The organism is Olivibacter sitiensis DSM 17696 (genome assembly GCF_000427965.1).
Taxonomy (GTDB): domain Bacteria; phylum Bacteroidota; class Bacteroidia; order Sphingobacteriales; family Sphingobacteriaceae; genus Olivibacter; species Olivibacter sitiensis.
Genome location: NZ_ATZA01000012.1, coordinates 1 through 115,343 on the forward strand (window position 1 = coordinate 1; position 115,343 = coordinate 115,343).

Genomic DNA, 115,343 nt, shown 5'->3' on the forward strand with positions numbered 1-115,343 from the left:
GATCTCGCCCATAGAATCACATCGGCTGAATATTCCGAACAGCATCGTCATGAGTTGTGTCCATGAATCAAAGGTCTTGTAATAGCGGTCAGACCGGTGCTTGCTCACAAGCATCTCAAATTTGTTCCTTGGAATAAAACCTAATAATTGTTTGAAGATTGGCTGACCGACTAATTTCTTTTCTGTATTTTTATCACTCATATTTTTAGTTTGTCGTAAAACCAAAATATGAAAAAAGGAGCTTGCCAGATATGGCAGCTCCTTAAATTATTTTTTGTCGGTCAGTAGTGATATTTTTTTGTTCATGGTAGAAAACCTGATTTTTTGAATTATGCCGGCCAATAAGAAATACCTTACATCGTCCGCTTTGCAGCGCTTTTTGAAGATTTCCGCTGGTTTTGTAGGTGGTTATGGCGTGATGTTGACTTTTTTCTTAATGTTCGCCCATTTTTTTGAACCAAAATATGTCATGGGAACAGCCATGATTCTGGGGTATATCCTTTGGGCCGTACTGCTCTTGTTGGCCTTTCTCGCCAAGTCTGGATGGAAGATATGGGGGGTATACCTGCTGCTTATGTTGCTTTTTTCCTTGCCCTATCTTATTAAATTATAATTGCGTTCTATGAATATCAGGAACTACAATATTTATTTCCATACGCATACCATTAGTGGGATCATCATTTGTGCCTTATTGTATGTTATATTTTTTGCAGGTTCGTTTTCTTTCTTCAAGGATGAGATCAGTGCTTGGCAAGGTAACCAGTCTTACGAACAACATAAAGAGGAAGCTTTTCCATATGGGACGTTTCTCGATTCATTGGATTGGGAATATGGTCTGTCCGGAAGAGATATTACGCTGTATTTTTACCCCAATACAACACGTGCCTATGTAAATTTAAGTGCTTCAAAAGATACGTCGCATCATCAGAATGCCCTAGAAGGCGCCTATTTCAATTATGATTTCGTAAAACAGGAAGCTAAGAGTTACAGCGAGGCCTACGATTTGGGTGAGTTTCTTTATCGCCTACATTTCTTCGCGCAATTGAATGAAGCTTTTCCGTTCAATATCGGGTATCCATTTGGCTATATCGTGGCCGGTCTTGTGTCTTTCCTGTTCCTGTTTGCGCTTATCACGGGCATAATGCTACATTGGGACAAGATCGTTTCCAATTTCTATCTGTTCCGTCCCTGGGCCAAGGCAAAGACCATCTGGACGGATATTCACACCGCATTGGGAGTAATAGGTTTTCCCTTTCAATTCGTCTTTGCAGTCACGGGTATTATACTCATTATAAATACCGTCCTACTAATGCCCTTTAGCAAGGTGTTCTATCAGGGCGATATGGAAAAAGTGTTTGAAGAATTGGAATATAACGTTGATATCGACCGCGATTTTGTTGGAAAACCATTGGAAAGTGTCCCGGATATTGCCCATCTGATCAAAGATATGCAAGCAATGTGGCCTGACGCTTTTGTAAAACGCGTGACGATGAAACACTATGGTGACGAGAGCATGTCGCTGATTATCGAGGCCGATGCCGACCGTCGGCAAAGTTTTTCGGGGGCGGGCTTTGTTATCTATGATGTGAAGAATGGAGAAGTGCTCAGGGATAAATCGCCCAACGGTCCTTCCTCTTATCTGGATAAAGTAAAGAGCCTGATCTATCGCTTACATTTTGGCGACTATGGAGGTTACTTTTTGAAAATCGTTTATTTTGTCTTGGGCATCATGGGTTGCATCGTCATCACTTCGGGTATCATGATATGGCTAGTAGCGCGCGACAAAGGCAACATACCCAAGCGCAAACGTCGGTTCAATTTCTGGTTGTCCAATATCTACTTGGCCATCTGCCTCACGATGTTCCCTGTCACGGCATTTACCTTTATCGTGGTAAAGGCCAATGGCCATGCCGACCAGTCGCTGATCTACCAAGTATATTTTTATTCGTGGCTTCTTTTGTCGCTTTATTATAGTATCAGGCGCAATTTAAGCCGCACCAATCGCGAGACATTGCTCTTGGGGGCAATATTGTCCTTACTGGTCGTTGTGTCCAATGGGCTGTTTTCTGGAAATTGGCCTTGGTATACGCTGGAGCATGGGGCCATGGATATTTTCTTTCTGGATATGTTTTGGCTCTGCCTAGCTGTTATTGCCTTCATTAGCTACATGAAAATACGCAAGGGCATTGCTCAAAAAGCTTAATGTCATTTGCTGGGCAGTCTGCTCCAAACCTCATAAATAGGGCTGCCACTGGAGCTCAACCCACTGTGGTGCCATTTGTCGTCTTTGAGCTCTCCATTGAACTCTAAGGAGGAACCCACCCTAGAGCCATCTCTAGAGAAAAATTCTATGTTTTCTATGTACTTTCCTTCTCCAAAATGGAAAGTGCCACCCCCCGTGCCCGAAAATTCTCCTGTTTTGATATTAATGGCGACCCACTGAAATCGACTGCCACTTAGAATCTTTAGCGTACGTCTGTCTCGCAATTGCCGCTGTACCATTTGTTCGCCTTCCTTGCGTTCGGAAATCCACCATACGCCAGCTATCGGATTGTTTTTGTCATCAATCTTTTGCCATGATATTGCTTTGCCATCTATGTTGGTCTGCAGTTCATCTTTAAGCTCAGTACCAAAGGAGATTTGCTTGCCTACCAGGCTGCCATCCTGAGAATTAAACTCATAGTGCAAAGCGATGCTGTTGTCAGAGAAAGTATACGGTCCGCCAAAGGTGAGGCCAAAGTGCTTGTTATCCTGGTCAAATTCGGTGTAGGACAAATATCCATCTACCAGTAGCAGCACCTGTTGCTTAGAACCTTCGTGAGCCTGCCAAGCCCCTTCTATGTTTTGTGATAGGCATACGGTAAGGCTCCATAAACCCGAAATTAATAGCGTAATAAGAACTTTCATGGATTTTCTAAATTGGTTTTTATGATAATACAACAACAAAATCGACGATAGGTTTTTTTGCCATGCCTGTCATGGGGAACCCTTCTACACTAATAGAGCGGTTTGCCATTTCAAGCATGTCTACAATTAGTAGCCAATAATTTGTAATTTTGCGGAATGATTCAAACAGAGAAAGCGCTTTTTAAGTTTCCCAAGTTCAAAGATCTTATTTTATTTGAAGACGAACGATTGATCGTGATCAATAAGCCACCTTTCATTTCCACTTTAGACGAGCGGGAGGGAGGTGAGGTCAACGTGCTCCGCTTGGCAAAAAAATACTGGTCCGATGCGCAGATTTGCCATAGAATAGATAAGGAGACGTCGGGCATATTACTGATAGCTAAAGATCCCGAGACCTATCGCGCAGTTTCCATAGAGTTTGAACGCCGGAGAGTGAAGAAAGTTTATCACGCCATCATCAATGGAACACATGTTTTTGAGGATTTATTGGTCGATTTTCCCATTGCCAATCTAGGAAATAAAAATGTGACTATAGACCGGGCCAATGGCAAACGAGCGGAGACCTATTTTAGGTCACTTCAATTTTTCAAGAACTACACCTTGGTGGAATGTAGGCCTGTCACAGGTAGGATGCACCAAATACGGATTCATTTGGCCACCCAGCGTGCCAGTATTGCGGGTGACGATCTATATAAAGGTCAACCTATCTTTTTGTCTAAGATAAAAAGAGGGTATACGTTAAGCAAGGATCAGGAAGAATACCCCATTATGAAGCGTTTTGCGCTCCATGCCAAAAGCTTGAGCCTCCGAGTTTTCGATACCGACTACGAGTTTGAAGCCCCATATCCCAAGGACTTTGCCACGGCATTGAAGCAATTGGAAAAATACGATAGCTAATGATTTAAGGGACTACTCCATTGATTGGTAAAATTCTTGTCGGAAATTCTTGGCAATCGTTGGGTTCTTGGGATCCGTACTGTAATCGTAGAAGCCAACACCCGCTTTCATTCCCAATTGGCCAGCTGCAACCATATTGACCAATAATGGACATGGGGCATACTTGGCTTGTTTAAAGCCCTGATGGAGTACTTCCAAAATCGAAAGGCATACATCAAGGCCAATGAAATCGGCCAATCGCAAGGGACCCATGGGGTGGGCCATGCCCAGCTTCATGATGGTGTCTATTTCTTGCACGCCAGCAATCCCTTCAAATAGGGTATACACCGACTCGTTTATCATGGGGATCAAGATGCGGTTGGCTACAAATCCAGGATAGTCATTTACGGCAATAGGCGTTTTTTGCAAGCTTTTTGCCAGATCTATTACCTGTTTCACACAGCTTTCGGAAGTCTGATAGCCTCTGACCACTTCAACGAGGTTCATCATAGGTACGGGATTCATAAAGTGCATGCCTATTATCCTATCTGGCCTTTGAGTCTGTGCAGCGATCTTGGTAATGGAGATAGAGGAAGTATTGGATGCCAAAATAGCATGTTGGGGCGCTAGCACATCCATGTCCTTAAAAACCGCCCGTTTAATATCGTAATTTTCGGTAACAGCCTCGATGGCCATATCTGCTTCTCTTAATCCATTGGCCAAATCAGTGGTATAGGAAATCCTATTCAGACTGGCTTCCTTTTGGTTCAGACTGATGACGCCCTTATTGACTTGTCGCTCCATATTTTTACCTATAAGGAGCAATGCGTTTTTTATAACGGCATCGTTTAGACCCACTAAAGTCACTTCATAGCCGAATTGGGCAAAGCTGTGCACGATGCCATTTCCCATGGTGCCAGCTCCTATTACCGTAATTTTTCTTATCATATTTTTTGCTAATAACTGATTGGATTAAGGGGGCATCCTATACTGGATAGGTACTCTCCGATAGCTGCGGATAAATATAATAAAAAAGGGGATAACCCTAAGGCTATCCCCCGCACTGTTTGTTTATTGAACTGGAGTTTTTCTTATGAATCGATCTCGTTTTCAGTTGGTTTCAGATCCTTTGTTTTTCCAGGCATCCGGTCCTTTTTATTGTGTTTGCCCTGAAATTTTCTTTGGGCAAATCTCGCTCTATCCTTAAAGGCTTCCTGAAGCTTTTCCTTTTGCGTATTATCTAGTATAGCTTCCAACTCGGTCTTTTCCTTATTACGCTTTTCTTTCATTTTCTGCATTTCGGCAAGCTGTTCTTTTGATTGCTTCAACTGAAGGCTATAAACCTGCTCTTTCTGCTTATCTGTCAGATCAAGGAGCTTTGCGAGCCTTTCAGTTTTGTTTTCGGCAATTTTTTCCGGTGTTATTTCCGTTTTCTTGTTTTTTGGCCTCTGTTTTTGTTCTTGAGCCTGAGCATTGATGACCAATCCTAGTGCCAATGCAGATAATAATGCTAATTTTTTCATGTCTATTTCTTTAAATTAATGTTCAACCTTAAAGTCGATAAGGATGCTGCTATTTCCATTATCTCCTAAATTTATAAACGGATCGCGATCTCCATTTGTGGTGTTTTTTTAAAGAATAATCATTCCTATTTCACCAAAAGCTTTGTACATAAGAGCCAATCTTTGCATGAAGGTTTAACTGATGCGCCTGTTAAGAAATGTTAAATACTGTTTCTACGGCATTAATGGAAAAATTATTCAACATAGTTGCTTTTGTTTCTATATTTGTTCTTAATTGATAAACTTCTAATCCAATTTGATTATATGCGTAGATATTTTGCTTTTCTCAGTCTTTTGTGTTGCTTATTGCTTAGTGCAGGTGCTTTTGCCCAATCGGAAGCCCTATGGCTCCGCTATCCAGCCATCTCACCCGATGGGAAAACGCTGGTTTTTGGCTATCAAGGCAACATTTACAAGGTGGACGTAAATGGTGGCACGGCCATTCCCTTGACGGTGGGCAGCTCTCATAGCATGATGCCCGTTTGGAGCCATGACGGAAAATCAATTGCCTTTGCAAACAATCGCTATGGCAATTTTGATGTTTTTGTAATGCCAGCAAGCGGAGGTACGGCTACTAGGCTTACCTATCATAGTGCGAATGATTATCCCTACGACTTCAGCATAGATAACGAAAAGGTGATTTTTGGCAGCTCTAGACAGTCTACTGCATCAAGTGTGCGGTTTCCTAGTACCCGGCTGTTTCAGAATTTGTACGGTGTGGATGTAAAGGGGGGAAGGCCTGTGTTGATAAGTGCTGCAGGCGTGGAAAATGCGCATTTCAATAAAGCTGGTGATGCTATTGTATTTCAGGACCGGAAAGGATATGAAGATCCGTGGAGAAAACACCATACCTCATCTGTCACACGCGATATTTGGCTGTACGATTTGAAAGGGAAAAACTATCAGGCGCTTACAACCACGGAGGTGGAAAACCGCGAACCGGTTTTCAGTGCAGATGGTCAGTACGTTTACTATTTAAGTGAACAAAACGGCAATCAAAACTTATTTAAGAAAGGCTTGAAAGCGAGAATAGCCGATATACAGTTAACCCACTTTGAACAAAATCCCGTAAGGCATTTGAGCATCGCGGACGATGGGCTACTTGCATTTACGCAAAACGGCGAAATCTATACGCTCAAGGAGGGGGAAGAACCCAAAAAAGTGAAAGTGCTCATCGGTATGGACAATGGTAGTCCAGAAGAAACCTCGTTGCAGCTCAATGGCAATATCAGTCAGTTTGAGCTTAGCCCGAACGGAAAGGAAATCGCTTATGTGACTCGCGGGGAAATATTCGTGACAAGTGTGGAGGGTAATTTTACCAAACGTATTACGCAAACACCTGGGCAAGAAAGGATGGTAAAATGGTCGCCAGATGGAAAGAGTCTGATCTACGCTGCAGAAAGGGATTTGAATGGCTGGGGTATCTACAAGACAACACTGGTAGATAAAAGCGAACCCTATTTCTTCAATGCCAGCTTGCTGAAAGAGGAAGCCATCGTTACCGGTCAACAGGATAATTTTTCGCCCAAGTATTCTCCCGATGGTAAGGCCATAGCCTATATCGAGGAGCGTAATATCTTGAAGGTGGTGGACATTGCCTCTGGCAAGACTACTACCTTGTTACCTGAAGGACATAACCACAGCTACGCGGACGGCGACTGGAGTTTCAACTGGAGCCCAGATAGCAAGTGGTTATTGGTCGACGATCAGCGTGGCTACATGATGAGCTATAATACCGCTTTGGTCAAAGCCGACGGCACTGGCGAAATACGTTACCCCACTATGAGTGGTTTTGGAGAAAAAGATGCCAGATGGTACCAAGACGGAAAAATGATTACTGTGCTTAGCAGCAAGTATGGAAGAAAGTCCTTGGCTTACCAAGGGAGTAGGGAATTGGATATCTTCGCTTATTTTCTGGATAAAGAAGCGTACGATCGATATCTCCTTAGCAAAGATGAATACAACTTGTTGAAAGAAGCAGAAGATAAAGATAAGAAGGAGACTAAGACAGACGACAAAAAGCCAAAAGAGAAGGAAGAGGCGGTTTCATCTTTGCAATTTGACCTGGACAGCTTGAAGCAGAGAAAGGTGCAGCTGACGATCAACAGTGCCTCCATATCCGATTATGCCTTGAACAAGGATGCCAGTAAGTTGTACTACTTGGCCTCTTTTGAAAAGGGATATGATTTGTGGGTGACGGAGCCCCGTACCAAGGAGACCAAAATATTGGCCAAGTTGGGCGGGTCGCCAAGCGGTATTGAGATAAGTGAAGATGGAAAGAGCCTATTTGTGGTCAATCGGGGTAATTTGGTGAAGATCGACACGGAAAATGGCAAGATAACGCCGATAAGCAGTAAGACCGAGCTGGCTTTGGATGCGGCCAAAGAAAGGGAATATATTTTTAACCACGCCTGGCTACAGGTGAAGAAGAAGTTTTATGACCCTACGATCCGAAATATGGATTGGGCAGGTTATAGGGAAACCTATGCCCGTTTCTTGCCACATATCAACAATAACTACGATTTTCAAGAACTGCTGAGCGAACTGCTGGGTGAGCTGAATGGCTCACATACTGGCGGGCGTTTCTCGCCAAGAGCGGAAAATGGCGATAATACGGCAGTCCTTGGCTTGCTGTACGATGAGACCTATACGGGCAGGGGGTTGAAGGTAGCCGAAGTGATAGCTGGAGGTCCTTTGGACAGAGCAAAAGCTGTTTTGGGCGTGGGAAGTGTCATCGAGCGCATTGACGGACAAGATATCGAGGATACGGTAGATTGGTCAAAATACCTGAACAGAAAAACGGGTGAACAAGTGTTGTTATCTGGAAAAAATGCTTTTGGGGTGACCTTTAATGAAAAGGTAAAACCCATTAGCATAGGTGAAGAAAACGCATTGATGTACAAAAGATGGGTAAGGGGCAGGCAAGAATATGTCGAAAAATTGAGTAATGGCCGCATCGGTTATGTTCACGTGGAAGGGATGAACGATGGCAGTTTCCGTGAAGTGTATGACGTAGTGATGGGAGAGAACAGGGACAAGGAAGCCTTAATCGTCGATACCCGTTTCAATGGAGGAGGTTGGCTCCACGATGATCTCAATACCCTCTTAAGCGGTAAAGAATACCTTAAGTTCGCCCCTCAGGGTGATATTTTGAAGGGGGGTGAGCCCGCTTCAAGATGGACTAAGCCTAGTATCGTAGTCATGAGCGAGGGCAATTACAGCGATGCCTTTATTTTTCCTTATGTGTACAAGCAAAATGGCTTGGGCAAGTTGGTGGGTATGCCCGTTCCCGGAACCGGCACCGCTGTTTGGTGGGAAACGCAGATCGATCCAACCTTGGTTTTCGGCATACCTATGGTTGCTACGATAGGTAAGGAAGAAAGACCAACGGAAAATCTGCAATTGGAGCCAGATATTAAGGTACCATTGCCCTACAGTGATTTCCTGCAAGGCAAAGATCCTCAGCTGGAAACAGCAATTAACGAGTTGCTGAAATCGCTGTAGTTAATAACGTACATTTTTAGGAACACCTATTGGTAAGGATTTATCTATATCAATAGGTGTTTTTTGTTTATTTTGTAACAAAAACGGTCGATTTGTTATTAAATAAATAATTTGTTTGTTGTTAATAATCAAGGAGATGTGCTTTTTATTTTCAGTTTCTGATAAAAAATACACAATTATGGGTATTGTGCACGCTACATTTCGGTACTATTTTTGAAGCAGTAGTTTGTTCTCAACATAAATAGTATCTGTTATGAAACACAATTATCAAACAAGAAGAGTTGGGTTATTTACTAAGTCGTCGGAAAACCTTAGCTCAACAGGTAATTATGGCAGTAGTGGTTTGGATAGAAGCGACTTTCCCTTGCCGCCTCAGAAAAGTCAGAAGTTGACAGTTGGTGAAATTTTCCTCTTTGTCTTACAGGTGGCTGCCTTAGTGGTATTGTTTATGTATATTTATAGAACACCCTCGAATTCCGCAACGTCAGAAAGAGAATTGAAGGGTTCTACGACCTTTCAGGAAACTTCTACTATTAGCAATTCATAGCTTGGATTGGTGATCTATTAGCTTTCTGTTTTTGTTATTAAAAAGTATCATTGATATTTTCCATCATTTTGAAGTTGGAGCGTTTATAATATCCGGGGATAGCATGATCACCCTCTTTGAAGTCAAAATGAACAACTTCTATCTCTGGTAGTTCCGTGAAGGCATAAGTAGCTTCTGCAAGGAAGGTACGAGCTCCGCTGGTTCCCATGTTTTGCGTCAAATAGGCAGCATTCGGGATTTTGACAAATAGCGTATCTCCGGCACTTTCTCCCAATTCGATCATGATTTCTGGATATTTGATGTTGATTGCTTCAGCCAGTTCTTCTTTGTTAAGAGGTACACTGCTGTTTTGAGGGTTGGGTTTTACCTCAAAAGAGGCATCATCCTCATTAAAAACTACCTCGTAGGGAAGTACCAGCGTTTTAGTTTCCGAGCTATCTGCTGGGGTATCCGTTGCTGTTATGCCATCGGTTTCCTGCCGCTGCTGTGATTCGTTTTGGCAAGCTATCAACAAGGTCAAAGAGAGGATGTAAATCGCCCCCCATCTACCAAATTTTATCAAATTTACTATCCCTTTCATTTTTACATTTGCTTAAGGAGTGGTTACCGCAACTGGAATAACCTTTCCATTAAAAAATTTATGCCCCGTTAGTGCAAAATCCGCCACATATTTGCCCATCTCAAAGGCTGCTATTGGCGATTCATAATTAGGAAACGCATTTTCTAGCATTTCTGTTTGGGCAGAACCGAGTGCCAGGCAATTTATTTTCACCCCGGTATCCATGAGCTCTTGAGCTAGGCATTCGGTAAGCGTGTGCAAGGCCGATTTGCTGGCTGAATATGCGGATAGACCAGGAAACTTTACACTGCCTTGAAAGCCACCCATGCTGCCTATGTTGACGATATGTCCGCCTTTGGATAAAATAGGCAATGTAGCTTGGATCATCTTAACTGGGCCCAACAGGTTGCTTTGTAGCAATTCGGCAAAATCTAAAGCGGACGTCTCCATAAACGGTTTGTTTATGAGTACACCCGCATTGTTGATCACGATATCTACATACTCCATTTTGCCCTTTACAAAAGGAATAAGACCGTTGATATAATCGTCGTGTACAATGTCAAAGCGAGCAGGGAAGATAGCGCAATCGGGATTCAACCCCTTGGCAATCTCATATAATTTGCGCAGTTTGTCTTCGGACCTCGCAAGCGCGATCACTTTGTTGTCGTTATTCTGGATTAGTTCCAAGACAGCTTCAAAACCTATCCCGCTACTTGCCCCTGTAATGATGATGTTCATGTTTTTCTTTCTTTTTGGCAGCCGTCAGCTTTCTGCCATTTAGTGTCTCATATGCCTCTTATCCCATATCTCGATCTACATCAAAGCATTATTGCCATAGATGCTCGGATAGAGCTTCACGTATAGCAATACGATGTAAATAATGAGGAGCAGTGTATTGAGTGAGAGCATCCAGTTTAAATCATCTTGCTCGTTTTTTGCCCTCCCCGCCAATATCAATAGGGTGAGAAAACTGAGGAACAGAATAAGTGGGAAGATAAATACCCACTTGTTTTCTATATACACATAAGTTACTTCCAGGTTGCTCTTAACTTGCTCATCAACGAAAATTGGTAATACGCCTAATACCAATAGGATGACAAATAGGCGAACCAATAATTTCGAAACAAATTTGCTTGTGATGGTACGATTTTTGGTATTTTTGATGCGCATTATGCTGCCTTTTTTGTTGTGATGAACAAATTTAAGCATTATAATGTTTATGCCCTTCAAACATCTTTAATAATTTCGATAGAAGGGCTTCATTAAAAAAAGAGAAGAAAATTCAGATGAAGGTTTTAAAATTACGCACGTTATTAGTTCTATTGGCCCTGGTTACCTGTGCATGGGCTGGATGCAAGACAAGCCAGCAAGGGCAGTCCGATTCGCCTTCGGCGCGACAATGGCGCAATGCCGTGAAAGGCCAATGGGTATTGGATGAGGTTGGCCAACAGGCATTCCCCAAGGGGGCTTCAGTGAGCCGTATCTTTGACGAAGCTCCCATAGAATGTTTTATAGGCAGTACTTGGAATTTGATTTCTAATGGCCGCGGTGGAATTACCTTTACGGCAAATGGCGACGTTTGTGCCCCGGGGGCCACAAGGGATATCTTTTGGTCAGTATTCGATGGTGATGGGCAGGACGTGCAATTTCAATTCAAGAAACTCTATCCTGGAGAGAAAGCTAGTCAGGTGAAGGAAGGCTATCGGCTTGTTTTGGATTATGCTGATGCACAAAGTCTTACAATGCTGATGCCTGTGAATATCGCTGGTGCAAAAGATGCATATCTTGTGTTCAAGTTTTCGCGCTAGAAACAGCATATACGACTTAACAGCAAAAGCCGTCTTACGGGTTTTTGCTGTTTTCTATTATAAGCAAAAATCAACTTGTTAAACCTATGCCCCTTGCCTGGAGCTATATCTGCTTATTTAGCGTCTGTTTGATGCTTGGTTTACCGAGTGATCGAGCCTTTGCTCAGCAGGCTTTCAAAAATCAGCTAAGTTTGCAGAACGAGAACGATGTCTACCTTTTTACTGGGCAGGATAGGTATTATACCAATGGCATTCATTTTCAGTACAGTCGTGCGGTAGACCATCCGCACGATGCGGATAGCAGTGGGCATCGCAGAATCTGGTCCTTAGGTTTAGGGCAAAAGTTGTTCAATGCAGTAGGTGGCAATGTCCATTTCATACAGGAAGTAGACAGGCCTATCACAGGCTATTTGTATTTGCAGGGGAAAATGCAATGGATATATCGAAAAAGGTCGGAAGGCGTATTTTCTCTAGGGGCCGAGCTTGCTACCATAGGCAGCACGGCACTTGGGGGACCAATACAAAAGGCTTTTCATTCCTTGTTCAATCTATATACCATTAGCGGGTGGGAATTTCAGCTCCATAGTGCTTGGGGAGTAGATATGCGGTTGGCCCATATGCAGTTGTTGCATAGAAGCCCCAACAAGCGCTTTGATGTCAGTGCCCACAGTGCTGCTAGCATAGGAAGCAACAATATTTATGTCAAGATAGGCCCACAGTTCCGACTAGGTAAGTTCAATCCCCTTCATAGTTCCGTTTCTACTTGGAGCAATATAGGAAACGGGGGAGAAATAGCGCAAAAGGAGTTTTTCGTTTTCTATAAACCGTCCCTCACTTGGGTCGGCTATGATGCTACCATACAGGGTGGCATGTTCCTGCAAGACAAAGGGCCGGTAGTGTACCCCATCAAGCCCTGGCTATTGTCTCATCAGTTGGGTTTGCACCACCGTAAGGGGCGCATCGGTCTCAAGGTGTATTATGTGTTCAATAGTAAGCAATCTGAAAACATGCTCACCAGGCATCAATATGGTGCTGTGCAACTTAGTTATTTTTATTGAATGCTAATGGTGCCGAAGCTTTCTATAGCACCATTTCTGCGAACAATTCTTCTAGCGTAGACTCTGGGTCATGGCAAAAGCCTGGGTGTACCTTGGAGCTTTGGATGATGGTACTTCTGGTTGCCGTGAGCCAGCGAAAACGTTCGGCTATGGGTAACTGTGCTATGGGGCTGATGCCTTTGCCTTCGCAAATCTGGTGGAAAGAAAAAAGGTGCTCCTCCACTTGCGCAATGTCGAGCTCGGGCCAGATGGCAGATAGGCGCATGGCTTCTAGATGATATTTTACTCGGAGAAATTTTTTCTCCCGGCAATAGAGTACTACGCCCACATTCAGAAACTCTTCGCGATATACCGATGGCACCAGACGGACCACTGCATATTCGTATAGACTACGTTCTTGCATGATTTGCTTCCTCTATAAAATGGTACGAATGGGCTATCCTATTGTTCAGGAACTGAACATAAGCATCTCTATGGGCTGTTGTATTCTCAAAAGGAGCATCGCCTTGTAACCATACCTCAGGTATGGTGGCCACGATATCCGTAATGAGCTGCGGATCCAGTTTCTCCTTTAGTTCGCTGTCTACTTGTTCTAGCTGTGTGGCATAGCGAAGCAGCACATGATCCTTTATCTGAACGAAAGGTTTGGTATACTGTTCTTGCCACTGGTGCCATGAGTGGTGGAAATACAGAGAAGCTCCGTAATCTATGAGCCAGAGTTCTTTGTGCCATATCAACATATTGGTGTTCCGTGCGGTGCGGTCCACGTTCATCAATAAGGCATCCAACCACACGATGATAGAAGCTGTGTGTTCGTCTACCTTGTCCACAGCAGGATCGTATGTGATGGCGCCCGAGAGGTAATGCAGGGCAAGGTTGAGGCCTTCGCTTGCCCGAAGCAGGTCCTGTATCTCTTCGTCGGGTTCCGTTCTGCCAAAGGCCTCATCGAGCTGCGCGAAAACCAGCTCTGGTACTTTCAGTCCTAAGGCTTTGGCAATGAGACCTCCAATCAGCTCGGCTATCAGCGCACGCGGGCCTTGCCCTGCACCACGAAACTTTAATGCATATTTGAAACCATCATCGGCCTCAACGATAGCCGGCATGCTGCCGCCTTCCCGCAAGGGAGTGATATAGCGTACGACTTGTACTGTCCGTAAATTCATCTTTTGTTCGAGCAAAAACAAACATAGCCAAAAACGATGGAATTACCATGGCAATATTAATTGCCGAACGCATTGGGCTTGTATCCCTTATAGCCTATGTCTTTTATTACAAAGGTATAGCCCGCCTGCGGTTGTTGTAGCATGTCGCTTTTGGACAGCCCCTTAGCCGCCGTAGTAATATAAAGGTCACTTAGGTGCTTTCCTCCAAAAGTACAACTCGTCACCTGTGTTACTGGCAAGTCTATTTTCAGTGATATTTCACCAGTATCTGGGTTGCGCCGACTTATACAACCTCCGCCAAAGTGCGCTATCCACAGCATGCCCTCTGTGTCGATCGTCATACCATCGGGCACACCTTCCTTGTCTCCAAACAAGATTATACGCTCTGGTTTTGTGATGATGCCTTGCTCCGCATCGTATGCAAATCTGTTGACAGCCTTTTCTTGGCTGTCTATATGGTAGTACCATCGCTGTTCACGATCCCATTCCATGCCATTGGAAATGGTGGTATTGTCCAGCACTTTTTTATAGGAGAGATTGCTGTCCAATAGATATAATGCTCCCTTTTCATCCTTTTCCTCCAGGTGCATACTGCCTATCCAAAAGCGTCCAAGAGCATCGCATTTTCCGTCGTTGTATCTATTGCTGGGCAGGTGATCTTCTGGATGGAGCAGGAAAGTCCATGCCTCGCTGTCAGGATCTACATAATAAAAGCCGTTAGCCACGGCTGCCAGTAGTCTGCCATCCCTGCACAAGGCCAGTGCACCTACCATACCTGGGGCTTCGTGCGTCTGCACTCGATTGGTATGGGGATAATAACTGAAAAATCGGGCAGAGAGTATGTCTACAAAATGTAGACACCGTCGCTTGGCGTCCCATAGTGGGCCTTCGCCCAATTGGCAATTGATACCCACGGCTATTTCGATTTTCATTGGCATTGAATAATGATAAAATTATTGATTAATAGATGTCTTTTCCCTTTCCAGTAACCCTGCCGATTTGCTTGTTGAGCTCCAGAGCGGTACTGATAAGCCCCAAATGGGTAAAGGCTTGAGGGAAATTACCCAGGTGCTCGCCGTTTTTACTTATTTGTTCGGCAAATAGGCCCAAGTGATTGCCATAGCCTATCATTTTCTCAAAATTCTCTACGGCTTCATCCAACCTTCCCATTTTGGCTAGGCATTCGATATACCAAAAGGAACACATGGTAAAGGTGCCTTCTTCCCCGTCCAGTCCGTCTATCTTACCATTGTTCTTGTAACGGTAGACTAGTACGTCGAGCCTTAGCTCCCTGTCTACGGCTGCCATGGTGGATATCCATCTCGGTTCCTCTGGTGTGATGAAGTGTACCAAGGGCATTAGCAATACGCTTGCATCCATAGAGTCGGACACCTTATCGCCGTCCTTGTATTGTGCCCAAGCCTCGATCTCTTCGTTCCAGAAATTGTAATAGATATCTTTATAGATGTCGTTGCGCAATTTTTGCCACTTATCGGCATCGTAAGGAAACGATCGGTCTTCTGCAATTTTTATGGCCCTATCGATAGCTACCCAGCACATCAACCTGCTGTGGAGGAACTCGTGCTTTTCGTTCCTTATCTCCCATATACCGTGATCGGGTTCTCGCCACTTTTTTTCTACATGTGCTATTTCTTTTTCGATAATTTCCCATAGCTCATAGGTGATGGGCTTATGCATTTTGTTGTAGATATATATCGTGTCAAGCAGTTCGCCGTAAATATCAAGCTGCAACTGATGGTTGGCCTCATTACCGATGCGTACGGGGCTACTTCCCTTGTATCCTTCCATATGTTCCAGTATTTCCTCCGTCATTTCGGAAGTGCCGTCTATGCGATAGAGCAAATGTAGGTCGCGGTTTTTGTCCTGTCGGATAATCCAACCTAAGAAATCACTCGCTTCATGGGTGAAACCTAATTTCAGGAAAGCAAACATGGTAAAGGCAGCATCACGTATCCAGGTATAACGGTAGTCCCAATTGCGATCCCCGCCCAGTTCTTCGGGAAGACCAAAGGTGGCCGCGGCGACTACGGAGCCATATTCCATCGAAGTGAGCAACTTAAGAGTGATGGCAGATCGATGAATGATTTCTTGCCACCTACCTGTATAGACTGATTGATTTAACCAGTTGCGCCAATATTTGATGGTTTCAAAATAATTTTCGCTTCCGTAACTTTCAATATCTTGGAAGTTCTGTTCTTCCCCTTCTTTCGCTGCTTCCAGTACAAACAGAACCTTCTCGGATTCCTTCAGTTTAAAGCTGGAGTAACCGTCGTGATTCCTGGTGCTCAGTTTGCAGTTAGACGAAAGGCGCATGGTGGTGTTGCCGTCATTCTTGGCCTTGAAAATGACAGAGCCGTTACGTTTGCTCGCTTCATGCTGTGCCTGAGCATAGTGAAAACGCGGCCTGCAATATACCTTAAAGTTGATCTCTCCACGTACTACTTTCACCTTGCGCACGACCGCGTTGAAGCTGTAGCATGATTTTTCATTTACGGGCATGTAATCCGTTATCTCCACAATGCCATCATTAGAAAAGAAACGGGTTATCAATATAGCTGTACCCGGAATATAAAGCTGTTTGGTCTTCATATTCCTCATTTCAGGAACAATGCTGAAATGGCCCCCATTTTCGCAATCCAAAATGGATGCAAATATGCTGGGGGAATCAAATTTTGGGAAACATAGAAAATCTATTGTACCGTCCATGGCCACAAGCGCGGCCGTATGCATATTGCCAATGATGCCGTGATTTTCTATAGGTAAGTAGGAGTTACGTTGCTGCATATTTATTGCTGTCCATTAATTTGTAAACGTCGAATACTATATCATGAACAAGTAGGTGCTGTTCTTGTTTATCAAATAGGAAAAACAGTAAACAATTATGAAAAAATTGAAAGATAAAGTAGCGATTATTACCGGTTCCGATTCGGGTATAGGCCGTGCTATTGCGGAAGCACTGGGAGAGGAGGGGGCCACCGTCATTGTCACCTATCACTCGGATGAGGAAAGTGCAAATGAGACGGCCAAGTATATGAAAGAGCATGGCATAGAAAGTAGCACTTATCATTTGAACGTGGGCGATGAAAAAAGCGTGAAGGAGGTATTCCGTAAGGTGCACGAAAAATATGGGCGGATAGATATATTGGTAAACAATGCTGGAGTCAATGGAAGTGATGTGCCCGTGGTGGATATGGAAACGGAAACGTTCGATCTGTGTATCAAGACCAATCTATATGGGCCTTTTTTTTGTAGTAGGGAATACCTACAGCTCAAGAACAAGAATCAAAAAGGTGGTAAGATTATCAATGTGAGCTCCGTACACGAGGAGGTGGTTACTGCTGGCAATGCCGATTACAATGCATCTAAAGGAGGGCTCAAAAATTTCAGTAGGAGTCTGGCATTGGAGTTGGCCGAGCAAGGGATAAACGTCAATAACATTGCCCCAGGTATGATCCTTACGGATATGAACAAGGAAGCCATGGAAAGCGAGGAGGCAAAAGAAGAAAAGGAAAAGAACATTCCCATGAAAAGGGCAGGGGAGACCCAAGACATCAAAGCTGCTGCAGTCTTCCTCGCTTCTTCGGATAGCGATTATGTCACGGGCTCTACCATTACCATTGATGGCGGATTGAGTATTAATCTGGGGCAAGGTGCTTAAAAGATCAAAAGCGGGCTGTCTCCTACATTTGCTTACAACAAACATAGGAGACAGCCCTTTTTCAACCAAATTCGATTCCTGAATTAATTTATGGCTTCAGGCCTTTCAATGTCAAAAATGCTTTATTTTAAAATTTCATCTAAGAATAGGAGGGTATGATTCCAAGCTCTATTGGCCATCACCTCGTTGTATTCAGGTGATTCAGGACTGGTAAACGTATGCCCGCAATTGGCATATGTGATAATTTGCCAGTCGGTTTTGCCCGCGTTCATTTCTTTAACTAGATTATCATAATCTTCTTTGCTCACGCTTTTGTCCTCTGCTGGATGTTCGACCAAAATCTTGGCTTTGATCCCCGTGTTTGGTCTGTTAGGATCTTTTGCCAATCCACCATGGATGGATATCACTCCAACTACCGGAAATGAGGCGCGGGCAGCTTCCAAGGCACCAGTTCCCCCAAAACAATATCCTATTACCGCAATTTTATTGGGTAAAGCACCTCCTTTTTTCAACTGGTCAAGAGCCAATGAGATGCGGTGTTGATAAGCTTTGTAATCCTGCCTGTACTTAGTTGCGATCTTTGCCGCAGCGCCATTGTCTGCGGGGATATTTCCTTCGCCGTAAATATCGGCAATGAAAGCGATGTAGCCCTGTTTTTCAAGTTCCAACGCTGCAGCTTTTGCTTCGTTGTCGATACCCTTCCACGCCGGAAGGATCAATACCCCTGGAAGTTCTTGACCGGCATTGGATGTAATAAGGCCGTTTAATTTCTGTGTCCCATCTTGGTAGGGAATGTCTTTTAGGGTTTGTGCAGAAACCGTCTGTAATATGCTCGTTAGAGCCAAAAATATAAGTGTTCTTTTCATCTGTTGTTTTTTATCTTCAATGGTCAGATACCCGACCTGTGGGGTTGGTAAAGGTAAAAATAAGATTAATAAATAGATAAATTCCTCTTTGTATCATCCCTGTTTTTTGAAATTAGATGACATAGACTTGCCTAGTTGAGCCAACTACTAGAGCATTGCATAAATCAGGAAAGAGCATCTTAGAAGATGCTCTTTCCTGGTTTATTGGCTTGTTATCGAAAAAGACAATAAATACTAGAACTTAAAGCCCACCGTCAAGAACACATTGTTTCTGTTGGTCTTGATATCGGCGAGGGGAGAGCCTGCATAGGCTTCCATATTATAAGGGTCAGCGCTTACGTTTTGGTAGGTAGCATCTACATAGAAGTTATCGTAGCGGTAGCCTAGCCCACCAGAAATCGTCTTAGAAGCAGAAGAGAAATTAGCAGAATCCTCATAGGCATTGCCGCGATAATTGAAACCCGCACGCAGCAAAAATTGAGGAACAACCACTAGTTCACCTCCTATACGGTAATTGAGCGCTCCTTTATACGTATTTTGGATAGCATCGTTAATATCCCTTTCCAAACCAGTGTCATTAGCAGAAAAGTGTGTGCTTTTATAATCTACATATTCTATGTCTGCACTGATCAACCCTCTGGAAAACACGGTAGCCAAACCCGCATTCAAGCGGTATGGAGTGCGAATATTATAATCGTATACATTGGGATACCAATCTACTTCATAACCATCTATATCTTGGCCACTACCTGGATCTACAAAATAGTTGCTGAAGGAGTTTTCATAAGTCTCAGACATGCTGTACCAGGTAGGTGTTGTAGCCGTGAAGCCAATACGCACGGCATCTACCGGACGATAGATAAAACCCAATTTGGCATTGAAGCCATTGCCTGTTTGCCTTAGGTTTTCACCATAAGCCAATTCATAGTCGGAGTCTATTAATTGGTAAAGATCAGGGTAGTTGGCTTGATCTAAGAAGTCAATATTTGGATAACCGTCTGCTTGAATTGCCTCCAATTCTTGTCGATTGAGCATACGGCCATATTCTTCATAACGGTATCTCTTCTCAGACCTGATAGCCGAAAAGTTCAATGATCCGCCAATATAGAAGGTGTTGCTGTGATTTGCACCGAAAGAGAGACTGGTTTCTGATTGATGCCCCCTGGTGATTACATCCGTATAGCCTTCATTACCCAAGGCATTTCCGGGAAAGGAAAGTCGTTGAGAAGCGCCCGAAGGAAGATAAGTTGCGAACAATTTGCCGTCATATCCCCAGTCGTATAATTCTCCAAGATCTTCATTCATCAAATCTACAAAGCTGTCTTCCGTATTATTTCCATATATTCCCATTTTTCCGGCAAAGCTATTGGTCTTTGCATAGCCTACCCCTACATTGAAATTGAGCCAGCCTTGATCAAGATTGCTTCCTCTAGCTTTGTAGGTAGGCATGTTGAAAACAATGCCGGCCTGATTGAGGCCCACGCGTGTGTCGTTCGTATTCGTTCTGGTGCCAAAATAATCGGCTCTATTCTTGGTGCCAAAGTAATCCAAAGATACGCTGAAATCTGAACTATTGAAGAAACCCAAACCTGCAGGGTTGCCAGATATATTGCTGATGTCGCCACCTAGAGCAGTCTGTGCACCTCCCAGTCCTTTAAAGCGGGCCGTGGCCCCCAGTTCGGATTGTGAGTAGTTAAAGAGCTCGTCGGCAGTTTGCGCATGTGCATTTAATGTAGCTAAACCGAGGACGCCTGCGGTAATAGCTATAGAAGTGAATGATCTCATATAAGTATAATGTCTTTTGCTTAAAATATTGATGCTTGTTAGCAAGATGCAATAATTACCTGCCGCGGCCACCGCCACGTGAGCTACCGCCTCCAGAACTGCCGCGGCTAGCACCACCGCCGCTGCTCACACTACCGCCACCTGAAGATCCTCTGGAAGGGGCAGATACGCTCGATCCGGAAGAAGACGATGGTCTGCTGACGCTTGGTGCCGAAGGCCTGCTAGCACTGCTACTAGGACGACTCACACTTGGCCTTGCGGAGGAAGCACTCGGCCTCGATACAGAGCTACTAGGTCTACTGGCACCACTTGGGCGGCTCGAAGAGCCAGTTGGTCTGGATACAGAACCGCCACTAGGTCTGCTGGTACCCGAAGGCCTACTTACACCAGTAGGGCGTGAGCTTGTTCCCGTTGGTCGGGAAACGCTTCCCGGTCTTCCCGAGGTACTGGGCCTGCCCACAGCAGTGGGCCTTCCGCTAGATGGCCTACTGACAGCCGAAGGCCTAGTAGCACTTCCAGGTCTAGTGACCGACGTGCCACGACCGGTGCTCACTGCACCTCTCGATGGACGTATGGCATTGCCCGATCCGCGGCTTCCTACGGCAACTCCACGTCCGCCGGCATAAGCACCACTGTTAATTCGTCCGGCATAGGAGTTGCGAGGGCCGTAGCTGGCATTGCGAACGCCGCCGCCCCAGCCCCAACCGGGATAACCCCAGCCGCCGCCCCAACCGAAGCCACCGCCCCAGCCCCAGCCGCCGCCGTACCAGGATACAGGACCCCACCATGGGGATCCCCAGCCACCCCAGCCGCCAGCCCAGTATGGGTTGCCCCACATGCCGCCCCAGCCAAAGCCACCGCCCCAACCGAAACCACCTCCCCAGCCAAAGCCTAAGCTCCATCTGGAACCCCAACCCCAACCGGCGCCATAGCCTAAGCCATAACCAAACCAGGGGTCAAAAAACGGGTCGTAGTAGGTCATGCCGGGAGTAGCATAGTGAAATCTATTTATGCGATTAGCATATTCGTAATCGCTATATTCATCTGCAAAATAGTCGCCTTCATCATCATAGTACTCATCGTCATAATACTCAGTGCTATCGTCTTGGTATTCATCAGCATAGGCTACATCTTCACTGTCGGAATAATAACCAGGGCTACGATAAGCGACCTCTTGCGCTTTGCTCTTGCTGTCGTAGACATCGTCCACATAAGTAGCTTGCCCGTAACGGGTACTGCTACATGAACTTAATATGAACGCCGCTAGTACGAGCAAAGCTCCTGTTATTTTGTTCTTACTAATCATCTCTCTAATTCCTTTTTCTGTATGCTTGAGTTTCTTTTGTTCCTTAGTTGATTAGACCCTATTACAAATAAAAGGTTTAATTCGCATTGTGATATAAAGAAGCAGATGCCTAAGTTAAAAATTTGCTTCATTTAATATAAACGATAACTTTGCCTTTCTTGTTATTAGGCCGCCTGTTCTCAGGGCTTTTTCAACAATAGATAAAAAGACTGACAAAAATTATTCCAATAAAAAATGAGCAAGGGTATTACCAGTAGAAGCGAAGATTACTCCCAATGGTACAATGAGTTAGTGACGAAAGCCGATTTGGCAGAACACTCTGCCGTAAGAGGTTGCATGGTTATCAAGCCTTATGGTTATGCCATATGGGAAAAGATGCAGGCTACACTCGATCAGATGTTCAAGGATACAGGGCATAGCAATGCGTACTTTCCCCTTTTCATTCCTAAGTCCTTTTTTTCCAAGGAGGCCTCCCACGTCGAGGGTTTTGCCACCGAATGCGCCGTGGTGACACACTATCGCCTCAAGAATGACGGTACGGGCAAAATCGTGGTGGATGAAAATGCCAAATTGGAGGAAGAACTGATCGTAAGGCCCACTTCCGAGACCATCATCTGGAATACCTACCGTGGCTGGATAGAATCCTATCGCGATCTGCCTATTCTAGTAAACCAATGGGCCAATGTTGTACGCTGGGAAATGCGCACCCGACTCTTCTTGCGCACGGCAGAGTTTCTCTGGCAAGAAGGACACACGGCGCACGCCACGGAGCAAGAAGCCGTAGAAGAAGCCGAGCGCATGCTGCATGTCTATGCAGACTTTGTGGAAAACTGGCTGGCCCTGCCCGTAGTGCGTGGTACCAAGACCGAGAACGAACGTTTTGCCGGTGCCATCAACACCTATTGCATAGAAGCCCTCATGCAGGACGGCAAGGCCCTGCAGGCTGGAACATCCCATTTTCTGGGGCAAAATTTTGCCAAGGCCTTCGACGTAAAGTTTACATCCAAGGAAGGGAAGCTCGACTATGTGTGGGCCACCTCATGGGGTGTTTCCACGCGTCTTATGGGTGCGCTTATTATGGCCCATTCGGATGATGCTGGCTTGGTATTGCCTCCCAAGCTGGCTCCCATACAAGTGGTCATCGTGCCTATCTACAAAACGGATGAAGAGCGGAATGAAATAGGAGAACTGGCCGATGAGCTCATCGCGGCCTTTAAGCAAAAGGGTATCACGGTGAAGTATGACGACAGGGATACGCAACGCCCTGGCTTTAAGTTTGCCGAATGGGAGCTGAAAGGCGTGCCCGTGCGCATCACCATTGGTGCCCGGGACTTAAAGCAAGGCAATGTGGAAATAGCTAGGAGAGATTTGCAGAGCAAGGAAACCGTGAGCAAAGAAGGCCTAGCCGACACGGTAGAGCAGCTCCTAGAGGCTATGCAACAGTCCATATACGACAAGGCGTTGGCTTATCGCAACGCGCATGTCACCGAAGTAAACTCCTATGAAGAGTTCAGGGAGGTGCTCGAAAGCAAAGGTGGTTTTGTCTCCGCTCACTGGGACGGTACAGTAGAAACCGAAAAAAGGGTGAAAGAAGAAACGAAAGCCACCATCCGATGCATTCCTCTGGATAATAAATTGGAGGAAGGCACGTGTATATTTACAGGCAAAGTATCCAAGCAGAGAGTGCTGTTTGCTAAGGCTTATTAATTGTGTTGCGCGTTATGTGCTGCGAGTTGTGCGAACAGTACACTCACAACGCATAGCTCACAACTCACAACTGAACAAAAATGAAATTCGCAACAAAAGCCATACATGCTGGGCAACATCCCGACCCTACTACAGGAGCCGTAATGACTCCTATATATCAAACTTCTACGTACTGGCAGAAATCGCCGGGAGAGCATAAGGGTTATGAGTATTCGCGAGGAACAAACCCCACGCGCAAGGCCTTAGAAGATTGCATAGCAGCCCTGGAAAATGGGAAATATGGCTTGGCTTTCTCCAGCGGCATGGCCGCTACCGATACCGTATTGCGACTGCTGAAACCGGGAGACGAAGTAATTACGGGCAATGACTTATACGGTGGTTCTTATCGAATCTTCACGAAGGTGTTCGAAAAATTTGGCATCAGGTTCCATTTCTTGGATTTGAGCAAGCCTTCTATTATCAAAGAGCATAGCAATGCCAATACCAAATTGGTGTGGGTGGAGACTCCTACCAATCCTACCATGCAGATCATCGACATTGAAGCCGTGGCGAAGGAGGCCAAGGCGGCCGGTGCCCTGCTGGTGGTAGACAATACCTTTGCTTCGCCGTACTTACAAAATCCGCTGGACCTAGGTGCCGATATTGTTATGCACTCGGTCACCAAATACATTGGTGGGCACAGCGATGTGGTAATGGGGGCTCTGATAACTAATGAGGAAACTCTGTACAAAGAACTATTCTTCTACTACAATGCCGTTGGTGGTACGCCAGGGCCTCAGGATAGCTTCTTGGTGCTGCGTGGTATCAAAACCTTGCACCTGCGCATGAAAGCGCATTGCGAGAATGGCAGGCAGGTGGCAGCGTACCTGAAGAAACACCCCCGGATAGAAAAGATCTATTGGCCTGGCTTTGAGGACCATCCCAATCATGAAGTGGCCAAAAAGCAGATGCGCGATTTTGGCGGGATGATTTCCATCGTGCTGAAAGATGCTTCCCTGCAAGATACCTTTGAAGTGGCTTCCCGCTTCAAGGTGTTCAGCCTAGCGGAATCTTTGGGCGGTGTAGAATCATTATTGAACCATCCGGCAACCATGACACATGGATCTATACCAAAGGAAGTGCGCGAAAAAGTGGGCGTGGTGGATAATCTCTTGCGCTTGAGCGTGGGGGTAGAGGATATTGAGGATCTATTAGAGGATTTGGAGCAAGCTTTGGGCTAGTTTATTGGTCAGCTAGTTGTTCGTCATTCCGAGCGTAGTAGAAACCTAGTCGAGGAATCTCATCCGACTTTGGAGGCTTGGCAAACTGACAGCTGATTAGCTTATTGGTCATGAAGATCCATCTAGGCTGCTTTAGTCTCTACTTTCTCTGCTTTAGTCTTTCAAAAAAATGTCAAATACACTCACAAATATCAGGGACTTGCTGGAGCTAAAGGTGGCGCAATACAATCGCGCTGAATTTATCCCATCAGATCCCATCTGTATACCCCACCGTTTCAGCTTGCCCCAAGATGTGGAGATCATGGGCTTCTTTGCTGCCATTTTGGCTTGGGGCCAGCGGAAGACCATCATCAACAAATGCGGCGAACTGGTTGCGCGCATGGACGGCGTTCCATATGATTTTATACGCTATCACGAGGAATCTGATCGCAAACAGTTATTGGGCTTCAAGCACCGTACCTTCAATGATACGGATTTGCTGTATTTTGTGTCCGTACTACAAAGCCATTACCAACAATCAATGACGCTGGAAGACGCCTTTTTGCCAAAGTTTCCAAATGCAGGAATCCCTTTGGTAGAGCAAGCACTCAATACATTTAGGGCTTATTTTTTCAGCTTTCCGGATTACCCGAGCAGGACAAAAAAGCATATCAGTAGTCCCCTGCAAAAATCGACCTGTAAGAGATTGAATATGTTCCTGCGCTGGATGGTACGGAAGGACGGGCAGGGTGTCGATTTCGGTCTTTGGAAAAAGATAAGGCCAAGCGACCTGATATGTCCCTGTGACGTACATGTAGACCGGGTGGCAAGACATTTGGGCCTGATTAAAAGAAAGCAAACCGATTGGCAAACAGCGCTGGAATTGACCGCATCGCTTAGGCAATTGGATGCCGACGATCCTGTGAAATATGATTTTGCGCTTTTTGGATTGGGAGTAGAAGGGGAACTGTAGGATATGGGTATTGCTTCACATATGGAAATTATGTAATTTTGCAATAAACAGGGCATGTGGCTATTTATGTATATTAGCCCGACTAACCTAAGCTCAACCTAAAGCACATCTAAAAGTCCGTTCAAGTCCGCTGAAGTCCGCTCAACTCCGTTTAAGTCTCTTAACTATTCGGTATTCATTTAGCTTTCCTTTTACCTTCATTCTACCCTCATTCCATAGTGATACTGTAGAGGTACGTTTTATATGCGCCGGATGGGAATAATGGAGGCATTGGATACCGAACGCGAAACGAAGGAATGGCGAGTAGATTACGATGCAAGGGCCTAACAGCCTTGAGGAAATGTAAATCAGGAATTAAGTAAAATAATCGATAGCCAATTGTCATTTTGGGTCCCTTGGGAATTTAAGAGGAGTAAGGAGCCGACAATGCCGTGAAGTATACTGCCAAGATGTGAAAGGGGTGTGTTTCTTTTGTACTTTAATACTTCCTTAGTCTTGATCTCTGTTTGGCCTAGCCAAAACTTATAGGCAGTTATATAGGTGAATTCCCCAGTGAGTTTATACAAGGCTTTGTAAAGGCAGGCTATCCCCGATGTTCCATTGTAGAGGTAGGGATTGTCTATGCCGCGTGCTTGGCTGCTGAGGTTGCAAAAAGATTGAATCCCCAGTGCTTTCGCCTCTTGGACATAATTGGCATTGACAAAATTGAAATGTACCCTGTACAGAAAAAGTGACGATATGAGCTGTTGTTGGCAAGAACAGATGTTCTTCGAATCCGACAGGATCGATTCGGCTATGGCCAATATTTCTTGCTTTAGCCACTTAAATTGGAAATGCTTTTCATAGAGGTTCAGCAATAGCAAACCAAGCAAGACCTTGTCATTTTCTAACCAGGTATCATTCTTCTCTTTGGTGGTAGATGTACTGTATGTCTCAATGGAATGCATCAATACCGAAGCGTTCTGTTCGATTATTTCGGACGAGAAATCCCTAAAAGAAAGGTAGTGTAGATAACCCAAGGCCCCATCTAAAAAGCTATTTTCGCATGCGCTATTATTTCTGGCATATTGCAGGCATAATTGTAAATCCAATTCAGACAATTCTTTCTCCAGGTCGAGCTGAATATGACCATTCTTTTTCAGAAATGTGAGGAGCATGGCAAATCCAGTCATTCCCGATCTAAGGGAACAGTCTTCCAACAAGTCGTTTGGATGATGGGAGAGGAACCTTTCGAAGAAGTGCTGATTGCGATTATAATAAGTATTATAGCCATATCGGCCGCTTTCATACAAATAGAGCACGATACTTAAATAGTCATTCACGAGCAAGTCGTCGCTATCCACGGCAGTTGTTTCAATAAAATCCTCTATGAGAGATTCCAACCCATTTTTGAGTTTTCAGGCGTTTAGGCTTCTTCCCATGTTAATCAATGACGGCTTTTTCGATAAATGTTCTGGTAACCAGGTGATCTATGTTCGTCCTGATAGGCATGGCACAAAGTGGGGGTTGGAACGAGTTTTCCTTTGTAATTTTCAACCAATCCTCAAATGCGCTATGGAACCTACAATCCCCTGTCATCCTGAAGAATTCCGAATACAAGTACGCTATGCCAAGCGAACCTTCGTAAAAAGAAGTGTTGCTCACATCATTTTCCAATAAAACTGGACACAGCAAGGTGTTGAGTGCGATGGCGTGCCCGCTCCGGAAGAAAGAAGCTTTGCCTGTGAAGGTGGCGTAGTCCATCAGCGCTTTTGCGGGCAAGAGGTCTCCGTGCAACAGCGGGAGTATTTTCCTCATGGAGGATTCGGGAGTTGGACCGAAAAAAGTAAACCTTTGGTCTTCTAGGCTTACTTCCTGCCAGTAGTCAAGAAGTGCCTCCATACACTTTTCCAACAAAGACCTACGATAGATATAGAATTCAATATCCGGCTTAGGCAGGTACAGGAGAATATCAATAAGGTTTGCCAACTCGAAAGTGGGCGAATCAAGCGTTTTATAAACCTTTTCATCTATAAAAATTTCCAAACCCCTCATGAACTCTTCCATCAGCTCTCCAAGTTCGTCCGATAATCTACTGTTTCGGAGGAATAGCATATATGCGCCGGCGCCTTCCAAAAAACTATAATTGTTACTGTGTATATGTGTTAGACAGGCGTCCGCCGCTAGATTATATATGTATCTAGGAACCGACAATTGAAGTTCAGAATCGGAACTATTGAAACGTGACAATATATTGGCCGTATAGACCAGATCCTTTACTAAATCTTTCTGGCCTATTTCTATTGAAAGCAATAGCTTGTCCAGCAAGCCGTTGACAGGTTTAGGGGGGGACGAAGTGAGATGACTTATTGTTGTAAACAAAGTCGCTTCTGTTTCGTTCCTCCCGAATAAAATTGGATTACGAGATGAAAATGCGAGCCTATCCATTGGGCTAAAATCATTGTGCCAATACTTAGACAGCCAAAAAGTCTGCAGTGACAGACGTAAGTGTAGGATAGGTTTCCACCCCCTTCGAAAATATCTTGCCTTTTGCGTTTTGTGTCACTCCTTGGTTGAGTTTTGCAATAGTTCTTTTGTTAAAACCCTTTTGCCTTTGTTTTGCTAATGTTTCCATGATGTATATCTTATTTGTTTGATCAAATATTGTTTTAATCCTTTTTTTAGTTAAACTTATTACACCAACACGGTTAAAATAAGTTCAAACCGAGTGATTCCGAGTACGAAATTTATATAGGAAAGTTCTTTTCGGTGGGTCTGTCCTTTTGGGGGGCTTTTGACGTATGCGTCTTATACATTTGTTTATTTTAATTTGACAAAAAAGTTAAATTGGCAGCATGGTTCGACAAATAAAAATAATGGCTGCACATGGATTCGGGTAAGTTACGTGGTAACGTATCGATGGGGAAATCGAAAAATATATCGACCAACATAATGATCCATGTTGTATTATGGCTGTTTTATTGGCTGTATGAGCTGGCTCATGCCTTTGTACTTGTCCCAGAAACGATATACTGGACAGAGACCATTCTGATGATATCCCTCAATATCGTCCAGTTTTACATTGTAAAGAACTGGGCACTTCCCGAATGGGGCAAAGCATTGAATGCATGGCGTATTGGGTTTAGGTTGGCCTTGATTACTGGCGCTTACGCAGGCATTAAATTTATTTTATACAAGCAGTTGCAGCACTTGGATTTGTTAGATGACAGGCTTGGGAATATGCCGTCTTTCTTATTGAGCACAATCCACCGCTCCCTTTATTTCTCCTTGTTGGCAGCCGCCTTTTGGTTCTATGGCGTATCTATGCGTTCGGCAGATGCCGTTAGGAAAAAGGAGCTGGAGAAGGAAAAGCTAAAGGGAGACCTGACGGCCATGAGACTTGCTGTTCTAAGGGCGCAAATCAATCCCCATTTCCTTTTTAATACGTTGAGTTTTATCTACTCCAAGGCATTTGTCCTGTCGGAACAGTTGGCCAAGGGAATACTTACCCTTTCGGAGATTATGCGCTACTCCATTCAAGAATCCGACCTCAGTAGCTCGGCAAAGTTGATGAATGAGGTGAGGCATATAGAGAATCTCATTCTGCTAAATAGGTATCGGTTCAACGACAATTATCATATCTCTTTTAAGTATGTCGGCGTTAAAGCCACACATCGAATTGTGCCTTTCATTTTGATAACGATGGTGGAAAATGCCATGAAATATGGCGATGGAAAGGATGCCGACTTCCCCATTACCATTTGGCTATCTGTAGAAAAGGGGAATAACTTGCGTTTCTGTGTTAAGAACAGGAAGTTGAAGAGGGAAAAGCTGGACGAAAAGGATGGGATAGGGATGCGGTTTGTCAAGTCCAGACTTAAGGAATTTTACGAACATTTTCATCATATCCAAATCCATGATTCGGAGGATTTCTACGAACTGCAACTGGATATGGAATTAATCGAGGTGGCAGATTTGAAAAAATTGAACAACAACTGATTTTTTTCGTAAATTTATCCCAATGATAAAGTGTATAATCATAGACGACGAGCAGCATGCCATCGATATTTTGGAGGTCTATTGCCGGAAGACGCCCTATCTCGAATTGGTGGGCTCGTTTACGGATTCCCGCGAGGCATTCAATGTGATTATGGATAGGTATGTAGAGCTTGTATTTCTCGATATCAACATGCCGGGCATGACGGGATTGGAGTTCGTCAAGATGTTGAAAAATCCTATATCAGTTGTCTTTACCACGGCCTATCCCGAATATGCCGTTAGTGCTTTCGATAACGATGCCACGGACTATCTGTTGAAGCCCTTTTCTTTCGAACGCTTTATCGTTGCTACTCAAAAGGTCCTGAATAGATTTGCTAAACCCAGGCCGTTCAAGGAAAACGCTTACGATTGGGGGCATTTCTTCGTCAAGACAGACCTTGGGAAATTGACCAAGATTGCCTTTAAGGAAATACTCTATGTAGAAGGGTTGAAGAACTACGTCGTTTTCCAGCTTATAGGAGGCCGTAAATTGGTCACATTGCTCAATATGAAGGATGTGGAGGAGGAGCTTGAGGAGTTTTCTTTTTTCAGGATACACAAATCCTATATTGTTTCCATTGACAAGATCGCATCGGTAGATGGGAACAGGGTTTCCCTAACGGAAGGCGAACATGAACTGCCCATCGGCAGCACCTATAAGGATGCTTTTCTACACGGTATCAATCTGAAACTGAGAGGCGGTGCTAGTCAATATGCTCCCAGATAGCATCGAATGCGCTATATGTCCCTGTCCAATCTCGACTTTTTCGACTTATAATAAATATGTAGAAGTTCATATATGACCATTTCGTGTGCACGTTGATCAAAGGGAAACACCCGGTTCAGGTGCATATGGATGATGCTGGATATAAATCCATATCGAGAGGTGCCGGGTTCCTCGCTTTGGATTAAATGCTCGAAGTCTAGCGCTAAGTTGGATGATGTGGATATACTTCGCTGTTTCAATAACCTGGACAATGGCATGTAGTCCTTATCTTCAAATCCGTCATCTTCCATGTACTTGTCAATCTGTATTCTATACTTTCGGTATTTGCCGTTTATGTGGGTATAGGTCTCGCGATCTGCCTGAAACTCTGCTGCAAAAGCACGATTGAGCTGTGCTAGCATATGGAGCTTATCTTCCAGCGTAAAATGGAAATCGGTCAGTATGTCATCGGTCGACCTCATGGCCAGGAGCCATCGCGTTTCTTCTGGAAGAGTACCTTCATTGATCAACTTAAGGGCTTTTACCGTAAAATCGCTGTCGAGCATAAAGAACTTTTCCGCTAGGAAAATGCCCTTACTCCCGTACCTTTCCAATTCTCTTTCGTAAGTATCCAAGCATACTTTCCAAATAAGGCCTTCTTCCAGGTGTGTTTTAAAATAATTGTTAAAACGATCTACGAGCTCCTGAAACTCGTTTCTCTGGGAAAGTCTAAAACGTAAGCGGAGATGGTGCCCCGTGTCTATAAACCTTATAAAGAACCACCCATCTATAAGTCCATCACTTTTTAATTCTTCTGCCAATTGGTAAATCTCTTCGGTTAGTAGGCGCTCCATGACTTGCGTGCCGGCATAAATTTTGAAATAAAGCCATTCAGATCCCATCAGGAAGTGTCTTTGGACCGCATGGGGAGATGCGGAGGCTTTTTGAAGCATATCGTTTTTTTCTTTCTTTCGTTTGACAAGCGGTAGGATGAGCTGGTTGATATACGGATTTCCGTGTTCGTCGGCAATGGGGTAATTACGGCCAAGATCAAAAGGGAATTCCTTCAGGACTATACGGTTCCTGCCTTTGACCGTTTGGCAAAATGTTGCAAGAGATGAAGTGCTTTCTAGATCTATGAGTAGCGTGTTGTCTCCTTCTACCAATGAAATCAGTCGTGGCAGCCTCCATTTTTCGGAAAAATCTTTCAGACTGCCGGTGGAGGTATATTCATTTATCGCAAATTGGATGTCTCTTAGGCCAAAATTCCATGTGGCGAGTGAAACCAATACCTTGCCTACCGATACACGCGGAAAATAGGAGAGATGTCTTAAAGCTTGCGGCCACCTGAATGCCAATCCTTGCTCCAGTCCCTGATTTTGCATGTCGCAAAGGAATTGGTAGACGGGCAGGGCATTATTGCCATAATTATGTGCATTGCTGAGTCGAGGTATGACTTGTTTTTGTTTCCTTTCGGACCATAGGACAATTCTTGCATTTTCTATGGATATGGATAGGTCGTCGAGGGGAATTACCTTGTCATCCGCCAATGAAGGCCTTGCCAGGTAAGGGATCTCATAATCGAGGTAGGCTGGATGCTGCAGGATGTTTCCCACCCTACTCTCAGGTAGATGGACGATTTCCGCCAATAGATGAGCCCTGTTCAGTTCCTTTTCTTTTCTTACAATTTCATCTATCAACGACCTGATATTCTCATCCGCATATCCGAATCTTCCCATCAGGTTTATCGCGCTACTTCCGCTGGCGGATTCTAGGAAAAATTGCTCTTCATTGAGCAAATAAGCTATGCAAGACATGGAGTCCGGTAAGTCGTGTTCATCTGGCTGCCCAAATTCGGATACTAGCTCATCTAAGTCGAGTTGGATATTTTTCGTGCCTTCTCCTAGTGAGTTATATAAAAGCGATGTAAGAAATTCATCCATGCTGTCGTGTTCCACCGTTTTCGGTTTCTGTCTTTGTCCTCCCATGGGGATGCCAATCAACAGGGGTGATTCCGGATTGGTGGCGACCTCCAAATAACCCAATCCTGTTTCGGTATCTAATACTTCCAATAAGGGCATCTTTCTGTCGCCATATCTTTCTATGAAACGCTTTTTAAATGCTTCCAATCTTTCATTACTTCTTCGGGGTATGAGTATGTTGAGCGCAGATAAGGCTTGTTGGAGTGCAAGGGTATGAGCCTTATTTAGAGAAAACCCTTTATTATTTTTCCGAAAGGCATCAACTTGAAAGAATGTCTTCTCTTCAATGAAAGTTCCTAGGTTTTCTGCCAATGCGATGATTTCCCGATAGGCGCTTATGGCGTTTGGCTGTTTTTGATCAAGTTCCTGTAGCTTTTCTTGTATAGCTTGCAAATAGTTTACTTCGTGCTGCACATCGGCACCTTCGTCCATTATTTTCGACAGTGTTTTCAACAGCTGCTGCAGCATGTCTCCGCCAGTTATCTGTGGTTCAAGTTCACTGTAAAGAAGTCTCGATTCTATACAGTTTTCTACAAAGTCTGCTGCCTCGGCCTCGGTATAATCGAATTCCATCATTGTTTTTACCATTTCCTGGTAGCGAATGCCTTGTTGGGCATTTTCCAATAACTTGGCTAGTTCCTCGGAATGGTAAATAGCGCTAATGGTATGAAACCGCTTGCTTGCGATTTGTTTGTATTCGACAAAGCGAAGTTCATCGGCCAGATGGTACATGGACGTATTTGGATAAAATCGGATACTTTCCCTAATACTTTTCTTTTTGTTTAAATTATCTGCCAATTCGCAGAGGTATAACATATCCAGGCGTGTAACCCTTTTTATAATGGAGGCGATAGTGGGGTTTGTATGGTCCGACCATTTTCCGGTAGAGCAAGTAGCGAAAAGCCCAAAAGGGGTACACCTACTACTCATTCTAAGCGCGTATTTTCTCAAAGAGATCAAAAGCCGATCAGATACTGGCCCATTTAAGGTCTTTTCCGCTGATTTAGCTAACTGGTCATATAAGCCTGTAGATGCTAGATAAACGGCTTCCTTAAGTAGCGGGTTGTGCAGGAAATAGCCGTAAGTCTCATCATCCTCATAATGTGGCTTAAATGGCAGGGTAGGAGTTCTTACAATAAAAGCGGTGCTAAAATCGAATTCGCTGCTGTGTTTTTTTAAGGGCTCCTTATATGACATATTTTCTTGAATTAAGTAGGGGCAAAATCTGCTTAATTATAGAGGAAAATAAGTAAATTTAAAAGTGTTATTTGCGAATTTATTGATGAGGGGTGCACGACAAAAATCCCTTTCCACAAAAAACGCGTCATCGCGAGGAGCGAAGTGACGTGGCAATCTACGTTTTTTGTTTGTCAGATTGCCACGTCGTGCCTCCTCGCCTGCCTACCGCAGGCAGGCAATGACGACAACGACAAGTGAGAAATCTGTCGTGCGCCCATTGATGAGTAGGAATACAGGGTTTAATTTAACTTGCTTAGGTAAATTGTTCCTCAATATCGTTGCAATACAGGAGAAAAAGTAAGGGCGTCCAAAAGATATTTTTTTGGACGCCCTTATCGCTAAATCTCTGTGCAATAATCTCTGTACTATTGCAATCTCTTCAAGCGATAGATCAATTGTTGGATTCCCTCTTGATAGTCATCGATGATGGACTGAGTGAAAGCCTCAGTAAACAATTCGCGGTGATCTTCCACAAAGCTATAAAAGCCCTCTGCATGTTTTACAATGTCATTAGGCGTTTTGGTGGCTGGAATAGTGATAGCTACATCACCTTCCATGGCATAAGTAGTTTCTACCAAACGATCAGTCACGCCTAATAAGGTGGCAATAGCTTCATCCAATGCCATATGTTTTGCATAACTTCCTGTTCCTGTCACATGCCAGTGAAAGAGCTTTAAACTGTCGTTAAAAGAAAATATATTACCAATAAATTCGGCAGTCTTTGTGTTTACTGTTTTGGTATCCGTGTTTTTTAATGTTGCAGTACTCATTTTTGATTGATTTTTAATTAAACATTGCTATCTATTGAACAGGTAAATACCTACAAATGTTTTGCCATATTTGGTCTCTCAGTTTGACCATTTGCAAAATGACATTCGCATGGATTTTGTTACCCACATGCCGCAACCCACAACTGGCAACTCATAATTAAACTTGTCTTTTGATTAAATTGGTTATTTTTGCCCCACGATGAACTTTATTATAGACGAAACGGCAAAAGCGCTAAAAGAACTCTATGGTGTAGAGTTGGATGCAAATACCATCAATATACAGGAAACACGCAAAGAATTTGACGGTCAAGTAACGGTAGTGACCTTTCCTTTTACCCGATTTTCAAAGAAATCGCCTGAGCAAACGGGAGAGGACTTGGGGAACTTTCTATTGGCGCATGTAGATGCTATTTCGTCTTTCAATGTCATCAAGGGATTTCTCAACCTTAGTCTATCGGACGATTATTGGTTTTCGATATTGGACAATATGGTCAAGGGAAAAGACTATTTTACGTCACCTAAGAACGGGCAGAAAGTAATGGTAGAATATTCTTCGCCCAATACGAATAAACCTTTGCACCTAGGCCATGTGCGCAATAATCTGTTGGGTTTTTCTGTTTCGCAGTTGCTGGAGGCTGCTGGCTACGATGTCATTAAGGCCAATCTGGTCAATGATAGGGGTATACATATATGTAAGTCCATGTTGGCATGGCAAAAGTACGGCAATGGCGAAACGCCCGACTCCAGTGGACTGAAAGGAGATAAGCTGGTAGGCAATTACTACGTACTATTTGACAAAGAGTATAAAAAGGAAATCGAACAGTTAAAAGCAGAGGGCTATACCGAAGAGGAGGCAAAAAAAAATGCGCCCTTGATGCTGGAGGCGCAAGAAATGTTGCGGCAATGGGAAGCAGGTGACGAGAAGGTAATAGCGCTTTGGAAAACCATGAATGCATGGGTGTATGCTGGGTTTGATCTTACTTATAAGCAATTGGGTGTTAGCTTTGATAAGACCTATTACGAATCCGATACCTATCTTTTGGGAAAAGATATCATAGAAGAGGGGATTGAAAAGGGAGTCTTCTTCAAAAAAGAAGACAATTCCGTTTGGATAGACTTGACGGATGAAGGCTTGGACCAAAAGCTTGTGCTTCGTGGTGATGGCACGTCGGTTTATATCACCCAAGACTTGGGCACGGCGCAACTGAAATACGATGATTTTAAGATGGACAAATCCATCTACGTAGTGGGCAATGAGCAAGACTATCATTTTAAGGTGCTGTTCTTAATATTGAAGAAACTAGGTAGGCCCTGGGCTGACGGATTGTATCACCTTTCCTATGGTATGGTCGATCTGCCATCTGGCAAGATGAAATCGCGTGAAGGAACCGTGGTGGATGCCGACGACCTGATAGCGGACATGATTCAAACGGCCAAGGAACGTACCGAAGAACTCGGTAAGGTGGAAGGTTTCTCGGACGAGGAAAAGGAAAATCTATATAGGATGATCGGGTTGGGAGCATTGAAGTACTTCTTGCTAAAGGTAGAACCTAAGAAGCGTTTATTGTTTGATCCAAACGAGTCGATCGACTTTCAGGGACATACAGGGCCTTTCGTGCAATATACCCATGCACGTATCAAGTCGGTGCTCAGCAAAGGGCAGTTCAATGCTTCTGGAACGGTAGAAAAGCCTAAGGAATTGCAGGGAGTGGAGCGAGATATTATTCAGGAATTGATAAAATATCCAGAGTTGATCAGAACGGCGGCAAAGGATTACAGTCCAGCCTTGATAGCCAATTACGTATACGATCTTGCCAAGCTCTACAACCGATTTTATCACGAGGTTTCTATACTTAAGGTAGAAGAAGAGTCCCTGAAACAGTTTCGCCTGCATTTGTCCTACCTCACCGCTACCGTGATAGCCAAGGGGATGGGATTGCTGGGCATAGAGGTACCCGAGAGGATGTAGATTGCCGCTTACAATGGTCTGCAGAGCAATTCAAATAAAATAGTATGATTTGAAGTAGCGACCTGTGCTTCCTCAATGCGCGCTTCAATAAATTCGTTGAGGTCAAATACTTCCTTGTTTAAGGTCAAGTTTCCAGCTGTGATTTTGAAATGTTGTGCTTCACCGGTCAGAGCGATTTTTCCATAGATTTCAAACCAATAGTCCTCATGCTCGGGAGCGATATCGCGCATGCGCCTACCAACGGCATTCTTTATGCCGGTCTGTTGTTCAAAGGAGGCGTTTACCTCTAGGAAGCGGTAATCTATAGGGCTGCCCGATGCATCGAAAAGAACTTCTATGATGCAAAAACCTTCGTCTATAGAATCGAAGAGCGTCTGGTATTTCTCCTCTGCTTGCCTTAGTTTTTGCTCTAGCTCTTTGGTATACGAATGCTCACCCTGTGATAACGACGTCTGGGGATCTTCCAACCGTTCTTTATTGGCGTGTTTTTTTCTGGGCATATTGTGTTAATCTGCGTAAATCTACTTATTTCGTGTGGTATTTATGTGCTTGTCGGCTATTTCGTTACCCCTATACCTGCTCTACCATTATATCTACTTTATGTCAACAAATAACCGCTTCTGCTGTTTATAGATTTAGCAAGTCAATCTGTTTTTTATTTAGACATGGTTCCGGACGAAAGTATCCGTTGATTATTGATATAAGCGTTATATGGCCTTAGCCCTACTTATACTGTTTTTGTTGTCGTTTGTTTCGCTAGCTTTTTCGGAGAAGAAGGCATACCGATGGGCTTTTGTTATGGCCGGTATTTGCATCTGCGTTTTCGTTTATTTCTGCCGTTTCATTCCTGTGGTGTCAACCGGTGAAACCTGGGTGCAACACATAAGTTGGGTTCCACAGATTCACTTCAACCTCAATTTTTATTTAGATGCGCTCAGCCTTTTCTTCGTGCTCCTCATTAGCTTTTTCGGCATCTGCATCTTTGCTTATGCAGGCGTATATATGCGAGCACAACAGCATCAGAACAGGTTTTTCTTCTACCTAGGACTCTTTATGTCTTCCATGATTGGTTTGGTGATGGCCGATAATGTTTTCCTGTTATACGTTTTTTGGGAGCTAACCAGTATCAGTTCCTATTTTCTCATTAGTTACGACAGTGAAAAGAAGGCGGCTCGCAGGGCGGGCATGCAGGCCCTGCTCTTGACCAATTTGGGAGGGTTGGCCCTGCTGGCGGCATTGGTATTACTTGGCCAGCAAATCGGATCTTATGAGCTATCTGTAATGCTAGATCATAAATTTCAATCGGGAAACTATTATTTACCTATTCTTCTGCTGCTTTGTTTGGCTTGTTTTACCAAGTCTGCGCAGTTTCCCTTCCATTTTTGGCTGCCTAACGCAATGGCTGCCCCCACACCCGTCAGTGCTTTCCTGCATTCGGCTACCATGGTAAAAGCAGGTGTGTTTTTGCTTTTGCGTTTCCATCCAGTATTGGGAGGTACCGTATACTGGGAGGGGTTGTTGATAAGCATGGGAGGCATCACTGCTCTTTTGGGCGCTATGCAATCCCTGACGCAGAACGATATGAAAAAGCTATTAGCCTATATTACGGTTAGTACTCTTGGTATTTTGGTTATGGCGATAGGCGTAGGAAGCGTTACGGCCATACAAGCTGCCTTGCTGTATTTGTTGGCCCATGCTCTATATAAGGGGGCACTGTTCATGCTGGCTGGCAATGTAGACAAGCAAATCAAGAGCAAGAATGTGGACGAATTGACCGGGCTTTTCCAGGTGATGCCCTATTCCGGTGTTGCGCTTATTCTGGCCTGTGCGGCAATGGCGGGATTCCCGCCACTGCTGGCCTTTCTGGCTAAGGAAAAATTGTATGAAATGGGGGTGTCGCATGGGCTTGGTTCCTTTGCGCTTTGGGCGGTTTTCCTTAGCAGTGCAGTATACGTGACCATATCCCTTAAGTTGGTATATGGAATGTTCCTAAGCCAGAGGAAACAACGCTTGGGCGAAAAGGGAAAGGAAGTCTCCTTTCTAATGTGGGCTGCACCTTTGGTATTGAGTGTGCTGGGCATTGGGTTTGGCATATTTGCTTATTTGATAGCACCCTTTATGGAGCAGGTATGCAACGTAGTAATAGGCAGGCCATATCCGTTGGATACGGCAATGTGGCATGGCTTTAACTTACCGTTTGTTCTCAGTCTGGCCACTTGGGGCTTAGGCGCCCTACTTTATGTGGGGCTCAGGCAAATTAGAAAAATTTTTGGTAGTAGCTTGGTAACTTGGTGGGATTTTGATGGGTGGTATGATAAAAGCCTCTTGACCCTTCAATATGCGGCAAGGAAACTTACTGTTTTCGTCCAAGGAGGTAAACTCACGGTTTATTTGAAGACCACGTTCTTTTTAGTTACTGCCTTGCTCGTGTTTATTTACATTGACTACGATCTCTACCCTTCGCAATGGCTTTTCAGAACCGAACTCAAGGTGGACCGGATTTATGAGTTTTTACCACTGATGATGATTGTGGTAGGGGTGGTGACGGTGATGTTTGAAAAGTCAAGGCTTACCATGCTGGCAGCGCTGAGCTTGGTAGGCTATGGCATAGCGTTGTTCTACGCCATGTTCAGTGCACCGGATGTATCCATGACGCAATTCTTAGTGGAGACCATCACGTTGTTGATCTTTGTCATCGTACTGCATCGGTTGCCAAAGCACATATCTTTCCCTCGAGAGCACAAGCGCATCGTTTCCGTTCTAATAGCCTTGGCATTTGGCACTATTACTACGCTCATTTTGGCCAGTATGCAGGGATACGAGATGCATGGAGACATGAAGGAGTTCTATATTACGAAAGCCGGCCCCGAAGGAAAAGGGGAGAACGTGGTAAACGTGATGTTGGTCGATTTCAGGGCCTTCGATACTTTCGGCGAGATGGTAGTGCTCTGCATGACGGCTTTGGGGGTGATGACGCTCATTAAGTTGAAGTCGAATAAGGTTTAGATATGAGACTTGAGATATGAGACTGATAGGTTGAAACTGGTAAGTTATAAATGATAAATATCAGGTAGCTTTAAAACTTACCATTTATTACTATAGAACAAAATCTTATGTGTTGATACTAAAAATATGAGAACAATTGTATTACAAACAGCCATAAGGGTGCTGTTGCCCATTTTCTTTGTTTACTCACTGTATCTCTTGTTTAGGGGGCACGATAGTCCTGGTGGGGGCTTCATAGGTGCCTTGGTGGTTTCCATTGCGTTGATATTTCACGTGATTGCCTTTGGCGTGACCTATACCATAGAAAAATACCGTATAAATACCATGTGGCTCACTGCTTCCGGTCTTTTGCTGGTTTTTTTTGGCGGGGTAGGCCCCATGTTGTTGGACGATGGTTTTTTTCATGCTATGTGGTCCAATGTGAAGATTCCCTTCATAGGCACCTTGAGTTCCGTACTGCTATTTGATATAGGAGTTTATCTGGGAGTGGTGGGAAGTATTATGAAAATAAGTTTGACTATATTGGAGGAAGATTAAGTTATGGGTTTGACCTTGTCTATTGTAACGGGTTTTTTGATGGCTGGAGGAGTCTATCTGCTGCTCCACAAGAGTTTTATGAAAATGATTACAGGGATCATCGTATTTGGCAATGCCATTAACATGTTTTTGCTGATAGCTGGGGGCCTGATACGTGATAATCCGCCATTTGTGAGCAAAACGCAAAGCGATGTGGATGCCCTGCCTTTGGCAGACCCTGTACCACAGGCTTTCATCCTCACGGCCATCGTGATTGGACTGGGCGTGCAGGCTTTTGCTATTGTGCTTTTTAAGCGGGTATACCAAACGTCCAATATCAATGACGTGGATGAATTGAACCATACGGATAAAATTGAAAATGGCGAATAATAGTCTTATCATATTGCCGCTCCTGTCGTTTATGCTAGCTGCTATTTTGTGCTTTTTTTTCCATGGGAAGGTAAGGCCACAACAATACATCGCTATAGCAGGCAGCTTCATTGCGCTAATATGTGCCATCGGCCTGTTAAGGGAAGTGCTTCATTTTGAAATTCTCAGCATGCAGGTAGGGGGCTGGCAGGCACCCTATGGTATTACCATCGTTGTGGATGTTTATTCTGCACTCATGATTGGTATAGCCTGCTTGCTTGCATTTGCGGTCTCGATATTTTCGTTGTCTAGAACATCCATCAGCTATAGCAGGCAAAGGGGCGGCTATTATCCCTCACTCCTGTTTATGTTGATGGGAGTCATTGGCTCCTTTATTACCGGCGATCTATTTAACCTATATGTGTGGTTTGAGGTAATGCTCATCTCCTCCTTTGTGCTCATGACATTGGGCAGTAAGCGCAAGCAGCTCGAGGGAGGTTTGAAGTATATGGTGCTTAATTTTGTGGCATCTACGTTTCTGCTTTTGGCCATCGGTATATTATATGGCGTCACAGGGCACACCAATATGGCCATGCTGTCCCAGCTATTGAAACATACCGATATCTCGGGCATGGTTCAGTTAGCTTCCGTTTTGCTTTTGGTGAGCTTTACGGCCAAGGCGGCTATGTTTCCGCTTTTCTTTTGGCTGCCAGCTTCGTACCATACACCACCCATTGCCGTTACTGCCGTGATGGCAGGGCTGCTTACTAAAGTGGGCGTATATACCCTACTGAGAACATATACGCTTTTATTTCCTTTGGATAGGCCGTTCACTGTTAATATACTAATGATTATGGCTTGTTGTACGATGCTGGTTGGTGTGTTGGGAGCTCTGGTGCAGCAAGATATCAGAAAGGTGCTGGCCTATAACCTCATTAGCAAGATAGGATTTATCATCATGGGTTTGGCCATCAATAGCCCCCTTGCTATTGCGGCTTCTATTTTCTACACGATACATCATATATTGGTGAAGAGTAATTTATTCTTTGTGACTGGCATGATTGGGGTAGAAAGGGGCAGTTTTCAGATTAAGGAACTTGGGGGTATCTATAGTGCATGGCCACTGATATCGTTTGTGTTCATGCTATTATCGCTTACCTTGGTGGGTATTCCCCCTTTATCTGGATTTTACGGTAAGCTCATGTTTACGCAAGCGGCTATAGCCAGCGCATCTTATGTGCCCATTGTCATCTTATTGCTCACTAGCTTGCTGACGCTCTATTCCATGATCAGGGTATGGCGAATAGCTTTCCTTCGCCCGTGGGACGGACAGGGGAACGCAATAGTAAGTGAACGGCAGTTACTATCGGGACATAAACCCATGTGCATGGCTATAGGCATCCTTCTGGTCTTTACCTTGGGAATTAGTATATACGCAGCTCCTTTGGTAGAGGTATCTACGAAAGCAGCCTATCAATTGCTTCATCCGGAAATATATATCAGGCAGGTGTTGGGCGACTAAATTTAAAGGATATGAGAAGAAAACCATTTTTTAAGAGGTCGTTGGTCAGGTTCTTGATCCATATGTTATTGGGCTTTGGACTTTGCTCTCTTGCTATGAATTATATTCCTTTTGTGCCTGAGACGGCGGGAGGGGCCCTCCTTAGCTTTTTGACCGCTTTTGTAGCAGTGTGGCTGTTGAGCTATTTGGTAGCGAAGGATTATTTTTATTGGTTTATTCAACTTTTTTTTCTCTGCAAATACTTCGTGAAAGAGTTCTTTAGGTCCAATTACATTCTCTCAAGGGAGATCATGACGCCGGGGCTTTCGCTTACGCCCGCGGTGGTGAAAATCCCCTTAGAGATCCATACCGACTATGGCTTGATGGCTTTGGTGAGCATCTCGAACCTTACGCCAGGCACCTTGGTACTGGGTATTTCCGAAGATCGGAAATACCTGTTTTTACATACGCTCTATTTGGAGGGAGGAAGTGTGGAGGCTTTTAAAATGGGATATAAAGCTGGCTTTGAAAAAAGATTAATAAAATTGTTGGCATGACATTTTTCACCATCATATTGACTATTTGTATCGTACTTATTGGCCTTTCGACCGTATTGGCTTTGATTCGTTTTTTTATTGGCCCTACCTTGGCCGACAGACTTTCCGCATTGGATTTGATTGCGGCCTATTTGATAGCGATGATGGTGGTTTATATCCTGTTTACGGACAAGCTCATTTTCTTTGATGTGGCCTTGGTGTTTTCATTGGTCGCTTTTTGGGGTGCCTTGTCTTTTGCGTATTATTTGATTAATAGAATTTCAAAATGAATTTAGCGACAGAAATATTGAGCGGATTGTTTGTTTTAATGGGCGCGATTCTAATGTTGATTTCGGCTGTGGGGATTTTGCGCTTGCCCGACTTTTACTCCCGCTTGTCTGCGGTCACAAAAAACTCGACCATAGGTGTGGTGTTTATCGTTGCCGGGGCCGTTTTGTATTTCAACAATGTGGAAGTGTTGATCAAGGGGATAGGCATTGTGTTATTTATAGCACTTACATCTCCTACATCGGCTTATATCATAGGTAAGGCAGCCATCCATGTGAGCGTACCTTTTTGGCCTAAAACGGACAAGAGCGATTTTGATGATCTGGAAGAAGGACCGAGCGATAGGGAAAAGGAACTGGAAGCCAAAGGCGAACATCTCAGACAATTGCTGGCACAAAAAAGAGAACGGGGCAAAGGTTGATTGTTCTCATATCTCACATCGCATATCTCACATCTAAAATATTTCCTTACTTTTGAACCTAAATATTAATTTATGGAAGAGCTGCAAAGAGAAAGCGTCAAGAAAGACAATGGACTCAGGAAGTTTATCTTCATAGTTGTTTTGGTATTGTTGGCTGGTGGTGGCCTTTATTTTTGGTGGAACTACTACTATGTGTTTGGGGAAGGAGTGAAGTCCGGGCAACTCAATTATTTGGTGTTGAAAGGTAACGTGTTCAAGACCTATGAGGGCAAACTCATCCAAGAAGGGCTGCGGTCGCAAGCGGGGTCTATACAGTCCAATGAATTTGAGTTTTCCGTAGTGGACGATAGTATTGCTAAAGTGCTGATGTACAATAGTGGTAATAGTTTTGACTTGCACTATAAGGAATATAAGCATAGCATTCCTTGGCGTGGCTATAGCGCATTTATTGTGGACAGCATCATTGCCATGCGGCCACCGCAGCGATAATACTTGCCGCTATGCTATTTAACAAGGTTCCTTTCTTCTGGTATCTATAATGTACTGGATGCGCCACTTGTTGGCTTGCCAGACCAAAATAAAGCAGTTAACCCCGCAATGGCTTAGATTGCCTTGATAGACAAATCGATATGGCGTCCATACCATTGCCAAAGAACCATCTATTTTGATGGTCTCAAATTCGATTTGTTCGTCTGCCGCACCTTTGTCCAATGTCAGTAGGCTTTGGATGAACTGCGCTATGGGTGTTGTACGTACCGTGTCCTTTCCTTGTTGGCTTTTGGCTACAGTCTGTAGGTTGGCGTTCTCAGTAAAAAGTTCTTGAAGGTTTATGTTGCTTTCCCTACCATCTTTCATGGCGGCAAATAGGCGTGTGATTGTTGTTTTTATGCTGTCTTCTTTAGTCTGCCCCACGATATTGAAATGGCTCAGGCATAGCAAGAAGGATAAGGCTCCCATGAAGCGACATATTCTCATATTTCAGTTAGTTTAAATGTTTGGTCCAAGCGCAATCCCTTTTCCGTTTGTTTAAGCGTGCAGCACTCGTTCACGGAGTCGTGTTCCAAAAACAGGATATAGTTGTTTTCGTAAGCTTCCTGCAATATTCGTTTCTTTTCTTCCAGGGTCTTCATCGGGAAAGAATCGTAGCCCATGACATAAGGAATGGGGATATGCCCAACGGAAGGGAGCAGGTCTGCCATGTATAGCAACGTTCGCCCCCTGTAATCTATCTGGGGCAGCATCATGGCATCGGTATGGCCGTAGGCAAAGCGCACCGTCACGTGCTCGCTGAACCGTATACCATCCTCTTCTTTTATGAATTTCAGCTTGCCGCTCTCTGCTATCGGAAGGATGTTTTCCTTGAGAAAAGAAGCACGCTCTCTTTCGTTAGGTTCTACCGTAGCCCAGCGCCAATGACGCTCATTGCTCCAATAGCTGGCATGCTTGAAGGCAGGCACATATTGATCACCTACCTGATCTATTGCGCCTCCTGCATGGTCGAAATGGAGGTGCGTAAGGAAGACGTCCGTGATGTCGTCCCGATGGAATCCGTGCCTGGCCAGCGATGAGTCTAAGGTGTCCTCACCATGTCGATAATAGTAACTGAAGAATTTTTCGCTTTGTTTGTTGCCAATAGAAGTATCGACCAATATTAGGCGGTCGGCCTCTTCGATGAGCAAGAGACGGGTAGCCCAGGTACATAGGTTGAGTTCATCTGCCGGATTGGTCTTGTGCCATATGATCTTGGGCACTACCCCAAACATGGCGCCTCCGTCCAATTTGAAAAATCCAGTGTCTATCGTATACAGTTGCATGGTGAAAAGTAAAAAATAAAAAGTAAAAATTCAAAAATGAATTATATTTACGATTTTTTGTTTAGTCGCTGCTGTTTGAAAGAAAAACAAAACTTTAGAGGCTTTATTTTATTTATTGCTATAATAGCAAAAGGACAAAGCAAGCTGTGAAAAACTACCCATTGCCAGAAGACGAGAGTCCCATCAAGGTACCGCGCTTTGAGGAAAGCGCAGGGTATTATACTACTGCGAAACGGAGCCAACTAATGGCCAAAATAAAAAGCAAGAATACCAAGCCAGAGCTTGCCTTGCGAAAGGCTCTTTGGGCTAAGGGCTTGCGTTTCCGTATTCATGTGAAGGAACTTCCCGGTCGGCCAGATATCGTTATCAAGAAATACAAATTGGCCATTTTCATAGATGGCGAATTTTGGCATGGCTACCGTTGGCAGGAAACAAAACCCAATTTGAAAAAGAACAGCGGCTTTTGGATCCCTAAAATCGAACGCAATATGCAGTTGGACCGTATCCGTACCAGGCAACTGAAGGCCCTGGGCTATACGGTATTTCGTTTTTGGAGCGGTGATGTACAGAAGAATTTGCGTGCATGCGTCAATCAGGTGCTGCTCTATTTAGAGACTGCGAAAGAGGGCAAGATACCTTATCGCGTGGAATATTGAGTTGTGAGTTTTACGTGTTAAGTTTTAAATTTCTTAGGTATACTACCCGTCGGAATTAAAACGTATTACTTACAGCTTATTTACAGACTTTCCTTCACCTCTATAAGAAATTGCTTTAGCTTTTCCAGGGAATCAATGATACGCTGGTTTTCCGTAGCCGAATCCTTGTTTTTTTTCAGGTATTCACGTGCGCCCTGTAGGGTGTAGCCCTTTTCTTTTACCAGGTTGAAAATAATCTTGAGGTTGCTGACATCCTCGGGCGTGAATAGGCGGTTGCCTTTCTTGTTTTTCTTTGGCTGAATGATGGGGAACTCACGCTCGTAAAAACGAATTTGGGAGGGGTTCACCTGAAACATCTTGGTCACCTCCCCCATGGTGTAATACAGTTTGTTGATCTCTCTATCCTTATAAGGCATATCCGTAATCGCTATTTCTTTCCTGATGGATATAACAAAACTAGAATAAAAAAGAGTTTAATTCAAAATATTGCACAAATAACTTAGCAGGTATCCCTTTCCTGTTGCCAACATTATGACGGCTGCGCTGTTTGTAATCAAAATAAGAAGACAAGATCATGGCAAGACCCATCTGGAAAGGCACCATTTCTTTTGGCTTGGTAAGTATCCCCGTAAAACTTTATGGAGCGATAGCAGAGGCAAAGCTCGACTTGGACATGCTCGACAAAAAGGACGAAGGCCGTATACGCTATAAGCGCATCAACGAGCATACGGGGCAGGAAGTGGCATGGAGCAATATCGTGAAAGGCTATAAGGTGAACAAAAAATACGTGATACTTGAGGATAAGGATTTTGAGAAGGCGGCGGCAAAACGGACGGACAGCATCGATATCAGTGCCTTTGTCAAGGAAAAGGAAATAGACCCCATCTACTACGACACTACCTACTACCTGGAACCAAACGGGAAAGATGTGAAGCCCTACTGCTTGTTGCGGACGGCCTTAAAGAAGTCGGGTATGGTTGCCCTTGGTACCTACGTGTTACGCAATCGCGAACATCTTGGCGTCATCAAGGTGTATCAGAATGCGCTGGTATTGACAAAATTGCATTTTGAGGAAGAAATACGTGATCCCCAGGCATTCGATATACCCGCTGCCAACGTAAGACTGAAACCGGAAGAGCGAAAAATGGCCTTGTCACTAGTGGAGCAACTTTCTGCGCCATTTGACATTAGCAAATATAAGGATGAATACACGGCGCAGCTGCTCAAATTCATTAAGGCCAAGGCCAAAGGGAAAATGCCAAAGATCGTAAAGAAAAAAGGAGAATTGCCGCAAGAGGTAACTACTTTAATGGATCAGTTGAAGGCTAGCTTAATGTCCAGTTCACCCACCAAAAGGAGAAAAACTAAGAAGAAAGAACTAAATTAACACATGGAAGATACATTAAGCTATGAGGGATTGACCATTGGAGAGGCCACGGCGATACAGCGTAACTTGCGCGAACAAATTGTGTTATCGCCATTGCCTCAGGAGCCAAGCATCATTGCGGGGGCAGATATTTCACTTAATAGGTTCAGCGAAACCATCTTTGCGGGCATTGTTTTGTTGGATTATCAAACGCTACGTCCCATCGCGTACAGCGCTGTGCAATCGCAAACCAAATTTCCGTATGTTCCCGGCTTCTTGGCCTTTCGGGAAGTGCCTGCTCTAGTAGCGTGCTATGCGCAATTATTGCAGAAGCCGGATGTCATTGTGGTAGATGGGCATGGCTATGCGCACCCAAGGCGTATGGGCATAGCTACTCATCTAGGTACCGTATTGGGCGTTTCTACCATGGGATGTGCCAAGAAAAAGCTCTATGGTAAGTACATCGATCCGCCCGAAGTCAAAGGAAGCTATTCTCCCCTAGAAAGTAGCGACGGACTGCTGGGTTATACCTATCGGACCAAGAACAAGGTGAAGCCTGTCTTTGTATCTCCGGGAAACCTCGTCGATTTTTCAGATTGCTTACGTATGATGGCTCATTGCGCGCTTCGATATCGTTTGCCCGAGCCTACCCGATTGGCACATAACCTGGTCAACCAGGTTAGGACAGGCCAATTGCCCGTTGGCTACCATTTGTTATGATTTATCGTTTTATTTAATCATAGGCTTCAAATCCATTATGTTTATGTCATTAAAGAGTTATCAGCAGAAGCGCAATTTTAGTGAAAGTCCCGAACCGCAGGCAAAAAAGGGTGAAAAAGAGAAGGTGTTGCACTTCGTCGTCCAAAGGCATCAAGCCTCGCATCTGCATTATGATTTTCGCCTGGAAATGGACGGGGTGTTGAAAAGTTGGGCGGTGCCCAAGGGGCCGAGCCTCAATCCGCATGATAAGCGCTTGGCCATGCAGGTGGAAGACCACCCCCTGGACTACCGCCATTTTGAAGGGACAATACCCGAAGGCAATTATGGTGCGGGGCTGGTAGAGATCTGGGACGAGGGAACATACCAATTGGAAGGATTGGAGGGGACAGAAAAATCGGGGGAGGCGCAATTGCTAAAAGATCTCAAGAAAGGATCTCTTAAATTCGTGTTGCATGGCAAGAAGTTGAAAGGAAGCTTTGCCTTGGTGAAGATGAAATCGGCCAAGGATGAGAATGCTTGGCTGTTGCTCAAGCATAATGACCAATATGCTGTACAACGCTCTGCCTTCCATCGCCCCATGTTGGCCAAAGAAACACAAAGGCCCTTTAGCGGTGCTGATTGGCTCTTCGAGATCAAATGGGATGGCTATAGGGCCATAGCCGAAACAGGCAAGGATTTGCGCCTCTATAGCCGTAATGGACTTGACCTGTCTGCACGATATACTACCCTTGTAGACGAATTGAGGGGCATTGGCGAGAACATGGTTTTGGATGGTGAGATTGTGGCTTTCAACGAAGCTGGGTTGCCCAGTTTTCAGCTCTTGCAGCAATGGGAAGAAAATCCCGAAGGGCCAATTTACTATTATGTATTCGACTTGCTGGAGCTTGACGGAAAATCATTGGAAGCTATCCCATTATTGGAGCGCAAGCAAAAGCTTGAGAAGCTGTTGAGCACTGGCAAGGGATATGTGCTTTATTGCGACCACGTATTCGAAAAAGGAGAGGCTTTCTTCAAAGAAGTGGGCAAAAGAAAGCTCGAGGGTATGATGGCCAAGCGAACGGATAGCCTTTACCACGAAGGTAAAAGAACTTCCGACTGGCTGAAGGTGAAGCATCAGCAGCAAGAAGAAGCCATCGTTGTGGGCTACACGGCTCCACAAGGGGCAAGGAAATATTTCGGAGCCTTGGCGCTTGGCATGTACGAAGGCGAAAAACTGGTTTATGTAGGAAATGTAGGGACAGGCTTTTCCGATGCAGTGTTAGAGCAGCTCGCTCGTACTATGGAGCCATTGAAGGTGAGCAAATGCCCATTGGACGGGGAGCCCCCATTAGGAAAAAAGATCACTTGGATACGACCACAATTGGTTGCAAGCATTAGCTATGCCGAAATAACAAAGGATGGACGTTTCCGACAGCCGGTCTATCACGGACTTCGTGAAGATAAAGATGCGGAGGAAGTGAGAAAAGGAGAAGCCCATGTTGTGGAAAATAATAGTCGAGAAATGAAAAAGAGTTTTGTTGATCTGTCAAAAGGAAAGGAGCAAACGCTCACCTTAAATGGCCACAAGGTGCATGTGACCAATCTGGATAAAATTTACTGGCCCAAGGAGGGGATCTCCAAGATCGATTTATTAAATTACTACCAGTCTGTCCAAGGATATATTTTACCTTATCTCAAAAATCGACCGCAATCTCTCCATAGACATCCCAATGGCATTGATGGAAGCAGTTTTTTTCACAAAGATGCCGGTGCCGAGGCGCCAGAGTGGATAAACACTGCTTCGCTCTATTCCGAATCGGCAGATAAGGATATCGACTATATTCTTTGTAATAATAGGGCAACGCTCTTGTATCTCAATAATTTGGGATGCATTGAACTAAATCCCTGGAATTCCAAGCTGTCATCATTGGACAAGCCAGACTACCTGATCATAGATATCGATCCATCGCCAAAGAATAGCTTTGATGATGTCATTGAGGTAGCTCTGAAGGTGAAAGAAGTGCTGGGAAAAGCTGGAACAATGGGGTATTGCAAGACATCGGGTGCCACCGGGATGCATGTCTACGTGCCTCTCCACGCCAAATATTCCTACGAACCGGTGCGTCAGTTTGCAGAAATCATAGCACAGCTTGTCCACCATGAGCTGCCTACGCTCACTACCATGGAGCGCTCGCTCTCTAAGAGACCGAAAAATGCAGTTTATATGGACTATCTGCAGAATAAAAGGGGACAAACCCTTGCTTCGGTTTACAGCGTGCGCCCTAGGGAAGGAGCCACTGTATCTACTCCTGTGCGCTGGGAAGAATTGAAGAAGGGACTTCGCCCGACCGATTTTAATATTTTCAATGTGCCGCAAAGGTTGGAGAATATAGGAGATGTTTTTAAGCCTGTGCTAGGCAAAGGTATAGACCTTAACAAAAGCATGCAGAAGTTGCAGTCCAATGAGTGACGCGGCCCCTATATACATGGCTGTTTCAAGTAAATTTGTTTTGTTTTTCTGATGTGATTTGATAGATTAGGGGCTTCAACTTAATTTATTTTAATATGGGAAAGTTTGTTGTTAAAACAGGTGCCAATGGGCAATTCTATTTCAGCCTAAAGGCTACTAACGGCCAGAAGATTTTGGCCAGTGAGGGCTATACTACCAAAGCCGCCTGTCAAAATGGAATAGAATCCGTGAAGAAAAACGCTGCTATCGAGTCCAGGTTTGAAAAGAAAGATTCCAAAAATGGCAAGCTTTATTTTAACCTAAAGGCCAGCAATGGGCAGATTATCGGCACGAGCGAGATGTATGAGAGTGAAGCGGGGCGCGATAAAGGGATTGCATCTGTACAGAAAAACGCACCAGAAGCAGAAACTGTAGAAGAATAGCAGTTTCAAGTTCTCCGAACACAAAAGACCCAATTGAAAAATATGGGTCTTTTGTGCTTTGTGTCTTTCGGAAATTTTATACTTTTATGGATATCCTCATTTGGACATGCAGATTATGACAAAAAGCAATGGCTTCTTCCAAAATTATGGCAATATTATTTTATTGTTGCTGGGCATTGTTGTTGGAAGTATCGTAGGCATGTTTTATAGGGATGAAGTGGTATACCTAAAACCCATCGGGGATATTTTTCTCAACTTGTTGTTTACTGTAGTTATTCCTCTAATTTTCTTCGCCATCGCCTCTGCAGTTGCCAGTATAGATCGAGGACAGAAGTTGGGCAAGTTGCTTTCGGTCATGTTGCTGGTGTTTTTTATCACGGGAGCATTAGCTGCTGCATCTACCATAGGTGTATTTGCACTTTTTCCGGTAGAAGCGCCGTCCGTAGTAGCGATGGAGCAAGCACTTGAACATGCTGAAAGTAAAGACTGGGGAGACCAATTGGTCGGCTTTATTACCGTTTCGGAGTTTGGCGACCTGCTTTCGCGCAAGCACATGTTGCCTTTCATCATCTTTTCGTTCTTTGTGGGTTTGGCCACCTTGCAAATAGGAGAGGCGGGCACCCCTTTTCGCGCTTTCCTGCAGTCTGGCAACGAGGTGATGAAGCGTCTGATGGTTTATGTCATGAAGCTGGCTCCCGTGGGATTGGGCGCTTATTTTGCCTACCAAGTAGGGACGGTAGGGCCACAGTTGTTTGGTGTATATGCCAAGCCGCTGGGCATATACTATGGCTATGGATTGGTTTACTTCATAGTCTTTTTTAGTTTATATGCCTTTATTGGTGCGGGCACTCAAGGCGTAAAGCTTTACTGGAAGAACAACATACTGCCGTCTCTCGCTGCTTTAAGTACATGCAGTAGTATAGCGGTTCTTCCCATCAACCTGGATGCTGCGCGCAAGATGCGTATTCCGGATGCGGTGGCAAATGTGGTATTGCCCTTGGGGACAACCCTGCATAAAAATGGCTCTTCCATTTCTGCCATCGTGAAGCTAGTGGTCGTGTTTCAGCTAATGGGGCGCGATTTCATGCAAGCCGATACCATTGCGGTAGCCATCCTGCTCGCCGTGTTGGTGAGCGTAGTGGAGGGAGGTATCCCCAATGGTGGGTACATAGGGGAGTTGCTAATGATATCGGCATATAACTTGCCCCTGGAAACAGTCCCTGCCGTTATGATTATCGGTACGTTGGTAGATCCTATGGCTACGGTGCTCAATGCTACTGGCGACACCGCCGCAGCCATGGTAGTGGCACGATATACAAAAGCGAAGTCGTAGTTCTATTAATAATATCTTATGCCATTTAATGAGAATTTTCTACAGTTCGTGTGGAAGTATAAGCTTTTTTTTCGGCCGGAGATGCATACCCAAGATGGGAGTAAACTTCAAGTGCTGTCCGTGGGACGACACAATAGGGATGCAGGACCCGATTTTGAAGAAGCGCGCCTAAGAATAGGTGAGGAAACTTGGTGTGGTCATGTGGAAATACATAAAAGAGCCAGTGAATGGTACGCACACAAGCATCATTTGGACAAGGCTTACAATACCGTAGTTCTGCACGTGGTATATGAAGATGACCGCATCGTACACCGGGAAGATGGAACGAAAGTGGACACATTGGAGTTGAAGAACTTGCTTATGCCGGGGGTTTTGGAGCAATATCAACTACTGTCGGAATCCAAATCATGGATTGCTTGCGCTGCACAGATAGGCACTGTAGATAGTTTTAAGGTGAAGCAGTGGTTGTCCAGGATATTGATAGAGCGTTTGCAGGCCAAGTCTCGATACGTATTGCAGCTAGTGGATGAATACCAGGGTGACTGGAACCAAGCAGCCTATGTGGCCCTCGCCAGAAACTTTGGTTTCAAAGTGAATGCTGCCCCATTTGAGCAATTGGCCAAATCACTGCCTTATGCGCTTTTGCAGAAGCATAGGCACCGGTTTCTGTCCGTAGAGAGCTTGGTTTTTGGGCAGTCGGGACTGTTGGCGGGAGAAAAGGATGGTGATGATGCATACCTGGCTTCCCTAAGGACAGAATATCAGTTTTTGAGCAAGCAGCATAAGCTGCAGGCCATAGACACAGCGTCATGGAAATTTATGCGGATGCGGCCTGCCAATTTTCCAACCCTCAGGCTAGCGCAATTTGCCCATTTATGTGCTTCCGTTCCTTCCTTGTTCTCCGCCATGGTGGATGGTGCGCCCGAGCACTTTATAGAAAGCCTGGCTCAGGTAGAGGGCTCCAGCTATTGGAAACAGCATTACGTGTTTTCGAAAGAAGGGAAGGAACATAGCACGCGCTTGGGACAAAATGCTGTAAATAACATACTCATCAATACCGTTGTCATACTTTTGTTTGCCTATGGTAGATATGTGGATAAAGAAAGCTACCTTTGTAGTGCTGTTTCGCTATTAGAAAAATTGGTAGCAGAAGATAACCATGTAATTCGCCAGTTTGAGGCACTGGGCGTAAAAGCGGCGGAAGCCGCCGATAGCCAAGCCTTACTGCAGTTGAAAAGCAGCTATTGCGAACAGCGGAGGTGTTTGGAATGCGGTATTGGTCTAGAATTGTTTAAGTTTAATAAAACATTATGATACAGCGCATCATGATTTTCATGGAACAGTACTCCTTTGGGGTATGTGCCTACATGGCAGAGCGGTTTAATGTGTCTATTTCCCGCATTAGGCTTTTCTTTATTTATTCTTCCTTTCTGGCCGTGGGCTTTCCCATTATTTTCTATTTTCTGGCCGGGATAGTATTGGACATAAGGCATTTCGTAAAGCGCATCCGCTATCGACTTTGGGACTACTAGGATAGTATTTTGCCTATTTCTTCATAGCCCTTTTCAAGAGCAAGATCTGCAGGTGTTTTTCCAAAGTCGTTTTTGGCATCGACTTCGGCTCCGTTTTCTAACAGGAGAATAAGCAGTTCGATATTGCCATTTTGCGCTGCGGCATGCAAGGGTGTATTGTTGGCCGCTTGGCGCACGTTGACGACCGCACCGGCTTCGACAAGCATTTTTGCAATAGTATCAAAATTGGAACTTACGGCCGTGTGCAAAGGAAAGACGTTGTATCCATTGCTGGAAGGATCGTTCACATTGGCTCCTTTTAAGATAAGGTAACGTACTACATCGGCATTGCCAAAATGAACCGCCAAGCCCAAGGCAGAAAAGCCATGTTCGGAATGTTCATGTACCAAACTCGGATCTTCTTCTATATAGTCGCTCACCAGATCTGCCAATCCAGCCGCCGCTGCCTCAAACAAGGTAATCTCCCTAGCATGCTTTAGTATAACTTTCACAGTTTGTGGCTTGTTGTAGTAACAAGCAAGTAATAAAGGAGAAATGTCGTGGCTTGTCTTTTCAAGGCATAGGGAAGGGTCGGATGCCAGTAGTTTGTCAATTGCTACATTATTGCCCGATTCAATGTACTCTTCAAGTAAGCTTAAACTCATAGATTGTTTGTTTGCGCAATTTGTCTTCAAAATTATCCATTTTTTAATAAAATCAATATATTTTTTATGCTTATTTGCTCACTGTGCTTGTTTCGTCGATGAAAAGAAGTATGAAAAATTATGTTTCTGTATAAAATTTTGTTTGATTTAACATATATTACATTAATAGTAAAATTTTTCAATTAAATGTAATAAAATTAATAATTTGATAGATTTGATTTGTTTATTTGAAATATAAAACTATTTTTGTAGTGCCCGAAAGGGCATGTTTTTCATAGGTAGATGTAGGGTCGAATGCTAGTCATTCGGCCCTTTTTTGTTCTAAAGTGGTCCGAAACGAGGGTTTGGTTGGCAATTTTTCCTTATTTGACTATGTTTGCTGTTTATACGGTGAGATTTCATGCAGCGAAAAATGAAAATCGTGGTGGCGATAACGGGAGCAAGCGGTTCCATCTATGCTAAGCGCTTGTTGGATCAATTGACTTTATTAAGTAATCAAATAGAAACGGTAGGATTGGTACTGTCAGACAATGCTCGAGATGTATGGCGATATGAACTGGGCGAGCTGACCATTGATGGCTATCCGTTTAATGTGCATGCCAAGAATGATTTCTTTGCACCGTTCGCATCGGGTTCGGCAAAGTATGACGCCATGGTTATCTGCCCTTGTTCTATGGGCACGCTGGCTCGTATAGCCCATGGTATCAGCAGCGATTTGACGGGTAGGGCAGCCGATGTAATGCTGAAGGAAAGGCGAAAACTTATTTTGGTAGTGCGCGAGACGCCTTATAGCCTCATTCATTTGAAGAATATGCAGGCCGTGACGGAGGCTGGGGCAATTATATGCCCTGCCAGCCCATCGTTTTACAGCAGGCCAGAAAGTTTTGAAGATTTGGCCGATACGGTGATAAATCGCGTTGTCGACTTATTGGGACTTCAACAGTCTACTTATCGCTGGGGCGACGATACCGATATATAGCAAGTTCTTATTAAGCGTTATTTCTGTTTTCTAATACTTGCATTGCCATTGATTACTTATACCACCTGTGTCTTTTCAGCAATTTTATGGTGGGAGTCAGGAAAATCAAAAAGAAGATGGAGGTGAGGGTATTTGAAATAGTAAATGCTGCTGCCACCTGAATGGATGGAACCGCGGTGAGCCGCTTCACAAATTGCTCCAAAAGATCGAAAAAGGGGAAAAGCAAGCAAATACCGAGCAAATTGAAGGTAGAGGCTGCTAAGGCTGTCAATCGCGATAGGGGTGACAGTTTGAAGCTGACCAGCAAGGCCGTAGAAGTAGTACCCACATTGGCTCCCAGTACAATGGGAATGGCAGCATCAAGGGGGATCACGCCTTGTGCTATTAATACGATAACCAGCCCCACGACAACCGAACTGGATTGGATAATTACCGTAATGACGATGCCGTACAGGATGCCTAGAAAGGGGTTTGATGCCCTAGATAGGATGTCGATAAGCACGGGGTCGGACTTGATGGGGTCCATGGCCGAGCTGATCATTGTAAGCGAGAAAAATATGAATCCAAAATAGAAAATGGATTTTCCGGCAGTAGCTATTTTGGTCGGAATCATGCTGATCAAAGTCCCCAATACGATGAAAATAGGTCCAAACAGATTGGATTGAAAAGTGGCTATCCAAGCAGTGGAAGTAGTGCCCACGTTTGTGCCCAGCAGTATTAGAAGGCTGTCGCGAAAGGTGATAATTCCCGAATTGACCAACGAAACGGTCAGTGAAGACACCATGGTGCTAGATTGGACCATCGCCGTTACGCATCCCCCAAGAAGGAAGCCGCCAAGGGGAAAGGAGGTAAGCTTTCCTATCCATTTCCTCAGGCTGTCTGCGCCCAGGTTTTCAATTTCATTGCTGAAGTTCTGCAGGCCGTATACAAACAAAGCTATGGCGGATATGATGAGTATAATCGTTTGAAATTGTTCCATGTTTTTTAGATTTTTCGCTCATATATGTTACTTTTACTGCACAATGGCCATACTCGTCGCCTAGGCGTAAAAATGGCTTTAAAGTTAATGATATTGCATATATTTCAATAAAAAAGACATATGTCGACAAAAGTAAACATTCCTAGACTGGACTTGCTCCACTATACGGAGGGTACTCCGGAGCAACGCAAGCAATTTTCGGACGATATCGGTAAGGCATTCAATGAAACGGGGTTTGTCACCATTACCAATCATGGTATGGACAAGGCTACAATTGACAACCTGTACAAAGAGGTTAAAGCATTTTTCGACTTGCCACAGTCGGTAAAGCTGAAGTACGAGCGGCCGGAGCTGGCTGGACAGAGAGGATATACTTCCAAAGGCAAGGAGAAGGCAAAGGACGCCAGGAAGCCCGATTTGAAGGAATTTTGGCAACGAGCACAGACGATAATTGATGACGAAGAATTGGCCCGTGACTTTGCGCCCAATGTAGAAGTGGAGGAGCTGCCGGGCTTTAACGCCATTACGGCAGAGGTGTATCGTCGCTTGGAGTACGCGGGTAGGCAATTGCTAAAGGCCATTGCCATTTACTTGGATCTGGAGGAAGACTATTTCGAGCCACATGTTATCAATGGCAATTCCATATTGCGCGCCATACATTATTTTCCAATAGAAAATCCCGAGGAGGTAGATCCCGAAGCGGTACGGGCCGGTGCCCACGAAGACATTAATTTGATCACGCTGCTCATAGGTGCTAGTGCCGATGGGCTGGAAGTGTTGACCAGGGATGGTACCTGGTTCCCCGTCAAGGCACATGGAGAGGATGTTGTCGTGAATGTAGGAGACATGTTGCAGAGACTTACCAACAACAAATTGAAGTCAACCACGCACCGCGTGGTCAACCCGCCCAAAGAGTTAATGAAGACATCTCGCTATTCCGTTCCTTTCTTCCTGCATCCCAAGGCCGATATGAGTCTGAAATGCCTAGAAAGCTGCATTAGCGGTGAATATCCCAAAGCTTATGCAGATTATACAGCGGGAGAGTACCTAGATGAACGTTTGCGGGAAATTGGGCTCAAGATGTAGCTTTGTTCTGTTCATTGTTGCTTGTACAACTTATTATTATGTGGTACATGCAACAATGAACAGGTTTTTCGGGAAAAAGCATAACTTTGCAGACCTCGATCATTTACTTATGCTTAGGTTTTTTGGCTCATTGCTGTTTCTTTTGTGGTGCAATATGGTGTCCACCGACCTGTGTGGTGCTCCCTTGTCCTTGTCCCAAGACAGCACGGCCTCATTGCCCAAACCCCAAAGAGTTGTGTCTCCCGAAAACAGAATCAAGTGGTTGGTTCAGGATTCCGCCCGTTTTGCGAGGGAAATGGAAAAACAGCGCTTGCGCGACTCGATTGCCTCGGCTCATGACTCCCTTGTTTTTCAATACGTGAGGCCGCTTCCCGCCAATAGTCCCAATCTGTTTATGGACAGCTTGCTGCAGGTATATACGGTCCCCAACGGGGACTTTCTGGCTTACGCAAAACGGTTCACCCAAAACAAGGAACAGTTCCATCAACGAGGCGAGCCAAGGCATACCAGGGCTACTTGGGAACTCTGTATGCTGGGCGTCTTATTGCTCCTCTTTGGCGGTATAAGCTATTTTTTCCGAGGAGAGCTGTTGGCCATTGTCCACGCCTTATATAGCGATCGCGTGGTACAGCAACTGAGCAAGGAAGATAACTTGTTTACCTCTTGGGCATTTGTGTTTTTATATATCCTATTTGGTTTTACCTTGGGCATGTTCATTTTTGTAGCGTCAACCGTCCTGCAGCTGCCAACCGACTATTCCGGGGTGGACCTGTTTTTTGTTTTCTCTGCCGCCGTGCTTATTCTGTTTACTGCAAAAATTGTGATGATACGCTTTTTAGGGTTTATATTCGATCTGAAGCGTTTGTCTAGGGACTATGTTTCTGCCCTGTATATTTGTTATTTTAATGTAGCGATTGTTTTGCTACCCATATTGTTCGCCATGGTGTTTTTGCCTGTTTCGGTCATCAAAGAGGCCTTATACTTGGCATTGATAGGCGTTTTGGTCGTATTGGGTTTTCAGTTTTTCAGAGTAGCGAAGAATATTTTGACAAACTATAGATTTCCCAAGTTTTATTTATTTCTGTATCTTTGCACCCTTGAAATTAGTCCCATACTTATTTTGTTGAAATTTGTGGGGATCTAGGCTAGAAAGAAAAAAAAACACGTTGAAAGTGGCAGTTGAAGAAAGAGAACTAAAAGTAAAGAGTATTCTGGTGACTTTGCCTAAACCTGAAAATGACAAGTCGCCCTATTTTACTTTGGCAGATAAGTACAACCTAAAGGTCGATTTCAGATCTTTTATTCATGTGGAGGGGGTGCCAGCGCGCGAATTTAGAAAGGATAAAATCAATTTGGCAGACTATACGGCCGTGATTTTTACCAGCAGAAATGCTGCGGATCATTTTTTTAGGATATGCGAAGAAATGCGCTATGAGGTTCCTTCAGACCTCAAGTACTTTTGCCTTACAGAAAACATAGCTTTGTACTTGCAGAAATATATCCAATACAGAAAGCGCAAGATCTTCTTCGGAAAACAAACAGCTCAAGACCTGGAAGAGGTGCTGAAGAAACATGCAAAAGAAAGGTTTCTATATCCTTGTTCTGATGTGGCAAACGAGGAAACCTCTAGGTGGCTGCAAGAGAATGGATATAATTTCACCACTGCCGTACTTTTCAGGACTGTCGTGAGCGATTTGTCTGATCTAGCAGATGTATACTATGACATCATTGTTTTTTTCAGTCCTTCCAGTATACAATCTCTATATATCAATTTTCCAGGGTTTGAACAAAACAAGACGCGTATTGCGGCATTTGGTCCCAGTACTCATCAGGCTATAGCAGACCATAATTTAATATTGGATATAGAAGCACCTACACCAGAGGCACCTAGTATGACGATGGCTGTAGAGCAATATATAAAAAGGGTAAATGGTAAGTAAGTATGGAGAGCGAAAACGTCAGTTTCTTCGTATTTGCTTACTCAGTATAGCTTATAGTCCTCATAGAGGCCTTTCGTGCCGATTTTAGAGAAAGCTTATGAATAAAAAGTGGTGCTTTCCGTTTTTGTTTTTACTGGGGCTTTTTGCCTTGTCGGCCTGTTCTTCGGGCGGTAGGGGGGAATTGGTGGGGGTGCGTCTCAAGAGCATAAAAAGCAATCGCCCTCCCAAGGGCATGGTGTATATTCCTCAGGGGACCTTCATAGCGGGAGTGTCTGATGAGGACATTTCTTTTAGCCAGATTCAGCAGAACAGGCAGTTTACCATGTCGCCATTTTATATGGACGAAACCGAAATTTCCAATAGCCAGTACAGGCAATTTGTCAATTGGGTGCGAGATTCTATTGCCATAACCCAGTACCTGAACGATCCATCGTATTTCATCAGTCCCAAGGAAGGAAGTGCTAGCGATCAACGTTTCATCGATTGGAGCAAAGTAGCTAGTGGGAAATCGTTATGGGCCGATGCAGCCAATAGGGACAAGCTAAATACGATGTTCTATCAAGGGAGCGATCAAATCTTCGGTCAGGAGGAGCTTGATGTGCGCTTATTGAGGTATATCTACGAAACCTACGATCTGCGTCTGGCAGCGGCCAACAAAAACAATCCCAATTTCAATCGGTCGGATGCCATCATCAGAGATACGGTGGCAGTGTACCCCGATACGACTGTGTGGCTTACCGATTTTGCTTATGCGCAAAACGAGCCCATGGTAGAGGGCTATTTTTCGCATCCCGCCTATCAGGACTATCCCGTGGTGGGTGTCAATTGGTATCAGGCAAAGGCTTTTGCGGCTTGGCGCACACAGCTCTATGAACATTACAATCGAAAGCAAGCTGGGGCACATGTAGCCCGGGCAAGGTATGACCTGCCGTCGGAATTTGAATGGGAATACGCTGCCCGTGGCGGACATATCAACTCGCCTTATCCATGGGGTGGACCAAGCATGCGAAATGCCAGAGGCTGTCTCATGGCCAACTTTAAGGTGGGCAGGGGCGACTATGCTTCTGATGGAGGGGCTTTTACGGTGCCTGTAAAGGCCTATATGCCCAATGATTATGGTTTGTACAATATGGCGGGGAATGTGGCAGAATGGACTTCCTCGGCTTTTGACGAGTCTTCCACCACCTTGGTGCACGATATGGTGCCAACTTATTCTTATAGGGCAAAAAAGGATGATCCCGAAGTGTTCAAGCGTAAAGTGGTGCGGGGAGGGTCTTGGAAAGATATAGCGTATTTCCTTCAGAATTCAACACGTACTTTCGAAGTACAGGATTCTTCTAGGTCATATATAGGTTTCAGATGTGTTATGGCAGCACCGGGAATGTCAAAGTAATAGGGTGTTTTACCTAATGGGACAATGATGAGGCAATGGTTAATATGTTTTGGTCTGTTGAGCCTGCTGGCAGGAAGCTTTTCGGCTTTCGCGCAACAACTGGGCGGCAACGATTTCAACAAACAGCAGGAAACGCCGCTGGATGGCTTCTATGAAAAATCGGATCTCTTGGGAAGAAAGGTCATTCCCTATGCGCCCATCAGGAGCGGCGACGTGCTCTTTAGCAAACGCATTTGGCGAGTGATAGATCTTCGCGAGCGGCTTAATACGGTTTTCAAAGCACCAAGCTCTAATTTGATGAATATTCTGTGGAATGCCGTGCAAGATGGAGAACTTAGTGCCTATGACCCTACACCCAACCCTGCTCTAGGAGATCCGCATGGCGACAGCTTTAAGACGCCCATTAGCCCATCTGAGCTGTTGCACCGTTTTGCAGATAGCGTGGCCGTCCCCATCATAGACAACGAGACGGGTGAAGAGACTGGTATTCGGATGATGGCAGGCGAATTCAACCCAGAAGAGGTAACCGCTTTTCGGCTTAAGGAAGATTGGATATTCGACAAGCATCGGTCTGTTTGGGAACCTCGTATCTTGGGCATTGCGCCGCTCATCGAACTAAAGGTCGAAGGTCTTAAGGATATGGATATCGAACCGATACCTGCCTTTTGGATTTACTTTCCAGAAGCGAGAAACATCTTAGTCAATCACGAAGTGGCCAATAGACATAATGATGCCACTGGCCTCAGCTACGACGATATTTTTATAAAACGGATATTTTCCAGTTACATCATCAAGGAATCAAACCCAGAAGATATCAGTATCCGCGATATGAAGCGTAACGGACGTTTGCTCACTCCCGAAGAGCGCCTGCAGGAAAGTGATCGCATCAAAAGGGCGCTTATGGATTTTGAGCAGGATTTGTGGAGCTACTAAGTCTTTGCAGTACCGTTTTATATGCGACAATACTAGTTCTCCGAGGGCTTCTTTGGTGAAACTTTACATGTCCTTCCCTGATTTACATCAGACAGGGAAAGACTAAGTTCCAAGTACCGTCCTATAGCGGAAAAGGACAGACTTTTCGGAAACAATACCGATTGCGCCGTCATCGATTATTCTTTAACCAAGATCAAAGGAGGAAATATGACGGTAGAGATGCTCACAAGAGAAGACCTCGAAAAATTCAACAGGGAACTAACGGTTTTTTCTTTCGTCAGCGAAGCATTCAGTATTTCCTTTTGTTGTCCAAATTCGTGTCTTTACGATTGATAAGTTGTGTCATTGCCATGAAAGAACGAAAGATATTAATGGTTGCCAATCAGGTAAAGATGGATGAGGAGGATGAGCAGGACGTTAGGTTTTGGCTAAGCCGACCGGCATCGGAGCGTATAGCCGAAGTTACTCGTCTGCGGCAGGAATACTACCGTTGGTTGCATGGAAGTTATCCCAAACACATTGAAAAAGCCATTAGTACGAGAAAGCTATGATTTTTGAACAGGACTTTGTCGATTTCGTTCAACTTCTGAATGAACATGAGGTCAGGAGCCATCAAACAATTGCAGCAGCAAAGTGGTGTGGAGTTTGTCTTTGATGAACAGGTACTCCAGTTGGAGAAGATTCTAGTAAAAGAGATGGATGCCAATGCACAGCCATTACAAAACGTACTGAACCAACTGTTGTCAGGAACCGCTATTGAATATACGCAAAAAGGAAGACAGGCTGTACTGTTGTCCAAAAAGCAAGAGCCAGGGATTATATCTGGTCGGGTAGTGGACACCCTCGGCATGGCTCTTCCTGGCGCCACCATCAGAGTAGTGGAGCTAAATCAAAGTACAGGAACAGACAAGGACGGGAACTATTCCATTTCCGTGAAACCTGGAATATATACGGTCGAAGCGAGTTTTGTTTCCTACGAGAAACACGTAAAAAGCAATGTTACCGTAGCAGAGCGACAAAGCCTTTCACTGGATTTTGTTCTCACCGAAGCATTGGGCAATTTGGATGAGGTAATAGTAGTCGGCTATGGAATCCAAAAGCGTGAAAATCTCGCTGGGTCTGTAGTTGCGATCCAATCGGACGAGATCGTTCGTGCACCTGTGGCAAATATAACGAGTGCATTAGCTGGACGTTTGCCTGGACTTGTCAGTCTACAATCTAACGGTCGTCCGGGAAACGACCAAGCAACGCTTAGCATCCGCGGTTTTGGATCTCCGTTGATACTCATAGATGGCGTGGAGGGCGATATCAATACAGTGGACCCTAATGAAATCGCATCTATTTCTGTGCTGAAAGATGCTTCCGCGTCCATTTATGGTGCTAGGGCTGGAAATGGAGTTATTATGGTTACGACGAAAAGAGGTGTTATACAAGCGCCTTCCATTAACTTTAAATCCGTCTTCACCGCACAAGGAAATACTTTAATGCCCACTATGTCATCGTCTGGCCAATTGGCTGAAATATTGCGAGAGGGACATATCCAAAGTGGACAGCCAGTGGAGACAGCGCCTTATACGGAAGAAGAAATACAAAAGTTCTATGCAGGTACGGATCCGCAATACCCCAACACGGATTGGTTTAACTTGCTTGTTCGCGATTGGGCACCTCAACAGCAACACAATATTTCCGTACGGGGTGGAAGTGACAAGGTACGCTATTACGGATTGTTCGGATACCTTAACCAACAAACCGTGATGAAGCGCAGCGATGCGAGTTTTGAAAGGTTCAACTTGCGTTCTAACCTTGATGCCTACATTGCTAAAGGACTGAAGGCACGCGTGGATTTTTCCAGTATAATAAGAAACAACAAGTTCCCATACCGTGGCATGACCAGTAATTTCTTTGGTGATCTATGGAATACCTCTCCCGTTTATCCGGCAGCATTTCCCGATCCTTCAAAAATATCCTATGCTGGAGGTGGCGGTACTGGAGGTGCACATATCACCTCAGATAGGAGCCTGACGGGGTACAATGACGGGAAAGATCAAGACACACATTTTGTTTTGGACTTAACTTATGATTTTGATGGTTGGTTGCAAGGTCTGCAAGTACGTTCGCTGGTTGATTATTTACAAGGATATGGATCCAGTAAGCAGTTTCAGATTCCCGTTTCTTTTTATAACTACGATTACGCTGCAGATATTTATACGTTGGCTGGTAATTTCGGTACCAGTTCTAATCTTAATCTTGCTAGGACAAGCAATAGGCAGATTACAAGCCAGAGTTACCTAGGTTATAAAAAAATATTCAATCAGGTACATGATCTCCATGTGCTCGGCATCTATGAGGTCATTGATTATTTTAACGACCGCATAACGGCCGCCCGATCCAACTTTTTGACCTCGTCTATAGACGAAATGCTGGCTGGAAGCACCTCAGGGATGACTAATAGTGGCTCTACGGCCGAGATGGGACGTAAAAGTATTATTGGCCGGGTAAATTATACCTTGCTGAACAGGTATATTTTGGAGAGCAGCTTGCGAGTTGATGCATCGGCAAAATTTGCGCCAGAATCTAGATGGGGTTATTTCCCTGGCGTGTCATTGGCTTGGAAGATAAGCGATGAGCGGTTTTTGCAGTCGGTCAAAAACTTAGATATGATGAAACTGCGGCTCAGCTATGGAACATCGGGCAATGACGGTATCGGTAATTTCCAATATCTGGCTGGATATTCCATAACAGACCAAAATAGCGGAGGCAGTTATTTATTTGGCAATGATAAACTGCCTGGAATCGTTCCGAGAGGTCTGGCCAACGTCTCCCTTACCTGGGAAAGGCTCAAAACCTATAATGTAGGGTTGGACGTCTCCTTATGGAAGGAATTCCTCTATTTCAATTTAGATGCGTTTTATCGGCAAAGGGATGGCATTCCTGCCATACGTTCGAGCTCCTTGCCGGGCTCCTTTGGTGCAGTCATGCCTACTGAGAACTTAAACAGCAAGGATACCAGAGGATTTGATTTGATGTTGGCAAGCAATCATCGCGTAGGCGATTTTTCCTGGAATGTTGCTGCTAATATCTCTTGGTCAAGGTCTAAGTGGACAGCCTTTGATGAACCGAACTACAGCGATTTGGATCAAGAACGTATTAACAAACAAACTGGCCATTGGGACAACAGAACCTTCGGCTACCTCTCAGGTGGCTTGTTTACTAGCCAAGAAGAAATAGATCAATTGCCATATGATCAAGACCTGAGGGGCAACTCTACCTTGCGTCCTGGCGACGTGAAATATTTGGATGTAAATGGCGACGGTGAGATTACTTGGCGTGATCAGGTAGAGATAGGAAAAGGAAATTTCCCCATGTGGATGGGAGGGTTCAATGGCAGCGTCAAATATCGTTCGTTCGATTTGTCCTTTCTTTTTCAAGGAGCCTTTGGCTACAATATCTTTGCCAACGGCAGACAAGCGGGAATGGTTTCTACCTTCTTCTATGAAAACAGGTGGACCGAACAAAATAATGTGAGCGATGCACTTGTACCAAGGGTAGGCGGCGCGGCATCAAACGGATGGACTTCAACTTATAACCAAATAGATGCTAGTTACTTGCGTCTTAAGAATATCCATATTGGGTACACCTTTGATTCTAAAGTGTTACGCACCCAATACATTAACAATATAAGGCTTTTCTTTGCGGGAACCAATCTGTTTACTTGGAGCAAACTGAACAAGTATGATATAGACCCCGAGGCCCCCACAGGTATGGGAGGGTTGTATTATCCACAACAACGGACATTATCTGCTGGATTAGAGCTTACTTTTTAAGTATATAAACCATGAAAATGAATCAAAAACTTTGCAATTGTATGTACGAAAAGTTTAAGAACATAACATTTCTATATTTCATCATCCTCATGCTAGGCTCCTGTCAGAAAGATGTTTTGGACAAGATGCCTTTGGATGTTATTCCAGACCCAGTAGTTTGGAATGATCAAAAGCTGGTAGATGCTTATCTAACTGGTGGTTATGTAGGCACGACGGTATTTACCAATGAATCGGTAGATATCCAGAACATGTCGACTCCCTTTTTCACTATGTTTTATGTTAATAATGTGAGCGATGAGTCAAAAAGCACATCAAATTTTTCTGGAAATGCATATCAGTTTAAGACGAATGGTTTGACCATTCAAGGTGGGCTGATGGAATGGTGGGAAGCACCATATCGGGTCATCCGTTCGATGAACGATCTTATTGAACGACTTCCGCAAGCGGACTTTGAGGAAAGTTACAAACAGCAGCGTGTCGCTGAAGCACGTTTTATAAGAGCGTTTAACTATTTCTACATGGTGAAACGCTATGGTGGCGTTCCACTTATAACACGTGTACAGCAGTTGGATGAGCCAAATGAGGAGCTTATGGCCTCGCGCAATTTGGAAAAGGAGGTGTATGATTTTGTGCTGAGTGAAGCGATGGCCATCAGCGAAATATTGCCAAATAGCTACAGCGACGCCGATTGGGGACGGGCCACGAGATATGCCGCCCTTGCCTTGGCTTCGCGTGCAGCACTATATGCTGGAAGCATCGCCAAGTATGGTGAAATACAACTTGATGGAGTATTGGGCATAAATAGAGCAGAGGCCAATAGTTATTTTCAGCAATCGTTGGCGGCATCTAAAGCCATCATGGACAGCCAGCAGTTCCATCTTTACGAAGAAGGTACTAATAAGGCCACAAATTTTCGAAACCTGTTTCTCACAAAACGAAACATAGAAGTGATCTTTGCCAAGCAACATGATGGCAGCGACAAGGAAATAGGAGGTGCTGGTTGGTCTTATGATTATTTCCAATGCCCTTACCCAAATGGCTGGGCAAATGGTATACACGATGCGCCTTATTTGGAAATGGTAGAATCATATGAATATGTAGATGGAAGACCAGGCAAACTGACGGCCGAGATGTTGGACGGTAAGCTGTGGACAATGGAAGAGTTATGGGGAGATAAGGATCCTCGTTTTCATGCTACTTTTTATACCCAAGATACCAAGTGGCAAGGCAGGAATCTGGAATTCTATAATGGAATTCGTACGGAGGACGGTTCGCTCTTGACAACGGGCTCTTATCTAGGCGTACTAACAAATGGGGATCAAAAACCTACCCAGACGGGTTTTGGCGTACTCAAATACCTTGATGAAACAAAGGACAATGGAGACGGTTCGTCTGCCGGTATTTTCGGTTCCAAACAGGATTTTATCGTATTTCGCTATGGAGAGATTTTGTTGAACTTTGCCGAAGCGGCATATGAACTTGGTATGTCGGGCGAGGCACTTTTGGCATTGAATCAGATCCGAGAACGTGCAGGTATCGTGGCGCTGAGTCACATTGATATGGAGCGCATAAGAAACGAGCGCAAGGTGGAATTGGCTTTCGAAGGCCACCGCTATTGGGATCTGCGACGGTGGCGACTGGCAGAAGAATACCTCTCTGAAAACCTAAGTGGCATTAGGTATGTCCTGGACTTCCGGACGAAGAAGTTTGAAGTCAGCATACGTGAAAGGACGGACGGCAGTGTAACCCCTCCTATATTTGAAGGACATAATTATTATTTTCCTATTACCTTGGCAAGGACGGCCAGTAATCCCAATTTAGTGGAAAATCCAGGTTATCATTAGATTATTATCTTCATGAAAAGAAACATCAAATTTATTGTAGCCGCTATTGCCTTTCCTTTTTGTGTAAAGGAATGCTACGCGCAAAAATTTACTATCCCTATCTTTCCTGACACGCAAGTAGAAGTAGGCGATAGGCCTGAGATGTATTTCAGTCAAATAGATTGGATCATCAACAAGAAGGATTCCTTAAATATTCCCTTTGTACTTCATGTGGGTGATTTGGTAAACTTCGACAATTTCGAGCACTACGAAGTGGCTAGTCAGGGATTGGATAGATTAGATACCCATCGTATACCCTATGCCATAGCACTTGGTAATCATGATACAGAAGCTGTTGGTGAATACAGTGGGAGCGCCGCGCCTGGCAATGTCAATCAAAATCTGAGGAAAACCAATAAATTTAATGCCTATTTTCCTCCAAGTAGGTTTCTCAACCAGCGCGGCCGTTATGAAGCTGGTAAAAGTGATAATGCCTATTACACGTTTAAAGTTGGAAAGACGAATTGGTTGGTCATTAACCTGGAGTTTTGCCCTCGTCAAGGGCCTATCAATTGGGCAGGTGATATCGTGAAACAATATCATGCTTATAACGTAATTATCATCACGCATTATTACCTTACTCCACAAGGCGAGATAGCCAACAACAATGCTGGCTACGGTGATTTTAGTCCCAATGATATTTTCGAGAAACTTGTAAAGAAGTATGAAAATATCAAGTTCGTGCTGAGTGGTCATGTTGTGAGCTCTGCATATAAAATAGATAAGCTGGAAAACGGAAATACGGTGTATCAGATACTACAGGACTATCAGCACGAGGATTTCGGAGGTGGTTATCTAAGATTGTTGACCTTCGATATAGACAACTCAACGGTTTCAGCAGAGATGTATTCGCCTTATTACGATAAAACCAAGCAAGATTCTTCCAAATTCTCCATTGATGGTGTCAATTTTTTAAAAGTAAGAAATTAATTTCGTAGAAAACGATTCGTTTACCGATTCCAATCCCGATGGCATACAGCCGTCGGGATTTTTTACGTAAAGAAGGGCTCTAGCCTGGTAGCGTAACTGATAGTTTGCGTGGCTCTACACCAATAAACCTAGTAGGCCGCCTTCTTTGGGGCAAATAGCTGCCAAGTTTACACCAAACTTGCTATTAACAGAGATTAAACAGAGTATTGACAGTGGGTTGACAGAGGGTTAACATAGGTTATATCTAGGTTAACCCTCTGTCAAACCTATATAAAACCACTGTATATACTTTCTTAATAGTATATTTGGGGCGAAGTTGGTGTATGTGTATTCCTAACAGAATTGAACCTACTAATAAGTAGTTTGAATTGCCATATTACCGGGCTTTTTACTGAAGTGCTTTCGACTTATGCCGAAAAGTCCGATTCGACGCAAAGCTTGCTCAAGCAATAGACTTTCCAGAGCAACTCCATAAGGATATCTAGTAAGCCTTTTTCGTTAAGGGTTTCAATCCCGACGACAAAAGGTCGTCGGGATTGATTTTTTAACGTAAAAAATTAACCTTTTCATAATGTACTTTTTCCTTTTCCTTGTCTAAGTTTGGGATAATTTTGTTGGCGATGAAAGGGAAATCAACGGCAGAACAGGATCGTGTACTTGTATCCTTGCTAAGGCAGGGCAATGGTGATGCATTTGAACGTCTTGTAAGCCTTTATTCCCAGGATTTGTTAAAGCAAGCCTGTCGGCTGATTAAGGATGTGGAATTGGCGAAAGACCTAGTACAGGATGTTTTCCTTGATATTTGGGAGAAACACGATCAACTCGAGATCGAAACCGCGCTTTGGCCCTACCTGCAGTCCATGCTGAAACACCGTTTCCTGCGTCAGGTCTCTCGGCTAGATTTGCACCAACGTGCCATGGAGCATGTGGCACGGCAGATGGATCAACTGGAACATACCGTGTTGGACCTGATGGCTGTAGGAGATTTGCAGCAAAGCCTGTCCGAGATAGTCGATCAACTGCCCAATAACATGCGCGCTATTTTTGCCCTCAGGCAAGAGGACTATTCGCTGCGCGAGATTGCCCAGGCCCTAGGGCTAGCCGAGCAAACGGTAAAGAGCTACCACGCTGAACTGAACCGACGTATCAAGCTGGAATTATTGGCACGCCATCCCGACATCAGCCACTCCCTATTGCTGCTGCTTGTTTTGCGCTTCATGTAAACTTAACAATTTCTTGTCTTTTGCTTCATATACTTTTTGCGTTCCCACGTCCCTTTCATTGTGTAAAGCGACAGCAAAGTGGAAGGAACAAAGCTAAAAAGATTGATAGAACGCTACCGAAAAGGCAAGGCCAACGCAGCCGAGCGCTTAGTGGTAGACTGGTGGTACAGTTCCTTGCTGGAAAAAAGTGAGCAACATGAAGAACTAGCCGAGCAGGTAGACATGGTTGCTTTTCAGGAAGAGATTATCCAGCGGGCACATGAACGACCGAAAACAGTGGCATGGTATCGAAAAACTTGGCTGCGCCCCGTGGCCGCCGCGGGGCTATTCTGTTGTTTGTCACTTACCTGGCTGCTGCTACGGCATGACAATACTTCCCATCATCAGGCAGCGGATGCAACTTATACGGTAGTAGAGACCGGCATCAGGCAGGTAAAGCTACTCAAGTTGCCCGATAGCAGTATCGTCTATCTCAATGCCAATTCGCGCTTAAAAATACCTGCCGAATTCGATAAGACACATAGGGATCTTCAGTTGGAAGGAGAAGCTTTTTTTGAGGTGGCTTCTGATCCCTCTCTCCCTTTTCGCATAGCAGCAGATAGCCTACAGGTAGTGGTGCTAGGTACCAAGTTTAATGTGCAGTCCTACAAAAATTTGGATAATATCCGCGTGCAGGTTATCGAGGGAAGGGTGCAGGTGAACCGTGGAGCCAAGCAGTTGGCACTCTTGGGACAGCAGGAGCAAATGGAATACAATAGGCAAACGGAGCTTGCCTTTACAGGTCGGTCATCGGCCGTCCCTAACACATGGACAAGGGGTGTCTTGGTATTAGATCGGGCCAGCTTTGGTGAAGTGGGTCAGGCTATGTACAACCTTTATGGAATACAGCTTAGGAGCAGCGATAGTGCCGTGTTGAACAGAAAATACAATTTCACCATCCGTTCCATCAGAACGCTGGGGCAGACATTGGAACAATTAACCGAATTAATCAACAAACAGTACAAAAAGGAGGGAGACGAGATTATTCTCTATTAAAATTAAAGGAAATATTTTTTGAAACAGAACAGGCCATGCACAGTGCATGACCTGATCGAAAAATGGCTAAGGCAACAGATTAAGATTGGACCCTTATTACTGCCTTGTCCACATTGGTTTTTATTAACATAATTTATTCACCAATGCGCCAAACTTAGATAAATTCCTTCTGCTAAGCAATAAAAATTGCTTTGAATAGATGGGGAATTTATCGATATCTCCGCTGCTATTGAAAACTTTTTAAGCGGAAATGTAGTGAATATTGGCGCTATCGCAATACGATTAATGATGGATTTTTTACCGCATTGGAAGTGGTATATGAAAATTTCAAGTATACTTTTGGTCACTTTCGCCTTGACGGCACAGATGTTGCACGCAAGCTCAACAACGGCACAGGTTTTGGAACGGCGCGTCACCGCGGCCTACCACAACAAAAATTTGCACGATGTCATACTGGATATCCAGAAAAAGGCTATGGTGGACTTTGCCTTTACCACGGACCTGGGCCTAAGTCAAATAGAAGTGCGCCGAGCTCGTTTCTCCGACGATAAGTTGCAGGATGTGCTGCGCACGCTACTCGAAGGGAAAGGTCTGGGCTTTTTAGAAAAAGACGGAGTGGTACTGTTGTCCAGAAGTCAGCAGCTCGGCCGGGTCACCGGACAGGTTACCAACGAAAAAGGAGAACCTTTGCCTGGAGCAAGTGTCAAGGTGTTGGAAATCAATCGTATGGTAGCCGCTGACAAGGATGGAAGATACGATATAACCCTTGCTCCGGGCACTTATACGGTGGAAGTGCGCTTCGTTTCATTTGTGTCCCAGCGAAGGGATGTTGTGCGTGTAGAGGAAAGAAAAACAACCTCCGTTGATATCGTACTGAAAGAAGCGATGGATTCGCTAAATGAAGTAGTAGTAACCGCATTGGGCATAAAAAGAGCGGAAAAGTCACTAGGATATGCCACCATGTCATTGGCTAACAAGGAATTAACGGATGTAAGGACAAACAATTGGGTAAATGCATTGAGCGGAAAAGTAGCTGGACTTACAATAACTGGAGCTGGAACGGGGCCGATGGGTTCATCCCGTATCACGCTTCGTGGCGAGAATTCGTTGAATCTGAACAACAACCAGGCTTTAATCGTAGTAGACGGCGTGCCCATAAGTACTCGGTTGGTCAGTACAGGATTCAGTTCCCATCTTTCTGACGACAACCCCGTAGACTATGGGTCGCATGCTTCGGACATCAATCCTGAGGATGTTGAAAGCATCAACATATTGAAAGGGCCAGCGGCAGCGGCATTATACGGTACAAGGGCTGCGGCTGGGGCGATCATCATAACTACCAAATCGGGCAAGAAAACGGATGGCCTAGGTATCACTTACAATCTGAACACAAGTATTGATCAGATCAACCGTTGGCCAGATTATCAGTTTGAGTATGGAGAGGGCCGAACACAGGAGTATTATTCCTAAGGCGATAGTCCGGATGGGGCAAATACAAGTATGGCAGCAGGAGGAGGCCGCTCATGGGGGCCTAAATATGCCGGTCAGATGTACTTTCAGTATAATCCCGATGCTCCAGATGGTATGCCTACCGAACGTACACTGTGGCAACCCTATAGTGACGCTTACTCCGGATATTTCCGGACTGGCAGCAACATCAGCAACAATGTGTCCATCATGGGCGGTAATGATAACGGAAATGCGAGGTTGTCCTTTACCCATTTGAAAAATGAGTGGATTATTCCCAATACGGGGTTTGAAAGGTTTAATGTTTCCCTCTCGGCATCGCAAAAGATAGCAGACAAGTTGACTATTTCCGGAAATGTAAACTATAATAACAAAAGCAGCGACAACCTACCTGCCGCCGGATATAACAACCAGACATTGATGTATTTCCTGATTATCGGGACGACAACGAATGTCAGACCCGAATGGCACAGGAAATATTGGGAAGATGGATTGGAAGACGTTCAACAGAGGCGTCCTTTCTATCAAGGACCAGACAACCCATACTTGGCCATGTATGAAATGTTGAACAAGCTCAGTAAAAATGGTACGTTCGGGAATATATCGGCAAATTACAAGTTCAATGATCATTTGGACCTCACGATCAGAACTGCCTTGGACATATCCTATGAAAAACGGTCGCAACAAAGACCTTTCAGCATGACAAAGTTTCCACGGGGTATGTATCGTACGCAGGATATATTCATGTACGAAAATAACAATGACGCGTTATTGTCTTACAAGAATGAATCTCAAGATTGGCGATATAGCCTTTCTGTTGGCGGAAACCTAATGACACAGTCTTATGATTTCGACGGCATGTATGCCGATCAATTGAATCAACCAGGTATATATCAAATATCGAACAGCCTTGATCCAGCAGTTGCAGATCCGCAACGTTATGTTAAATCTATCAATAGCGTCTACGGAATGGGGCAGATATCCTATAAAGATCGGGTTTTTGTAGATGTCACGGGAAGAAACGATTGGTCCAGTACCCTGCCCAAGCACAATAATTCGTTTTTCTATCCTTCGGTAAATACAAGCTTAATTTTGAGTGAAATGCTTGATTTGGGCAAATTGGACTATGCCAAACTGCGCTTGTCTTGGGCACAGGTAGGAAATGATACAGACCCCTATCAAACCAGTAAGTACTACAACAGCATATATGGCAATGGTTTTACCAACCCAAGCACTTTGTACAACGCGGATCTCAAGCCCGAAATAACGACAAGTTATGAAGTGGGTACGGAAATCAGGTTTTGGCAAAGTCGAGTAATCGCCGATGTCACCGTATACAGCAATAACAGCAAGAATCAAATCATTGCCATTCCCATAGACCCAACCGCTAGCTATGCTAGCAAGATGGTCAATGCCGGACTGATCAATAGCCGGGGTTTGGAAATAAGTTCTACCATTAAGCCATTGATAGGCAAATTTAAGTGGGAAACGACGCTTACTTGGTCTGCCAATAGAAGTTATGTTCGCGAGCTCGCCCCAAGGGTGGATAGCCAGATTATCTTTTCGAGGGGAGATGATGTGTCCATTGAAGCTAGGGTTGGAGGCAGAATGGGAGATATATATGGCAAGGGCTTTGAACGTTCGCCCGATGGACAGATCGTCTATTCGTCCGCGGGTGTACCCGCGCCTTTGGATCCCATAGCCAAAAAATGGGGGAATGTATTCCCTGATTGGAAAGCGGGTTGGTCGAATACTTTCGGCTACAAAGAGTTTAGATTTAGCGTACTCCTGGATGGACAAAAAGGAGGTAAAATATATTCGCTGACAAATCACAAAAACAATGAATTTGGTAATACCAAAGTGACACTACCAGGTCGCGAGGAAGGAATAATTGGCGAAGGAGTCGTGAAATTGGCAGACGGATCCTATATACCCAATACAAATCGGGTGGACGCCCGTCCATATTATGAGCAATACTATGCGAGGGCCAATGCCGAAACCAATATTTTTGATGCCTCCTTTTTAAAAATAAGGGAAGCGAGGTTGGAATATCTTTTCCCAAACAAACTGTGGAAAGGAGCTAAAATCAGGAACGTGAAACTTGCTTTTTACGGAAGAGACCTTTTCAATTTCACGAGTTTCCCGGCTTTTGATCCCGAAGGGGGCAATTTGGACAATGCGACATTGACACCGGGCGTCGAGTTGGGGCAATATCCTTCTACTAGAAATATAGGCTTCAACCTAACCTGCAACTTTTAAAACATGGAAAAGAACATTAAATATTATAAAACGAAATTACTGCTTTGTTTTTCGTTGGTTTGTATTTTGCTCGTTACATCTTGTACGAAAGATTTCGAGGTATTGAACGAGGATCCCATTAGACCGGGCAAGGTAAACCCCGGCAATATGCTTGGGCAACTCGAATATCGATTGGTCAATTCTACTATTTCCACTTCTAAGCAGTTCACACACGAATTGATGCAGGTGACTGCGCCCAGAGAGAGTGCCAGCGGGGGGATACATCGATATGAGGTGTTGCCAGGCAACGGTTCGGCGGTATGGAATGATCTTTATGCGCGTATGGCGGATCTTTATGATCTGGAAAGTATCGCCAAGGACGAACATCCCAATTATACAGCTATCGCTATGATACTCAAGGCATGGGCATTCTCCATTCTCACAGATGCGTTTGGTCCCGCTCCCTTTTCAGAAGCAGCCAGGGCTGAAGAAAATATCGTAGCACCTGCCTTTGATCAACAAAAGGAAATCTACCTTGGACTATTGGAAATGCTTGATCAGGCCAATTTACTCATTAATGAGGAAGATGGATTGCCCTTTAGCGGTGATATTATTTATGGCTCTGATCAGGCATCCATGTTGAAATGGCGGAAACTGGCTAATTCGTTGAGATTGAGATTGCTCCTGCGTATAATTAATCGGGATGGAGAAGTGGCCGTAAGTAGTGAAATAGAGCGAATGCTGAGCGATAAACAGACTTTCCCTGTGTTTGAATCCAACCAGGATGAGGCAATATTGAAGTATACGGGAGTCTATCCATATTACAACCCTTATTACAATGCTCGCACCCTAGATTGGCGACAGGGCGATTATTACACTTCCTTTTTCCTGGATAAGATGCTCTCTACGGGAGATCCCCGACTGACCGTTTGGGCTACTACGGTCAATGAAGACGGAAAGCTGATCTACAGGGGAATACAAAGTGGTTACACATCGGACGTGGCCTATACGGTCGACAGGAATTCGAGTTACAACGATAATTTAAAAACCACGCCTATATTGGGTATTATCATGACTTATGCAGAGCTGGAATTTATAAAGGCAGAGTTGGCTTTGAGAGGTTTTAATACAGGAGGCTCCGCACAACACCATTATGAAATGGGGATAAAGGGTTCTATGAGCCAGTGGCAAGTTAGTGTAGGCCAATCTTTTGTAGAGCAAGATGGCATTCGTTATGACGAGACGGCAAGCTTTGAAAATCAATTGGAACAGATTATAACACAGAAGTATTATGCTTATTTCTTTATGGACATGCAATCTTGGTTTGAGAAAAGGAGAACGGGATATCCTATCTTGCCGAGAGGACAAGGTATCCCTGTGGAGAATACGTTCCCCTCAAGATTGGTATATCCCACCTATTTACAATCGCTTAATGCTTCCAATTTGCGGCAAGCTATCGAATCGTTAGGTGGATCGGACAACAGCTCAGTTCAGGGTTGGTGGGAGAAAAGATAAAAATTGAATAAATATGGAAATAAAAAATTGTATAGTGGCAGTTTGTTTTCTCTGCATCCCTTTTGCGCTAAAGGCGCAAGTTCGCAACGTGGAGGAAATCACTGTGTCAGAAGCGAAACAAGGAGTGGCGGTGGATAGTCAGTACTTCTATGTGGTTAATAATAGCGATATTACCAAACACAGAAAAGACTCAGGTCTTCAGGTTGCGAAATGGAACGGAGAGTCTTACGGTGTGAAGCATTTAAATGGAGGTGTAGTGATCGGTAACAGGCTCTATTGCACGAACTCCAACTATCCTAAGGTGCCGATGACGAGCTCTATCGAAATCTTTGATACAGATTCCCTTTCCCATGTGGACAGTCACAGCATAGGGATAGATTATGGCTCTTTGACTTCTATAGACTTTAAGGACAATTCTTGGTGGGCGGTTTTTGCTCACTATAACAATGATGACGACTATAGAAGCAACAAATGGACAAGTTTAGTGAAATTTACGGAAGACTGGATAAAGACGGCGGCTTGGGTATTTCCAGATACGTTGATCAAACAGTTTGGTGATATGAGCTGTTCTGGGGCTCTTTGGGGAACCGATGGGAACCTATATTTGACGGGACATGACCTCAAGGAGATGTATGTTCTTCAGATACCCAAAATTGGCTCGACGCTGGACTTGCTGAGGATAATTGACGTTCCTTTGCCTGGCCAGGGGATAGCTTTGGATAAGTCGGTTGTACCGAATGTATTCTATGGGATAAATCGGGCCAGAAGGCAAGTGATTAGATTCAGTTTGGATGAAGCAGCTATCATGAAATGAATCAACCAGAAAATTCAAAAGACTGCTTTTATGCTTAAAATGAGTGATTTGCCAATAGATGCAAGGTACACTAGGACTACCCGCATGTATCTTACAAGTCAAGACGGTCGTATTGACTTCGTAAATCTTATAGGTGCTACAAATGTATTTGGTGGCACCTATCGGGAAGATAACCTATATTTTCCAATTGCTATACAAGAGCTGCAGCGTAATCCTTCTTTAAATAAATCGCCACTTTAAGTCTTCATATTTTGATTAATTTAGCGCATTTTTACCTGAATAAACGCCAAACCCTTGCCGTAACTTTTCACTTGAGAAAAGTTACGGCATGTGTTAGCATGTTGAGTATTGATTTTTGGACAGCGCCGTAATTTGTTTTGGAGTTTATATTATTTTTGAATAATGGCTTTCAGACCACCATTTGTCAAATTCAATGCAATTATCTAAGTACTGAATAAATAAAATGGACAGAAGGAAATTTTTAGGAGCTACCACACTCGTATCTACTGGTGTAATTGCGATGTCGGTGGGCAACAAGACCATTCCGCAATATGTTGTTGACGCAAACTATTCGCTTACTAACAACCAAATTCGCTTTTACGACAGGGCATTTTCCAAGTCGGCGAGGGTCATTTTTATAGCAGATACCCATCTTTGGCAAAGTGATGAACGGGAGGAACCTTATCGCAAATATAGCAGTCGGATGGCTCAAGCATACAACCAAACGGTGCATTTCCAGACAGGTAATCCGACCTCTCCGATGGCCGCATTTGAAGAGACGCTTCAATATGCAGTAAGGGAGAAAGCAGATTTGCTGGTGTTGGGGGGTGATATCTTCAGTTATCCGTCCGAGGCGGCCATAGATTGGGTCTGTGGTAAGTTGGAGCTTGCTGGAATTCCCTTTGTGTATACCGCGGGAAACCACGACTGGCACTATGAGGGAATGGAGGGAAGTATAGACCAGTTGCGCAAAAAATGGTCACAGCGTAGGCTCCGCCCGCTTTATGGTCCCCACGACCCGCTAATGGCTTGTTTGGACCTAAACGGGATTCGTTTCATTGTCATCGACAACTCAACGTATGGTATTTTGCCTGAACAACTGGCTTTTTTTAATGAAAAGTCACAGGTGGCAATGCCAATAGTCCTGGTTCTACATATTCCCTTGTATGCACAAGGTAGAGAGGTTGCCTTTGGATGTGGCCACCCCGATTGGCGAGCGGCAACCGACAAGTTGTACGAGATAGAAAGAAGGCCGCGATGGCCTGTGGAGGGACATACGAAAACAACGATGGAATTTAGAGCTAAAGTGTTTGCCACATCCAATATGTTGGCGATATTTGCCGGCCATATTCATGCGCCTTCGTTGGATCTAGTCAGTGGTGTCCCCCAATTTGTTGCTCCACCCAATTTAAATGGTGGCTTTTTAGATATTCATTTTCTTGAGAATATCCATGACAAGCTATAGAATAATATTAGCCCTACTTACAATCCTACAGGTCAAAATGTACCATCTTGACTTCGTCAATCTTAATAGCTAATACTTTCTGTTAGTGATGAGGAAAGGAACACTGTTGGATCAATTCAAATAAGTGGCGTTCAGTAGATCATTATGTCCCCAACTCTTTTTGAGTATGTTAATTGTTTTTTCTTTTTATCAGCATTGGTATTGCTTTTATGTATAGCAGTTCAAAGAAAATTTCAACGATGGTTTGAGTTACTATGACCACCGCTACCAACTGGTTTTGTGGGGTAGGCAAAGAAAGGGCAAGTGGTAATACCACCAATGAGTTTCTTGTGCTTGTTGAAAATGCCACGGCTCTAGCGCTATAAAAATTGACTTTAAACATTCTTGCAGAGAGCAGGCCAATCAGGGGAGCGCATAAGGCAAATGCAATATAGATCGGCAAAACAGTAAAAATCGGTTCGGGGTTGTTGTGCAATGTCGAAATTTGTGAAGCAATAACTACAAAAAACGTAAATGCCATAAATGGGACAGGCAGCCAACCTGAAAAGTCCATCAGTGCTTTTCCCGTTTTGCTGTTTGACGTCGAAGCCATTTGCGTAACGATTGAAAGTAGAAAAGGAATAGCAATCAAAAAAGCAAATGCTTTTATAAACGGAGTTACCTCAATGATGCCGATGGTTTCTTTTCCCAGAAATATCCATAGGAACAGAGGTAATAAAAGCATCTGAAAAATGAACAATAAAGGGGTAGCCGCCAAAACCGCTTGAGAATCTCCTTTTCCCAAATGCGAGAAAACGATGACATAGTCAATACAAGGAGTAAGCAATACTAAAAGAACGCCGATGCTTATTACAGGACTTATGGGAAATAGGTTTACCAAAAGCCAGACAAAGAGGGGTATTAGGATAAAATTCCCGACTAAAAGTGCCTTGAAAAACGAACGGTTTTGAAATGCTTTTTTAAGTTCTAAAAAGGGAATTTGGCAAAACATACTGTAAAGTAAAATGCCGATGATGGGTTCAATGGCATATTCAAGTACGTTACTGTTGTTCCAGTTCAAACCAATAATGACACTTATCAGGAGCGTGACTATGTAAATGCCTATCTGTTTTTCTTCGAGCCAAACTTTCGCTAGGGGCATATCCTGTCTTGTTCATCGTTTTATGTTTCCTACTCGCAGCAGCAAAGGAAACGTAACTTCTTTTATTTCTTCTTTATTCCAGTATTTTCCGATTTCGTCCTGTAACTCATCAATCGGGTTGTATCCGTTCTGTTTAATAAAGTGTTTTACGGCCGACCAGGTATTCAAGTAACCGATCAAATGATCCAGGGTCCAAGGTAGCTTATTGGCGAAATTGGGTGTTTGGATTTCTTCAAACGGGAATGGAATGGTAGCGTAGTTTTCGTCAATGTATTTTCGTTCTTTGTCCCAATACATCCCGATGACGTTTTCGTAGAAGTCTGCAATGATTTGATCAATAAGGTCGGAAATTTCTATTCTTCCGTAACCGACAACGCAGATCAAAGCATGTTCCCGAGCCGTCCGCCTCACTTCTGAATAAAATTGCTCAAAGTCGAACCAATGGATGGCTTGTGCAATGACGATTAAGTCAAAAAACTGGTTTTCAAAATCGGTCTTTTCAGCTGGCTGGACGGTATAAGTGATATTGTCTGCCCGTAAGGCATTATTGATTTGTGGCTGGCTAATGTCTGTAGCAAAAACCTTGTCGAAAGTCTCTGCCAGCCTAATCGCGACCTGTCCGTTCCCTGTTCCGCAGTCCCAGGCATTTTGTTTGGTGGGAACAAGCGAATTTAAATAGTCAAAAAATTCGCTTGGATAAGTCGGGCGATATTTAGCGTATTTGTCTGACTGTGCAGAAAAATTGTCTTTCATAACGCTACAGAATTTTTTTAACGAAAGCCCGCCCCATGCTGCAGATAAACTAATAACGACACATTTTTCTGAATGCGTTATCCCAGCTTCTGTGTGAAGAATTCTACCGTACGCTTCCACGCAAGTGTTGCCGCCTCCTTATCATAACGCGGTGTTGTATCATTGTGGGAACCATGGTTGGTGCCCGGGTAATGATATGCCGTGTATTCCTTGTTGTTGCTTTTGAGCGCCTCTTCATAAGCGGGCCACCCCGCGTTCACATTGGTGTCGTGCTCGGCAAAATGAAACTGGAGAGGTGCTTTGATGTTGGGGACTTCTTCTACAGGAGCCTGTGCCCCGTAAAAAGGCACGGCAGCGGCCAAGCCGGGGATCCGGACAGCCATCATATTGGAAATCCACCCGCCAAAACAAAAACCCACTACGCCCACTTTACCATTGCAAAATTCATTTTTTTGCAGGAAATCGAACCCTGCAATGAAATCTTCCAGCATCTCGTTTCTGTCGCGCTTGCTTTGCAAGGCGCGTCCATCGTCATCATTGCCAGGATAACCGCCCAATGGACTTAGCGCATCCGGTGCCAAACTGACAAAGCCCGCTAATGCTGCTCGTCTTGCTACATCTTCTATATGTGGATTCAAGCCCCTATTTTCATGGACTACTACTATTTCGCCTAGTTTTTTCTGGTTTCCTTTGGGCATACATAAGAGTGCCTTGATCGTGCCACCGCCTTTTGGCGAAGGATAATGGATGTATTTCGTTTCTATATTCGGATCATCCGCTTTCACTTGGATGGCTCCTTTATAATCAGGTGTCAAAAAACTCATCAGCGAGGATACCGTCAATCCTCCTACGGCATAAAGAGAAAGCTTCTGCATAAAGTCCCTCCGTGATAAGCGATCGTGTGCGTAGTCATTATACAGGTCAAAAACTTCCTGCTTGATATCTTCTTTTCTTAGGTTTTGCATAGCCATTAGTGGTTTATAGCGTGAAAGTTTAAAAATACTGGCCTAAAATACGCATCTTAACGGAATAAAGCGATCGAAAACAGTCTCTTTTGTTGTGAAAAGATGCTGAAGAACCGCATTTTTGGGTTCCTTGTGGGCGAAAAAATCCGTACATTTCCATCCTATTTCTGATAAATAAAATGATGGATCAACTGTTCAAGAAATCGTTCGGCATGGTGGCCGTATCATGTATTATTTCCTGTGGAACTGCACAACAAAAATCTAAGCTGGAATTTAATTCAAATGTATTTGAAAAACAGGAGGTTACCGTAAATGGCGCAGTGCTAAAAATCCGTGCCTATGAAAATATCAGCTATGTAGCAGACCCCGTGGATACGGTTTACCAGAAAATAAATGTCTATATTCCCGAAGCCTATTTTGAAGGGGAGGATATCAACGGATACACAGCCGAAACGGCACCCATTTTTTTCCCAAACCAGGTGGGCGGATACATGCCGGCAAAACCGGGCACGGCAATCAACGATGGAAAAGGTCCCGGAGGCGGTGGGCCAGGAGGGAACCGACAAACGACCATTGCATTGGCCTTGGCACAGGGATATGTGGTGGCATCGCCAGGGGCACGTGGTAGGACGACACAAAACGAGCAGGGAAGCTATACCGGGAAAGCACCTGCAGCTATTGTAGATCTAAAAGCTGCCGTACGTTACTTGAAGTACAATGACAGGAGCATGCCGGGGGATGCTTCAAGGATTATTTCCAATGGTACGAGTGCCGGAGGCGCCTTGTCTTCGCTCATAGGGGCAACTGGAAACAATAAAGATTACGAGCCTTATCTCCTGGAAATCGGTGCGGCTGATGCCACGGACGATATCTTTGCGGTCTCGGCCTATTGCCCCATCACCAATCTCGACCATGCGGATATGGCCTATGAATGGCAGTTCAATGGCGTAAACAATTATGCCAAAAGAGGTGGGGGCGGACCAGCAGGAGGGGGAATGCCGCAGCAGGCGACAGTGGCGTCGCTCACCGACGACCAGATTCGCGTTTCGGGTCAGTTAAAGGCTATGTTTCCCGAGTATGTCAATGGACTTGAACTGAAAGGAAAAGATGGAAAGCTCTTGCAACTGGATGAAAGCGGCAACGGTAATTTTCGGGATTTGGTCAAATCTTACGTGATTGCCTCTGCACAAAAAGCAATGGATGCTGGAACTGATCTATCGGGTTTGTCCTGGATTAAAACAGGAAACGGTAAAATCACCGATCTTGATTTTGACGCGTATGTCCGCTACATGGAACGGATGAAGACACCGCCTGCATTCGATGCCTTAGACCTCTCATCGGCGGAAAATCAACTCTTTGGCGATGGTGCAACCGACAAAAAGCATTTTACGGCATTTTCACAGCAAAATACGCTTGCAAACGGGGTTTTGACGGACATGCAGATCGTGGATAGGATGAATCCGATGGACTATATCGGTAAGGCGGGCACTACAATTTCACAACATTGGCGAATCCGCCATGGAACGAAAGATAAGGATACCGGGTTGGCCATTTCCGTTATGCTGGCAACGCTGTTGGAAAACAAAGGTTATGACGTCAGTTTGGAACTACCTTGGGACAAGCCACACAGTGGTGACTATGACCTGAATGAACTTTTTGAGTGGATAGACACGCTTTGTAAGAAATAGGAAATATAAAAGCCGGGAATATCGTTACGGATTCCCAGCTTTTCAGCTTCATTCTCTATAGCCTATTTCCGAAACTAACTTCGCCTGTCTGCTAATGTATTCATAAGTCAGCTTCGACGAATTTCTATAAACAGATTATTTGCTTTGCTCAAACAGCCAGTCTCTTACGCCTTCAATCGTATAGGCGATGCGCCATGTGGCGCGGTGGTCGCTTCCGCCTTGTCCCTGCATATCGGGCGGAACTACCGTCCCCGCTTTTAGCGGTGTGTATTGAATCTTATTGCCTTGAGCCAATACCTTTTTTACGTCTTCGGCAAATTCCTCCGGCGTAGCTTTTCCGTTAAAAGTAGCGCGGCTAACTTTTGCTCCTTCTTTTTCCAAAGCGGCCGTGATGGCATTCATTCCCGGAAAGGCCTTGTTGTCGCCTTCCGAGACAATGATCCATAGCTTGTCGTTTGCCATAGGTGCTACCTTGGATGCGTCCCATTGTCCTGCTACAAGGAAAGAAGCAGCAAACAAATCGGGATACTTGATGTCCAGGGCAATGGACGACATACAGCCCATGGATTGTCCCGTGGTATACAGGCGGTTTTTGTCGATATTATATTGAGACGTCAATTCATTGATCAGATTGACAGTCGCGTCTAAGTCCTCCGTAAATTCGGACTGATCATTGACCGTAACGACCGAATACTGTGGAGCCAAAACGAAGGCTTCGTGTTTAGCCTGTTCTTCGGGGCTCGCCCAAATGACGGCCCCCAAGCCTTGCATCAATGTCGCTTTTATTTCCGGGCTGACCACGCCTGCATCGTGGATGAACATGACCATGGGATAGGATTTGTTCTTGTCATAGTTTTTTGGAACGTATAAGTTGTATTTTACCGTGATGCCCGTTTGTTGATCTTGGTATTCGTGCTGGGTAAAATCGTCTACGATAAGGTTGACCACCTTGTCATTGTCAATGGCTTTTTCTGTTGGCGCTATAGATTTAGCATCGGATGTAGCAATTTCTTTTAGTTGGCTGACGGCAACTTTCGCCGTCCTGATTTCGGAATCTTTGCCTTTTGGGATGAAGGTAGCGGCAGTGGCATCGTCTTTTGCCAGTTCGATGATGACGTATTTACCGTCTTTTCCTTCTTCTGATTTTTCAGGTTCGGCATTGGCATAAACAGCCGTTATCGTCCTGCCCTCTACTGAAAAGGAGGCTTTGTCTAGCTTTTCGTTTTCGATCTCCCTATCGTATTCCACTAAGGCCGCGGTTGTCTTCTGCCCATCGCCAAATACTTCCGTCAATGCGGTTATACTTTGGATTTTCCCCGCCTGTTTTTGACTTGCACAGGATGCCAGCGCAACCGCGCATGTTAGTAATATGATATGTTTCATTGTTTTGAATTTTTTTGCCGTCTACTGCTCTATGGCTTTGCATTCGGGTGGCCTTTGCGACGAAACATCCTTGCGAAGCTGATAGCCAAACTTACATAAAAATGGAGGATTATAACCGCGTTCAATAAAATTAGGTTGCAGTCGCCAAATGGAACTGTACGGAGTCTGTCTGGCGTAAAGATTTTTCCAAACCTCCCCCTCCCGACACTTCATCCCATCGCGCCGCTTCGGAGAGGGAGATAGGCCGGTGTGCTACCTTTCTCGCATCCAAGCGCAACCCAAACTGTCCATAGGTCTGCAGGCTAAGCTAAGGCTTGTCTCCCTCTATATGGGAACAAGCCGGACAAGTGTGCTGGAAAGTAGGAAGTGAAAAACAATTCCATCCGTCCGTTTACTTAAATGACAGCGGATGTCCTACGTTGCCATTCGGTTCCTGGATGTGAAGCAGCGCGCTGATGGTAGGTGCGATATCGTACATGCTCGCTATTTGGTTGCTCGACCCACCTTTTGGAATCCCCCAACCCATCCATACCAGAGGGATATGTGCGTCGTATGGATTCCAGGCGCTGTGGCCTGTGCCTGTCTGCTTATCCGAACCGCCTTTCCATTGTGGGTCAAATACCAATTGTATGGCGCCGCTCCTCTTGAAGTTGTAGCTATTGACAATTCTCCTGCGAATGGGGTCTGCAACCGTAGATTGCCCGGCACGGTCCATGTCTACGGCATAGGCAATGCCGGGAAGCCTACGGCAATAATCGATGATGGTGGCCTTGATGTTCCCAAGGTTCAAACCTTTCGATGCTATCAAGGCGTAGTCGAGGTGAACTTGGTCATTCATCAAGCTCCTTACCAGGGCAGGGCTATGGTAAATGCTATCCAAATGATGGTTTAAACGCTCTTGCGACAATGAAAGATATCCTCCTCCGCCACGATGGTCTATGAAAAAAGGATTGTTGTGTGAAGCACCATGGTCGGCAGTAATAAATATCAGGTATTCGTCCTTCCCGATTTTGTTGTCCAGAAATTCAAAGAAGGCTTTGAGGTCTTGGTCCAATCGGAGGTACATATCCTCTACTTCCAATGCATTGACCCCATATTGGTGACCAATACCATCGGTAGAAGAAAGGCTTATGGCCAGGAAGTCCGTGCATCCGTTTTTATTGTTCCCCAATTGCTCTTCATGGATAGCGGCTTTGGCAAAATCCAAGGTGTAAGAGTTGCCAAAAGGGGTATCCCTGATAATGCCACGACCATTTTTCTTCAAAATAGAGGCATCGATAGGGAGCACGGCCTTGTTCATGCCTTTCATGGCACCTTCGTAGGGGTTCTCATCTGGGCTACTCTGTACGTAGCTTTCCTTGGCGTACAAGGTGTGCCATCCATTTTTTAGGTAGTCGTCTGCCAAGGAGCTTTCATTGAATTGTTTTACCCAAGCCGGCAGCTCGTCCATATAATAATTGCTGGTGCCCCATTTCGCATCGTTGCCAAACCAATAAGCGGCATTGGCAAAATGGCCGGCCGGGAAAATGCTCGACCTGTCCTTGATGGCAATACCGATGACCTTGCTGCGAAAATTAGTGGCCAGTTTGAGCTCGTCCGTAACAGTAGAGGTCAGCAGGTTCTTGGGGGACATCTGGCCACTTGAGCCATTTATACCCACGCCAGAGACGCTGGTATCGGTAGCACAGTAGGTCACTTTACCTTCTAGCTGGTACATGAAATCATTGCCCGTGATGCCATGAATGGACGGAACGCTTCCCGTATAGACTGTGGTATGCCCTATGGCGGTTACCGTGGGCAAATGATCTATATAGGTGTTTTCGTGGCTGTAGCCCTCATTTAGTAAGCGCTTGAAGCCACCCTGTTCGTAGCGATCGTAATAGCGATAGAGGTAGTCCCATCGCATTTGATCAATCATGATACCTACAACCAGCTTTGGCCTTTTGAGGGCAGCATTGTCCTGTGCAAATGAAAGTGTCGCTAAATGGATAACTAAGTAAAGTGGAATTAAAAATCTCATGAAATGCTACCTTTGATACATAATGAAAAGCAAAAGTAGAATAGTTTTTGTTATTTGTTGTTTGCCGTTCGATTAACTTATTGTTAACTATATTTGTCGCTGATGCCACCTGTCAACTGACAGGAGTGGCAAGGCAAGGAAGTTAGATAAACACTTGATTCATACGTTTGTTGTGTTATAGTGGACTTTAGGGGGCTAATGTTAACCATTTCTTAACAGTAGCTTAAAGGTATTGGTTTAGTTTTGTTTCATTCAATCTTTGCTAATGAAATTTGTCTACATGTTGGTGTTCGCTTTGATTATTGCTGCCTGCAGCGACAGCAAGCACGGTATCAAGGTGAAAGGATCTGATACGGAAGTCAACCTGGCCGTGAAGTTGGCAGAGCATTTCTATGAGCAGGAGCCCGATTTCAGTGTGTCGATTTCGGGAGGGGGCTCGGGCTTGGGCATTGCCTCCTTGATGAACGGACAGGCAGATATAGCCAATTCGTCCAGGCCCTTGAACCCGGAAGAGGACAGCCTGTTCAAGGCCAGGGGCATCAAACTACATACAGTGGTCTTTGCCGAGGATGCCACGGCCATCATCGTGCACCACGATTTTCCTTTGGACAGCTTGGACGTACCTACCTTGGCCAAGGCGATGTCGGGGGAATTGAACAACTGGAGTTCCATTATAGGAACAAATTTGCCTATTACGATCTATGGGCGTCAGAGCAATTCGGGCACCCATTCCTTTGTCCGGAAAAAATTGGGTGTTAACTTTAGCAGGGAGGCCAAGGAAATGAACGGTAATGCACAGATCATGGAGGGGGTGCGTATGGATCGCTCCGGCATAGGCTATGTAGGAGCAGGGTATATCTTGGACGGTGGAGACGATGGTTCTGTCAAAGTGTTGCGTATTACGGAAAGGGTAGGGGAGCCCGCCATATCCCCTTTGGACAAAAAGGCTATTACCGAGGGGCGTTACTTCTTTCAGCGCCCTTTATTTCAGTTTATACCGCAAAGCTCCTGGGAGAAGGTGCAGCCCTTCATTGCCTTTGAGCAGAGCGCCGTGGGGCAAGAATTGATACGCTCATCGGGATATTATACAGTGGAAGCTAAATAAAACAACAATGAGGCAAGCAAGAAGAGAATGGTGGAACAGTCTGGGCAAGCAGGTGTTTAGGCTGACGGGCGTAATGGTCATCGTGGTACTGATGGCTATCTTGGGTATGCTGTTGTGGAATACGGCAGCTTTTTTCTTGGAGATCAGTCCTGTTGATTTTATTACGGGCACGCAGTGGGATCCTTCCTCTAGCGATGCGCAGTACGGCATCTTGCCTTTGTTGGTGAGCACCTGCCTTGTTACTTTGGGTGCGATGATCATTGCCATTCCCATAGGGATTGGAACGGCCGCTTTCCTCTCGGAATATGCGGGTAGCAGACTTCGGAATATCCTGAAACCGATCATCGAGATGTTGGCAGCCATTCCCAGTGTTACCATCGGGTTCCTGGGCATTGTATTCCTTGGCCCGGAGATCGCGCAGATGACAGGGCAGTCCAATGGGCTCAACGCGCTGAATGGTGCCATCTTGCTGGCCATCATGGCGCTTCCCACTATTGTGACCATTGCCGAGGATGCTATACAAGGCGTGCCACAGTCTTATAAGGAAGCCAGCTATGGCGTAGGGGCCAACCGTTGGGAGACGCTCACCAAGATCACCATTCCAGCGGCAGCGCCAGGCATATTGGCGGCCGTGATGCTGGGCGTGGGCAGGGCCATAGGAGAGACCATGACCGTGCTAATGGCTACGGGCAACGTATCGGCCTTTCCGAAGGGTTTTTTCCATTCGGTAAAAACCATCACGGCCACCATCGCCATTGAAATGGGCGAGGTGCCCTATCAAACCACGCATTACTATGCACTGTTTGCCATCGCCACGGTGCTCTTTGCCATGACCTTGGTGGTCAACCTGATTGGTGAACATTTTGTGAATAAGTTTCGTAAATATCAAGCCGCCTAATGAAAAGAAAGCTACAATTTATCGCTGAATGGGGAAGCCTGTTGCTGAGTACGGCTGCGGTATGCTGTTTCCTGGTAGTCATCCTTTGGGACATCATCGGCAAAGGGCTACCGGTTCTCTCTTGGGAGTTCCTCAGTTCGCTGCCTACCGACGGCATGACAAAGGGAGGTATATTGCCGGCCATCGTGGGTACCGTGTCGGTTACGCTCATTACGGCCATTTCGGCCACGCCCTTTGGCGTTTGTTGTGCCATTTACCTCAATGAATATGCACAGGATAACTGGCTTACGCGCTCCATTAGGGCCTCTATACGCAACTTGGCTGGCGTCCCCTCCATTATCTATGGCCTTTTCGGCCTGGCTATTTTTGTGCAGGCCCTGCAGTTGGGTACCTCCCTGCTGGCCGCGGGACTTACGTTGGGATTGCTGTCCTTACCTTATATCATTACCACTACGGAGGAGGCGCTGCGGCGTGTACCTGCTAGTACCAGGGAGGCCGCACTGGCAGTAGGGGCCACGCAGCTGGAATCCATCAGGGATATGGTGCTGCCCTCGGCCATATCGGGCATCCTCACCGGCGTGGTGCTGGCCCTGTCGCGCGCGGCCGGTGAAACGGCACCTATTCTTTTTACGGGCGTCGCCTTTTACATCAACAATCCCTCCGGTGCATTGAATCAAGAGTTTATGGCGCTGCCATACCATTTGTATATGCTGTCTACGCAGCATCAGGCCATTGCAGAAGTCCGTCCTCTGGCCTATGGTACGGCGCTGACGCTCATTATCGTCGTCTTTTTGCTCAATTTTACCGCTTTTTACATTCGTTATAAACACCGCTCAAAATGATACAAGAAAAGATCAAATTGGCTGCTCACGATGTCAATCTTTGGTTTGGCCAAAAGCAAATCTTAAAACACATTGATGTGACTTTCCCAGAGCGGAAGATAACGGCGCTGATAGGCCCTTCGGGTTGTGGCAAGAGCACCTTGCTGCGGGCTTTCAATCGCATGCATGATTTGGTACCGGATGCGCGCATTGAAGGTAGGTTCTTGCTGGATAACACGGACCTATATGGTGGTCCGCTATCGGCCACGCAAGTACGGCAACGGATTGGTATGGTGTTTCAGAAAGCAAACCCTTTTCCAAAGAGTATCTACGACAACGTGGTATATGGCTTGAAGATAAATGGCGTGCCCAAAGAGCAGCAGCACGAAATAGTGGTAAGATCGTTGCAGGAAAGCTACCTCTGGGAAGAGGTAAAAGATGAATTGAATAAACCAGCTGTCCGCCTGTCCGGTGGGCAGCAGCAACGCTTGTGCATCGCTCGTACCATCGCCTTGCGTCCAGAAGTAATCTTGATGGATGAACCCTGTTCTGCGCTAGACCCCATTAGCACTGCCAAAATCGAAGAGCTCATTCTAAAACTAAAGGAGGAGTATACCATTGTCATCGTTACCCACAGTATGCAGCAGGCACAGCGCATTGCCGATAAGACGGTGTTCATGTATCTGGGTGAAGTGGTAGAACAAGGACCTACGGCGTCTATCTTCAATAATCCGCAACAGGAATTGACTGCCAACTACGTGCATGGGCGCTTTGGCTAATAGGTTTTTACCTGATACGCTTACCTACATTTTGATAGATGAAAAAGATATCCAAAATTTCGGGGCCTAATTGCGCTTCCATCCAGAGATAGGGAAATTCTATCTCCATTATTTCCAGTTGGAAACATCGGTCAAGCGATAATTAATGTGGGATTGTGTTCAAATTTGATTAAGTTTGATTTCCAAAATTGCTCACAGAATGTATTTAATATTCGATACCGAAACTACAGGTTTGCCCAAGAGATGGGATGCACCGATAAGTGATACGGACAATTGGCCAAGGTGTATACAGATTGCATGGCAGCTGCATGACAGCAGGGGCAAACTGATAGAACATCATGACTATCTGGTGCAGCCTGAGGGGTTCAATATCCCCTATGACGCCGAGCGTATACATGGCATCTCTACGGAATTGGCTCAACAGGAAGGTATAGCCCTTGCCGATGTGCTCGAAAAGTTCAATGAGGCCCTGTCCAAGGCAAAATTTGTCGTGGGACAGAACATCCGTTTTGACATCAATATCATGGGTTGCGAATTCCACAGGATGGGAATTGATTCGCCCATGGCCACAATACCCGTTTTGGACACCTGTACCGAAGTGACGGCTGGCCTGTTGCAATTGCCTGGAGGACGTGGCGGTCGCTATAAGCTGCCTACACTTACCGAGCTGCACCAATACCTCTTTGGTGTCCCTTTTGCCGAAGCACACAACGCCACGGCAGACGTAGAAGCTACGACAAGGTGTTTTTTGGAGTTAGTGCGCCGAGAGGTCTTCACCAAAGAGGAACTGCAGGTGGAGATGGCCTATTTCAAGGAATTTCAGGAACTTAATCCGCTGCCTATAGCCAGTGTAGGGCTCAAGCACGTGAACCTGAAGGCTGCGTCAGATGCCATACGCAAGCAGCAGGTAGATGTGGATGATGACCTGGGCCATTTGGCGCCAAGCTACGATAAACAGGATCTAGCAAATGCGCGCTTTGCCCATTTGCATGTGCATACGCAGTTCTCCATTTTGCAATCTACCATATCCATTCCATCTTTGGTGAAGGCTGCTGCCAAGCAGGGGCTGTCTGCCGTAGCGATGACCGATCACGGCAATATGATGGGAGCTTTCCATTTTGTGAGCAATGTGCTGAAGCATAATAAGGAAGTGGAGGCCCGCAACAAAGAGGCGCAGGAAAAGGGCGAAAGCACTACCGAGCTATTGTTAAAGCCGATTGTAGGCTGTGAGTTTTATGTGTGTGAGAACCACCAGGACAAATCGAGAAAGGACAATGGCTATCAGGTGGTCTTCTTGGCCAAGAACAAAAAAGGCTACCACAATATGGCCAAAATGGCATCCATTGCCTATACGGAAGGCTTTTACTATGTGCCTCGCATCGATCGTACCGTTATCGAAAGGTATAAGGACGATATTATGGTGCTTACGGGAAATCTGTATGGAGAGGTGCCTGGCAAACTGCTCAACGTAGGGGAAAACCAGGCAGAAGAGGCGCTACTTTGGTGGAAGGGGCAGTTCAAGGACGATTTGTATATCGAGGTAATGCGCCATGATCAAGAAGATGAAAACAGGGTAAATGACGGCCTGATACGCTTGGCCAGAAAACATCAGATAAAGCTCGTAGCGACCAATAACGCCTATTACCTCGAAAAAACGGAGGCCCACGCGCATGATATTTTGCTCTGCGTGAAAGATGGAGAAAAGTTGGCCACCCCCAAGGGCCGAGGTAGGGGCTTTCGCTATGGCTTGCCAAACCAGGAATATTATTTTAAGTCGGCAGAGGAGATGAAACGGCTTTTTGCCGATCTGCCGGAAGCCATCGTCAATATTGAAGAAGTGGTGGATAAGGTGGAGATCTATGCCCTCAATAGGGATATTCTCTTGCCCAAGTTTGAGATACCAGAGGAGTTTCAGGAAGAGGAAGACCTGACCGACGGAGGGAAAAGAGGGGAGAATAGGTACTTGCGGCATCTGACTTATATGGGTGCGGCAAAAAGGTATCCCGAGGTTACTCCCGAGATACGTGAGCGACTGGATTTTGAACTGAAGACCATAGAAAACACGGGCTACCCCGGGTATTTCCTCATTGTTCAGGATTTTATAGCGGCAGCGCGCAATATCGGGGTTTCCGTAGGACCGGGGCGTGGTTCGGCAGCTGGATCGGCCGTGGCCTATTGCCTAGGAATCACCAATATAGATCCCATAGCTTACGATTTGCTATTCGAACGTTTCCTCAATCCCGACCGTATATCCATGCCCGATATCGACATCGACTTTGATGATGAAGGTAGGGGAAGGGTGATGGAATACGTCATCAATAAATATGGGGCCAATCAGGTGGCGCAGATTATTACCTATGGTACCATGGCTGCCAAAAGCTCCATAAGAGATACCGCGCGTGTATTGGACCTGCCTTTGTTCGAGGCCGACAAGATTGCCAAGCTTATACCTAACCTGAAGCTGAACAAGATATTTAATATGGATGCACAGGCCCTGCGTAGTGCGCTGAGGCCAGAGGAAATGGATAATGTCTATGAGCTTATCAACTTGGCGCAGCGTGATGACCTGAGCGCCGAAACCATCAAGCAGGCCAAGGTTCTGGAGGGTTCGGTAAGAAATACCGGTATCCACGCTTGTGGCGTCATCATCACGCCCGACGATATTACCAACTTTGTGCCAGTATCCACAGCCAAAGACTCTGATTTGTATGTCACGCAGTTTGACAACTCGGTGGTAGAAAGTGCAGGCCTGCTCAAGATGGACTTCTTGGGCCTCAAGACCCTCACGCTCATCAAGGACACGGTAAGCTTGGTAAGACATACAAGGGGCGTGGAGCTCGATCCTGATAAATTTCCGATAGATGACGTGAAAACCTACGAGCTGTTCCAGCGTGGTGAGACCATCGGTATATTTCAGTACGAGTCGATGGGTATGCAGAAGTACATGAAGGAGCTGAAGCCCACGGTGTTTGGCGATTTGATAGCTATGAACGCTTTGTATCGGCCAGGGCCTTTGGAGTATATTCCAAGTTTCATTAGGCGGAAGAACGGTGAAGAGCCTATTGCGTACGACTTGGATGCTTGTGAAGAGTACTTGAAGGAGACCTACGGTATTACCGTGTATCAGGAACAGGTGATGTTGCTGTCGCAAAAGTTGGCAGGTTTCACAAAGGGTGAAGCGGACGTACTGCGTAAGGCCATGGGAAAGAAGCAAAAGGACGTGCTGGATAAGATGAAGCCCAAATTTGTGCAACAGGCCTCAGAAAAAGGACATGATGCCAAAATCTTGGAAAAGATCTGGAAGGACTGGGAAGCCTTTGCGAGTTATGCCTTCAACAAATCGCACTCCACCTGCTATGCTTGGGTTGCCTATCAAACGGCCTATCTGAAAGCGCACTATCCTGCCGAGTACATGGCTGCGGTGCTATCCAACAACATGAACGATATAAAGCAAGTATCGTTCTTTATGGAAGAGTGCAAGCGTATGGGGCTGAAAGTGCTTGGACCCGATGTGAACGAGTCTTACTACAAATTTACGGTAAACGAGCAGGGTGCTATCCGCTTTGGTATGGGAGCCGTGAAAGGAGTAGGAGCTGGTGCGGTAGACACCATCGTACAGAGTAGGAAAGAAGCACCATATAAATCCATTTTCGATCTAGCCAAAAGGGTTGATCTGCGTGCCGCCAATAAGAAAGCGATGGAAAACCTGGTGCTTGCTGGCGGTTTCGACTGTTTTATCGGTACGCATCGTGCGCAATACCTACACGACGACGGCGATGGCAGCACACCACTGGAAAAGGCACTGAAATACGGAGCCAAGTATAAGGAAAATGAAAATTCGGCACAGGTGAGCCTCTTCGGGGCGTCAAGTGAGGTGGAGATACCCGAACCGATCATACAGCCTTGCGAGCCTTGGGGAACCATGGAAAAGCTCGCCAAAGAGAAAGATGTAGTAGGTATCTATATCTCCGGCCATCCGTTGGACGACTATCGTCATGTGCTGGGAAAATATTGCAATACAGAGAACTTGGCTGTTTTCAACCAGCTGGACAAGGGGGGCGACTTTGCTTTCAAGGTAGGGGGTATTCTCTCTACCGTTCGGCACATGGTGACCAAAGATGGTCGAGGTTGGGCCATATTCCGTTTGGAGGGCTATGACGACGGACATGAGTTTACCATCTTTAAGGACGAATATTTGAAGTTTAAGCATCATTTGGTGCCCAATAACTACCTGTATGTGAAGGGTAGCGTAAGCTTTTTCTCCTCGCCAGATGGTTCTAAACGCTCCAGGGTCAGCTTTTCCGATTTCCTGGATTTGCGCGATGTGCTGGAAAAACAATCAAAGGGTATTTTGGTAACAATGGATATCCACCACCTTACCGAGCAGCTGCTTACCGACATGAACCATATTTTCTCGTCGTATGTTGGAAATAAGGAACTCCAGTTTAGGGTGATTGATCCCAAAGATCGTATATCCGTTCATATGCCGAGCAAAAAATGCAAGATAAATATCTGCAATGAGCTGCTGACGGCCCTGGACGAGCAGGAGATCAACTATATGTTGAGCTAAAGGGCACTGCACAAATGCGATTATAGTTTTAATGTCAGATATTTAGCGGTCGCTTTGGCTATGTTGACTAAATGGTATATTTGCATCATTGGCATGAATGCCTGTATTTGGGTTAGCAAGTTATTATATAAAAATTAAATAAAAGGATAGTTATATGGCATTAGAAATTACAGATAGCAACTTCGAGGAGTTGGTGTTGAAATCGGACAAACCCGTGTTGGTGGATTTTTGGGCAGAGTGGTGCGGGCCATGCCGCATGGTAGGACCTTTGGTGGAAGAACTGGCAAAGGAGTACGATGGAAAGGCTGTAGTGGGAAAGGTGAACGTAGACAACAACGCGGAGATCTCTACCAAATACGGTATCAGAAATATACCTGCCCTGCTGTTTTTTAAGAATGGTGAAATCGTAGACAAGCAAATTGGCGCGGTTCCAAAATCTGTTCTGGCAGGTAAACTGGAAGCTCAGATATAGTCAACTGAGATATCTGGTGAATATTTTAAAAGAGGAGAGTCAGTCTATTGGCTCTCCTCTTTGTTTTTAGATCAAGTGCCTATAAGTTGTTTCCTATTATAGAAAACCATTTGCCGTACGAATTGTACTATTGATAATATCAAAAACATACAGCTATGAAACAGCAAATGAAGGATGCATTGGTAAAATGCATCGCAGCATGTGACCACTGTGCCACATCCTGCCTTGAGGAAGAACATGTGGCCCATATGGTAGATTGTATCCGTGCCGATCAGGATTGTGCAGATATCTGCAATTTGGCTCTGAGGCTATTGCAAAGAGAATCGAACTTGGCTACGCAATTCTTGCTATTATGCGAAGAGGCCTGTCGTAAATGCGAAGCCATCTGTAGGCAACATGACAATGAGCATTGTCAGGCCTGTGCAGATGCTTGTTTGGCTTGCGCTGAGCTTTGCCATGAGCATCATACCGCCATACTACAAGACTAACTGGTTTTGAATCCGCGTGCTCTTCAGGATTAATCAAATGAGTTCGAAACGCGCAAAGACGGAATGAAATGGAAATCTTTTAGATTTAAAGTCTTGAGCTCCAAGTCGTAAATCAATGCAGTAGCCGCAATAAATGTGTCCGACAATCCGATATGGTGGGATAAGGCATATTTTTGGGAAAGCTGCAAGGCCAAATCGGCAATGGAATCATTGATAGGAAGCATGTAAATTCCCGCGAGCTCACTTTGTATTTTTGTGAGCTCGGCTTTGTTTCGGGCACCTTGATAGAGTTCCATGGCAATAACCGTGTTTATTGCCAGGTGCTCTTTTCTATATTTCTTTACAAAAAATAAGGCAGGCTCCTGTTTTCTGAAATAGTCAATTAGAAAAGAAGTATCTACAAGGATCATTTATTTTCTCCAAGCTTTTTTGCGTAGCTGCTCGGTGTAGGTAGCGCTGTCTGTGACATAAGAATAAGGTTCAGCATCTTCTGCTAGCACCGAGTCTTCTGCTTTGCTGAAAACCATAGTATAGCCATTGTTCTTGATGTCTAGCTTCTCGAAGATAAGCCCAGTATCGGAATCCTCGGTGAGCGCGTCATCAAGGACATCATGAACGAACTCTTGCGTACTTTTACCAATCGTACGTGCCTTTTCCACAATCCGCCTTTCTAAACCGCTATCATTTATTCTGACCGTCAACATAATCCAGATCTTTTACTATCCAAAGTTACTTTTTTTCTCAGGGATTGCAAAATAAAATCAAGCGTATTACTCTCCCACTTTGATAGTTACCGTCGTTTCTTCCTTATCGTCCAACCTCACTGGCGGCGGCGTGGATCCAAATTTCCAGGTGTTGTTGTCTGGATTGCGATCTATCAGTTTGTTGTACGGGTCTAATCCGGCCGAGGTAGGTTCTCTATCCACAGTAAAGGTAAAGGCTTTTAGGGGTTCATCCATTTTTATCTTTTGGAGTAGGAGCGGAATATCTTCCCCAGATGAATCTTTATTGGAGAAAATACCGATGTCGATATAATCATTGACTGGAACCCGAACTTGTTTCCCGAGGCTATCTGCCTTGAATTTTTGGCTGCCCAAGGTCATGTTTACCACATATTTTCCATCTTGGCGCTTGGTGTACGATAAATCTTTCACGTAGTTTTCGTACAGTGTGATGTCTTCAAACATATCTTTGATGATATACTTCAAACTATCTGGTGTTGCTTCACGAAGGGTATTTACGAATTCAATGGAATTGGTATACGGAGGTTCTTGAAAGGCCGTTTTTTGTAGGTAATTTCTCAAAGCCTTATTGAGGGTATCCTCTCCTAGGTAGTCGCGTAGGGCATACATCACCACGCTCCCTTTATTGTAATGGATATACGCTTGGTTTTCTACTAGCATCAGAGGCATCTCTTTTTTGCCTTCGCTGGTTCTTCCCTTGAGGTAGTTGTCCATTTCATAGCGGAGGAATTTCTTCATCTTATCCCTGCCGTATTCTTTCTCCATCACCATCAGGGCCGAGTATTGCGACATGGACTCGGACATTAATACGCTGCCTTGTACGTTGCCTCCTACCACTTGATGGCCCCACCACTGGTGCGCTACTTCGTGTGCTGTCACGTAGAAAGGTACATCGATTTTTGACTTGTCGCTGTCATCTACCTTAGTGATGAAGCCGATGCTCTCCGAATAAGGAATGGTATTGGGAAAAGACTGTGCGAAGCTGGCATAACGCGGAAACTCGATGATGCGTACCTGCCGGTGCTGATAGGGGCCGAAATTGGCGGTGTAATAGTCCAACGAATGTTGCACGCTCTTGATCATCCTTTCGAGGTTGTATTCATGCCCTTTATGATAGTAAACTTCTATGTCAACATCTTTCCATTTGTCCTTTTTTACCTCGTAGTTGGCAGAAAGGTAAGAGTAGAAATTGAGGATGGGACTGTCCATAGTGTAATGAAAATATCTTCTGCCGTTTTCCTCCCATTCTTTTTGAAGATAACCTGGCGCTATGGCAATCTGATCGACCGAGGTACTTACCTTTGTCTCAAATCTGATCCAGTCGGCATCTTTCGAGAGATAGTTGTTCATCCGGGCCTCCATGTCGTCCACCTTGGCCATCCGTTCCTTGGGAGGTAGGCCATACTTTTTGCGGGCACTATTGGCGCTCAGTTCGGCACGGCTCTCGTAGCCGATGCTGGGCAACAGCATGTTGTTGAAGAAACTGCCGTTATGGACTACATCGGTGCTGGGGTTGTTGTTGGAAAAACCATTCGGCTCCAAACGAAAAGCGAATGATAGCTTGAGCGAGTCGCCTGGTTGCAGCTTCTCCCTCAGTACAAAGATTTTTACTCCCTGGATGGAATCGTTTTGCAAGACGGTATGGGCCCTGTCTGGCGCAAGCTCCGAAAAATAGTAACTGTCTTCTTCCGTTTGGTAATTGATGTACAAGGTATCCAAGGGTACCTCATGCTTGTTCTTGAGAAAGTAGTAGCCCTTTGTAGCCAAGCTTCGCTTATCGGGATAGATGTCTACGTCTATTAGGGCATGGGTGATTCTGGCTTGTCTTATCCTTTCGTAGGGCTTGAAGGTCTTTTCATAATCGGCTTGGAGCTGTTCGATCTCCAAGGCCGTTCGGAAAACATGAAGCACATGTGTATTATAGTAGATATAGGCTCCGCAGGAGAAGGCTATCGTCCATGTCGCAAGCATGGCCACCTTGTAGCCGATGCCATAGTGCTTGCCAGACAGTCGATACTTTGCCTTGTAGTTTTTTTCCTTTCCACGTGGAAAGAACAGCAAACTCACCAACATGAGGAAAAGCACGATATTCAGCCAGTAAGCCTTGTACAGGTAGTAGACTGGCAAGGTATGTCCAAATCCATTCATGTCCGAGTAAGGCAGTCGAGGTCCAGAGGAATTAAAGATATAGAGCTTGTCGTTCCATTCCAGCAGGCCAAATAGTATATTGATGAAGAGGATTGGAACGAGGGAGATGAAAAAGCCAAGGTACTTGTTGGGGCTTAGCACTTGAACAGCCATACATAGCCCAGCGGTGATGCTCATACTAAGCCAAGACTTGCCATAGAGCTCCACCATGTATTCGGTCAGGTTGATCTGCGTGAAACCTTGGCTTAGCTGTACGCCTACCCCTGTGAGGAGCACAAGGCTCAATAGAATGAAAAGCACAAAGATAAGTGCCAAATACTTGGAGAAAAACAGCACGACATTGCTCACAGGGCTAGCGCCCACCAGTTCGTCCAGCCTATTTTCCCGCTCTCGCCAGATGCTATTGCCAGCAAAGAAGACCAAGATGATAAGAATAAAAAAGAGGAAACCGCCACTGGCTACCTCTAGTATCTGATAGGTCACGGGATAGGTTTCCGTGTCGTACATGGATCCCATAAATTGGGAAATGATGACCATCATCACGATACCTAGCGCGCAGAGCACGATGAAGAACGTAGTGCCTATCAGTTTCTTGAACTCAAACTTTGCCAGGTATAAGCACTGGGATATTCCTTGTTTCCAAGAGAATACTTGAGTAACCTTGGGTAGGCGAGCTAGGGAGTCGAACGGTGACACGATAGCCGTTTGTTCCCCCTCAGCGCTCTTTTTAGAGAACCAATTTATTTTAAAAGCCGGCGCAAGGAATTGGCTGAAATGGAACTTTCTATAGCTAATGGCCGTAATGGCTATGGCAATGGCCAACCAAAGTAGTCGGTTATATAGCAAGATGCCGCTCAAAGGGATGGCCAAGCTGTTTTGTTCTGAAGGGGTCCAGTATTGCGTGGCTAGCTGTAGTGCATTAGCGCCAAAAGGCTCCAACAGGGCAGCCATGGTCTTGTTGTCCAGGTCTGCCGTAATGGTGTCGCTGACGATTCTGATGATGAGCAATATGATGCACAATAAGTAGGCCGTGAGTGTATTTCTCGTAAAGGTCGTGAGCGAGAAAAAAATGATGCCTAGTAGCAGCAGGTTGGGGACAGTGAAGACCAAAAAGGGACTCAGAAAACTCCAGGCATGGAAAGGACCTACGAGGTCTGTACCCAAGCCAAATAGCGTGCCTGTAAAATAGCCTATAACCTGTCCAAAGAAGACAAGGAGAGCCAATGTAAATGCACCCAAAAAACGACCAAAGAAATAGGTGCTTTTCTTAATGGGCTTGGTAAAGAAGAGGGGATGTGTGTTGTACTCGTAGTCTTTCTGTATAGCCGTTGCCATAATGGCAACCAAGATCACGCTGTTTACCAATCCCAATATGCTGTCATTAAAGCCCACCAGCATCTCACTTACGGCATAGGTAGAGTTGGCTATCGTGTTGGTATCGGTCGTGGCCGTATTGAAGTAGCCCACAATGGCCATTCCTACTACCAGGCTTAAACCAAAATAGATACTAAAATAGATATATGTTGCAGGCTTTTTGAACCCCTGCCTCAATTCAAAAAAGTAGATTTCCTTAAACATAGCTGCACTATTTTTTGGTGATGGTGGAAAAATAGACATCTTCTAAGCTTGCCTGCACGGCCATGAAACCTTCGTTTTCTAGCGATTCGGTGTGGTGCACGTGTATGTTCAGGTTGCCTTCGGAAACATGGGATGAAATAACATGATAGGCTTTTTTATAATCTGGGAGTTCCTCTTTGGCGATCGTTTTTTTCCAAATATGCCCGTTTACGGTATCGATGGCCTGGCTCGGAGTTCCGTTAAACTGAATGGTACCCTTATTCATCACAACCATTTGACGGCACAGGTTTTTTACGTCATCAACGATATGGGTAGAAAGAATGACGATGGTGTTCTCACCGATCTCACTCAACAGGTTGTGAAATCGGTTCCTCTCCAATGGATCTAATCCGGCTGTAGGTTCATCAACAATGACCAGTTTGGGATCGCCCAGTAGTGCCTGCGCAATGCCGAAACGCTGCCGCATTCCACCGGAATATTCACTTACGTAGCGTTTGCGCACTTCAAAAAGATTGGTCTGCTGCAAGAGGGCATTCACGATCTCGCTGCGTTCCTTTTTGTTGGCTATCCCTTTCAATATGGCAAAGTGGTTTAATAGTTCCAAGGCACTCACCTTTGGGTAAAAACCGAAATCCTGTGGTAGGTAGCCCAACACCTTGCGTAGCTCGTCTTTTTGTTCCAAGATATTGATGTCGCCAAGACGTATAGTGCCCTGATCGGGTTCTTGCAAGGAAGCGATGGTGCGCATAAGGGATGACTTTCCTGCTCCATTGGGACCCAAAAGCCCAAACATGCCCTTTGGAATGGTAAGGTTGATGTTGTTTAATGCTTTCAGTCCGTTTGAATAGGTTTTGCTTACATTTTCGATGATTAAATCCATGGTTCATTATGTGTGTTGATGCCTGTTTGACCTTTATAAAGTCGTTTTGTTACAGCATCTCGTTCAATTTGTTGTTCTGCTGGTGGATATGAAAATAGAAATTGCACTGAACAACTGGCGGGGCTTGTTGTTGTCTTTAAGTTGAACATTTTATGATTGTAAAAAAGAGATTGATTTATATACCCGTCACTTTGCTGTTCTACTTGGGAATCGTGTTCCCAATTTGTGCGCAGGAGGGACCGGTTGGCGATACCACGAGAATCCAAAATGCCCCGGTCGATACGGTCAATACCTTCTACCATTATGATATTGGCGATGCTGTTTACGATATTTTCCATCGTCGCGAGCGTATAATAGATACTCTTAAAACACCTTCGGGGATATCTTTTGTGCCTAATGTGGCCTATAATCCTACCATAGGATTGCAGGGCGGCATAAAAGCCATGGCCGGGCGTGTGCTAGGCAACGAGCCCAACACCACCATGTCCGTTGCTGCCACGACCATTGCCGCTACTACTAAGGGAATATTGGTGTTTTACCTCAATCACAATGTCTTTACCCCTGGCAATACCTACAATGTACAGGGGATTTGGCGTGCGGCCAAGGTGGTTATGCCGGATTATGGCCTGGGCAGCGGACCAAGGAGGGACGAGGTGTTTGAAAAGGATGGTATACCGATAAACAATACCAACAAAGTACATGTGCTGCACTATACATCATTTACCTTCAATGAGAAAGTGTTTAAGAATATTGGCAAAAATTTCTATCTGGGAGGCGGGCTTTCTTTCGATATCAAAAGTAGTATCGATGACCGAAGCCTGGCTTCAGATGGCAATACCCCGCATTTTAGCTATAGTAATTATGAGGGGATCTCCCCCAATAGATATGTGTCAAATGGTATATTGCTGGATGTACAATATGTAGACCGCGATCATCCCAATAGTGCCCGACGGGGCATCTACGCCGATATCGGCATCAGGGCAAACCAAAGGTGGATGGGTAGTACGCGTACCGCCTATCAAGCTACGGTAGATTTCAGGAAATACTGGAGCCTTTCCAAGAGGAAGCCCGATCACGTCTTGGCTTTTTGGCATTGGAGCAGCTATTTGCTTTCAGGGACTTTGCCCTATTTTGATTTGCCGGGCACCGCTTCCGACTTTTATAGCCGAACAGGACGTGGCTATACGTTTGGGAGGTTTCGTGGGCCGCAGTTTTTCTACCTCGAAACGGAATACCGCTTTCCGATTACAAAGAACAAATTTTTGGGAGGTGTGGTCTTTGCTAACATGCAGTCTGCAAGCAATGTGTATGGCACCAAACTGTTCGATTATTGGGAGCCAGCGGGCGGAGCGGGACTGCGGGTCTTGTTCAACAAGCATACACGCACCTACCTTTGCCTAGACTATGCGGTAGGCAAATATGGCGCGCGGGGTTTCTTCTTGGGGCTCAATGAAGCTTTTTGAGGCGGGCATAGGGGGTAGGGTATGATCTATCAGCTATGAAATGTTGAGCTCAAAAGAGAAGTTCGTTCAGTTTTCTGATATCGTCAATTTGGAAAACCCTACGGCCATCTATCAGCATGGCGTCACCGGTATAAACCTCGTGCTTCCACGTGGTATGAAAAGGTACGTACACGGCCTTTCCTCCAATTTGCACTACGGGGAGAATATCTGAGGGGTAGCTGTTGCCAACCATGCAAAACCGCTCGGCATTTATCTCCAGTCGGCGCAGCAAATTGCGATAATTCTCCGGTTTCTTGTCGCTCATCACTTCTACGTGGTGGAAATAATCCTTCAACCCCGAGCGGCGTAGCTTTCTCACCTGATCTACCAAATCGCCCTTGGTGGCCATGATGAGCTTGTACTTGCCCGCTATCAGGGAAAGCGTTTCTTCGATATGTGGAAGAATTTCAATAGGCATTTCGAGCAGTTCCTTGCCTATATCAAGAATGCGGTTTAGAATGGAACCTGGCACTGCGGACGGGATAACTTCTGCCGCGGTTTCTATCATGCCAAGCGTGAGGGGTTTTACACCGTAGCCATACAGCTCTAGCAGCTTCATTTGCTTAGCATATAGGCTACGCTCTAAGGTCTCCTTATCGGCATAATCCGATAGCAAGGCCTGAAACTCTAACTCTGCCTGATCGAAATAAGGCTGGTTTGCCCAAAGCGTATCATCGGCATCAAAAGCCAAAACATCTATATCATAAAGCATGGTTTGTTGGATAGTCGACATCAGATATGAGACGTGTGATATGAGACTAAAATATCAGACAAACATTAACTATTATTAGCCAGTCTGATTTCGTGATCATCCAGCTCTATCAGGTTTTCCTTGTACAGCCCGCCGATGCTTCTCTTGAAAGTTTTCTTGCTGATCCTAAGTTGTCGGTATATTTCCTCTGGGGCGCTTTTGTCTCCCAGCGACAAAACACCGCCATTTTTCTTTAAGGCATCCAATATCATGCCCTTGCTATCCATTATATGGGTAAATCCAATGGGCTGAAGGCTAAGGTCTATCTTTCCTTCGGCCGTAAAGCGCTTTATCCATCCGCGCATTTTTTGGCCAACACGTACCGTTTGGAATACTTCATTTTCATAAATAAGTCCAATAAATTCGTTGTTTATAATAGCATTGTATCCCAAATCCGTTTCTTCTGAAATAAGCAGCTCCACTTCTTCCTTTTCGGATAGGATTCCTTGCGGCTCGTGGTTAATGAATTTATTCAGTTTGGTAGACCCCAAAAGATGTTTTTTTTCTTGGTCTAGATAGACAAATATTACATAGCGTTGGCCTTTGTGCAAGGGAAATCGCTGTTCTGCCTTCGGCACGAAAAGGTCCTTTCCGGTACCCATATCCATGAAGACCCCCTGGAGGTGGTCGTCCACAACTTTTAGGTAGGCAAAGGAGTCGACCGTAGCGTACACTGTCTTGGTAGTTCCCACAAGCTTGTCGTTCTTGTCGAAGTAAACAAAAGCTTCTACTTGGTCGCCCACCTTTTTCTCGTTGTCTAGCATCAAAGGCGGAAGGTATACTTCTTCCTTGCCATCTGTGAGGATGCTTCCGTCAGGTGTGATATATTTTATATTAAGTGTATTGTAATTGCCTATTTCTATCATCTGTTGTCTTTAATGTGTTGCAACAAAGGTAATGCTTTTTGCTAATTACCGGGTAGCCAAATAGGAAAGAGCTGTTTTGGGCGTGGAATTGCATAATTAATGTTTAATTAACATTAAGGAAATATAAAAGCTATACTTTGACCGAAATTTTAGTTTTACTAAGAAAAGCGCTTGAAAGTGATGAATAATACCATTGCTTCTATCCCTTTGTGCAATAGAGAAATCAGTTGGCTCTTTTTCAACGAGCGTGTATTGCAGGAGGCAGAAGATGTTAGTGTGCCTATTATCGAACGGATTAGATTTTTGGGTATTTTTTCGTCCAACTTGGACGAATTCTATCGTGTTCGTGTGGCTACCATTACGAGGCTCACACATGTGAATGCGAAGGCAAAAGAGTTGCTGGGGTTTAACCCTAGGGCCGTATTGACGGAAATACAGCGTAAGGTCATTGAGCTGGAACGGCGCTTTCAGCGTTTGTACGACGTCATCACCTTGAACGAACTGGCGGCTAGAAAGATCTTTATCCTCAAAGAAAATCAGTTGAACGTAATGCGTGGGAATTTCGTGCGCGAATATTTTCAGCAAAAGGTACTGGCCAATCTCGTGCCTATTATGTTGTCGAAAAAAAATGGCCGTTTTGTGATACCCGAATTGAAAGATAGGCGTATTTATTTCTTTATCCGAATGAGCCACAAGGGCAAGCAGGTGGAGCATGCGCTCCTGGAGATCCCTACCAAGCTATTAGGACGATTTCTTGTACTGCCGGGTGAACGGCATCTCAAATACCTCATTTTGCTGGATGACGTGATACGTTATTGCTTGGACGATCTGTTTTTTATTTTTCCACATGACCGTATTGAAGCGTATAGCTTCCAAATGACCAGGGATTCGGAAATGGATCTGGACGTACGTATGGAAGAGCAGGTCATCGACCTCATCAGCAAAAGCCTGAAGAAAAGGGCCAGCGGCAAGCCTATGCGTATGCTTTACGATCCCGAAATGCCTTCGGACATGCTTCACCAGCTGGCATTGGGACTCAATTTGCCGCCTGAAACGTTCATAGCAGGTACCAGATATCCCAATTTCAAGGACTTTATTTCTTTTCCTGACATGGGAGACCCCTCCCTGGTTTATGCACCGCAGAAACCTTTGTCCGTATACGGTTTGAGGCTAGATAAGAGTATTTTCAATCAAATCAGACAAAAGGACTATTTGGTTTGCTTGCCTTATCATCCTTTTGACTACATCATCCATTTCCTGAGGGAGGCGGCTATGGATACACAGGTAGTATCGATTTCCATAACACTTTATCGCTTGGCGGAAAATTCCAAAGTGATCAATGCGCTGATAAACGCCGCAAGAAATGGCAAAAAAGTTTTTTGTATGATCGAGCTGAAAGCTCGCTTTGACGAGGAAGCCAATATCCATTGGGCCAATGTGATGAGCCAAGCCGGAGTGCAGGTGAGCGTCGGTCAGCTGGACTATAAAGTACATTCCAAAATTTGTTTGGTGGCAAGAAGAGAGGGGAGGCGCTTGGCTTACTATGCTAACCTGTCTACAGGCAATTACAATGAGCATTCTTCCAGGCAGTATAGCGATGCCAGTCTTTTTACCACGCATGCGGGGATTTGCAACGACTTAAAAAAGGTGTTCAGAGGCTTGGTGAACAATAAGTTTTTTTACAGCTATAAGCATTTGCTTGTTTCGCCAACTACTTATCGAAAAGAAATTTACAAGTTGATTGATTATGAGATTGCAGAGGCAAAAAAAGGGCGAAAGGCATCTGTCATATTAAAGATGAACAGCTTGTCCGATGAAGGTTTGATATTAAAACTTTACCAAGCAAGTAATGCAGGCGTACAAATACAATTAATTGTGAGGGGCTTGTGTTGTCTGGTGCCTGGGCAAAAGAGGTACAGCAAGAACATAAGGGTAGTGAGCATCATTGATCGTTATCTGGAACATATGAGGGTCAGCATTTTCTATCATGGGGGAGAGGAGCGCGTTTATCTCTCGTCAGCCGATATGATGACCCGCAATTTGGAGCAGCGCCTAGAAGTCGGCTTTCCCATTTACGACCAAAGCGTGAAGGTGATGCTGAAGACCATGATCGAACTGCAATTGAAAGACAACGTAAAAGCGCGGATAATTGACGCTAAGAACAGCAACAGTTATTTGAGGCATAGCTCGGTGAACCAAGTACGCTCGCAAGAGGCTATCTATGATTTTCTGGCGGGGATGCATCAACATGAGGGATAAATATTGAAAAATATTATAATATCCCCCAAGCAGGGGCTTGTCAAGGCTTTCTTTCTCCCACTTGCTGACGCCACATCGCATAATATAGCCCCTTCTGGTGAAGGAGTGCATCGTGCGTACCGGTTTCTACTATCTTGCCCTTCTCCAGCACGTATATGACGTCAGCGTGCATCACCGTAGAGAGGCGATGGGCAATGAGGATGGTCATCTGTTCCTTGCTCTCGGATATCTCGCGTATGGTATGCGTGATCTCCTCTTCTGTTAACGAGTCCAGGGCCGAGGTAGCTTCGTCGAATATGAGCAGACGGGGTTGCCTAAGCAGGGCACGGGCAATGGATAGCCGTTGTTTTTCGCCGCCAGAAAGTTTCATGCCATTTTCTCCCAGTACGGTATAAAGGCCCCTGGATGCCTTGGCAATGAGTGCCGAAGCGGAGGCCTTGCGCATGGCTTCCATGATTTCCTCATCGGTAGCTGCCGGTTTTACGAACAGCATGTTGTCCTTGATGGTGCCGGCATAGAGTTGGGTGTCTTGCGTGACAAAGCCGATCTGCCTGCGCAGAGGGTTGTAGCGAATGCTGGTTGAATAGGCATCGTTGAAGAGTATCTGACCGCTTACTGGGGTGTATAATCCTACAAGTAGTTTCACTAAGGTGGATTTGCCAGACCCCGACGGCCCTACGAAAGCGATGGTCTGTCCCATGCTGATGTCGAAGGAGATATCGTCAATGGCATTGTAGTTGGCCGTCTTGTGCCGGAAGACAACCTGGTTGAATCGTAGACTCTCCAATGAACCAATTTCCACCGGGTTTTCTGGCCGTCGCTCAATGGGTTTCTTCATCAACCTATCGAAATTTTTCAGGGAAGCATCCGCTTCGCGATATAGGAGTATCATATTGCCTAGATCTTGCAGGGGGGTGAATATGGCCGTAGAAATGAATTGCATGGCGATGAGCTCGCCGGTACTGAGCACCTGGCGGAAGATAAGCCACAACAAGATGAAGAGGATGGACTGCTTCAGCAGGTTCAGCATGGTACCCTGTAGAAATGAGAGCGTGGTCACCTTCCGCGCCTTGAACATCTCCAGGTTGAAGATTTTGAGTGTCTGTTCGTTCAGACGTCTGATCTCGGCAAAAGTAAGTCCTAGGCTCTTGACAAGCTCTATATTGCGTAGGCTCTCCGTGATTACACCCGCTTGGGCATCCGTCTGTCGGTTGATGGAACGTTGAACGGTCTTTATTTTTCTTGATAGCAATCCGGTGAGCGACCCGAGGAGCACCACACCTACGAAAAAGACAGGAATGAGCATCCAATTCTTGCTCACGCTGTACCAGATGAGGAACCCCACGCCCACCAGGGCTGAAAAGAGTACGTTTATAAAGGAATTGATAAAGCGTTCGGCATCGGTTTTCACTTTTTGGAGAATGGAGAGGGTGGTGCCACTGCGACTTTCCTCAAACTCTTGAAAAGATAGCCGAAGGGTTTGTTTCAACCCATCATTGAATATTTGCATGCCAAAGCGAGCTACCGCCTTGCGGGTGATGTATTCCTGTAGCGACTTGAATAGCTTGGATAGTAGGGCTATACCCAATGCAATGGATAGCCAAACAAGTACGCCACGGATGAGCTCGTGTTCGGCCAGGTTGTCCCTGTTTGTTGCGTACTGGTCGATGATTTTTCCGAATATGACGGGATCTATGAGCGTAAGCAACTGGGCAAGAGCAGCCAGAAGAAGCGAAAAGAAAATTAAAAGTTTATGGGGACGGAGGTATTGCCAAAGTATGTTCATCTATATCGTTTACCTAATTGTTCAACTGCTGTCGTGCTATTTAACAAATTTTTATGGGAATTGATGAGGCAAATTGAAAATTTGGCTGCGATAAAGAAAGAGGGGCTTCAGAAAGAAACCCCTCTAAGGTGGAGCCGGAGAGTGTAGAACTTTCTCCGTAACTCACTGATAGTATATTGTTTATAAGCATCACTTTTACGAGGTCTCGCTAGGGTCTCGCAAAAACTGTCTACCTATATTCCCTATTTCCTTTTGCTATACAAATATACGAAATGAACCTGTAATTTAAATGAATAACTATCATTATTTGAGGTTGTTAGGTGTATTAATTTTAAATATGTGTGTTAAATTTGATGTGACAACCATTTCGTAAATGCTAAATCTGTTGTAATGGAGAATAACGAACTATTCACTGATAAAGTCACCAAAGGAAACCGGACTTATTTCTTTGATGTAAAGAGATCAGAAAATGGAAGCCTATATCTTTCCGTTTCGGAAAGTAAGCGCACCGACGATGGTTTCGAAAAACACAAGATATTGATCTTTGAAGAGGATATCAAAGACTTCAAAAAGCTCTTTAACCGTGCTGTCAAAAAACTGGAAAAGCTGACCGATCCGGAAAGTGACAAGGAGAGTTATACTTTGGACGATATCCGCGAACAGCATCCACAAGCTTATTTGCCATGGTCGACCAAAGACGATGAAAAACTGGAGGCTTTGTTCTGTGAAGGAAAGACTGTGAAGGAACTGGCTGCTACCTTTCAACGGAAAGAAGGTGCTATTACATCACGCATCAAGAAGCTGGAGCTGCGGGAGAAATATTCATAAAGCTTTCTTTAAAAGAATAGACATCTGTTTGTCGATATGCATCAGTATGAGATTATGACCGCATATTGTTGTAGCGCTCAACAGCTTCAACAATATCCTCTTTGATGAACTCCCAGTATTTGCCTCGTAAACATACGGGATCAAATTCGTCGTCCGCTAAGGTAAAATCTGTAAAATTTTTTAAAATGACGTCTTTGTCATGCGTGTAAGGATAGCGATGTTGATGTAATGCTATCATAGCCTGGATATCGTGATTAATCAGCAGCTCATGCAAATCCCAAAAATCTTTCTTTCGGCCGACACGTTGAACAACATCGACCTTCATGGCAATAATCTCCTCTACGGTGGCTAATCGAATGCCGTCTACTATCAAGGCAGGCTGTATGAACGTATCGGTATAAAACACATCCAACTTGACGGTATTATCGTTATCAGTACCTATACTGTAAGACTTTCCCATTGCTGGGTCAATCCCCGAAGAATGAACGTGGAAGGGAAAGGTATTTTCTATAAAATAATCAATCTCTTTGAAGGCAATACTGCCGTATGGCGCGTCCGTGAATAAGTCGATATCTACTGATATGCGATGACCGATCTGGAGACTAAGCGCAGTGCCACCCACCAATCGAAATTGCATGAATGCGGAGGACTCCATTAAAGTGATCAATGAATCTTTCAAGAGATTCGTAACGGTACCATAAAATAAACTACTCATCCCTATTAATTTGGTTTATAGATGGTGTATGGAGTTCTGGCTTTGGACTCCTCTAATGCCTTCCTTACTTTTTCGAGGCCATAAAAACGCGTTATCTCTTCTTTGTCATCTTCATTGCCACGTTCAAAAACGCGTTGGATAACCGCACGGTATTGCTTCTGCCAGTCTATTTTGTTAATATCCGTATCCCAAAAAAGTGATGTACGGAGAACGGACAGATTTGGCGTAGGTTGAATTTCTTTTTCTTTGACCTTTTGGATATCGTAATAAGCCTGTAGAACTACCAACGTACCTTCTTCCAAACCTAGTTCCCGTTCGATTTTTAGTGCCAGAGCTGTACTAAGTCCGCGTTTGCCTTTGGTTATTGCGTTAAACGTCTGTGGATGTTCGTCTAAAGACAATGCAAAAGGGCGCTGCTTAATCGCACGCCTCTTTAATTCGCGTTCGAGAACAATTCCCGGATGTATGCCTTTATATTTTTCGAACTGCTTAATCATAGCACAAATATAAACATTTTTGTTTATATAAGTATAAATTTATAGAGCTGGATATTCTTACTCATGGATTCAAATCACCGTCTTTATCTGCTCTTTATCTAAACCTAAATATTCACAGACTTCCTCCATACTAAGCAATTGGTGTGGTTGTTTGCCACGTATTTTTTTAATGGTATTATAGATGCGTAAGCTCTGCCGGTAGCTCTTGCCGGTGATACGGGCTATGTCCTTCGGATAAATACAGATTCTTCTCATTTCTATACTCTATATACGCTTCATCTACCCTTTTGATATTAAGATAAGGTAGCATAGTAGTTCATCATTCTGATGCCCAACTTGGTAACAAGTTGGTATAAAGTTGAGGTGGAATCTTTGTTGCAATTTACGAAATAAACTTAGGAAGTATGTGACCATACTGACCTATTACCGCCATTTGGTACGTCGGCTCTTTTATAAAGACCTAATTATCCCAATTTTTAACCTGTGATCACTGATTAGCTGCAGCAAAGGTGAATTTTAAAGTGAGTGTGATATGGCAAGACAATCAGGTATTATTAAATTAAAGGGTACTATCGGGGATATTACCTTTTACAAAAGCAAAGATGGCTATTTGGCCAGACAGAAAGGAGGCGTTGATAAGGAACGCTTCCATACCGATCCAAAATTTCAGCGAACGAGGGAAAACGCAGCAGAGTTTGCACGAGCTGGTAAAGCGAGTAAGGCATTGTGTACTGCGATCCGACCTGTCTTGAACAAAACTCAGGATTCGCGCATGATCTCCCGCTTGGTCAAGTCAATGATGCAGGTAATCAAAGCTGACCAAGTCAGCAATCGAGGATTACGCAATGTGTTGGATGGCGAGTTAGTTCTTTTACAAGGATTTGATTTCAACGGGAATGCCCGACTGAGTGCGACGGTATATGCTCCATATACCCCAACAATCGGTCGTGCGACAGGCTTATTGGAGGTGAACGTAGCGAGTTTTGTCCCGGACAGTCAAATTGTTGCTCCCGGGGGCACAACGCATTTTCGTTTGATCTCTGCGGGTGTTGAAGTGGATTTTGAGAATGAAACTTTTGCGTTGGCGCAAAGCTCTTCTGCGGAGATCGCGTTTGACAATACGGTAAGCGGAGCTGTCAGCCTAAGCAACGACATCGGTGTGGTGGATTCTACAAAGCCATTGTTCTTGGTTTTCGGGATTGAGTTCCTGCAACAGGTTAATGGAACGTTCTATGCGTTGAACAACGGTGCATACAATGCTTTGAGTTTGGTGTTGGTTGATACTGGTGTGTAATGTTGGTGGCGAAATTGTTGCGGACGTACGGTGACCGAGGTACCAATGGTGAGATTTGGATTGGTGATGACTTGGTGTGTTATGCTATTGAATTGCCTTGGCGCGAAAACGTCCGTAACATTTCCTGTATTCCTGAAGGAACTTACCCATTAGCCAAGCGATACAGCAAACGATTTGGATGGCATATTCTGGTAAGAGACGTACCGATGCGAAGTGCCATTTTATTTCATCCTGCCAATAATGCAGAGAAAGAATTGCGTGGATGTATTGCACCTGTTAGCGAGCTGACTGGGGAAGGCAAAGGAATAAGATCCAGAGTAGCATTCGAAAAGTTGAAAGGGGCTATTTACGCTACTTTGGATCAGGGACAGGAAGTAGTTTTGGTTATTGAAAGAAAGGAGAAAGAATGAATGTTTTAGAAAGAGCTCAGGCGCCAACACCCAAATTTTTCAAGGTGCTGCGCAGTATAGGTTTGATCGTTGCTGCCGTCGGCGGAGCAATTGTAACCGCTCCAGTGACACTTCCGGTTGCCGTGGTGACCATTGGTGGTTATTTGACTGTGGCTGGTGGTGTTTTGTCTGCCATTAGCCAGATTACGGTTGATGATAAAGATAAGTCGGAAGGCTCAAAGGAGGCTCCCGATGAATAGAACTGCGGTAGGTATGGGAACATGTGGAGGTCTATTGATGGGAATTTTTCCATCATTGCTCATAGGCGATATTTTCCGTACCGTTATACTGGCAATTGTTGGCGCGACAGTTAGTTTTTTTGTATCTTTACTACTCGCGCATTTAGTGAAAAGAAAACGATAAAGTTGTGGTGGCTTTATTCATTAGAAAAGCTCGGCAAATGCCGGGCTTTTATTTTGATAATCTGAAATATGAACAATATCTGAAAATATACATGGCTAAGTTTGAGGAAACGGAAATAAATAGTCTTTCAGAATTTATAAAACTTATTGAAAGACGTGGTCGACCTGACGGAAAGAGAATGATTCTTTACCGAGGGCAAAATGTGGACAAAGCTTTAATTCCGGGCATCGCACGACATCTTTATAGAAAGAGTAGAGAGGTTAACGAAATAAGAATGTTCAATGAGTTTAAAAGATCTTCCCTTCCGCACTTGCAGTCCAACCCAAAAAATGATTTAGAATGGTTAACAATTGCACAACATTATGGTATTCCTACTAGGCTACTGGATTGGACTGATAATCCATTGGCTGCCTTATATTTCGCAGTTAGCAAGGAGTCTATGGAGGAGAGCAATGCTGTGGTTTGGGTCTTTTCGGCAAGTATGGATAATAAAATTTTCACTGAAGATCAGAATTTTGATGTTTTTAAGGAGAAAGAATTGAAAATTTTCAAACCTTCAACAATTATTGACAGAGTGGGATCTCAGTCTGGATGGTTTAGCTACCATCCTTATCATTCACAAGGCTATTATCAAAGAATAGATCAAGAGTATAGTGACAAAGATATCAGACTACATAAGATCTTAATAAAGAAAGAAAAATCAGATAACATTAAGCACACTTTGGAAGCTTGTGGTATAAACAAGTATTCAATATTCAGAGATTTAGATTCACTCGGCCAATATATCTTCTTAAAAAACAAGTCTTAGAATATTTATTCCAAAAGAAAAAAGAGAAAAAAAGAAAGTGGTATTTCAATGACTTGCTGGCTAATAAAGCAAGGTTTTTCCAAAAAATACTATCCAGAGGATGGAGATTTTTTGGAAAAGCTCGTCCTTGACCTTGCTGTTTAGCCATCTTACATTATCTTACTTTGCTTTTTTGATTTTTATGGGCTGTTATATTTATTGTATGCATTTTTTGTCGGAAAGCTTAATTCTTCTGCTAACGGCTGGTAGCTGGCTGCAATGAGCGTAGCGGATTGCTGACCAGCTACCAAGCTTCGCGAGCCGCCTGCGAGTGGAGCGAGGGTGCCGGACCAAGAGGTACAAAGTACCGGGGGACGGCATATGTAGGTGAGCTTGGCTGGCGGTATTTTTGATGTGTGGAGTTTGTGGTTTGGGAGTTTCAAAAATGGTGACAGCCGAAAGCTCGCCTACACAAGGTGGACTAGGCATGCATGGGGAAAAGCAAGTGATGGAGGACTGGAATGGTGCTGGACAACGTAGCCGATAATGAAGCATAGCGAAATGAAGGCGGCCCGCAGTACAGCTCCATAGAAGGACGAAATCACTTGCAGGAGCAACCGACTGGTCATGCAAAAATAATGACAATCTGCGTAGCACCCTGGGGGCGAATAGGCTCTACACTGATATAGGTTTGTGAAGGGATGTGTAGTGCCTATCGGATTGGCGTTATTTTTTGCAAAAGGAGATTGCGACCTGTGCGTTGGCCTGCCTATGGCCACCGCAGCCCGAGCGACCTGCAGGCGAGCCAAACTCGAGGCGGCGATGGATGGCGTGGTGCTACATGGAATGAAATGGAATACAGCTCCACGCCAGACAAAGTAGCCGCCTATGAGGAGGACGAACTGAACTGCAAGGATGATGACAATCTGCGCAGCACCCGGAGGGCCAATAGACGCTATCCCAATGCCTTTGGAATTGAGCCCCCATGGATAGGGTCTATTTGGATTGGCGACATACTTGCTGAAGGAGGACGACGAATGCCTTATTTCCTCCCCTTTATACTATTGTGTCATAAACTTAGGATAGTTTAAGATAAATGGTATCATTACCAATCGTGGTACGATAAGACCTAAAAATTGGGTCTTATCGTACCACAAAAGGTAAAGGTATTGGATAGTGTTATCATATCATGCAATTTTTACGGTATCAATAACATTCCATCAACCCCGTTTCACCGCCTCCTCAGTGTCAATCACAGACAGGACGCCATTTCCAAGTATCGGCAAAACGCATTTGCCAATTTCATCTGCTTCACACTTCGACAATCCGGTTCGAACAATGAAGGGTTCCCTACGAGTATAAAGACTGCTTTTGCGCGCGATACCGCTACATTCAGCCGATTTAAACTGTAAAGAAATTCCATTCCACGCGGAGCGTCTTCTGGAGAAGAAGTAGCTAACGAGAAGATAACTATGGGCGCTTCTTGTCCTTGGAATTTATCTACGGTACCTGCTTGTACTTCATCTGGCAATTTTCCTTTCAGTAAATCAACTTGTGCATTATAGGGAGCAATTACTTTAATATGCTCGTGTTTGACGATATGCTGTCTACCTTCCGCATCGGTGTAAATAGCATCGCCTTTGATCAATTCGTGGATAATTTGTGCCACATGTTCGGCTTCTTGAACGGCGGAATTTTGATTGCCTTCATGAGTAACGGCTTCAAACCACAACCCGGAGCCGTTGAAACGTGTATTTCCCGAGATGTTTTGCTGTGCCAATTCTGATCTTGAGTGCAATTTGCTCTCGTAGAAAAGTTCGGAAACAAATGCGCATATCGATGGATGGAGCCGCCACGTTTCATGCAGAAAAATTCCCTTCTCAGTTGTTATTGTTTGCGAATCCTTGAGAATGTGTTCAAGCGCAGATACTTCCGTTCCCTCCGGGTGGCTACCCTGTTGAGGCTGCTGCAACTGCTGCGGGTCTCCTAACAACACCAGATTCCTGGCTGCCTGAGAAACAGCTACAGTATCTATAAGCGACAGTTGCCCTGCCTCATCTACAAATAGTACGTCCACGCTCGTAGCCAGTTCTTCCCTGGACCAAAAAAATGTCGTACCACCGATCAGTTGTACATCAGGATCTACAGCCGCTTTGGCGCCGGCTCCATTGTCCTTATAAACCTTTATATTCGCTTGAGCATCATCAAGTCCTGCTGCACCTGCTTTTATACAGTTCAGTTGGATGTCGCGCTCGGAAGTAAATTCTATCACTTTCTGCATCAGTCCAACGATGACCTTATGGCTCAATGCGGTAATGCCTACTTTTTTACCGGATTGAATCAGGCTGATGATCATATTGGCGGCGGTATGGCTTTTGCCTGCACCCGGAGGCCCTTGAATAGGCAGTACTCCGTTATCCAATACTGAAGCCCACGCCACGGCTCGTTCCTGAGGGTGTTTGTCGCATAAAAAGGGACTAGCCGTACGAGGCAAATAATTCAACAATAAATCCCTACCTGCCCGATAGTCGCCCTCAGCGTCGATTCCATGGGTTGCAGCCCATTCTGCTATTCGGAAAATAGCATCTTCTTTCACTTTATCATTAATCAATAAATGCCTGAATATCGCTGTTGGATGGGTGTCCGCTTTGGACGGACCTTTCTTAATTGTTACCAATCGAGATATCGTATCAATTGAAATGACCTCACCAAGACGGTCGCCATCTCCCGTAACCACTTCGTCCTTCGCTCTTAAATCACAATCTTGGTCGGAAAAAGCATATGTGTCAACCACGCTCCGTTTATCAAGTACACGGACTCCAGTAAAATGTAGTCCTGAAAGAGCAGATTTTTCCTCCAATAATTCTTCTTCAGGCATTTCCTTAAGTCTAAAAAACTCCCACCAAAGCGCTTTTTTCTCTCGTCTGTACCAATCCAACATATGAGCCAGCAACCACTTAGCTTGCTGTTCATCAGTTCGTTCACCAACGTCAACAGGGATTTCGGCCATCAGCGCATCAAATACCGGTTTTATTTTCTCTTGGTGTTCTGTCACTCCATCACTTGGTGCCCCCTCTTCTAACGCTGGTCTCGGAATATCGAAACCTTGTTGTATCTGTTCGCTTCTCAACTGTTCAAGCCATATTCTCAACCCCCTTGTCGATAGGCAATCTTCCATATTATACTGTTTGACAGCCTGTTTTGTTTCATCGGTAATAGCGTCCACATTGTTCCTTTCCAGCAATCCCTCCAATAACCGTAATTGCGAAGAGGCCTCACGCAGGTCAAGCTGCCTAATAAATCCATGGAATTGTTCCAATTCCTTTAAGGAATACGTTTCCACACCGGCCCGTAG

At 44.8% G+C, this 115,343-nt stretch carries 104 protein-coding genes (1 of these 104 running past the window's edge); 62 read left to right on the plus strand and 42 right to left on the minus strand.

The genetic code is table 11. The annotated features are described in order from the left end of the window. Window positions 1-201: DUF4372 domain-containing protein (locus tag A37S_RS24000; protein ID WP_028298591.1), on the minus strand; the 201-nt coding region annotated here is incomplete at its 3' end. A 130-nt stretch (window positions 202-331) separates the two neighbouring features. Between A37S_RS24000 and A37S_RS0108190 the strand changes: the two genes are divergently transcribed. Further along, the gene (locus tag A37S_RS0108190) at window positions 332-613 is read left to right on the plus strand and encodes a hypothetical protein (RefSeq protein WP_028296572.1); all 282 of its coding nucleotides are present in this window, start codon (window positions 332-334) and stop codon (window positions 611-613) included. A 9-nt stretch (window positions 614-622) separates the two neighbouring features. Further along, complete coding sequence (locus A37S_RS0108195; RefSeq protein WP_028296573.1) at window positions 623-2,203, plus strand: PepSY-associated TM helix domain-containing protein; 1,581 nt, start codon at window positions 623-625, stop codon at window positions 2,201-2,203. A 2-nt stretch (window positions 2,204-2,205) separates the two neighbouring features. Here the strand turns inward: A37S_RS0108195 and A37S_RS0108200 are convergent, their stop codons facing one another. After that, window positions 2,206-2,907 carry a hypothetical protein gene (locus tag A37S_RS0108200; RefSeq protein WP_028296574.1) on the minus strand — a complete coding sequence of 234 codons (702 nt, stop codon included), beginning with the start codon at window positions 2,905-2,907 and terminating at the stop codon, window positions 2,206-2,208. A gap of 156 nt (window positions 2,908-3,063) precedes the next feature. Between A37S_RS0108200 and A37S_RS0108205 the strand changes: the two genes are divergently transcribed. Further along, complete coding sequence (locus tag A37S_RS0108205) at window positions 3,064-3,804, plus strand: RluA family pseudouridine synthase (RefSeq protein WP_028296575.1); 741 nt, start codon at window positions 3,064-3,066, stop codon at window positions 3,802-3,804. Window positions 3,805-3,816: 12 nt separating this feature from the next. Here A37S_RS0108205 and A37S_RS0108210 read toward each other — a convergent pair whose 3' ends face one another. Both A37S_RS0108210 and A37S_RS26170 read right to left on the minus strand, forming a co-directional pair. Further along, complete coding sequence (locus A37S_RS0108210; RefSeq protein WP_342663591.1) at window positions 3,817-4,731, minus strand: 3-hydroxyacyl-CoA dehydrogenase NAD-binding domain-containing protein; 915 nt, start codon at window positions 4,729-4,731, stop codon at window positions 3,817-3,819. 143 nt (window positions 4,732-4,874) lie between these two features. Further along, window positions 4,875-5,306 (minus strand): hypothetical protein, encoded by a 432-nt coding sequence (locus tag A37S_RS26170; RefSeq protein ID WP_051292859.1) that lies wholly within the window; start codon window positions 5,304-5,306, stop codon window positions 4,875-4,877. A gap of 303 nt (window positions 5,307-5,609) precedes the next feature. Here A37S_RS26170 and A37S_RS0108220 point away from each other — a divergent pair, with 303 nt between their 5' ends. Further along, window positions 5,610-8,849, plus strand: a complete 3,240-nt coding sequence (locus tag A37S_RS0108220) for a S41 family peptidase (protein WP_028296577.1) — start codon at window positions 5,610-5,612, stop codon at window positions 8,847-8,849. Window positions 8,850-9,433: 584 nt separating this feature from the next. Here the strand turns inward: A37S_RS0108220 and A37S_RS0108225 are convergent. The 3 genes from A37S_RS0108225 to A37S_RS0108235 all read right to left on the minus strand — a co-directional run bounded on the left by A37S_RS0108225 (window position 9,434) and on the right by A37S_RS0108235 (window position 11,125). After that, window positions 9,434-9,976, minus strand: a complete 543-nt coding sequence (locus A37S_RS0108225) for a hypothetical protein (protein ID WP_028296578.1) — start codon at window positions 9,974-9,976, stop codon at window positions 9,434-9,436. Window positions 9,977-9,988: 12 nt separating this feature from the next. Beyond that, the gene (locus A37S_RS0108230; RefSeq protein WP_028296579.1) at window positions 9,989-10,693 is read right to left on the minus strand and encodes an SDR family NAD(P)-dependent oxidoreductase; all 705 of its coding nucleotides are present in this window, start codon (window positions 10,691-10,693) and stop codon (window positions 9,989-9,991) included. 75 nt (window positions 10,694-10,768) lie between these two features. Next, the gene (locus A37S_RS0108235) at window positions 10,769-11,125 is read right to left on the minus strand and encodes a hypothetical protein (RefSeq protein WP_036601858.1); all 357 of its coding nucleotides are present in this window, start codon (window positions 11,123-11,125) and stop codon (window positions 10,769-10,771) included. 116 nt (window positions 11,126-11,241) lie between these two features. On the opposite strand from A37S_RS0108235, the gene A37S_RS24010 reads away from it, so the two are divergent. Beyond that, window positions 11,242-11,763, plus strand: a complete 522-nt coding sequence (locus tag A37S_RS24010; RefSeq protein ID WP_157278511.1) for a hypothetical protein — start codon at window positions 11,242-11,244, stop codon at window positions 11,761-11,763. Between the two features lie 131 nt (window positions 11,764-11,894). Beyond that, window positions 11,895-12,821: a lipid A-modifier LpxR family protein gene (locus A37S_RS0108245; RefSeq protein ID WP_028296581.1), complete on the plus strand. Its 927-nt coding sequence runs from the start codon at window positions 11,895-11,897 to the stop codon at window positions 12,819-12,821. 22 nt (window positions 12,822-12,843) lie between these two features. Here the strand turns inward: A37S_RS0108245 and A37S_RS0108250 are convergent, their stop codons facing one another. Genes A37S_RS0108250 through A37S_RS0108265 form a run of 4 tightly spaced genes read right to left on the minus strand, consistent with a single transcriptional unit; the run spans window position 12,844 to window position 16,789 of the window. Beyond that, window positions 12,844-13,224: a DUF3037 domain-containing protein gene (locus A37S_RS0108250; protein ID WP_028296582.1), complete on the minus strand. Its 381-nt coding sequence runs from the start codon at window positions 13,222-13,224 to the stop codon at window positions 12,844-12,846. Further along, window positions 13,211-13,984, minus strand: a complete 774-nt coding sequence (locus tag A37S_RS0108255; protein WP_036601825.1) for a HipA family kinase — start codon at window positions 13,982-13,984, stop codon at window positions 13,211-13,213. The genes A37S_RS0108250 and A37S_RS0108255 overlap by 14 nt, the downstream gene beginning before the upstream one ends. A 56-nt stretch (window positions 13,985-14,040) precedes the next feature. Further along, window positions 14,041-14,916, minus strand: a complete 876-nt coding sequence (locus A37S_RS0108260) for an SMP-30/gluconolactonase/LRE family protein (RefSeq protein WP_051292867.1) — start codon at window positions 14,914-14,916, stop codon at window positions 14,041-14,043. A gap of 28 nt (window positions 14,917-14,944) precedes the next feature. Continuing rightward, complete coding sequence (locus A37S_RS0108265) at window positions 14,945-16,789, minus strand: glycoside hydrolase family 15 protein (protein WP_028296585.1); 1,845 nt, start codon at window positions 16,787-16,789, stop codon at window positions 14,945-14,947. Window positions 16,790-16,886: 97 nt separating this feature from the next. On the opposite strand from A37S_RS0108265, the gene A37S_RS0108270 reads away from it, so the two are divergent. Further along, window positions 16,887-17,663: an SDR family NAD(P)-dependent oxidoreductase gene (locus A37S_RS0108270; RefSeq protein ID WP_028296586.1), complete on the plus strand. Its 777-nt coding sequence runs from the start codon at window positions 16,887-16,889 to the stop codon at window positions 17,661-17,663. Between the two features lie 122 nt (window positions 17,664-17,785). Here the strand turns inward: A37S_RS0108270 and A37S_RS0108275 are convergent, their stop codons facing one another. The 3 genes from A37S_RS0108275 to A37S_RS27060 form a co-directional block, all read right to left on the minus strand. After that, the gene (locus A37S_RS0108275; RefSeq protein ID WP_028296587.1) at window positions 17,786-18,529 is read right to left on the minus strand and encodes a dienelactone hydrolase family protein; all 744 of its coding nucleotides are present in this window, start codon (window positions 18,527-18,529) and stop codon (window positions 17,786-17,788) included. A 234-nt stretch (window positions 18,530-18,763) separates the two neighbouring features. Next, the gene (locus A37S_RS0108280) at window positions 18,764-20,314 is read right to left on the minus strand and encodes an OmpP1/FadL family transporter (RefSeq protein ID WP_028296588.1); all 1,551 of its coding nucleotides are present in this window, start codon (window positions 20,312-20,314) and stop codon (window positions 18,764-18,766) included. A gap of 55 nt (window positions 20,315-20,369) precedes the next feature. Next, complete coding sequence (locus A37S_RS27060; RefSeq protein WP_036601827.1) at window positions 20,370-21,620, minus strand: dermokine domain-containing protein; 1,251 nt, start codon at window positions 21,618-21,620, stop codon at window positions 20,370-20,372. Window positions 21,621-21,854: 234 nt separating this feature from the next. On the opposite strand from A37S_RS27060, the gene proS reads away from it, so the two are divergent. The 3 genes from proS to A37S_RS0108300 all read left to right on the plus strand — a co-directional run bounded on the left by proS (window position 21,855) and on the right by A37S_RS0108300 (window position 25,499). Next, window positions 21,855-23,327, plus strand: a complete 1,473-nt coding sequence (gene proS, locus A37S_RS0108290; RefSeq protein WP_028296590.1) for a proline--tRNA ligase — start codon at window positions 21,855-21,857, stop codon at window positions 23,325-23,327. Window positions 23,328-23,407: 80 nt separating this feature from the next. After that, complete coding sequence (locus A37S_RS0108295; protein WP_028296591.1) at window positions 23,408-24,547, plus strand: cystathionine gamma-synthase; 1,140 nt, start codon at window positions 23,408-23,410, stop codon at window positions 24,545-24,547. Between the two features lie 169 nt (window positions 24,548-24,716). Continuing rightward, window positions 24,717-25,499: a TIGR02757 family protein gene (locus A37S_RS0108300; protein ID WP_028296592.1), complete on the plus strand. Its 783-nt coding sequence runs from the start codon at window positions 24,717-24,719 to the stop codon at window positions 25,497-25,499. Window positions 25,500-25,846: 347 nt separating this feature from the next. Here A37S_RS0108300 and A37S_RS0108305 read toward each other — a convergent pair whose 3' ends face one another. From A37S_RS0108305 to A37S_RS27065, 3 genes are all read right to left on the minus strand, one after another. Continuing rightward, on the minus strand, window positions 25,847-26,881 hold the full coding sequence (locus A37S_RS0108305) for a hypothetical protein (RefSeq protein ID WP_028296593.1): 1,035 nt from the start codon (window positions 26,879-26,881) through the stop codon (window positions 25,847-25,849). A 40-nt stretch (window positions 26,882-26,921) separates the two neighbouring features. After that, window positions 26,922-27,860, minus strand: a complete 939-nt coding sequence (locus A37S_RS0108310; RefSeq protein WP_169719463.1) for a hypothetical protein — start codon at window positions 27,858-27,860, stop codon at window positions 26,922-26,924. 91 nt (window positions 27,861-27,951) lie between these two features. Then, the gene (locus tag A37S_RS27065; RefSeq protein ID WP_157278515.1) at window positions 27,952-28,113 is read right to left on the minus strand and encodes a hypothetical protein; all 162 of its coding nucleotides are present in this window, start codon (window positions 28,111-28,113) and stop codon (window positions 27,952-27,954) included. A gap of 317 nt (window positions 28,114-28,430) precedes the next feature. Here A37S_RS27065 and A37S_RS26175 point away from each other — a divergent pair, with 317 nt between their 5' ends. Further along, window positions 28,431-29,477 (plus strand): sensor histidine kinase, encoded by a 1,047-nt coding sequence (locus A37S_RS26175; protein ID WP_169719464.1) that lies wholly within the window; start codon window positions 28,431-28,433, stop codon window positions 29,475-29,477. Window positions 29,478-29,499: 22 nt separating this feature from the next. After that, window positions 29,500-30,243: a LytR/AlgR family response regulator transcription factor gene (locus A37S_RS0108325; protein ID WP_028296595.1), complete on the plus strand. Its 744-nt coding sequence runs from the start codon at window positions 29,500-29,502 to the stop codon at window positions 30,241-30,243. Window positions 30,244-30,254: 11 nt separating this feature from the next. Here the strand turns inward: A37S_RS0108325 and A37S_RS0108330 are convergent, their stop codons facing one another. Together A37S_RS0108330 and A37S_RS0108335 are read right to left on the minus strand one after the other, a co-directional pair. Further along, window positions 30,255-33,401, minus strand: a complete 3,147-nt coding sequence (locus tag A37S_RS0108330) for a lantibiotic dehydratase (RefSeq protein WP_028296596.1) — start codon at window positions 33,399-33,401, stop codon at window positions 30,255-30,257. A gap of 407 nt (window positions 33,402-33,808) precedes the next feature. Further along, window positions 33,809-34,213, minus strand: a complete 405-nt coding sequence (locus A37S_RS0108335) for a DUF5856 family protein (protein ID WP_028296597.1) — start codon at window positions 34,211-34,213, stop codon at window positions 33,809-33,811. A 199-nt stretch (window positions 34,214-34,412) separates the two neighbouring features. On the opposite strand from A37S_RS0108335, the gene argS reads away from it, so the two are divergent. After that, entirely contained in the window at window positions 34,413-36,182 is a 1,770-nt protein-coding gene (gene argS / locus A37S_RS0108340; protein ID WP_028296598.1) for an arginine--tRNA ligase, read from the plus strand. An 8-nt stretch (window positions 36,183-36,190) separates the two neighbouring features. On the opposite strand, the gene A37S_RS0108345 is transcribed toward argS, so the two are convergent. Then, window positions 36,191-36,682: a PAS domain-containing protein gene (locus A37S_RS0108345; protein WP_028296599.1), complete on the minus strand. Its 492-nt coding sequence runs from the start codon at window positions 36,680-36,682 to the stop codon at window positions 36,191-36,193. A gap of 211 nt (window positions 36,683-36,893) precedes the next feature. Between A37S_RS0108345 and mbhE the strand changes: the two genes are divergently transcribed. From mbhE to A37S_RS0108385, 8 genes are all read left to right on the plus strand, one after another. After that, a complete protein-coding gene (mbhE, locus tag A37S_RS0108350) occupies window positions 36,894-39,188 on the plus strand; it encodes a hydrogen gas-evolving membrane-bound hydrogenase subunit E (protein ID WP_028296600.1) in 2,295 nt (764 codons plus the stop codon). A gap of 126 nt (window positions 39,189-39,314) precedes the next feature. After that, the gene (locus A37S_RS0108355; RefSeq protein ID WP_028296601.1) at window positions 39,315-39,725 is read left to right on the plus strand and encodes an MnhB domain-containing protein; all 411 of its coding nucleotides are present in this window, start codon (window positions 39,315-39,317) and stop codon (window positions 39,723-39,725) included. A 3-nt stretch (window positions 39,726-39,728) separates the two neighbouring features. Next, window positions 39,729-40,094, plus strand: a complete 366-nt coding sequence (locus A37S_RS0108360) for an NADH-quinone oxidoreductase subunit K (protein ID WP_028296602.1) — start codon at window positions 39,729-39,731, stop codon at window positions 40,092-40,094. After that, window positions 40,084-41,595, plus strand: coding sequence for a proton-conducting transporter transmembrane domain-containing protein (locus tag A37S_RS0108365; RefSeq protein WP_036601833.1), 1,512 nt, complete (start codon window positions 40,084-40,086; stop codon window positions 41,593-41,595). Before A37S_RS0108360 ends, A37S_RS0108365 begins: the two co-directional genes overlap by 11 nt. Window positions 41,596-41,606: 11 nt before the next feature. Then, entirely contained in the window at window positions 41,607-42,131 is a 525-nt protein-coding gene (locus A37S_RS24020; RefSeq protein ID WP_084163810.1) for a Na+/H+ antiporter subunit E, read from the plus strand. Beyond that, on the plus strand, window positions 42,128-42,400 hold the full coding sequence (locus tag A37S_RS0108375; RefSeq protein ID WP_028296604.1) for an MrpF/PhaF family protein: 273 nt from the start codon (window positions 42,128-42,130) through the stop codon (window positions 42,398-42,400). Before A37S_RS24020 ends, A37S_RS0108375 begins: the two co-directional genes overlap by 4 nt. After that, a complete protein-coding gene (gene mnhG / locus A37S_RS24025; protein WP_084163811.1) occupies window positions 42,397-42,819 on the plus strand; it encodes a monovalent cation/H(+) antiporter subunit G in 423 nt (140 codons plus the stop codon). The genes A37S_RS0108375 and mnhG overlap by 4 nt, the downstream gene beginning before the upstream one ends. A 72-nt stretch (window positions 42,820-42,891) precedes the next feature. Continuing rightward, the gene (locus A37S_RS0108385; protein ID WP_036601836.1) at window positions 42,892-43,308 is read left to right on the plus strand and encodes a hypothetical protein; all 417 of its coding nucleotides are present in this window, start codon (window positions 42,892-42,894) and stop codon (window positions 43,306-43,308) included. A gap of 18 nt (window positions 43,309-43,326) precedes the next feature. Here the strand turns inward: A37S_RS0108385 and A37S_RS0108390 are convergent, their stop codons facing one another. Then, window positions 43,327-43,794: a hypothetical protein gene (locus A37S_RS0108390; RefSeq protein ID WP_084163812.1), complete on the minus strand. Its 468-nt coding sequence runs from the start codon at window positions 43,792-43,794 to the stop codon at window positions 43,327-43,329. After that, window positions 43,791-44,633, minus strand: a complete 843-nt coding sequence (locus A37S_RS0108395; protein WP_028296607.1) for an MBL fold metallo-hydrolase — start codon at window positions 44,631-44,633, stop codon at window positions 43,791-43,793. The genes A37S_RS0108390 and A37S_RS0108395 overlap by 4 nt, the downstream gene beginning before the upstream one ends. 146 nt (window positions 44,634-44,779) lie before the next feature. On the opposite strand from A37S_RS0108395, the gene A37S_RS24030 reads away from it, so the two are divergent. Then, a complete protein-coding gene (locus tag A37S_RS24030; protein WP_051292873.1) occupies window positions 44,780-45,289 on the plus strand; it encodes a very short patch repair endonuclease in 510 nt (169 codons plus the stop codon). A gap of 80 nt (window positions 45,290-45,369) precedes the next feature. Here the strand turns inward: A37S_RS24030 and A37S_RS0108405 are convergent, their stop codons facing one another. Continuing rightward, entirely contained in the window at window positions 45,370-45,705 is a 336-nt protein-coding gene (locus A37S_RS0108405; RefSeq protein WP_028296608.1) for a MerR family transcriptional regulator, read from the minus strand. 158 nt (window positions 45,706-45,863) lie between these two features. Here A37S_RS0108405 and ku point away from each other — a divergent pair, with 158 nt between their 5' ends. The 7 genes from ku to A37S_RS0108440 all read left to right on the plus strand — a co-directional run bounded on the left by ku (window position 45,864) and on the right by A37S_RS0108440 (window position 53,111). Then, window positions 45,864-46,676, plus strand: coding sequence for a non-homologous end joining protein Ku (ku, locus tag A37S_RS0108410; protein ID WP_036601840.1), 813 nt, complete (start codon window positions 45,864-45,866; stop codon window positions 46,674-46,676). A gap of 3 nt (window positions 46,677-46,679) precedes the next feature. After that, a complete protein-coding gene (locus A37S_RS0108415; protein ID WP_028296610.1) occupies window positions 46,680-47,375 on the plus strand; it encodes an endonuclease V in 696 nt (231 codons plus the stop codon). Window positions 47,376-47,418: 43 nt separating this feature from the next. Continuing rightward, window positions 47,419-49,824 (plus strand): DNA ligase D, encoded by a 2,406-nt coding sequence (ligD, locus tag A37S_RS0108420; protein WP_028296611.1) that lies wholly within the window; start codon window positions 47,419-47,421, stop codon window positions 49,822-49,824. Between the two features lie 95 nt (window positions 49,825-49,919). After that, window positions 49,920-50,246: a YegP family protein gene (locus tag A37S_RS0108425; protein ID WP_028296612.1), complete on the plus strand. Its 327-nt coding sequence runs from the start codon at window positions 49,920-49,922 to the stop codon at window positions 50,244-50,246. Window positions 50,247-50,361: 115 nt separating this feature from the next. Then, window positions 50,362-51,579 (plus strand): dicarboxylate/amino acid:cation symporter, encoded by a 1,218-nt coding sequence (locus A37S_RS0108430; protein ID WP_211229743.1) that lies wholly within the window; start codon window positions 50,362-50,364, stop codon window positions 51,577-51,579. 18 nt (window positions 51,580-51,597) lie between these two features. Next, window positions 51,598-52,893, plus strand: a complete 1,296-nt coding sequence (locus A37S_RS0108435; RefSeq protein WP_028296614.1) for a DUF2851 family protein — start codon at window positions 51,598-51,600, stop codon at window positions 52,891-52,893. Beyond that, window positions 52,890-53,111: a PspC domain-containing protein gene (locus A37S_RS0108440; protein WP_028296615.1), complete on the plus strand. Its 222-nt coding sequence runs from the start codon at window positions 52,890-52,892 to the stop codon at window positions 53,109-53,111. Before A37S_RS0108435 ends, A37S_RS0108440 begins: the two co-directional genes overlap by 4 nt. On the opposite strand, the gene A37S_RS0108445 is transcribed toward A37S_RS0108440, so the two are convergent. Then, window positions 53,108-53,755, minus strand: coding sequence for an ankyrin repeat domain-containing protein (locus A37S_RS0108445; protein WP_028296616.1), 648 nt, complete (start codon window positions 53,753-53,755; stop codon window positions 53,108-53,110). The genes A37S_RS0108440 and A37S_RS0108445 overlap by 4 nt on opposite strands. A gap of 400 nt (window positions 53,756-54,155) precedes the next feature. On the opposite strand from A37S_RS0108445, the gene A37S_RS0108450 reads away from it, so the two are divergent. Beyond that, the gene (locus A37S_RS0108450) at window positions 54,156-54,734 is read left to right on the plus strand and encodes a UbiX family flavin prenyltransferase (RefSeq protein ID WP_028296617.1); all 579 of its coding nucleotides are present in this window, start codon (window positions 54,156-54,158) and stop codon (window positions 54,732-54,734) included. 52 nt (window positions 54,735-54,786) lie between these two features. Here A37S_RS0108450 and A37S_RS0108455 read toward each other — a convergent pair whose 3' ends face one another. After that, the gene (locus A37S_RS0108455) at window positions 54,787-55,713 is read right to left on the minus strand and encodes a Na/Pi cotransporter family protein (RefSeq protein ID WP_028296618.1); all 927 of its coding nucleotides are present in this window, start codon (window positions 55,711-55,713) and stop codon (window positions 54,787-54,789) included. Between the two features lie 120 nt (window positions 55,714-55,833). On the opposite strand from A37S_RS0108455, the gene A37S_RS0108460 reads away from it, so the two are divergent. From A37S_RS0108460 to A37S_RS0108535, 16 genes are all read left to right on the plus strand, one after another. Beyond that, a complete protein-coding gene (locus A37S_RS0108460; RefSeq protein WP_028296619.1) occupies window positions 55,834-56,799 on the plus strand; it encodes an isopenicillin N synthase family dioxygenase in 966 nt (321 codons plus the stop codon). Between the two features lie 55 nt (window positions 56,800-56,854). Continuing rightward, window positions 56,855-57,943, plus strand: coding sequence for a DUF4271 domain-containing protein (locus A37S_RS0108465; protein ID WP_028296620.1), 1,089 nt, complete (start codon window positions 56,855-56,857; stop codon window positions 57,941-57,943). Window positions 57,944-57,971: 28 nt separating this feature from the next. After that, on the plus strand, window positions 57,972-58,739 hold the full coding sequence (locus tag A37S_RS0108470; RefSeq protein WP_425414403.1) for a uroporphyrinogen-III synthase: 768 nt from the start codon (window positions 57,972-57,974) through the stop codon (window positions 58,737-58,739). Window positions 58,740-58,836: 97 nt separating this feature from the next. Continuing rightward, window positions 58,837-60,132, plus strand: coding sequence for a T9SS ring complex lipoprotein PorK/GldK (porK, locus tag A37S_RS0108475; RefSeq protein ID WP_028296622.1), 1,296 nt, complete (start codon window positions 58,837-58,839; stop codon window positions 60,130-60,132). A gap of 24 nt (window positions 60,133-60,156) precedes the next feature. Further along, window positions 60,157-61,065: a type IX secretion system ring subunit PorN/GldN gene (porN, locus tag A37S_RS0108480; protein ID WP_028296623.1), complete on the plus strand. Its 909-nt coding sequence runs from the start codon at window positions 60,157-60,159 to the stop codon at window positions 61,063-61,065. 350 nt (window positions 61,066-61,415) lie between these two features. Next, window positions 61,416-61,616, plus strand: coding sequence for a hypothetical protein (locus tag A37S_RS0108485; protein ID WP_211229744.1), 201 nt, complete (start codon window positions 61,416-61,418; stop codon window positions 61,614-61,616). A gap of 45 nt (window positions 61,617-61,661) precedes the next feature. Beyond that, on the plus strand, window positions 61,662-64,889 hold the full coding sequence (locus A37S_RS24035) for a SusC/RagA family TonB-linked outer membrane protein (RefSeq protein WP_211229745.1): 3,228 nt from the start codon (window positions 61,662-61,664) through the stop codon (window positions 64,887-64,889). A gap of 41 nt (window positions 64,890-64,930) precedes the next feature. Then, entirely contained in the window at window positions 64,931-66,733 is a 1,803-nt protein-coding gene (locus A37S_RS0108495) for a RagB/SusD family nutrient uptake outer membrane protein (protein ID WP_036601844.1), read from the plus strand. Window positions 66,734-66,745: 12 nt separating this feature from the next. Continuing rightward, complete coding sequence (locus tag A37S_RS0108500) at window positions 66,746-67,702, plus strand: metallophosphoesterase (RefSeq protein ID WP_084163816.1); 957 nt, start codon at window positions 66,746-66,748, stop codon at window positions 67,700-67,702. Window positions 67,703-68,322: 620 nt separating this feature from the next. Beyond that, window positions 68,323-68,925, plus strand: a complete 603-nt coding sequence (locus tag A37S_RS24040) for an RNA polymerase sigma factor (protein ID WP_051292879.1) — start codon at window positions 68,323-68,325, stop codon at window positions 68,923-68,925. Window positions 68,926-69,003: 78 nt separating this feature from the next. Next, window positions 69,004-69,960: a FecR family protein gene (locus tag A37S_RS26180; protein WP_051292881.1), complete on the plus strand. Its 957-nt coding sequence runs from the start codon at window positions 69,004-69,006 to the stop codon at window positions 69,958-69,960. A 318-nt stretch (window positions 69,961-70,278) separates the two neighbouring features. Continuing rightward, the gene (locus tag A37S_RS27070) at window positions 70,279-71,430 is read left to right on the plus strand and encodes a carboxypeptidase regulatory-like domain-containing protein (RefSeq protein ID WP_169719465.1); all 1,152 of its coding nucleotides are present in this window, start codon (window positions 70,279-70,281) and stop codon (window positions 71,428-71,430) included. Between the two features lie 30 nt (window positions 71,431-71,460). Next, the gene (locus A37S_RS24050) at window positions 71,461-73,686 is read left to right on the plus strand and encodes a TonB-dependent receptor domain-containing protein (RefSeq protein WP_157278519.1); all 2,226 of its coding nucleotides are present in this window, start codon (window positions 71,461-71,463) and stop codon (window positions 73,684-73,686) included. A gap of 3 nt (window positions 73,687-73,689) precedes the next feature. Next, on the plus strand, window positions 73,690-75,180 hold the full coding sequence (locus tag A37S_RS0108520; RefSeq protein WP_084163817.1) for a SusD/RagB family nutrient-binding outer membrane lipoprotein: 1,491 nt from the start codon (window positions 73,690-73,692) through the stop codon (window positions 75,178-75,180). A gap of 13 nt (window positions 75,181-75,193) precedes the next feature. Further along, a complete protein-coding gene (locus tag A37S_RS0108525; RefSeq protein ID WP_028296628.1) occupies window positions 75,194-75,994 on the plus strand; it encodes a hypothetical protein in 801 nt (266 codons plus the stop codon). A 463-nt stretch (window positions 75,995-76,457) separates the two neighbouring features. Next, window positions 76,458-77,459, plus strand: a complete 1,002-nt coding sequence (locus A37S_RS0108535; protein ID WP_028296629.1) for a metallophosphoesterase family protein — start codon at window positions 76,458-76,460, stop codon at window positions 77,457-77,459. Between the two features lie 169 nt (window positions 77,460-77,628). On the opposite strand, the gene A37S_RS0108540 is transcribed toward A37S_RS0108535, so the two are convergent. From A37S_RS0108540 to A37S_RS0108550, 3 genes are all read right to left on the minus strand, one after another. Next, window positions 77,629-78,519, minus strand: coding sequence for an arsenic resistance protein (locus A37S_RS0108540; RefSeq protein ID WP_211229746.1), 891 nt, complete (start codon window positions 78,517-78,519; stop codon window positions 77,629-77,631). 93 nt (window positions 78,520-78,612) lie between these two features. Then, complete coding sequence (locus A37S_RS0108545; RefSeq protein ID WP_028296631.1) at window positions 78,613-79,353, minus strand: class I SAM-dependent methyltransferase; 741 nt, start codon at window positions 79,351-79,353, stop codon at window positions 78,613-78,615. 77 nt (window positions 79,354-79,430) lie between these two features. Beyond that, entirely contained in the window at window positions 79,431-80,318 is an 888-nt protein-coding gene (locus tag A37S_RS0108550; protein ID WP_028296632.1) for a dienelactone hydrolase family protein, read from the minus strand. A 179-nt stretch (window positions 80,319-80,497) separates the two neighbouring features. On the opposite strand from A37S_RS0108550, the gene A37S_RS0108555 reads away from it, so the two are divergent. Beyond that, the gene (locus tag A37S_RS0108555; RefSeq protein WP_157278521.1) at window positions 80,498-82,006 is read left to right on the plus strand and encodes a subtype B tannase; all 1,509 of its coding nucleotides are present in this window, start codon (window positions 80,498-80,500) and stop codon (window positions 82,004-82,006) included. A 135-nt stretch (window positions 82,007-82,141) separates the two neighbouring features. Here the strand turns inward: A37S_RS0108555 and A37S_RS0108560 are convergent, their stop codons facing one another. From A37S_RS0108560 to pafA, 3 genes are all read right to left on the minus strand, one after another. After that, window positions 82,142-83,389: an alpha/beta hydrolase-fold protein gene (locus A37S_RS0108560; protein ID WP_028296634.1), complete on the minus strand. Its 1,248-nt coding sequence runs from the start codon at window positions 83,387-83,389 to the stop codon at window positions 82,142-82,144. Window positions 83,390-83,519: 130 nt separating this feature from the next. After that, window positions 83,520-83,660: a hypothetical protein gene (locus A37S_RS27455; protein WP_169719466.1), complete on the minus strand. Its 141-nt coding sequence runs from the start codon at window positions 83,658-83,660 to the stop codon at window positions 83,520-83,522. A 120-nt stretch (window positions 83,661-83,780) separates the two neighbouring features. Next, window positions 83,781-85,409 carry an alkaline phosphatase PafA gene (gene pafA / locus A37S_RS0108565; protein ID WP_084163818.1) on the minus strand — a complete coding sequence of 543 codons (1,629 nt, stop codon included), beginning with the start codon at window positions 85,407-85,409 and terminating at the stop codon, window positions 83,781-83,783. A 265-nt stretch (window positions 85,410-85,674) separates the two neighbouring features. Here pafA and A37S_RS0108570 point away from each other — a divergent pair, with 265 nt between their 5' ends. The 7 genes from A37S_RS0108570 (at window position 85,675) to A37S_RS24055 (ending at window position 94,542) form a co-directional block, all read left to right on the plus strand. Beyond that, entirely contained in the window at window positions 85,675-86,514 is an 840-nt protein-coding gene (locus A37S_RS0108570) for a PstS family phosphate ABC transporter substrate-binding protein (protein WP_028296636.1), read from the plus strand. A 7-nt stretch (window positions 86,515-86,521) separates the two neighbouring features. After that, on the plus strand, window positions 86,522-87,412 hold the full coding sequence (pstC, locus tag A37S_RS0108575; protein ID WP_028296637.1) for a phosphate ABC transporter permease subunit PstC: 891 nt from the start codon (window positions 86,522-86,524) through the stop codon (window positions 87,410-87,412). Continuing rightward, complete coding sequence (gene pstA, locus A37S_RS0108580) at window positions 87,412-88,254, plus strand: phosphate ABC transporter permease PstA (protein ID WP_028296638.1); 843 nt, start codon at window positions 87,412-87,414, stop codon at window positions 88,252-88,254. Before pstC ends, pstA begins: the two co-directional genes overlap by 1 nt. Then, window positions 88,251-89,012: a phosphate ABC transporter ATP-binding protein PstB gene (pstB, locus tag A37S_RS0108585; RefSeq protein ID WP_028296639.1), complete on the plus strand. Its 762-nt coding sequence runs from the start codon at window positions 88,251-88,253 to the stop codon at window positions 89,010-89,012. The genes pstA and pstB overlap by 4 nt, the downstream gene beginning before the upstream one ends. Window positions 89,013-89,211: 199 nt before the next feature. Further along, window positions 89,212-93,582: a DNA polymerase III subunit alpha gene (dnaE, locus tag A37S_RS0108595; RefSeq protein ID WP_028296640.1), complete on the plus strand. Its 4,371-nt coding sequence runs from the start codon at window positions 89,212-89,214 to the stop codon at window positions 93,580-93,582. A 154-nt stretch (window positions 93,583-93,736) separates the two neighbouring features. Beyond that, window positions 93,737-94,054 carry a thioredoxin gene (gene trxA, locus A37S_RS0108600; protein WP_028296641.1) on the plus strand — a complete coding sequence of 106 codons (318 nt, stop codon included), beginning with the start codon at window positions 93,737-93,739 and terminating at the stop codon, window positions 94,052-94,054. Between the two features lie 155 nt (window positions 94,055-94,209). Continuing rightward, window positions 94,210-94,542, plus strand: coding sequence for a four-helix bundle copper-binding protein (locus A37S_RS24055; protein WP_036601846.1), 333 nt, complete (start codon window positions 94,210-94,212; stop codon window positions 94,540-94,542). 29 nt (window positions 94,543-94,571) lie between these two features. Here the strand turns inward: A37S_RS24055 and A37S_RS0108610 are convergent, their stop codons facing one another. From A37S_RS0108610 to A37S_RS0108625, 4 genes are all read right to left on the minus strand, one after another. After that, window positions 94,572-94,952: a type II toxin-antitoxin system VapC family toxin gene (locus tag A37S_RS0108610; protein ID WP_028296642.1), complete on the minus strand. Its 381-nt coding sequence runs from the start codon at window positions 94,950-94,952 to the stop codon at window positions 94,572-94,574. After that, window positions 94,953-95,246 carry a hypothetical protein gene (locus tag A37S_RS0108615; RefSeq protein WP_028296643.1) on the minus strand — a complete coding sequence of 98 codons (294 nt, stop codon included), beginning with the start codon at window positions 95,244-95,246 and terminating at the stop codon, window positions 94,953-94,955. A 66-nt stretch (window positions 95,247-95,312) separates the two neighbouring features. Beyond that, window positions 95,313-99,011: an ABC transporter permease/M1 family aminopeptidase gene (locus A37S_RS24060; RefSeq protein ID WP_051292885.1), complete on the minus strand. Its 3,699-nt coding sequence runs from the start codon at window positions 99,009-99,011 to the stop codon at window positions 95,313-95,315. 7 nt (window positions 99,012-99,018) lie between these two features. Next, the gene (locus A37S_RS0108625) at window positions 99,019-99,891 is read right to left on the minus strand and encodes an ABC transporter ATP-binding protein (RefSeq protein WP_028296644.1); all 873 of its coding nucleotides are present in this window, start codon (window positions 99,889-99,891) and stop codon (window positions 99,019-99,021) included. A gap of 152 nt (window positions 99,892-100,043) precedes the next feature. Between A37S_RS0108625 and A37S_RS0108630 the strand changes: the two genes are divergently transcribed. Next, window positions 100,044-101,354: a BamA/TamA family outer membrane protein gene (locus tag A37S_RS0108630; protein WP_028296645.1), complete on the plus strand. Its 1,311-nt coding sequence runs from the start codon at window positions 100,044-100,046 to the stop codon at window positions 101,352-101,354. Window positions 101,355-101,403: 49 nt separating this feature from the next. Here A37S_RS0108630 and A37S_RS0108635 read toward each other — a convergent pair whose 3' ends face one another. Beyond that, complete coding sequence (locus A37S_RS0108635) at window positions 101,404-102,126, minus strand: HAD family hydrolase (RefSeq protein WP_036601848.1); 723 nt, start codon at window positions 102,124-102,126, stop codon at window positions 101,404-101,406. Window positions 102,127-102,170: 44 nt separating this feature from the next. Further along, window positions 102,171-103,010: a CvfB family protein gene (locus A37S_RS0108640; RefSeq protein ID WP_028296647.1), complete on the minus strand. Its 840-nt coding sequence runs from the start codon at window positions 103,008-103,010 to the stop codon at window positions 102,171-102,173. A gap of 180 nt (window positions 103,011-103,190) precedes the next feature. Between A37S_RS0108640 and ppk1 the strand changes: the two genes are divergently transcribed. Continuing rightward, entirely contained in the window at window positions 103,191-105,269 is a 2,079-nt protein-coding gene (gene ppk1, locus A37S_RS0108645) for a polyphosphate kinase 1 (RefSeq protein WP_028296648.1), read from the plus strand. A gap of 40 nt (window positions 105,270-105,309) precedes the next feature. Here the strand turns inward: ppk1 and A37S_RS0108650 are convergent, their stop codons facing one another. Then, the gene (locus A37S_RS0108650) at window positions 105,310-107,055 is read right to left on the minus strand and encodes an ABC transporter ATP-binding protein (RefSeq protein WP_028296649.1); all 1,746 of its coding nucleotides are present in this window, start codon (window positions 107,053-107,055) and stop codon (window positions 105,310-105,312) included. A gap of 390 nt (window positions 107,056-107,445) precedes the next feature. Here A37S_RS0108650 and A37S_RS26185 point away from each other — a divergent pair, with 390 nt between their 5' ends. Then, on the plus strand, window positions 107,446-107,883 hold the full coding sequence (locus A37S_RS26185; RefSeq protein ID WP_051292887.1) for a DUF3276 family protein: 438 nt from the start codon (window positions 107,446-107,448) through the stop codon (window positions 107,881-107,883). A 52-nt stretch (window positions 107,884-107,935) separates the two neighbouring features. Here A37S_RS26185 and A37S_RS0108660 read toward each other — a convergent pair whose 3' ends face one another. From A37S_RS0108660 to A37S_RS26610, 3 genes are all read right to left on the minus strand, one after another. Further along, the gene (locus A37S_RS0108660) at window positions 107,936-108,598 is read right to left on the minus strand and encodes a nucleotidyl transferase AbiEii/AbiGii toxin family protein (RefSeq protein ID WP_036601850.1); all 663 of its coding nucleotides are present in this window, start codon (window positions 108,596-108,598) and stop codon (window positions 107,936-107,938) included. A 5-nt stretch (window positions 108,599-108,603) separates the two neighbouring features. Further along, window positions 108,604-109,095, minus strand: coding sequence for a helix-turn-helix transcriptional regulator (locus A37S_RS0108665; protein ID WP_028296651.1), 492 nt, complete (start codon window positions 109,093-109,095; stop codon window positions 108,604-108,606). Window positions 109,096-109,164: 69 nt separating this feature from the next. Then, the gene (locus tag A37S_RS26610) at window positions 109,165-109,350 is read right to left on the minus strand and encodes a hypothetical protein (RefSeq protein WP_084163820.1); all 186 of its coding nucleotides are present in this window, start codon (window positions 109,348-109,350) and stop codon (window positions 109,165-109,167) included. Window positions 109,351-109,627: 277 nt separating this feature from the next. On the opposite strand from A37S_RS26610, the gene A37S_RS0108670 reads away from it, so the two are divergent. The 5 genes from A37S_RS0108670 (at window position 109,628) to A37S_RS0108700 (ending at window position 113,079) form a co-directional block, all read left to right on the plus strand. Further along, the gene (locus A37S_RS0108670) at window positions 109,628-110,389 is read left to right on the plus strand and encodes a hypothetical protein (protein ID WP_028296652.1); all 762 of its coding nucleotides are present in this window, start codon (window positions 109,628-109,630) and stop codon (window positions 110,387-110,389) included. Further along, complete coding sequence (locus A37S_RS0108675) at window positions 110,389-110,799, plus strand: DUF5675 family protein (RefSeq protein ID WP_245586340.1); 411 nt, start codon at window positions 110,389-110,391, stop codon at window positions 110,797-110,799. The genes A37S_RS0108670 and A37S_RS0108675 overlap by 1 nt, the downstream gene beginning before the upstream one ends. Window positions 110,800-110,843: 44 nt before the next feature. Continuing rightward, complete coding sequence (locus A37S_RS24070; RefSeq protein ID WP_245586341.1) at window positions 110,844-111,038, plus strand: hypothetical protein; 195 nt, start codon at window positions 110,844-110,846, stop codon at window positions 111,036-111,038. A gap of 167 nt (window positions 111,039-111,205) precedes the next feature. After that, the gene (locus A37S_RS26190) at window positions 111,206-112,009 is read left to right on the plus strand and encodes an FRG domain-containing protein (protein ID WP_157278523.1); all 804 of its coding nucleotides are present in this window, start codon (window positions 111,206-111,208) and stop codon (window positions 112,007-112,009) included. 734 nt (window positions 112,010-112,743) lie between these two features. Further along, window positions 112,744-113,079, plus strand: a complete 336-nt coding sequence (locus A37S_RS0108700) for a hypothetical protein (RefSeq protein WP_157278525.1) — start codon at window positions 112,744-112,746, stop codon at window positions 113,077-113,079. Between the two features lie 161 nt (window positions 113,080-113,240). Here A37S_RS0108700 and A37S_RS0108705 read toward each other — a convergent pair whose 3' ends face one another. After that, window positions 113,241-115,343, minus strand: partial view of a TM0106 family RecB-like putative nuclease gene (locus A37S_RS0108705; RefSeq protein ID WP_028296655.1) — the 3' portion only. The gene runs 1,284 nt beyond the window's last position; 2,103 of the gene's 3,387 nt are visible here — the last part of the coding sequence; the start codon falls outside the window, past its right edge — the gene reads right to left on this strand; the stop codon is at window positions 113,241-113,243.

Coding starts and splice junctions, on each gene's coding strand:
- A37S_RS0108550 (WP_028296632.1), bottom strand. CDS start 80,318: ATGCAAAACCTAAGAAAAGAAGATATCAAGCAGGAAGTTTTTGACCTG.
- A37S_RS0108640 (WP_028296647.1), bottom strand. CDS start 103,010: ATGATAGAAATAGGCAATTACAATACACTTAATATAAAATATATCACA.
- A37S_RS0108555 (WP_157278521.1), top strand. CDS start 80,498: ATGATGGATCAACTGTTCAAGAAATCGTTCGGCATGGTGGCCGTATCA.
- A37S_RS24040 (WP_051292879.1), top strand. CDS start 68,323: ATGAAAGGGAAATCAACGGCAGAACAGGATCGTGTACTTGTATCCTTG.
- pstB (WP_028296639.1), top strand. CDS start 88,251: ATGATACAAGAAAAGATCAAATTGGCTGCTCACGATGTCAATCTTTGG.
- porK (WP_028296622.1), top strand. CDS start 58,837: ATGAATAAAAAGTGGTGCTTTCCGTTTTTGTTTTTACTGGGGCTTTTT.
- A37S_RS0108280 (WP_028296588.1), bottom strand. CDS start 20,314: ATGAGATCATTCACTTCTATAGCTATTACCGCAGGCGTCCTCGGTTTA.
- A37S_RS0108650 (WP_028296649.1), bottom strand. CDS start 107,055: ATGAACATACTTTGGCAATACCTCCGTCCCCATAAACTTTTAATTTTC.
- A37S_RS0108675 (WP_245586340.1), top strand. CDS start 110,389: ATGTTGGTGGCGAAATTGTTGCGGACGTACGGTGACCGAGGTACCAAT.
- A37S_RS0108205 (WP_028296575.1), top strand. CDS start 3,064: ATGATTCAAACAGAGAAAGCGCTTTTTAAGTTTCCCAAGTTCAAAGAT.
- A37S_RS24055 (WP_036601846.1), top strand. CDS start 94,210: ATGAAACAGCAAATGAAGGATGCATTGGTAAAATGCATCGCAGCATGT.
- A37S_RS0108390 (WP_084163812.1), bottom strand. CDS start 43,794: ATGAGAATATGTCGCTTCATGGGAGCCTTATCCTTCTTGCTATGCCTG.
- A37S_RS0108450 (WP_028296617.1), top strand. CDS start 54,156: ATGCAGCGAAAAATGAAAATCGTGGTGGCGATAACGGGAGCAAGCGGT.
- pafA (WP_084163818.1), bottom strand. CDS start 85,409: ATGAGATTTTTAATTCCACTTTACTTAGTTATCCATTTAGCGACACTT.
- A37S_RS24060 (WP_051292885.1), bottom strand. CDS start 99,011: ATGTTTAAGGAAATCTACTTTTTTGAATTGAGGCAGGGGTTCAAAAAG.
- A37S_RS0108355 (WP_028296601.1), top strand. CDS start 39,315: ATGAGAACAATTGTATTACAAACAGCCATAAGGGTGCTGTTGCCCATT.
- A37S_RS0108395 (WP_028296607.1), bottom strand. CDS start 44,633: ATGCAACTGTATACGATAGACACTGGATTTTTCAAATTGGACGGAGGC.
- A37S_RS0108560 (WP_028296634.1), bottom strand. CDS start 83,389: ATGAAACATATCATATTACTAACATGCGCGGTTGCGCTGGCATCCTGT.
- A37S_RS0108415 (WP_028296610.1), top strand. CDS start 46,680: ATGGAAGATACATTAAGCTATGAGGGATTGACCATTGGAGAGGCCACG.
- A37S_RS0108525 (WP_028296628.1), top strand. CDS start 75,194: ATGGAAATAAAAAATTGTATAGTGGCAGTTTGTTTTCTCTGCATCCCT.
- A37S_RS0108445 (WP_028296616.1), bottom strand. CDS start 53,755: ATGAGTTTAAGCTTACTTGAAGAGTACATTGAATCGGGCAATAATGTA.
- A37S_RS0108665 (WP_028296651.1), bottom strand. CDS start 109,095: ATGATTAAGCAGTTCGAAAAATATAAAGGCATACATCCGGGAATTGTT.
- A37S_RS0108405 (WP_028296608.1), bottom strand. CDS start 45,705: ATGCCTTATAAGGATAGAGAGATCAACAAACTGTATTACACCATGGGG.
- A37S_RS0108195 (WP_028296573.1), top strand. CDS start 623: ATGAATATCAGGAACTACAATATTTATTTCCATACGCATACCATTAGT.
- proS (WP_028296590.1), top strand. CDS start 21,855: ATGAGCAAGGGTATTACCAGTAGAAGCGAAGATTACTCCCAATGGTAC.
- A37S_RS0108220 (WP_028296577.1), top strand. CDS start 5,610: ATGCGTAGATATTTTGCTTTTCTCAGTCTTTTGTGTTGCTTATTGCTT.
- A37S_RS26185 (WP_051292887.1), top strand. CDS start 107,446: ATGGAGAATAACGAACTATTCACTGATAAAGTCACCAAAGGAAACCGG.
- A37S_RS0108250 (WP_028296582.1), bottom strand. CDS start 13,224: ATGCAAGAACGTAGTCTATACGAATATGCAGTGGTCCGTCTGGTGCCA.
- A37S_RS0108570 (WP_028296636.1), top strand. CDS start 85,675: ATGAAATTTGTCTACATGTTGGTGTTCGCTTTGATTATTGCTGCCTGC.
- A37S_RS0108330 (WP_028296596.1), bottom strand. CDS start 33,401: ATGTCATATAAGGAGCCCTTAAAAAAACACAGCAGCGAATTCGATTTT.
- A37S_RS0108230 (WP_028296579.1), bottom strand. CDS start 10,693: ATGAACATCATCATTACAGGGGCAAGTAGCGGGATAGGTTTTGAAGCT.
- A37S_RS0108235 (WP_036601858.1), bottom strand. CDS start 11,125: ATGCGCATCAAAAATACCAAAAATCGTACCATCACAAGCAAATTTGTT.
- pstA (WP_028296638.1), top strand. CDS start 87,412: ATGAAAAGAAAGCTACAATTTATCGCTGAATGGGGAAGCCTGTTGCTG.
- A37S_RS0108375 (WP_028296604.1), top strand. CDS start 42,128: ATGACATTTTTCACCATCATATTGACTATTTGTATCGTACTTATTGGC.
- A37S_RS0108345 (WP_028296599.1), bottom strand. CDS start 36,682: ATGCCCAGAAAAAAACACGCCAATAAAGAACGGTTGGAAGATCCCCAG.
- A37S_RS24020 (WP_084163810.1), top strand. CDS start 41,607: ATGAGAAGAAAACCATTTTTTAAGAGGTCGTTGGTCAGGTTCTTGATC.
- A37S_RS0108430 (WP_211229743.1), top strand. CDS start 50,362: ATGACAAAAAGCAATGGCTTCTTCCAAAATTATGGCAATATTATTTTA.
- A37S_RS26175 (WP_169719464.1), top strand. CDS start 28,431: ATGATCCATGTTGTATTATGGCTGTTTTATTGGCTGTATGAGCTGGCT.
- A37S_RS0108465 (WP_028296620.1), top strand. CDS start 56,855: ATGAACAGGTTTTTCGGGAAAAAGCATAACTTTGCAGACCTCGATCAT.
- A37S_RS0108460 (WP_028296619.1), top strand. CDS start 55,834: ATGTCGACAAAAGTAAACATTCCTAGACTGGACTTGCTCCACTATACG.
- dnaE (WP_028296640.1), top strand. CDS start 89,212: ATGTATTTAATATTCGATACCGAAACTACAGGTTTGCCCAAGAGATGG.
- A37S_RS0108265 (WP_028296585.1), bottom strand. CDS start 16,789: ATGCAGCAACGTAACTCCTACTTACCTATAGAAAATCACGGCATCATT.
- ku (WP_036601840.1), top strand. CDS start 45,864: ATGGCAAGACCCATCTGGAAAGGCACCATTTCTTTTGGCTTGGTAAGT.
- A37S_RS0108455 (WP_028296618.1), bottom strand. CDS start 55,713: ATGGAACAATTTCAAACGATTATACTCATCATATCCGCCATAGCTTTG.
- A37S_RS27065 (WP_157278515.1), bottom strand. CDS start 28,113: ATGGAAACATTAGCAAAACAAAGGCAAAAGGGTTTTAACAAAAGAACT.
- A37S_RS0108520 (WP_084163817.1), top strand. CDS start 73,690: ATGGAAAAGAACATTAAATATTATAAAACGAAATTACTGCTTTGTTTT.
- A37S_RS0108260 (WP_051292867.1), bottom strand. CDS start 14,916: ATGAAAATCGAAATAGCCGTGGGTATCAATTGCCAATTGGGCGAAGGC.
- A37S_RS26610 (WP_084163820.1), bottom strand. CDS start 109,350: ATGAGAAGAATCTGTATTTATCCGAAGGACATAGCCCGTATCACCGGC.
- porN (WP_028296623.1), top strand. CDS start 60,157: ATGATGAGGCAATGGTTAATATGTTTTGGTCTGTTGAGCCTGCTGGCA.
- A37S_RS0108500 (WP_084163816.1), top strand. CDS start 66,746: ATGAAAAGAAACATCAAATTTATTGTAGCCGCTATTGCCTTTCCTTTT.
- A37S_RS0108635 (WP_036601848.1), bottom strand. CDS start 102,126: ATGTCGACTATCCAACAAACCATGCTTTATGATATAGATGTTTTGGCT.
- A37S_RS0108625 (WP_028296644.1), bottom strand. CDS start 99,891: ATGGATTTAATCATCGAAAATGTAAGCAAAACCTATTCAAACGGACTG.
- A37S_RS0108425 (WP_028296612.1), top strand. CDS start 49,920: ATGGGAAAGTTTGTTGTTAAAACAGGTGCCAATGGGCAATTCTATTTC.
- A37S_RS0108365 (WP_036601833.1), top strand. CDS start 40,084: ATGGCGAATAATAGTCTTATCATATTGCCGCTCCTGTCGTTTATGCTA.
- A37S_RS0108670 (WP_028296652.1), top strand. CDS start 109,628: ATGGCAAGACAATCAGGTATTATTAAATTAAAGGGTACTATCGGGGAT.
- ppk1 (WP_028296648.1), top strand. CDS start 103,191: ATGAATAATACCATTGCTTCTATCCCTTTGTGCAATAGAGAAATCAGT.
- A37S_RS0108275 (WP_028296587.1), bottom strand. CDS start 18,529: ATGAAAAGAACACTTATATTTTTGGCTCTAACGAGCATATTACAGACG.
- A37S_RS0108200 (WP_028296574.1), bottom strand. CDS start 2,907: ATGAAAGTTCTTATTACGCTATTAATTTCGGGTTTATGGAGCCTTACC.
- A37S_RS0108535 (WP_028296629.1), top strand. CDS start 76,458: ATGGACAGAAGGAAATTTTTAGGAGCTACCACACTCGTATCTACTGGT.
- A37S_RS0108190 (WP_028296572.1), top strand. CDS start 332: ATGCCGGCCAATAAGAAATACCTTACATCGTCCGCTTTGCAGCGCTTT.
- A37S_RS0108300 (WP_028296592.1), top strand. CDS start 24,717: ATGTCAAATACACTCACAAATATCAGGGACTTGCTGGAGCTAAAGGTG.
- A37S_RS0108495 (WP_036601844.1), top strand. CDS start 64,931: ATGTACGAAAAGTTTAAGAACATAACATTTCTATATTTCATCATCCTC.
- A37S_RS0108435 (WP_028296614.1), top strand. CDS start 51,598: ATGCCATTTAATGAGAATTTTCTACAGTTCGTGTGGAAGTATAAGCTT.
- ligD (WP_028296611.1), top strand. CDS start 47,419: ATGTCATTAAAGAGTTATCAGCAGAAGCGCAATTTTAGTGAAAGTCCC.
- A37S_RS24050 (WP_157278519.1), top strand. CDS start 71,461: ATGGCAGCAGGAGGAGGCCGCTCATGGGGGCCTAAATATGCCGGTCAG.
- A37S_RS0108245 (WP_028296581.1), top strand. CDS start 11,895: ATGCTTGGTTTACCGAGTGATCGAGCCTTTGCTCAGCAGGCTTTCAAA.
- A37S_RS0108545 (WP_028296631.1), bottom strand. CDS start 79,353: ATGAAAGACAATTTTTCTGCACAGTCAGACAAATACGCTAAATATCGC.
- A37S_RS0108440 (WP_028296615.1), top strand. CDS start 52,890: ATGATACAGCGCATCATGATTTTCATGGAACAGTACTCCTTTGGGGTA.
- A37S_RS27060 (WP_036601827.1), bottom strand. CDS start 21,620: ATGATTAGTAAGAACAAAATAACAGGAGCTTTGCTCGTACTAGCGGCG.
- A37S_RS0108270 (WP_028296586.1), top strand. CDS start 16,887: ATGAAAAAATTGAAAGATAAAGTAGCGATTATTACCGGTTCCGATTCG.
- A37S_RS0108660 (WP_036601850.1), bottom strand. CDS start 108,598: ATGAGTAGTTTATTTTATGGTACCGTTACGAATCTCTTGAAAGATTCA.
- A37S_RS0108630 (WP_028296645.1), top strand. CDS start 100,044: ATGATTGTAAAAAAGAGATTGATTTATATACCCGTCACTTTGCTGTTC.
- mbhE (WP_028296600.1), top strand. CDS start 36,894: ATGGCCTTAGCCCTACTTATACTGTTTTTGTTGTCGTTTGTTTCGCTA.
- A37S_RS0108615 (WP_028296643.1), bottom strand. CDS start 95,246: ATGTTGACGGTCAGAATAAATGATAGCGGTTTAGAAAGGCGGATTGTG.
- pstC (WP_028296637.1), top strand. CDS start 86,522: ATGAGGCAAGCAAGAAGAGAATGGTGGAACAGTCTGGGCAAGCAGGTG.
- A37S_RS24035 (WP_211229745.1), top strand. CDS start 61,662: ATGAGGTCAGGAGCCATCAAACAATTGCAGCAGCAAAGTGGTGTGGAG.
- A37S_RS0108255 (WP_036601825.1), bottom strand. CDS start 13,984: ATGAATTTACGGACAGTACAAGTCGTACGCTATATCACTCCCTTGCGG.
- A37S_RS0108485 (WP_211229744.1), top strand. CDS start 61,416: ATGAAAGAACGAAAGATATTAATGGTTGCCAATCAGGTAAAGATGGAT.
- A37S_RS0108360 (WP_028296602.1), top strand. CDS start 39,729: ATGGGTTTGACCTTGTCTATTGTAACGGGTTTTTTGATGGCTGGAGGA.
- A37S_RS0108295 (WP_028296591.1), top strand. CDS start 23,408: ATGAAATTCGCAACAAAAGCCATACATGCTGGGCAACATCCCGACCCT.
- A37S_RS0108210 (WP_342663591.1), bottom strand. CDS start 4,731: ATGATAAGAAAAATTACGGTAATAGGAGCTGGCACCATGGGAAATGGC.
- A37S_RS0108385 (WP_036601836.1), top strand. CDS start 42,892: ATGGAAGAGCTGCAAAGAGAAAGCGTCAAGAAAGACAATGGACTCAGG.
- mnhG (WP_084163811.1), top strand. CDS start 42,397: ATGAATTTAGCGACAGAAATATTGAGCGGATTGTTTGTTTTAATGGGC.
- trxA (WP_028296641.1), top strand. CDS start 93,737: ATGGCATTAGAAATTACAGATAGCAACTTCGAGGAGTTGGTGTTGAAA.
- A37S_RS0108225 (WP_028296578.1), bottom strand. CDS start 9,976: ATGAAAGGGATAGTAAATTTGATAAAATTTGGTAGATGGGGGGCGATT.
- A37S_RS0108335 (WP_028296597.1), bottom strand. CDS start 34,213: ATGAGTACTGCAACATTAAAAAACACGGATACCAAAACAGTAAACACA.
- A37S_RS24010 (WP_157278511.1), top strand. CDS start 11,242: ATGAAGGTTTTAAAATTACGCACGTTATTAGTTCTATTGGCCCTGGTT.
- A37S_RS0108610 (WP_028296642.1), bottom strand. CDS start 94,952: ATGATCCTTGTAGATACTTCTTTTCTAATTGACTATTTCAGAAAACAG.
- argS (WP_028296598.1), top strand. CDS start 34,413: ATGAACTTTATTATAGACGAAACGGCAAAAGCGCTAAAAGAACTCTAT.
- A37S_RS26170 (WP_051292859.1), bottom strand. CDS start 5,306: ATGAAAAAATTAGCATTATTATCTGCATTGGCACTAGGATTGGTCATC.
- A37S_RS0108325 (WP_028296595.1), top strand. CDS start 29,500: ATGATAAAGTGTATAATCATAGACGACGAGCAGCATGCCATCGATATT.
- A37S_RS27070 (WP_169719465.1), top strand. CDS start 70,279: ATGAAAATTTCAAGTATACTTTTGGTCACTTTCGCCTTGACGGCACAG.